This is a genomic window from Curtobacterium sp. SGAir0471 (assembly GCF_005490985.1).
Lineage (GTDB): Bacteria > Actinomycetota > Actinomycetes > Actinomycetales > Microbacteriaceae > Curtobacterium.
Window position 1 is genome coordinate 2,170,940 of record NZ_CP027869.1, and the last position, 115,343, is coordinate 2,286,282.

Here is a 115,343-nt window from a genome sequence, read left to right on the forward strand (position 1 = left end):
CGGCGAGCCGGTCGGCGGTGCGGTCGACCGCCCCGCCGACGACGCTCCGGTACCGTCCGGCGGTGTCGGACGTCAGGATCTCGAGCAGTGGTGTTTCGCTGTTCACGTTAGGTGAGGCTAACCTAACCGCCGGTTGAAGCGGTGCCGCGAACGGGGGAAGACCGATCGTTCCACCCCGACCGCGTCCCCCGCGCCGGTACGCTCGCCGGGTGGACGTCGACACCGCGGGGCGGGGCGCGACCGTCGCCGTCGTCGGCGCCGGTCAGGCCGGCCTGTCCGCCGCCCACCACCTGCGCCGTCGGGGCTTCCGGGTCCTGCAGGGCACCGAGCCCGAGGGTGCGGTCGGCGGACGCTCCGTGGTCGTCCTCGACGCGAACGCACGGCCGGGAGGCGCGTGGCAGCACCGGTGGGCATCGCTGCGGATGGCGACGGTGAACGGCATCCACGACCTGCCGGGCATGCCGCTCCCACCCGTCGACCCCGCCGAAGCGGCCCGCTCCGCGGTCCCCCGCTACTTCGCCGCGTACGAGGCACACGAGGACCTCCCGGTGCTGCGCCCGGTCCGGGTCGGGTCGGTCGCCCCCGTCGACGACCGAGCCGACGGACCGCTCACGGTGACGACCGACCACGGCTCGTGGCGTGTGCGTGCGATCGTCAACGCGACCGGGACGTGGAACACGCCGGTCGTGCCCGACGTGCCCGGTGCCGCGACCTTCCTCGGCGAGCAACTCCACAGCCGCGAGTACGTCGACGCCGAGCACTTCCGCGGGCGACGCGTGGCCGTCGTCGGCGGCGGCATCTCCGCCGTGCAGCTCCTCGACGAGATCAGCCTCGTCACCTCGACCGTCTGGTACACCCGCCGCGAGCCGGTCTTCCTGCCGGGTGACTTCGTCCACGAGGTCGACGGGGTCGACGTCGAGCGCCGGGTCGCCGACGACGTCCGGGCCGGACGGCCGCCCGCGAGCATCGTGTCCTACACGGGCCTGATCTGGACCGACGCCCTCCGTGCCGCCGCCCGACGCGGTGTGCTCGCGCGACGGCCGATGTTCACGCGGATCCGTCCGCACGGCGTCGTCGAGGCCGACGGCTCCGACACCTCGGTCGACGTCCTGCTCTGGGCCACCGGCTACCGCGCGGACCTCGACCACCTGCAGTCGATGCACCTGCGCGGTCCGCTCGGCGGCGTCCCGATGGCCGGCACCCGGGTGGCCGACGAGCCGCGCGTGCACCTCATCGGGTACGGCCCGTCGCAGTCGACCGTCGGAGCGAACCGGGCGGGACGGGCCGCAGCCCGCGAGCTGGACCGGTGGCTCGACGAGCACCCCGGCTGACCACGCACTCCCGACCACTTACCACTGACCACTGACCACTGACCACCGCGCCGCCCCGATCGGCAGCCTCAGGCAGCCGGAACGGGCGGCAGCTCGCGATCGGTCTCCGCGACACGGGTGGCCTTCGCCGCGAGGCCCTGCAGCGGCCCCTCGAGCAGCACCTTGTCGGCGACGTGGCGGAGCGCGAGGCCGAGCCGCGTACGGGGGTAGGCGAACCGGACGATCCCGCGCGGGATGCCCTGCACGTCGTCGACGAGCGGTCGCATCCAGTCGTCGAACGCCGCGAGCGCCCGGTCGAGCGCGTCGCGGCCCGAGGACCGACCGGCCACCGACGCCGCGAGGACGTACCCGCTCGTCAACGCGAGCGACGCGCCGCCCCCGCCCATCGGCGTGACGCACCACGCCGCGTCCCCGACGACCGCGACCCGGCCCCGGCGCCAGACGGGCATCCGGACCTGGGTGAGCCGGTCGACGTAGACGTCGTCCGACGTCGCGAAGCCGTCGAGCACGCGACGGGACTCCCACCCGGCGTCCGCGAAGCGTTCCTCGAGCCGCTCCTGCACCCGCTCGCGATCGGCGCCGGTCGCCCCGTCGTCGTCACCGGCCCAGGCCAGGATCGCGCGGGTGGTGTCGTACGGGTCCGGGCGGAGGTGCACCTGTCGTCCACCGACCGCGTTGTACCAGCGCCACCGGCGGTCGTCGGAGTTCGTCCGCGGGATCGTGCCGAACGCCATCGTGACCCCCAGGTCCCGTTCGTCGACGTCGCCAGGGTGGTCGAACACGAGCGCCCGGGTGGTCGAGCGGACCCCCTCGGCGACCACGAGCAGGTCAGCCCGGAGGACCCGGCCGCGGTCGGTCGTGACGGTGACACGGTCGGGGACGGTGTCGTCGACGTCGGTGATCCGCTCCCCGAACACGAGGGTCACGCCGTCGGGCAGCGTGTCGAGGACCGTCCGCGCCAGGTCGCCGCGGAGCACCTCGAGCTCGGCGGTCGCACCGTCCGGGCCCTCCGGCAGCGTCGCGGTGACGCGTCCGTCGGTGTCGACCAGGACCGTGCCGGTCTCGGTGGTGTTCGCGGCACGGACGGCCTCCGTCAGTCCCATGCGCTCGAGCACCTGCTTTGCGACACCGCGGACGTCGACGTTCTGGCCGCCGTCGCGGAAGGCCGGCGCGCGTTCGACGACGGTGACCTGCCAACCGGTGTGCCGCAGCCACCAGGCGGCGGACAGACCTGCGATGCTCGCTCCCGAGATCACTGCGTGTGGTGCGGACATGTCCTGCTCCTCGTGTGCGACGGCCGGCGACCCGTACGCCTGCTTGTGCTTTACAGTGAAGTGACTTGACTGTGGAGGAACCTGGATGCCGGACGTCGACCCGCTCGAGACCGCGTGGACCGAGGACGAGATCGCCGTGATGCACCGACTCCGCGACTGGGCGGTGGCGTTCGACGAACTGAACCGGCACCTCGGCACGTGGGTGGGCCTGTCCCCCACCGACGCGAACGCCCTCGGGCAGGTGCTGTGGGCGGAACGGGCGGGGACGACGCTGTCCCCCGCGCAGCTCGCGCGGCAGATCGGCATGACGTCCGGGGCGACGTCGGTGCTCGTCGACCGACTGGAGACCGCGGGTCACGTCACGCGGCACCGGGAGAGCACCGACCGCCGCCGTGTGACCCTCCGGACGACCGAGACCGCTCGTGTGGCGAACGAGGCGTTCCTCGGGTTCGCCGGACGCGAGGTCGCCGGTGCCCTGCGTGCGTCCGATGCCGACGAGGTCCGTTCGGCACTGGCGTTCCTCGACCGGATGACGACCGCGGCGACCGCCGCCAACGCCCGGCTCTCGGGACACGAGCGCGATGGGCGGGCCTGACGCGACCGAACGCCGGGCGGCGCGGACACCCCCGGACGACAGCGACCCCGGACCGCGCAGCCCGGAACGACGGAACCCCCTCCGAGCCGGAGCTCGGAGGGGGTTCTGCGGTGTGGTGACCCCAGCGGGATTCGAACCCGCGTTACCGCCGTGAGAGGGCGACGTACTAGGCCGCTATACGATGGGGCCGCACGCCCCGCTCGGGAGCGGGACGCACTCGTTGTCGGACTCGGTGGTAGCCACCTGTGGTGACCCCAGCGGGATTCGAACCCGCGTTACCGCCGTGAGAGGGCGACGTACTAGGCCGCTATACGATGGGGCCGTTCCGACAACCCGATAAGTATGGCACAACGCGCGCACGCTGCCAAAACGAGGCGTGTCGCCCGGGTGTGCCGCGCCTCCGGGCCGACGCTGCGGGGCTCAGATCGTGAGCGACTCACCGGGCCGGAGCACGACGAGTTCCCCGTCCCCGAGCGCCTCGCGCTGGCGGTCCGTGTGCATCGCGAAGCCGATCTCGGACAGCGTCGCCTCGTGCACCGGGAAGGCCCGCTGCGGGCGGACGGCGGCGATCCAGTCCATCATCTCCTCGACCTTGAGCCACGGCGCCCCGACCGGGGCCGCGAGGACCTCGACCGGGACGCCGGGCACCGTGTACGCGTCGCCGGGGTGGAAGAGCCGACCGTCCACCAGGACGCCGGTGTTGTCGACGACGGGCACCGAGGAGTGGATGCGCTGGTGCCGGGCGCCGTGGAAGTCGAGCGTGAAGGGGCCGGGCGCGCGGTGGTCGCCGTCACCGACCACCTCGACCGCGATGCCCGCGTCGGCCAGTGCCGCGCGCACCCCCGACGGCCCGAGGACCACCGCGTCCGGGTTCCGGTCGAGGATCCCGCGCAGCTGCTCCGGGGTCCCGTGGTCCGGGTGCTCGTGCGTGACGACGACGGCCACGACACCGTCGACGTCGACCGACCGGGTGAAGCCGCCGGGGTCGATCACGAGGCGCGCCCCGTCCTTCGTGACGACCTGGCACGCGTGTTCGAGCTTCGTGACCTCCATGCCGGTGACCCTACGCGCGCGGCTGCGGGGTTCCGCACGGCTCCCGCCACCGTTCAGCCCCACCGTTGTCCGGCGCGTGGCGCTGCCCGTAGCGTCCGGGTCATGGCCACCCCCACCGCCGTCGCCCTGCCCGGTCCCCGGCGTGTCGTGCACGTCGACCTGGATGCCGCGCTGCCGGCACTCGTCGCCGACGCGACCGGTGCGGACGCGCTCGTCGTCGGGCACCGTGACGGCGTCCCGGTCTGCACGTCCGCGGTGGCGCTGACGGACGACGCGTCGGACGCCGCGAGGGTGCTGACCGCGCTCGCTGCCGCGTCGTCGGCATCCGCCTCGCCCCCGGCACCCGTCGACGACCACGACCTGCCGTCCGTGTCCGTGGTGGTGTCCACGGTCGTCGACCGGGTGGACGACCTCGGCCGACTGCTCGACGTCCTGGAGCACCTGGACTACCCGGAGCACGAGGTCCTGGTGGTCGACAACCGCGTGCGGGTCCCCGCCGACGACCCGCTGCCGGCCCTGCTCGCGGGGCGGGCGGTCCGGCTCGTCGAGGAACGGCGACCGGGACTGTCCGCCGGCCGGAACGCCGGGATCGCGGCGGCCCGCGGCGAGGTCGTGGCGTTCACCGACGACGACGTCCGGGTCGACCCGCGCTGGCTCCGGGCCCTCGGCGAGCGCTTCGTCCGCGAGCCCGGCCTCGACGCGGTCAGCGGCGTGATCCTGCCGGCCGAGCTCCAGACGCCCGCACAGGTCTGGTACGAGGCGTACTACGGAGGGTTCAGCGGCGAGCGCTCCTTCGAGCCGGTGACGATCGTGCCCGAGGACGTGCCCGGCCCCATGCGGTTCGCCCGTGTCACGGCGGTGCGCCCGGACGGCACCGTCCGTCGGCGGTTCCCGGTGTACGGCATCGGTGCGTACGGGGCCGGCGCGAACATGGCGTTCCGCCGGACGCTGCTCGAGGCGGTCGGCGGCTTCGACCCGACGCTCGGCGCCGGGTCCCCCGCTCGCGGCGGCGAGGACCTGGCGATGTTCGTCGAGACCCTCTGGCGCGGCGGACGCGTCGGCTTCGAACCCCGCGCGGTCGTGCACCACCGGCACCGCCGCACGATCGCCGAGCTGCACGCACAGCTGCACGGCAACGGGGTCGGCTTCACGGCCCTGCTCTGCGCGCTGGTCGCCAGGGACCGACGGCACCTCGCCGTCCTCGCGCGGCTCGTGCCGCTCGCGGCGACGGCGAAGGCCCGGGGTGCGATCGATGCCGTGTTCCGCGGGCGGGGTGCCGATGACCGGGCGGCCACGGTCCCGACGCTGCCGGCGGCGCCGAGCACGCCGGTGCCGCGGTCGCTGGCGCTGCACGAGCTCCGGGGCTTCCCGGCCGGCCCGTCGGCGTGGTTCCGGAGTCGACGACGCTGGCGCGACGTCGAGGCGGGTCGCTCGCTGGCCGGATGACCTCGGGCGTCTGCGCGTGCGCGCCCGTAGGATCGGTCACGTCCCGACGGCAGCGCGTCGGGTGCGAGGAGGACGCATGCTGCTGGGCACCGACACCACGCGCCGTGGCGTCCGTCCGACCGCACACACGGCGGCAGCGCCCTCCGTGACCACCGTGTCGCTGCTGCCCGTCGTCGCGTCGAGCGCGACCGACACCGCCACGTGTGCCTGCGGCCACGGGCAGGAGGCACACGAGCACTACCGTCCCGGCTCGGACTGCGCGCTCTGCGACTGTCCGCGGTTCCGCCGCAGGCGCTGACGGAGCGGGACCGAGGGAGCGGCACCGGGGCGGCAGCACCGTGGGGGCCCGTGCGGGAAACCGCCGCATCCCCGCAGGCGCCCCGAGGGTTCCTTGTCCGGCCTTCCGGGCCGGAGTTAGCGTCGCTGGCATGCCCACCCCCACCGCGGCACTCGCCTGCGTCGTGCTCGCACACGAGGACCCGGCGCAGGTCCGCCGACTCGTCGCGGCGCTCGACCCCTTCCCCGTCTTCCTGCACTGCGACGACCGCACCCCGGACCGCGAGCACGCCGCGATGACCAAGGGGCTGCCGTCCCGCGTCCGACTGCTCGATCGACTCCGCACCGGGTGGGCGCGGTGGGAGAACGTCGAAGCGGAGCTCGCCGGCTACCGGGCGGCCCTGGCCGAGACGGACGCGAGCCACATCGCGGTCCTGACCGGCAGCGACTACCCGCTCGCGACCACCGACGAGATCGATGCCGTGCTCGCGGCGCACCCCGGACGCTCGTTCCTCGTGACGCACCCGCTGCCGCACGCTGACTGGCGGGGCGGGGGCTGGTCGCGGTTCCGCTACCGGCACTGGGCCTGGCGCAAGCACATGCTCCGGCTGCCGGTGCCGCGACGGCTGCCACGGGACGTCGTCCTGACCGGCGGCTCGCAGGTGAAGGTGATCAGTCGGGAGCACGCTCGCGCCGTCCTCGACGTCGTCGACCGCCGTCCGGACCTCGTACGCTTCTGGCGCCGTGCCTGGATCGCGGACGAGTCCTTCGTCCCGTCCGTCCTCGGCTCCCCCGCGCTGGTGCCGGGCTTCGCCGAGGAGCACCTCGAGCACTCGCTCTGGTGGATCGGGTGGGACGGCACGCGGATGAAGAGCCCGCCGTGGCTCGGCACCCCGGACGCCGGGCGGCTGCTCGAGCACTGGACCGCCCCGGACGCGCGACCGCCGCTCCTGTTCGCCCGGAAGTTCTCCACGAGCCGCAGCGCCGACCTGCTCGACCTCGTCGACGCGGCGGTCGGCCTGCGTGGCCAACGACCGGTCGGGTCCACCACCCCGTGAGCGCCTCGTCCGACGCCCGGAGCGTGACGCGGACGACGGCACGGCGCCCGGGACGGCACGTCGCCGCCGCGCGCGACGCCGACACCGACACGAGCACCGACACCGGCAGCACCGCCGTCCGCAGGGGCGCCTCGACGCTCTTCGGCCGCGGCTTGCTCTACGTCGTCGTCTGGTCGATGCAGCTCGTCGTCAGCTCCCTCGTCTCCCCCGTCCTCGCGCACCTGCTCGCGCCCGCCGAGTTCGGCGTGCTCGCCTCCGCGATCGCGCTCTACCAGGCCCTCAGCGTGCTCGCGGTCGCCGGCCTCGACCAGGCGGCCGTGCTGCAGCGCGCCGAGGACGGCGACGACCGGAGGGCCCGTGGTCTCGTCTCGGTCGGTGCGGTCCTCGCGACCCTGGTCACGCTCGCCGCGCTCGGGTCGATCCCGGCGTGGGGCGACGCTGCCGGCTTCGTCGGAGCGCACCCGCTGCTGCTGGTCGCCGTGCTCTGGACCCTGCCGGCCGCGGTCGTGCAGACGTCACTGGCACTGCTCGTGGCGCAGGACCGGATCCGTGTCTTCGCCGTGACGAGCCTGCTGTCCTCGGTCGGCGGGTCGGTCATCGGCCTCGGCCTGCTCCTCCTCGTGCACGCCGACGCGACGACCTACGCCTGGGGCGGCGTCGTGGCGCAGGGCGTCGCGATGGTCATCGGCGTCGTCGCCGTCCGTCCGAGGATCCGCGGGCTGGTCGACCGTGCGACCACGGCCCGGGCGTTCCGGCTCGGCGTGCCGATCGCGCTGGGCAACCTGTCGTACTTCGTCCTGAACGCCGGGGACCGCATCGTCGTGCAGCGTCTCCTCGGCCCCGACGAGGTGGCCCGCTACCAGATCGCCTACGTCGTCGGCTCGGCCGTCGTCCTGCTGCTGACCTTCACGAACAGCGCCTGGGCACCGCACTTCGCCGCGCTCCGCGACGCCGCAGAGCGCCGTCGCCTCGCGATGCACGCCCGTGACGAGCTCTACCTGCTCCTCGCACCGGTGCTCCTCGCCGTCACGCTCGTGTCGCCGGTCGCCCTCCCCGTGCTCGCACCCGCGTCGTACCGCGTCGACGAGCTCTCCGTCGTGGTGTTCGTCGTCGCCCTGACCGCCTTCCCGGTGGTCGCGAGCGGCGCCACCGGCCGGTTGCTCGTCGTCGAGCGCCGGGGCGTCGCCGTCGGCGTGATCGCGGCCACCGCCGCCGTGGTGAACATCGGCGCGAACCTGCTGCTCGTCCCACCGCTCGGCATCACCGGGGCCGCGGTCTCGACGGTGCTCTCCTACGCGCTGCTCGCGGTGCTCCAGCAGGCCGCACTGCCGGACCGGCGCGACTGGCGGGGTCCTTCCCGCCGGGTCCCCCTCGTCGTGGTGCCCGCCGTGCTCCTGGCCGCGGCGTCCCTGCTCGCGCCGCAGGACACCGTCTGGGACGTCTTCCGCGTCGTCGGGGTGCTCGCCTGCCTGCCGTGGTTCCTCCAGCGGCTCCGGGCGGCACGCGGCGGCTCGCGCTGAGCAGCGACCGCGCACCCGCAACAAGCGACCGCTCACCCACACCACGCGACCGCCCGCCCACACCACGCGACCGCTCACCCCCACCACGGGACCACCCGCCCCGCGGCGCGACCACCCGCCCCGCGGCGCGCGGAACGGCCCCGGCACCCTCTCGGGTACCGGGGCCGATCCGCAGGTCCGGTCGTACAGCGGTCAGACCGCGACACGCTCCCGGGCCGGAGCCGGTGCAGCCGTCCGGACCACGACGGTCCCGAGCGTCCGCCCCACCGCGTACCCGGTGACCGTCGCCGCGACGCTCGTCACGATCGCCAGCGCACGCGTGCCACCACCGCGGCCGAGGGCACCGAGCTCGCGCAGCAGCGCCCCGGGGAGCACCCGGGTCAGGTACGTGCCCTCGCTCGACAGCGAGTCCCGCGCGCCGACCCGCCGGCTCAGCACGGCCTTCGAGATGCCCTCGTAGTAACTGCGACGCCGGACGTAGCGCATCGACACCCGGTCGGGCGACACCCGGTGCGACACGGTCGAGCGCGGTTCGTAGCGGATGCGGGACTCCGGGCGCATCTGCGCGATCCGGATGCAGAGCTCCGTCTCCTCGCAGCCGAGCGGCTGGTTGCCGACCCGGCCGATGCCGGACCGGAAGCCGCCCGCGGCGAGCAGCACGTCCCGTCGGAAGGCCATGCTCGAGCCGATCACGTTCCGGACGTCGCCGGCCTCGGTCGGCAGCCCGGTGTAGCTGCAGCCGACGATCCAGAGCAGCTCGTCGGGGAACGGTCCCGCGCCGGTGGTGTCCGGCCACGACGGGATCGCCCGACCGCCGACGCCGACGACGTCCGGCAGCTCGAGCGCCTCCACGAGGTGCATCAACCAGTCCGGGTCGGCGGCTGCATCGTCGTCCAGGAACGCGACGACGTCGGACTCGGCGAGCGCCACGCCGGTGTTCCGCGCGCCGGACAGCCCGCGGTCCTCGGTGTTCGGGACGACTCGCAGTCCGGGCCACCGCGCTGCGGCGCGGAGCAGCAGCTCCGGCTCGTGGTCGATCACGACGACGACCTCGGTCGCCTCGGGCTGCCGCTTCGCGGACTCGACGGCGGCCTGCAGGTCGCCCCAGCGCTGCTGCGTGTACGCGCAGATGACGACCGCGACCGTGGGGAGCGTCACGCCGCTTCCTCGTCGAGCAGGGCCACCGGGCCGGAGCCGACACGACCGGCGACGGGCGCGAGCCGGGCGCGGTCCGCGACCTCGCGGGCGCGCCGCCGCTCGTGCACGATCGACGTGAGCACGCGGATGCCGTCGCTCACGGCGTTGAGGTTGCTCACGCCGTGCACGCGGAGCTTCTCGTGGCTCGGCACTTCGGTGATCGCGAACCCGGCGGCGGACCAGCGGCACGTCAGGATCGTCTCGATCTCGAACCCGTCACCCCAGCGCATCGAGCCGTCCGCGGGCTGCGGCAGTGTCGAGGGCAGCAGGCCCACCGTCGGGAGCGTGTCCGCCCAGAACGCGTTGTAGCCGTAGCAGAGGTCCGTGTACGCGGCGCCGAGCAGCAGGTTGGAGATCAGGTTGAGTCCCTTGTTGCCGAGGCTCCGGACGACGGTGATGTCGTCACTGCCGCCGCCGGGCGCGTAGCGGGACCCCTTGGCGATGTCGGCGCCGGCGACGAGGGCGTCGACGAACCGCGGGATCTCTGCGGCGTCCGCGGAGCAGTCGGCGTCGAACATCACGACGACGTCGCCGGTGACCGCCTCGAAGCCGCACGCGAGGGCGTTGCCTTTGCCCTTCCGGGTCTGCTGCACGACCCGGATCGACGGCAGCACGCGTCGCGCGGTGGCGACGGTGTCGTCGACGGAGTTCCCGTCGACGAGGATCACCTCGTGCACGGGCGGCAGCATCGGCAGGACGATCTCGAGGTTGCGCGCCTCGTTCCGCGCGGGGATGACGACCGAGACGCGGGGTTCTCGCGGGCGGGCGGTGGTGCTCATGGTGCTCCTGTCGGGTTCAGGCTGCGGTGTGGTCCCGCGGGTCCGGCGCTGGGTGGGCGCCGGCGGGACGATCGGGGTGGGGATGAGGCGCTCCGCGGGCGGGGCCAGGGCTGCCTCGCCGTGGGGACGGGGGGTACGCCGTCCTCGGGCGATCCAACCTTCGTCCTGCGCCGGGGCGCCGGTCAACGGAGCACGGGGTGCGTTGCGGGGCACCCACGCCCCGTACGGGTTCCCGCAAGCGTGCGCGGGCCCGCAGCGGGACCGCGGACGGCCGGGAGGCGCGCGGGACGAGCGCCGTACCGGGCCCTGCGTCCGGTGCGCGGCCGGGCCGCAGCGTCCGGTCAGGACGCACACGACGCCTCCCGTCCGGTGCGCGGCCGGGCCGCAGCGTCCGGTCCGGACGCACACGACGCCTCCCGTCCGGTGCGCGGCCGGGCCGCAGCGTCCGGGTCGGGAGTGGCCCGTGCGTCCCGTCGTGCGCCGCTCGGGTCAGGACGGTCGGCGGCGGGCGGCCGTGCGGGCACGGACGGTCCACCGGGACCGCGCGTACCGGCCGACACCGCGCAGCACGGCGCGGAGTTCGACGCCGCGGACGGCGGCCACCTCGCGGTCGAACGCAGCGTCACCCGCGGCGGGGACGGCGACCGGTCGGGCGGCGCCACCGGCCCCGACCACCGCCGGCGCGGCGGGCCCCACGAGCAGGTGCCGGAGCGCTCCGGGTGCTCGCACGAGCGCCATCCCGAGCGTGCGCGGTCGCAGCGCGGTCTTCGTGAGCCAGGCCCCGAGCCCGGTACCGTAGCCGACCGCCTGGGTGCGGAGGGCCGCGACGTCGGCGCGGTGCCGGTGCCAGACGAGTGCGGAGGGTTCCACCACGAGCGCGGCCCCGGAGAGCACGACACGGGCGAAGAGGTCGATGTCTTCGCCGCCACCGGTCACGGTGCCGACGCCGAGCGCCTCGTCGAAGCCACCGAGTGCCAGCAGTGCGTCACGGCGGACCGCGAAGCTCGCGCCGGTGCCGTAGTCGCCGACCGAGAACGGGAAGAGCGGCCGGTCCGCCGGCGGTGACGCGAGCCGGAACACCCGCGGCGTCAGGTTCCGCGACCAGGTCACCCGTTCGTCGAACCAGCGCTGCGCCGGTGTACGGAGCTCGCCGCTGGCGACGAGTCCGCTGACGCACACGACGTCCTCGCCGCGGGCGAAGCCGGACGCGACGGCGCGGAGCCACCTGGGGTCGACCACGACGTCGTCGTCGGTGAACGCGACCACCTCGCCTCGGGCGGCCCGGACACCGGCGTTGCGGGCGCTCGACAGCCCGGGCGTGGGCTCGAGCACGTAGCGGACGCGGGGGTCGGTGCCCGGCGCGGTGACGAGCCGGCGCGTCGCGTCGTCGGACGGGGCATTGTCGACCACGACGACCTCGAGGTCGGGGTGGTCGAGCGCGAGCACGGACCGCAGTGCGTCGGCGAGCTGGTCCGCGCGGTCGCGGGTGCACAGCACCACGGTCGTGCTCGGCAGCCGGACGGGGACGGGCGGGTGCTCGGCGGGAGGCAGCCCGGCGACGGCGTCCCGCAAGCCACCCGCGTCGACGGCGCCGTCGGTGACGGGCAGGTCGACGAAGCCGCGCGGCGACGTGCCGTCCCGGACGAGGAGACGCGCTGTCCGGTACCCGTCCGCGGCCACGAGCCGGACGGTGCCCTCGTCGGTGGTGGCTCCGTCGGTGGCAGCTCTGTCGGTGGTAGCTCCGTCGGTGGCAGCTCCGTCGGTGGCGGGGACCTCCCGCACGTCGACCGCCCCCACCCACACGGCCCCGTCCCACGTCGGCGGCTCGGGGCTGGTCATCGGCCGCTCGAGCACGAGGCGGGACGACGGCGGTCGCGGCGGCGTGGAGGTCATTCCACCACCGTCACCGGCCACGCGGACGGCCGTCAACGCGGGCGCCGGGAGCGTGCGGTTCCCCTCGCCCGGAGGGGCGTGCCGTGCGCGATGCCGCAATGCCGCAGGGCACCCGCACAACCCCGTCGGACCCCTCGTCGGCCCTCGTCGGTGCTCGTTACCGTGCCTGGACAGCCGGTACCCGACCGAAGGAACACCCGATGCCCCGCACGACCCCGGTGGTCGCTCCGTGACCGCGACGACGACCACCCGTGTGGTGCTCCGGCAGGCCGGGCGGGTGCACCGCTCCCCCGTGCCGACGCTCGCCGCCGCCGTGCTCGCGTTCGCGGCGACGGCCGTCCTGCTCACCGGGACGAGCGGTGCCGTGCAGTCCGCCGTGGTCCTGACGGCGCTCCTCGTCGTCCCCGGGACCGCCGTGGTCCGCCCGCTCGGGCTGACCGAGCCGATCGGCCGGGCGGCGCTCGTCGTCGTGACCAGCGCGGCCGTCGACACCGTCGTGGCCCTCGCGATGGTCTGGACCGGGCACTGGACACCGATCCCGGCTGCCGGGCTCGTCCTCGTCGTGAGCGGCTGGGCGACGCTCGCGCACGGCATCGTCGCCGCCCGGTCGACCGACCGGGTGTCGCTGCGGCGCACCGTGGGGGCCGCCTTGGCAGCCCGCCGCGAGGGCACGGTGGTCCGACTCGCCGTCGGCGGTGGCGTCCTCGTCACGGGGGTCGCGCTCTGGGCCGTCGGCACCGCGCAGACCACCACGGGCGTGCTCGGCGAGTGGGGGCTGCTCACCGTCGTCACGCCGACGTGGTGGATCGGTGCCGGTGCGGTGCTCGCGGTGACCGTCGTCGCCCTGGTCGACCGCCGCTTCCCCGCCGCACTCCGCGTCGCCGCTGCCGCGGTGCTCGTCGTGGTCGTCTACGGCACGGCGAACCTGACCGCCGCCGAGCCCCGTCCGCCGTGGGTCTTCAAGCACGTCGCGGTGACGGCGTACATCCAGCAGCACGGCGCCGTCGACCCGGCGATCGACATCTACAACCGCTGGCCGGGCTTCTTCGCCGTGAGCGCCTTCCTCGGCTCGGCGACGTCCACCGCCGACGCCCTGGCACCGGTGCGCTTCGTCGAGGTCGCGTTCGCCCTGGTCGACGCCGCGCTGGTCCTCGGCATCGCCAGGGCCCTGGGGCTCCGGGGACGCTGGGCTGTCACCGCCGCCGTGGTCTTCAGCGCCGCGAACTGGGTGGGGCAGGACTACTACTCCCCGCAGGCGTTCGCGTTCGCGCTGTTCCTCGCCGTCGTCCTCGTCGTCCTGACCGTGCTGCGACGCTCCCCGAACGCACTCGGGCGCGGGATGGTCGGTGTGGCGTCCCGGCTGCTCCGGGCACGGCGCGACCCGATCGCGCCGACCGCGACGGTCGGAGGCGCGGCCGCGACCCACTGGGGCCGTGCCGCCACCGTCACCGCCGTCGTCCTGGTCGTGCTGCTGCAGGCCGTCATCTCGGCCTCCCACCAGCTGACGCCCTACGTGCTCGTCGCCGCGTTCGTCCCGCTCGTCGTCGTCGGGGTGGTCCGGCCTTGGTGGACCGCGGTCCCCGTCGTCGCCGCGCCGCTGCTCTACCTCCTGCCGAACCTCGACTACGTGCAGGAGAAGTTCGGACTCGTCACCGGCTTCGACCCGCTCAGCAACGCGACGGCGGCGACGACCTCGATCGCGATCCCGTCGCTCGCGACCACTCTGCAGAGCCGCGGTGTGCTCGCCCTCACCGCCCTGGTCGCGGTCGTCGCGCTGGTCGGCACCGTGCGGATGGTCCGTGCCGGACACGGCGAGCGGGCGCTGCTCGTACTGTGGCTCGCCGCGAGCCCCGCGGTGCTCGTGCTCGGACAGAGCTACGGCGGCGAGGGACGGCTCCGCATCGTGCTGTTCTCGGCGCCCTTCCTGGCGATCGCCGCCGTCCACGCCGTGCACGGGCGACGCGTCCGGCTCGTCTCCACGGCCGCCCTGGTCGTGGTCACGACGCTGCTGTTCGTGACGACCACGTTCCAGGCGGAGCAGTCGAACCGCACGCCTGCCGGCGAGGTCGCGGCGGCCCGCTGGCTCGACGCACGCTTCACGGGCGACGACACCCTGACCACGGTCGGAAGCTTCCCCGCGATCGTCGGTGCCGACTACCCGGCCTACCTGCAGCGCTGGGGCCAGGTGCAGTCGCTCGAGGACCTGACCGAGTGGTACCCGCGCGGCATCTCTCCGGCCGACCTCGACGAGTCGCTCGCGGACCGTGCCCACGGCGGCGACGCGTGGCTCGTGTTCTCGGACACCGAGCGCGCCGAGGTCGTCGAGCGCGGCACCGCGACGGGTCCGGAGGTCGACGCGCTCGAGCGCGCAGCCGCCCAGCGGGGGACGCTGCGCTACGACCGCGACGGTGTCCGGGTCTACGAGGTCGCGCGTGGGGCCTGAGCCCGGACCGCTCTCGTCGGGCCCCTCGCGGCGCGCCGTCCTGCGTCGAGGAGCCGTCGTCGCCGGACTCGTCGGCGCCGCCGTGCTCACCGGTACCGTCGCCGTCGTCCTGCCGACGTCGATCCGCAGGGCCGACCGGGCCGCAGCCGCGGAGATGCCCTCGGGGGACGTCGAGTCCGACGGCGTCCGCTGGGTGCCGTACCTGGCACAGGACTTCGACCGCGACGCCGCACGCGGCGAACTGCTCGACGTGTACCCGGAGATGGCCGAGTACCGCGGCTTCCGCGACACCTCCGGCAAGGGCGTCTACCAGCCGGACGAGGTCGTCTCGGTGCACGACTCCGTCCTCGATCTCCACCTGCGTTCCGAGGGCGGCCAGCCCCTCGTGGCGGCCGTCCTCCCCGCGGGGTACCGGTCGTACACGCACCAGCGCGTCTCGATCCGGTACCGGGCGGACGACGCTCCCGGGTACAAGTTCGTGATGATCCTGTGGCCGCTGTCGGGCCGGTGGGACGACGGCGAGATCGACTGGCCGGAGGGCGACCTCGGCGGCGACGTCCGTCCGGTGTCGGCCGTGCCGGGCAGCTACGACGCGTCGACCCGGACGATGCGGTTCCTGCCGGACGACGCCCCGACCGTGCCCGGCGGGCAGGAGGACTGGCACGTCGCCACGGTCGAATGGACCGCCGGGGCGGTGCGCTTCTGGTGGGACGGAGCGCTCGTGGCCACGACGACGGGCGCGGTGCCGACGGTCCCGATGCGCGTGACGCTGCAGGCCGAGACAGCGCTCGACGACGCACACGTCCCGCCGGACTCGGACGGGCACGTGCTCGTCGACTGGGTCGTGGCGTACCACCCGGCAGGCTGACCACGTATCTCGGGTTCCGGCGCAGGTCGGGCGTGTCCCGCCTCGTTGCCGGTCCCAGGACCACTGGGAGGCCGTCGTCCGGCCGTGGAACGGGAAAAGCCCCCGGGATCTCCCGGGGGCTTTTCCTTCGAGCTGGGGTACCTGGACTCGAACCAAGAACGACGGTACCAGAAACCGCTGTGTTGCCAATTACACCATACCCCAAAAGGCCTGCTGGCCTTCCGTTCCCCGTTGTCCGGGGCACGATCAACTACTGTACAGCATCCCGGAGGTCCTCGAGACCACCCACCAGGTCGCGGTGCACGGCGGCGGCCGTCGAGGCCCCGTGTCCGGCTGCCACGACGAGCTGCTCCGGGCCCGGGGGGGTGACGTCGCCGACGGCGTACAGCCCCGGCACACCGGTCCGACCGAGACGGTCCACGCGCACGAGCCCCTCGTCATCACGCTCCACCGGCGCCTCGAGCCAGTCGAGGTCGGCGTGCCAGAGCGGCCGCACGAACGCACCCCTGTGCGCCCGCACGTCGCCGTCCGCCAGTCGGACACCGGTCAGGCCGTCCCGCCCGCCCTCGAGGTCTGCCACCGGCCGCTCGTCCACTGCGACACCCGCCGCCGCCAGGCGCGCCCGGCCGCGGTCGTCGAGCACCGCCGCACCGTTCGTGTAGACCACGAGGTCGTCGGTCCAGGAGCCGACGAGCAGGGCACGGTCGACCACGTCGGGCGTCTCGCACACGAACGCCAGGGACTGCCCGGCGTGCTCGTACCCGTCGCACTCGACGCAGCTGTGCACGGACGTGCCGTAGAACGCCCGCAGGGACGGCAGCGCGGGGAACTCCTCCCGGAGTCCGGTCGCGACCACCACGGCGCGCGCACGGGCCCGCAGTTCGGCCCCACGGAGGGCGCCGTGCACGCTCCACCCGTCCGCTTCGCGCGCCACACGGTCGACGACCGACTGCACCACGGTGGCCTCCGGGTAGGACTCGACCTCGAGTCGGCCGAGCTTCCGGAGCTCGAGCGGCGAGATCCCGTCGCGCGTCACGAAGCCGTGCGACCGCAGCGTGGCGGCGTTGCGCGGCCGGTTCGCGTCGACGAGCAGCACCGTGCGCCGGGCGCGCACCAGGTTGAGCGCGGCGCTCAACCCGGCCGGCCCGGCACCGATCACCGCAACGTCGACGGAGGTGACCTCGGCGTCCTCGTGCTGCCCCGGGGGCGTCACCACGGCCGCGTCAGCCGTCCGCGAGACGACGGAGACGGGTCACCGTGGAGTCCTTGCCGAGGATCTCCATCGACTCGAACAGCGGCGGGCTGATCCGACGCCCGGACACCGCGACCCGCAGCGGACCGAAGGCCAGTCGCGGCTTCAGCCCCATGCCGTCGATGAGGGCCTCGCGCAGCGCCGCTTCGATCGCCTCGGTCGTCCAGTCCTCGACGCCCTCGAGCGCCGCCACACCCGCGCGGAGCACGTCGCCGGCGTCGTCCTTCAGCGTGGCGCGTGCGTCGTCCTCGACGACGAGGTCGTCGTCCTCGGTGAAGAGGAAGCCGAGCATCGCGGGGGCCTCGCCGAGCAGCTGCATGCGCTCCTGCACCAACGGCGCAGCCGCGGTGAGCACCCGCTCCTGCTCGGCGGTCGGTGGCGTCGAGACGAACGCAGCCAGGTAGGGCAGCAGGCGCCCACGGAAGTCGTCCGCGTCCAGCAGGCGGATGTGGTCGCCGTTGATCGCCTCGGCCTTCCTGTGGTCGAAGCGCGCCGGGTTCGGGTTGACGTCGACCACGTCGAACGCAGCGACCATCTCGTCGGACGAGAACACGTCGCGGTCCGGACCGATCGACCACCCGAGCAACGCCAGGTAGTTGAGGAGTCCCTCGGGCACCATCCCGGCGGCCCGGTGGTGGAACAGGTTCGACTCGGGGTCGCGCTTCGACAGCTTCTTGTTGCCCTCGCCCATCACGTACGGCAGGTGCCCGAACAGCGGGACGAACGAGGTGATGCCGACCTCGACGAGCGCCTCGTACAGGGCGATCTGCCGCGGGGTCGACGACAGCAGGTCCTCACCGCGGAGCACGTGCGTGATGCCCATCAGGGCGTCGTCCACCGGGTTGGTGAACGTGTAGAGCGGCTTGCCGTTGGGACGGACCACCACGAAGTCCGGGAACGTGCCCTGCTTGAAGGTGATCTCGCCGCGCACGAGGTCGTCGAAGCTCAGGTCGCGGTCGGGCACGCGGAGGCGCAGCGCCGGCTGACGACCCTCGTCGCGGAACGCCTGACGCTCGGCCTCCGTGAGGTCCCGCTCGTGGTTGTCGTAGCCCTGCTTCGGGTCGCGGCCGGCGGCCCGGTTGCGGGCCTCCATCTCCTCCGGGGTCACGTACGACTCGTACACGTGGCCGGATGCGCGCAGCTTCTCGATGACGTCCTCGTACACGTCCGAACGCTCGGACTGGCGGTACGGCCCGTGGGGCCCGCCCACCTCAACGCCCTCGTCCCAGTCCAGGCGGAGCCACCGGAGCGCGTCGAGGATCTGCTCGTACGACTCCTCGCTGTCACGCGCGGCGTCGGTGTCCTCGATGCGGAAGACGAGCTTCCCACCGGTGTGGCGCGCGTACGCCCAGTTGAACAGGGCCGTCCGGATGAGCCCCACGTGCGGGGTCCCGGTCGGGCTCGGGCAGAAACGGACTCGGACGTCGGAGCCGGTGGCGGTGGTGAACGGTGCAGTCATGACGCCACGATCCTACCGGCGCCGCAGTCGCCTCGACCCGGGCGCGGACCGCGTCCGTCACGCGCCCCAGAACGCAGGAAACCCCTGACCGGTCGCGGTCAGGGGTTTCCTGGTGTTGCTGAAGTTGAGTCCGGCGGCGTCCTACTCTCCCACAAGGTCCCCCTTGCAGTACCATCGGCGCTGAGAGGCTTAGCTTCCGGGTTCGGAATGTGACCGGGCGTTTCCCTCTCGCTATGACCACCGGAACACTGTCGACCCAGATCCTGGATCAAACCATTGTTCCTTCAGAGCATTGCTGAAGTATTCAGTTTGATTCCCGATCGTCTGTCGGGAACCACAAAGTGGACGCGAGCCCCACACCCGAAAAGGGGTGACGGTAATAGTTGTGTTGTCAAGTCTTCGGCTTATTAGTACCGGTCAGCTCCACGGGTCGTCAGTCCCCGCTTCCACATCCGGCCTATCAACCCAGTAGTCTGCTGGGAGCCTCTCACACTCAAGGTGCATGGAAATCTCATCTCGAAGACGGCTTCCCGCTTAGATGCTTTCAGCGGTTATCCGGTCCGAACGTAGCTAATCAGCGGTGCCCTTGGCAGAACAACTGACACACCAGAGGTTCGTCCATCCCGGTCCTCTCGTACTAGGGATAGATCTTCTCAAATTTCCAACGCGCGCAGCGGATAGGGACCGAACTGTCTCACGACGTTCTAAACCCAGCTCGCGTACCGCTTTAATGGGCGAACAGCCCAACCCTTGGGACCTACTCCAGCCCCAGGATGCGACGAGCCGACATCGAGGTGCCAAACCATGCCGTCGATATGGACTCTTGGGCAAGATCAGCCTGTTATCCCCGAGGTACCTTTTATCCGTTGAGCGACAGCGCTTCCACAAGCCACTGCCGGATCACTAGTCCCGACTTTCGTCCCTGCTCGACCTGTCAGTCTCACAGTCAAGCTCCCTTGTGCACTTACACTCGCCACCTGATTGCCAACCAGGTTGAGGGAACCTTTGGGCGCCTCCGTTACTCTTTGGGAGGCAACCGCCCCAGTTAAACTACCCATCAGGCACTGTCCATGAACCCGATCAGGGTCCTACGTTAGACATCCAAAGTGACCAGAGTGGTATTTCAACAATGACTCCACGAACACTAGCGTGCCCGCTTCACAGTCTCCCACCTATCCTACACAAGCCACTCCGAACACCAATACCAAACTGTAGTAAAGGTCACGGGGTCTTTCCGTCCTGCTGCGCGTAACGAGCATCTTTACTCGTAGTGCAATTTCGCCGAGTTCGCGGTTGAGACAGCTGGGAAGTCGTTACGCCATTCGTGCAGGTCGGAACTTACCCGACAAGGAATTTCGCTACCTTAGGATGGTTATAGTTACCACCGCCGTTTACTGGGGCTTAAATTCAGAGCTTCGCCCAAGGGCTAACCCTTCCTCTTAACCTTCCAGCACCGGGCAGGCGTCAGTCCGTATACATCGTCTTGCGACTTCGCACGGACCTGTGTTTTTAGTAAACAGTCGCTTCCCACTGGTCTCTGCGGCCTTCAACGCTCAACAACGAGCAGTCGTATCACGTGTCCGGCCCCCCTTCTCCCGAAGTTACGGGGGCATTTTGCCGAGTTCCTTAACCACGATTCTCTCGATCTCCTTGGTATTCTCTACCTGACCACCTGAGTCGGTTTCGGGTACGGGCGGCTGCAACCTCGCGTCGATGCTTTTCTCGGCAGCATAGGATCACTGATTTCCCCTTGACGGGTACGCGTCGGATCTCAGGCACGCAGACGACGGATTTGCCTATCGTCAGCCCTACATCCTTACACCAGGTTCACCTCACGGATACCATCGCCTGGCTCAGCTACCTTCCTGCGTCACACCTGTTCATACGCTAGCCGCACCAGCATGGGGTCGAGCGTTAGACCGGACACCATCACCCCGAAGGGATCCGGATGCACCGGGTTAGGACTCTTAGCACCACTGGATTAGCTTGGGCGGTTGTTCGCCGGTACGGGAATATCAACCCGTTGTCCATCGACTACGCCTGTCGGCCTCGCCTTAGGTCCCGACTTACCCAGGGCGGATTAACCTGGCCCTGGAACCCTTGGTCTTTCGGAGGACGGGTTTCTCACCCGTCTTTCGCTACTCATGCCTGCATTCTCACTCGTGTGGCGTCCACGGCTGGATTCCTCCGCCGCTTCACTCGCCACACGACGCTCTCCTACCACTCCGCACGACTGAACCACGAAGGCTTGTCGGTGTGCGAAATCTACAACTTCGGCGGTGTGCTTGAGCCCCGTTACATTGTCGGCGCGGAATCACTTGACCAGTGAGCTATTACGCACTCTTTCAAGGGTGGCTGCTTCTAAGCCAACCTCCTGGTTGTCTGTGCAACTCCACATCCTTTCCCACTTAGCACACGCTTAGGGCCTTAGTTGGTAGTCTGGGTTGTTTCCCTCTCGACGATGAAGCTTATCCCCCACCGTCTCACTGCTGCGCTCTCACTCACCGGCATTCGGAGTTTGGCTGACGTCAGTAACCTGTTGAGGCCCATCGGCCATCCAGTAGCTCTACCTCCGGCGAGAAACACGCAACGCTGCACCTAAATGCATTTCGGAGAGAACCAGCTATCACGAAGTTTGATTGGCCTTTCACCCCTATCCACAGCTCATCCCCTCCATTTTCAACTGAAGTGGGTTCGGTCCTCCACGACGTCTTACCGTCGCTTCAACCTGGCCATGGATAGATCACTTCGCTTCGGGTCTAGGACATGCGACTGTATCGCCCTATTCAGACTCGCTTTCGCTACGGCTGCCCCACACGGGTTAACCTCGCCACATATCACTAACTCGCAGGCTCATTCTTCAAAAGGCACGCCGTCACCCCTACAAGGAGGCTCCGACGGTTTGTAAGCAAACGGTTTCAGGTACTATTTCACTCCCCTCCCGGGGTACTTTTCACCTTTCCCTCACGGTACTTGTCCGCTATCGGTCATCTGGGAGTATTTAGGCTTATCAGGTGGTCCTGACAGATTCACACGGGATTTCTCGGGCCCCGTGCTACTTGGGATACACATCCGGCCATGACACCATTTCGTCTACGGGGCTGGCACCCACTACGGCCCGGCTTTCAAACCGGTTCGACTATGATGCGCTGTAACCGCCCCAGTCCGGCAGAACTGAGCGACGTGTCCCACAACCCCGACCATGCAACGCCCGCCGGCTATCACACATGATCGGTTTAGCCTCATCCGCTTTCGCTCGCCACTACTCACGGAATCACATGTTGTTTTCTCTTCCTGTGGGTACTGAGATGTTTCACTTCCCCACGTTCCCTCTACCCGCCCTATATATTCAGGCGGGAGTCACCAGGTCGACAAGTCGCCTGGCGGGGTTTCCCCATTCGGAAATCCTCGGCTCACAGCTCGATTATCAGCTCCCCGAGGCTTATCGCAGATTTCTACGTCCTTCTTCGGCTCCAGATGCCAAGGCATCCACCGTTTGCTCTTAGAAACTTGACCACAAAGATTAAAATTGCGATCGACTCGACACCCGACCACCCCCGAAAAGAGATGATCACCGTCTCGAGCGATCTAAGATGCTCGCGTCCACTGTGTAGTTCTCAACATACGATCGGCACCACACTCCCCGAACCAACCGGTTCGCTTCATGCAGCCCACTCGAAGAACCAAGCAGACTCACGTCCGCCGGCTCAACCCCCGATCATCACGACCGGGAAGCCTGGTCCCTCAGGACCCAACAACGTGCACCAGCCGACCCGCTCACCCCGACCCCTTCCAACCAGCAAGCTGGCGTACTCAGGCCGGAAGCTACGCTCCCGACTGCACTGTCAATGTTCCACCCATGAGCTACCGGCAACCACACTCGGGTTGCATCGGCGCCTGAACCGATCACCTGCAAGCAGGGCCGGTCAGATGCTCCTTAGAAAGGAGGTGATCCAGCCGCACCTTCCGGTACGGCTACCTTGTTACGACTTAGTCCTAATCACCGATCCCACCTTCGACGGCTCCTTCCACAAGGGTTAGGCCACCGGCTTCGGGTGTTACCGACTTTCATGACTTGACGGGCGGTGTGTACAAGGCCCGGGAACGTATTCACCGCAGCGTTGCTGATCTGCGATTACTAGCGACTCCGACTTCATGAGGTCGAGTTGCAGACCTCAATCCGAACTGAGACCGGCTTTTTGGGATTCGCTCCACCTTACGGTATCGCAGCCCTTTGTACCGGCCATTGTAGCATGCGTGAAGCCCAAGACATAAGGGGCATGATGATTTGACGTCATCCCCACCTTCCTCCGAGTTGACCCCGGCAGTCTCCTATGAGTCCCCGCCATAACGCGCTGGCAACATAGAACGAGGGTTGCGCTCGTTGCGGGACTTAACCCAACATCTCACGACACGAGCTGACGACAACCATGCACCACCTGTACACCGACCACAAGGGGGCAACCATCTCTGGCCGTTTCCGGTGTATGTCAAGCCTTGGTAAGGTTCTTCGCGTTGCATCGAATTAATCCGCATGCTCCGCCGCTTGTGCGGGCCCCCGTCAATTCCTTTGAGTTTTAGCCTTGCGGCCGTACTCCCCAGGCGGGGCGCTTAATGCGTTAGCTACGACACAGAAACCGTGGAAAGGTCCCTACATCTAGCGCCCAACGTTTACGGCGTGGACTACCAGGGTATCTAATCCTGTTCGCTCCCCACGCTTTCGCTCCTCAGCGTCAGTTACGGCCCAGAGATCTGCCTTCGCCATCGGTGTTCCTCCTGATATCTGCGCATTCCACCGCTACACCAGGAATTCCAATCTCCCCTACCGCACTCTAGTCTGCCCGTACCCACTGCAAGCCCGAGGTTGAGCCTCGGGATTTCACAGCAGACGCGACAAACCGCCTACGAGCTCTTTACGCCCAATAATTCCGGACAACGCTTGCACCCTACGTATTACCGCGGCTGCTGGCACGTAGTTAGCCGGTGCTTTTTCTGCAGGTACCGTCACTTTCGCTTCTTCCCTACTAAAAGAGGTTTACAACCCGAAGGCCGTCATCCCTCACGCGGCGTTGCTGCATCAGGCTTTCGCCCATTGTGCAATATTCCCCACTGCTGCCTCCCGTAGGAGTCTGGGCCGTGTCTCAGTCCCAGTGTGGCCGGTCACCCTCTCAGGCCGGCTACCCGTCGTCGCCTTGGTGAGCCATTACCTCACCAACAAGCTGATAGGCCGCGAGTCCATCCCCAACCAAAAAATCTTTCCACCACCAGACCATGCGGCCGGCAGTCGTATCCAGTATTAGACGTCGTTTCCAACGCTTATCCCAGAGTCAGGGGCAGGTTACTCACGTGTTACTCACCCGTTCGCCACTAATCCACCCAGCAAGCTGGGCATCATCGTTCGACTTGCATGTGTTAAGCACGCCGCCAGCGTTCGTCCTGAGCCAGGATCAAACTCTCCGTAAAAAAATTACCAACCCACCACCAAAGCAGCAGGCCGAGTTGATCTTGACTGTAAAGACTGTCCACTGGACAATCAATTCAATCCAAAAGGAATTGTCTCCGACCCGGTCAGCAAACCGACCAGGCACGGGGTCAAAATAATTGGCATTGACAATGTGCACGCTGTTGAGTTCTCAAGGACCAGACGCACCCCCCACTCGACACACCACAGTGCGTCTCATCAGAGGGGCTGGAAGTTCGCTGCCCGGGCGAGACTCGGAAGCGAACCACTCGGCCGTTCCGTTCTCCGCCTCAGCGGCAACGAGTGATTACTCTACACACGCCCCACCACCGCGGCCAACCAGCCCACCGCCCGGGCGTGTCGCGTCCTCCGCAGCCGATCGGCTCTGGAATGACGAACGGCCCGCTCCCCTGCGGGAACGGGCCGTTCGGCTGACGGGCCGACTCAGTGTCGAGCGATGACCGGGTTCTTGAGCGAGCCGATCCCCTCGATGAGCACCTCGACGACCTCGCCGTCACGGATGGCGCCGACGCCGGCCGGGGTCCCGGTGAGGATGACGTCGCCGGGCAGGAGGGTCCAGATCGAGGAGACGAACTCGATGAGGGACGGGATGTCGTGCACCATCTCGCTGGTCGACGCCGCCTGGCGCAGCTCACCGTCGACGCGGGTCTCGAGACGGATGTCCGACGGGTCGATCTCGGTCTCGATGACCGGGCCGAGCGGGCAGAAGGTGTCGAAGCCCTTCGCACGCGTCCACTGACCGTCGCGGGCCTGCAGGTCGCGCGCGGTCACGTCGTTGGCGATCGTGTAGCCGAGCACGACGCTGGCGAAGTCCTCGCGCCGGACGTTCTTCGCGAGCGACCCGATCACGATGGCGAGTTCGCCCTCGTGGTCGATCCGCCCGACCTCGGCCGGCAGACGGATGGGGTCGTCCGGACCGATGACCGCGGTGTTCGGCTTGAGGAAGACCACGGGGTCGTCACCCGACCGCTCGTCCATCTCCGACGCGTGCTCGGCGTAGTTCAGCCCGACGCCGATGACCTTCGACCGCGGGATCACCGGCGCGAGGAGCTTGGCGTCGGCGAGCGGCACCCGCTCCCCGGTCGTCTCGAACCCCTGGTACATCGGGTCCCCCGCGAGGACGACCAGGTCGCGCTCGTCGAGGATGCCGTACCGCGGGTCTTCACCCGTGCTGCTGAACCGTGCGATCTTCACCGTTCGACCCTACCGATCCGCGGCTCAGGCCGGGTCCGTCAGGCGCGTCATCCACCCGTGCGGGTCGGGACGACGGCCGTACTGGATGTCGGTCAGCTCCTGGCGCAGGGACATCGTCAGCTCGCCGGCCCCGACGGTCGGCGATCCGATCGTGAAGCCCTCGCCGCGGAGTTCGGCGATCGGCGTGACGACGGCAGCCGTCCCGCAGGCGAACGCCTCGGTGATCGACCCGTCGGCGACGCCGTCGCGCCACTCGTCGAGGGTGACCCGACGTCGCTCCACCCGGAGCCCGCGGTCCTCGGCGAGCTGCAGGATCGAGTCCCGCGTGATGCCTTCGAGGATGGACTCCGAGTCAGGGGTGACGAGGGTGCCGTCGGACTTGACGAGCACGACGTTCATGCCGCCGAGCTCCTCGAGGTACCGGCCCTCCTCGGAGTCGAGGAACATCACCTGCTGGCAGCCCTGCTCGTACGCCTCCTGCTGCGGGAGCAGGGACGCCGCGTAGTTGCCACCGGTCTTCGCCGCACCCGTCCCGCCGCGGGCGGCACGCGCGTACTTCGTCGACAGCCAGATGCTCACCGGCTTCGGCCCGGACGTGAAGTACGCCCCGGCGGGGCTGGCGATGCAGTGGTACGCGACCTCCTGCGCGGCTCGGACCCCGAGGAACGACTCCGTCGCGATCATGAAGGGGCGCAGGTACAGGCTGGTCTCCGGCGCCGAGGGCACCCAGTCGACGTCGGCGCGGACGAGCTGCCGGACCGACTCGACGAAGACCTCGACCGGCAGCTCCGGGAGCGCGAGCCGACGGGCCGACCGCTGGAAGCGACGGGCATTGGCGTCCGGGCGGAACGACCAGACCGACCCGTCCGCGTGGCGGTAGGCCTTCATGCCCTCGAAGATCTCCTGCGCGTAGTGGAACACGCTGGCGCTGGGGTCGAGGGTCAGCGGCCCGTACGGGTGGATCGAGGCGCTGTGCCAACCGCCGTCGAGCGACCACTCGACGGTGGCCATGTGGTCGGTGAAGTGCTTGCCGAAGCCCGGGTCGGCGAGGATCTCCTCGCGCTCGGCTGCGGCCCGGCGCTCGGGCGACGGCGTGCTCGCGAACTCGAGGGCGAAGTCGCCCTCGGTGGTGGCGCCGTCGGTGGTGGTGGCGCCGTCGGTGGTGGTGGCGCCGTCGGTGCTCGCGCTGTCGGTGCTCGCGCTGTCGTGGCTCATCGGGGGTGACTCCTGTCAGGCGGTGGTGGTGCGTGCTGCGACCGCGGCGGCGATGGCGTCGCCGACCTCGACCGTGCTGCGCGGCGTGGTGCCCCGGCTCGCGAGGTCGGCCTCGACCGCCCGCGTCACGGCCGACGCCAGGTCCGCCCGACCGAGGTGGTCGAGCAGCAGGGCGACGGACAGGACGGCGGCGGTCGGATCGGCGACCTGCTGACCTGCGATGTCCGGCGCGGAACCGTGGACCGGCTCGAACATGCTGGGGAAGGTGCCGTCCGGGTTGATGTTCCCCGAGGCCGCCAGACCGATGCCGCCGCTGATCGCGCCGGCCAGGTCGGTGATGATGTCCCCGAACAGGTTGTCGGTGACGATGACGTCGAACCGGCCGGGCTCGCGGACCATGTGGATCGTCACCGCGTCGACGTGCTGGTAGTCGACCGTCACGTCCGGGTGTTCCGCGGCGACCGCGGCGACCGTCCGCTGCCAGAGCGCCCCCGCGTGCACGAGCACGTTGCTCTTGTGCACGAGCGTCAGGTGCTTCCGCGGCCGGCGCGACGCGAGGTCGAAGGCGTAGCGGACGACGCGCTCGACCCCGTGGGCCGTGTTGAGGGACACCTCGGTGGCGATCTCGTGGGGCGTCCCGACGCGGATCGCGCCGCCGTTGCCGACGTACGGCCCCTCGGTCCCCTCGCGCACGACCACGAAGTCCACCACGCCCGGGTCCGCGAGCGGACTCGCGACCGAGGAGTACACGGTCGTGGGTCGCAGGTTGACGTAGTGGTCGAAGGCGAAGCGCAGCTTCAGCAGGAGGCCGCGCTCGATGATCCCCCCGGCGAGACGCGGGTCGCGCGGGTCGCCACCGACGGCACCGAGCAGGATCGCGTCGTGCTCGGCCAGGGCCGCCGTGTCGGCGTCGCTCAGGATGTCGCCCGTCTCCAGGTACCGCGTGGCACCGAGCGAGAAGGCGGTCTCCTGCACGACGAGGTCGTCGGGCAGCACGGCGTGCAGGACCTTCAGGGCCTCGTCGACGACCTCGGGCCCGATGCCGTCACCGCGGACGACCGCGAGCTTGACCGTCTGTGCCATGTCCGGTGTCCTTACAGCGTGATGTCGATCTCGCGGAGCGAGGTCGCGTCGATGGTGGAGCGCACGTGCTCGAGGATCTCCGCGGGCACCGGCGAGTCGACCGTCAGCACGCTGAGCGCCTGGCCACCGGCCTCCTGCCGCGAGATCTGCATCGCCGCGATGTTGATGCCCGCGTCGCCGAACTCCTTGCCGTAGACCGCGACGATGCCGGGACGGTCGGTGTAGACCATGACGACGTGGTGGGCGTCGAGGGCGACCTCGACGTCGTGGCCGTTGATCTCGACGAGCTTCTCGACCTGCTTCGCACCGGTGAGCGTGCCGGACACGCTGATCGCCGGACCGTCGGACTGCGCGCCGCGGATCGTGAGCACGTTGCGGTACTCGGGGCTGTCGGCGTCGGTGATGAGCCGGACGCTCACGCCGCGCTGCTCGGCGATGAGCGGGGCGTTGACGTAGGAGACCTGGTCGCTGACGACGTCGGTGAAGACGCCCTTGAGCGCGGCGAGCTTCAGCACGCTGACGTCGTACTGCGCGAGTTCGCCGTGCACCTCGACGTCGATGCTCGTCACGGGCGAGGTCGCCAGGCCGGTGAAGACCTGACCGAGCTTCTCCATGAGCGGGATCCCGGGGCGGACGTACGGGTCGATGACGCCACCGGCGACGTTCACCGCGTCCGGCACGAGCTCCCCGCCGAGCGCGAGGCGCACCGACTTGGCGACCGAGACGCCGGCCTTCTCCTGGGCCTCGTCCGTCGATGCCCCGAGGTGCGGCGTGACGACGACGTTCGGCAGTGCGAGGAGCGGCGACTCCTTCGGCGGCTCGGACACGAACACGTCGAGACCGGCGCCGGCGATCGTCCCGAACGTCAGCGCACGGTGCAGGGCGTCCTCGTCGATCAGGCCGCCGCGGGCGACGTTCACGACGAACGCGCTCGGCTTCATGAGCGCGAACTGCTCGTCGGAGATCATGCCCACCGTCTCCGGGGTCTTCGGCATGTGGATCGTCGTGAAGTCCGCGCGGCGGAGGAGGTCCTCGAGCGAGACGAGCTCGACGCCCAGCTGCTGCGCCCTGGCCGTCGTGACGTACGGGTCGTACGCGATGACCGAGACGCCGAACGCCTGCAGACGCTGCGTGATGAGCGCACCGATGCGACCGAGGCCGATGATGCCGACGGTCTTCTCGTACAGCTCGACACCGGTGTAGGAGGAGCGCTTCCAGGCACCAGCCGCCAGCGACGCGTGCGCCGCCGGGATGTGTCGCGCGAGCGACAGGATGTGACCGACGGTGAGCTCGGCGGCCGAGATGATGTTCGACGTCGGTGCGTTGACGACCATGACGCCGGCGGTGGTCGCCGCCTTGATGTCGACGTTGTCGAGGCCGACGCCGGCGCGGGCGACGACCTTGAGCTGCGGCGCGGCGGCGATGGCCTCGGCGTCGATCTTCGTGGCGGACCGCACCAGCACGGCGTGCGCGTCGGCGAGGGAGGACAGGAGCGCGGCGCGGTCGGTACCGTCCACGTTCCGGATCTCGAAGTCGGGCCCGAGGGCGTCGACGGTGGCGGGCGAGAGTTCTTCGGCGATCAGGACGACCGGCTTCGGCACAGCTGCAGTTCCTCACACGAGACGGGCGGTATCCCACCATCGTATCGACGCGCGGACCCGGTTACGACCGCACCGTCGGTCCCCCGCGGGACCACACGACGGTCTGGCGCGGTCCGCTCGGCGGCGATGCGCAGCATCGCGCGGACCGCGCCGACCGAGCCTGCGAGGGAGGTCGGTGCACGCCCGCACCGCGCCGCCAGGCCGTCGACGGGTCGCCGGACGACCGCGTCCCCCGTCAGAAGTCGAGCAGACGCGGCACGAAGAGCTGCAGGTCCAGCCAGAGCGCGCCCGCCGCGGCGAAGGCGACCAGGAAGACACCGATGGTCACCGCCAGCCGCGCGCGGCGCGTCACCCAGAGGGCCACGACGAAGGCGACGGGCGCGATCACGATGTCGAGGACGAGCCATCCCCAGGGGGTGCTGCGCTGCAACGACGAACCGCCCGAGGTCGTCTCGAGGAACGTGTTGAAGGCACGCACCGACTGCGAGACGGTGACGAGGTTCCCGACGCTCTGCACGGTCATGTACGCGAAGAGCGCGCCGAACACCACCCAGACGACGATGCGGGCGACGAGCGGGGACGGCGTCCGGCGGACCGCCGGGGTCGTGGCGGTCACCCGAAGCTCCTCGTCATGAGGAAGGGCCAGGGGAAGAGCACGGCGGCACCGAGCAGCATCCAGAGCAGGCGGGTGCGGGTCCGACGACCGCGGCCGGCCCAGAGCACCACGGTGAACCAGAGCGCGGGCGCGACGATCGACAGGAAGCGCAGCACCTCGACGAAGACGGTCAGGACGGTGTCGACGTTCGCCACGTAGGACGTCGACGCAGTGAGCAGCCAGGCCACCGTGTAGAGCAGGTAGAGGCCACCGAAGACACCGAACCCGATGAGCGCGCCCGAGGTCTCCGGGCGCTCCGGGTCGCGTCCGCCGCGGTCCTTCACGGTGACCGGGTTGTGCGCGGCGTCGACGTGGGTCGCGTCGTCCGCGTCGCCCCAGCTGAGGGCGTCGTCGTCGTGGTCGACCGAGCCGTCGGGCGGGGATGCTGCCGTGGTCATGACGACGATTCTACGAGGGACCGACGACCGACGGCACCAGACGGCGTCGCTCAGACGTCGGCCGGCTGGGTCTCGAGCACCTCGGCGACGACGCCGCGGACGGCGGGGAACAGCGGGTGGCTCTCGACGAGCCCGGTCAGGATCTCGGTGAGCGCGTGCGCCGTCGCACCGGAACGGAGCAGCGCGTGCAGCTCGATCGACTCCGGGTCGTTCTCGTCGTCGAACGCCAGGGCGACGCGGACGGCGCCGAGCAGGTGCTCGACGGGCAGGCCGCGCTCGGCGAGCTGCGCCGCGGGGCCGATGAAGCGCTCGCGCCGACCGAGCTTCCGCAGCGGGTTGCGCCCGACGCGTGCCGTGGTGTCGGGCAGCAGCGGGTTGGCGATGCGGGTGAGGTTCGCGGCGACGTAGCGTGCGTGCTCGGCCGGGTCGAAGCCGTGCTTCGCGACGAGCAGCGCGGTCGTCTCGGCGAGGACGCCGTCGACCTCGGCGCGGACCTCGCGGTCCTCGAGGGCCTCGCGGATGAGCCGGATCCCGCGCACGAAGCCGTGGTAGGCGGCTGTCGCATGCGCGGTGTTCACCGTGTAGAGCTTCCGCTCGACGAACGGCTGCAGGTCGTCGACCCACGTCACGCCGTCGATCTGCGGCGGTTCGGCCTGCGAGTCGGCGAAGGGCGTGCGCTCGATGACCCACTCGTAGAAGGGCTCGAGGACGACGTCGAGCCCGCCGGACTGACCGAGCACCCCGGACTGGTCCGGGACGATGCGGTCGATGGCGCAGTTGGCGAAGACCGCGGCGACGTGGCGGTCCTCGAGGATCGGGGCGCGTCGGATGCTGGCGTGCAGCGAGTCGGTCGCGTTGAAGGCGTTCTCGCAGGCCACGACCGTGACGTCGCCGCGCTCGGGGGCCCGGGCCGCGAGCCCCTCGGCGATGACCGGGGCGACGAGCGGCAGGGTGCGCGCGCCGACCGCGGTCGTGACGACGTCGGCCTCGGCGATCGCCTGCACGACGCGCTCGCGGTCGGTCTTGCTGCTGAGGGCGCGGAACCCGTACACCAGGTGCTCGACGGGCTGCTCGCCGACCTCGTGCACCACGAAGCGGCCGGCGTCGTTGAGCGCCGAGACCACGCGGTCGTCGACGTCGACGAAGGTGAGCTCGTAGCCGCTCGCGACCAGGAACTGGCCCACGAACCCGCGCCCGATCTTGCCGGCGCCGATGTGGACCGCTCGCTTCGTCACCGCCATCCGACGATCCTCCCACGTCCGAGGACCCGGTCGTGACCACTCCTCGCGACGTCGCCGGACGGTGCCGCGGGACGGGGCGCGGGAGCGGAGCGTCCGGGTTCGGGGACGCCACGGAGGCGCCCGGTGCTGGCGCTGCGGTCGGAGGAGCCGCTGGAGCTGGAGGAGTGCAGGTGCATGTGGTCCGGGTCACGTCGCGAGGCGGCGGTGCACACGCACCGCCGCCTCGTCATCGAGTGGTCGTTGCGCAGACTACCGCGCGGCCGAGCCGTCGACGTAGTCGGAGTCGTTCGACTTCCACGCGAACAGCGCGCGGAGCTCACGGCCGGTGGCCTCGATCGGGTGGCCCTCCCCCTTCGCGCGGAGCTCCTTGAACTCCGGCGCGCCGGCGTCCTGGTCCTCGATGAAGCGCTTGGCGAAGGTGCCGTCCTGGATGTCGGAGAGCACGGCCTTCATGTTCTCCTTGACCTCGGGCGAGATCACGCGCGGACCGGAGACGTAGTCACCGAACTCGGCGGTGTCGGAGATCGACCAGCGCTGCTTGGTGAGGCCGCCCTCCCAGATCAGGTCCACGATCAGCTTGAGCTCGTGCAGGACCTCGAAGTAGGCGATCTGCGGCTGGTAGCCCGCCTCGACCAGGGTCTCGAAGCCGTACTGGATGAGCTGCGAGGTGCCACCGCAGAGCACGGCCTGCTCGCCGAACAGGTCGGTCTCGGTCTCCTCGGTGAAGGTGGTCTTGATGCCGCCCGAGCGCAGGCCGCCGATGGCCTTGGCGTACGACCACGCGAGGTCCCACGCGCTGCCCGAGGCGTCGACCTCGACGGCGACGATCACGGGGACGCCGCGACCGGCCTCGTACTCGCGGCGGACGGTGTGACCCGGGCCCTTCGGGGCGACGAGCGCCACGTCGACGCCCTCGGGCGCCTCGATGTAGCCGTAGCGGATGTTGAAACCGTGGCCGAACACGAGCGTCGCGTCGTCCTTCAGGTTCGGCTTGATGTCCTCGGCGTAGACGATGCGCTGCACCTGGTCCGGGGCGAGGATCACGACGACGTCAGCGTCCTTCGTGGCCTCGGCCGGGGTGAGGACCTGGAAGCCGGCCTCGGTCGCCTTGTCGCGGCTCTTCGAGCCCTCCTTGAGGCCGATGACGACCTCGACGCCGGAGTCGCGGAGGTTGAGCGCGTGGGCGTGGCCCTGCGAGCCGTAGCCGATGACGGCGACCTTCTTGCCCTGGATGAGCGTCAGGTCGGCGTCGGCGTCGTACACGATGTCAGTCACGAGGGTCTGTCTCCTTGGTTCTGGTGGCTTGTGGTGTGCGGACGGGAGGCGCGTGGCGGGCCGCCACGGGCCTCCGGTCCGGAAGTGGGGTGCGCTCAGCGCACGCGGTCGGTGATGCTCTTCGGCCCACGGCCCATGCCGAGCAGGCCGGCACGGGCGAGCTCCTTGACGCCGTAGGGCTCGAGCACCCGCAGGATCGCCTGGATCTTGCCGGGGTCGCCCGTCACCTCGACGATCAGCGAGTCGGTCGCCACGTCGACGACCTGTGCGCGGAACAGGCTCACGGCCTCGAGCACGGCGGACCGGGTCTGGTTGTCGACCCGCACCTTGACGAGCATGTGCTCGCGCTGCACCGACTGCGAGAAGTCGAGCTCGACGATCTTGATCACGTTGACGAGCTTGTTGAGCTGCTTCGTGACCTGCTCCAGCGGCAGGTCCTCGACGTCGACGACGACCGTGATGCGGGACAGGCCCTCGACCTCGGTGGCGCCCACGGCGAGCGACTCGATGTTGAAGCCGCGGCGGGCGAACAGGCCGGCGACGCGCGTCAGCAGACCCGGCTTGTCCTCGACGAGCAGGGAGAGGACGTGGCTCATGCGGGGTCTCCGGTCATGTCGGCGTCCTCGACGTCCCAGCTGGGCGCGTGGTCGCGGGCGTACTCGATCGAGGAGTTGCCGACACCCTGCGGGACCATCGGCCACACCATGCTGTCGCGGCTGACCACGAAGTCGATCACCACCGGGCGGTCGTTCGTCTCGAGGGCGAGCTTGATGGCGTCGTCCACCTGGTCGGCGCGCTCGACACGGATGCCGAGGGCACCGTAGGCGTCGGCGAGCTTGACGAAGTCCGGCACACGACGGCTCTGGTGCCCTGTCTCAAGGTCGGTGAACGAGTGCCGACCGTCGTAGAACAGGGTCTGCCACTGCCGCACCATGCCGAGCGACGAGTTGTTGATGACGGCGACCTTGATCGGGATGTCGTTGATGACGCAGGTCGCGAGCTCCTGGTTCGTCATCTGGAAGCAGCCGTCGCCGTCGATCGCCCACACCACGCGGTCCGGTTGCGCGACCTTCGCGCCCATCGCGGCCGGCACCGAGTAGCCCATCGTGCCGGCGCCGCCGGAGTTCAGCCAGGCGTTCGGCCGCTCGTACTTGATGAACTGCGCGGACCACATCTGGTGCTGGCCGACGCCCGAGGCGTAGACGCCCTCGGGACCGGTCAGTTCACCGATGCGGCGGATGATCGCCTGCGGCGCGAGCAGCCCGTCGGTCGGCTCGGCGTACCCGAGCGGGAAGTCGGCGCGCAGCTGGTCGAGCTTCGCCCACCACGCGCCGGTGTCGGCGCGGTCTGCGGCGACGTCGCCCCATGCGTCGAGCAGGTCGACGAGGACCTCGCGGGCGTCGCCCACGATCGGGACGTCGGCGTAGCGGATCTTCGAGATCTCGGCTGGGTCGATGTCGACGTGCACGACCTTGGCGTGCGGCGCGAACTCGTCGGCCTTGCCGGTGACACGGTCGTCGAAGCGCGCGCCGAGGGCGATGATCAGATCGCTGTCCTGCAGGCCGAGCACCGCCGGCACCGTGCCGTGCATACCGGGCATGCCGAGGTGCTGCGGGTGCGAGTCCGGGAACGCCCCGCGGGCCATCAGCGTGGTGACGACCGGCGCACCGGTGGCCTCGGCGAAGCGCAGGAGCTCGGCTGATGCACCGGAGCGGACGACGCCGCCGCCGACGTACAGCACGGGACGCTCGGCCTCGGCGAGCAGCTGCGCGGCCGCGGTGATCTGCTTGCCGTGCGCCTTGGTGACCGGACGGTAGCCGGGCAGGTCGACCTTCGGCGGCCAGACGTAGGGCGCCGACTTCTGCTGGGCGTCCTTGGTGATGTCGACGAGCACCGGGCCCGGGCGACCCGTGGTGGCGATCTGGTGCGCCGCGGCCAGCGTGGCCGGGATGTCGGCCGGGTCGGTCACCAGGAACGAGTGCTTCGTGATCGGCATCGTGATGCCCACGATGTCGGCTTCCTGGAAGGCGTCCGTCCCCATCAGGGTCGAGAACACCTGGCCGGTGATCGCGATGAACGGCACCGAGTCCATGTAGGCGTCGGCGATGGCCGTGACGAGGTTCGTCGCACCGGGACCGGAGGTCGCGATGGCGACGCCGACCTTGCCGGACGAGGACGCGTAGCCCTCGGCCGCGTGACCGGCGCCCTGCTCGTGCCGGACGAGGATGTGCCGGATGGTCGTGGACGCCATGAGCTCGTCGTAGAACGGGATGATGGCGCCGCCGGGCAGGCCGAAGACGTCGGTGATCCCGAGGTGCTCGAGCGTCCGGAGGACGGCTCCCGAGCCGGTCAGGATCTCCGGCGACCGGCGTGCACCGGCTGCAGCGGACAGCGGAGTGGCTTCCGTGGGCATGAGGTGGTCCTTGCCTGGAGGGATGGCGGTTCGAACGTGTCGTCGCTAGCCCGTGACCGCGCCCTTGGCGGCGGACTGGACGAGCTTCGCGAACTTCGCGAGGACTCCGCGGGTGTAGCGCGGGGGCAGCGGGGCCCAGCCTTCTCGGCGGGCCTCCAGCTCGGCGTCGTCGACCAGTAGGTCGAGCGAGCGAGCCGCGATGTCGACACGGATGCGGTCGCCATCGCGCACGAATGCCACTGGACCTGCGTCCACGGCTTCCGGTGCGATGTGGCCGATGCACAGGCCGGTTGTGCCGCCTGAGAATCGCCCGTCCGTCAACAGTAGTACATCCTTACCGAGGCCCGCGCCCTTGATGGCCGCGGTGATGGCGAGCATCTCGCGCATGCCCGGTCCACCCTTCGGGCCCTCGTAGCGGATGACCACCACGTCGCCCTTCTGGATCCGGCCCTCGGTCAGGGCGTCCATCGCGGCGCGCTCGCGGTCGAACACGCGGGCGGGGCCCTCGAACACGGCGGCGTCGAAGCCCGCGGTCTTCACGACTGCACCCTCGGGTGCGAACGAGCCCTTGAGGATCGTCAGGCCACCGGTGGTGTGGATCGGGTTGTCGAGCTTCCGGAAGACCTCGCCGTCGAGCTCCGGCGGGTCGATCTCGGCCAGGTTCTCGGCCAGGGTCTTGCCGGTGACGGTCATCACGTCGCCGTGCAGCAGACCGGCCTCGAGCAGCGCCTTCATGATCACCGGGATGCCGCCGTTGCGGTCCACGTCGACCATGACGTACTTCCCGAACGGCTTCATGTCGGCCAGGTGCGGGACCTTCGAGCCGATGCGGTTGAAGTCGTCGAGGCTCAGCTCGACCTCGGCCTCGTGCGCGATGGCGAGGAGGTGCAGCACGACGTTGGTGGAGCCTCCGAGTGCCATCGCGACGGCGATGGCGTTCTCGAACGCCTCCTTCGTCAGGATCTGGCGAGCCGTCAGCCCGAGGCGCAGCATGTTCACCACGGCCTCGCCGGAGCGGCGCGCGTAGTAGTCACGTCGGCGGTCGGCGCTCGGCGGGGCGGCGGAACCCGGCAGCGACATGCCGAGGGCCTCGGCCACGCTGGCCATCGTGTTCGCGGTGTACATCCCGCCGCAGGCGCCCTCACCCGGGACGATCGCGCACTCGATCTCCTTGAGCTCGGCCTCGCTCATGGTGCCGGCCTTGCACGCACCGACGCCCTCGAAGGAGTCGATGATCGTGACCTCCTTGAAGGAGCCGTCGGCCTGCTTGACGTAGCCCGGCATGACAGAGCCCGCGTAGAGGAAGACGCTCGCGAGGTCGAGGCGCGCGGCGGCCATGAGCATGCCGGGGAGCGACTTGTCGCAGCCGGCCAGCAGCACGGTGCCGTCGAGGCGCTCGGCGTTCACCACGGTCTCGACGCTGTCGGCGATGACCTCGCGCGAGACGAGCGAGAAGTGCATGCCCTCGTGGCCCATCGAGATGCCGTCCGAGACGGAGATGGTGCCGAACTGCAGCGGGTACCCGCCGCCGGAGTGCACGCCCTCCTTCGCGCCCTGCGCGAGTCGGTCGAGCGAGAGGTTGCACGGGGTGATCTCGTTCCAGGACGAGGCGATCCCGATCTGCGGCTTGTCCCAGTCTGCGTCGCCCATGCCGACGGCCCGGAGCATGCCACGCGAGGTGGTCGCTTCGATCCCGTCGGTGACGACCCGGCTGCGCGGCTTCACGTCGATGTCAGGCATGCAGGCAGTCTAGGACCAGTTGGGATACCAACCGGACACGACCTGCACCGGACGGGAGGCGCGGGGCCGGGTCGTCAGCGCGTGGCCCGCAGGCGCGCCAGCTGCTTCAGGACGTCGGTGAGCGCTGCGGGATCAGCGACGCGGTGCGCCGCGAGCGTGTCGCCCTCCCCCACCTTCACGCCGACGTCGCCGTCCCGGAGCACCCGGAAGGCGTCCTCGTCGGTGACGTCGTCACCGGCGAAGAACACGGCGTCGGCCCCGCGCAGCTCGCGGAGCCGGTCGATCGCGTCGCCCTTCGTGACGTGGCGCACCGCGAACTCGACGATGTCCTTGCCCCCGCGCTCGAGCACGTCGGGGTCGGCGTCGTGCGCGGCCCGGCTCGCGGCGGCGTTCGCCTCGGCCGCGACCTCGGCGCTCACCCGGCGCGTGTGCAGTCCGTGCCCGGCCGGCTTGTGCTCGACGACGACGCCGGGGAACCTGGCACCGACCTCGTCGAGGGCGGCGCCGACACGGTCGACCCGTGCGCGCTCGTCCTCGCTGAGCGCGGCCTCGTCGTGGCCGTCGACGCGCCACTCGACGCCGTGCGACCCGACGAGCGCCATGCCGTCTGGCGCGTGCGACACCCGGGCGAGCCCCTCGAGCGGACGCCCGGAGACGAGGACCACCTCGGTGTCGCGAGCACGCTGCAGGGTCAGGACCGCGGCCCAGGAGCCGGGCAGGGCCCCGACCTGTGCCGGGTCGTCGGCGAAGGGTGCGAGGGTGCCGTCGAAGTCGAGCGCGACGAGCAGTCGCGGCGTAGCCGCGAGCGTCTCGAGGGCCGACGACAGGGCGGACGGGTCGGTCACGGTCTCAGGCACCACGGGCCTCCCGGGTGTCCTCGGCGGCACGTGCCGTCTGCGCGTCCTGGTCGAAGATCGACGTCGCGTCCTGCAGCTCCTCGACGTGCTGGTCGCCCGGGTCCGACGCCGACGGGTCGAGCTTGGCGCGGTTCGGGGCGTGCCGGTCGAGCGCCTCGAGGAACGACCGCGACCAGCGGGCCACGTCGTTGTCGCGGACGCGCTTGCGGAGCGCGCGCATGCGCGTCGAGCGCTCGCGTCGGGGCATCTCGATGGCGCGCTGGATCGAGTCCTTGAGCGCGCCGATGTCGTGCGGGTTGACGATGACGGCCTGCTTCAGCTCGTCGGCGGCCCCGGCGAACTCGGACAGGATCAGCACGCCGTCGTTGTCGAACCGGGCCGCGACGTACTCCTTCGCCACCAGGTTCATGCCGTCGCGCAGGGCGGTGACGAGCATGATGTCGGCGGCGAGGTAGAGCGCGACCATCTCCTCGCGCGGGTACCCGTGGTGCAGGTAGGCGATCGGCTGGTGCCCGATCACACCGAGGTCGCCGTTGATCCGGCCGACCGTCAGCTCGATCTCGTCGCGGAGCGCCGCGTAGGTGTCCACACGTTCGCGGCTCGGGCTGGCGACCTGCACGAGCGTGGCGTCCTCGACCTTGATGCGGCCGTCCTCGATGAGCTCGCCGAACGCCTTGATGCGGTGCCGGATGCCCTTCGTGTAGTCGAGCCGGTCGACGCCGAGCAGCACCGTCGTCGGGTTGCCCAGGCTCTCGCGGATCTCCCGCGCGCGCTCCTGCACCTCGGGTCGGTGGGCGATCTCCTCGAAGCTCTCGGCGTCGATCGAGATCGGGAAGTGGCGGGCCTCGACGTGGCGCACGGTGATGCCCTTGCGGCTCCGCGGCGCGGCCGGGTCGTCGACGGGGACGTCGATCGTCGAGCCCTTGGTCGTGTAGCCCTTGATGTGCCGGACGGCACGGAGGAAGTCGCTCGCGTCGTCCTGGCGCTGGAAGCCGATGACGTCGGCGCCGAGCAGCCCGTCGAGGATCTGCGCGCGCCACGGCAGCTGCGCGTAGATGCCGACCGGCGGGAACGGGATGTGGTTGAAGAACCCGATGGTCAGGTCGGGTCGACGCTCGCGGAGCATCGCCGGCAGGAGCTGCAGCTGGTAGTCCTGCACCCAGACGATGCCGTCCTGCTCGACGATCTCGGCGATCTGGTCGGCGAAGCGGGCGTTGACACGGCGGTAGGCGTTCCACCAGTCGCGGTGGTAGCTCGGGTGCTCGATGACGTCGTGGTACAGCGGCCACAGCGTGTCGTTGCTGAAGCCCTCGTAGTACTCCTCCACGTCGTCGGCGCTCAGCGGCACCGGGACGATGTGGATGCCCTCGTTGTCGAACGGGGCGACCTCGACGTCTGGCTGGCCGACCCACCCGACCCAGGCACCGTCGTTGGCGCGCATGACCGGCTCGAGCGCCGTCACCAGCCCGCCGGGCGAGTGCCGCCAGCCCTCGTTGCCGTCCTCGTCGACGACGCGGTCCACCGGGAGGCGGTTCGAGGCGACGACGAAGGCGTAGCGGTCCGGGTCGGTGTCTGCTGCCATGGGGTGGTGGTGTCTCCGTTCCCCCCGGCCGAGGCGCCGGGATCGAGGCCGACGGTACCAGCGGAGCGACACCGGGCTCTCGGCCCGTCGTCACTAGGCTCGTCGGCATGGTCATGACACGGGCGTGGCGGGACGGCACCGCGGTGGAGCGGGACTTCCCCGTCGAGCGGGTGTCGGACCTGCTCGACCGGCACGACGGGACCTTCGTCTGGGTCGACCACGTGGACCCGTCACCCGACGAGCTGGCCCAGGTCGAGGACGAGCTCGGCGTGCACGCACTCGCGGTCGAGGACGCCCTCGAGCAGGGGCAGCGTCCGAAGCTCGACCGCTACCGCGACAGCCTCTTCCTGGTGGTCTACGACGTCGACGGTCTCGACGCCGACGGCGACCTCGTGACCCACGAGGTGAAGGCCTTCGTCACGCAGCACGCCCTCGTCACGATCCACGGGTCCGACGTCGACCTGCGCTCCGTTGAGCGACGCCTCGACGCCAACGCCGACATGTCCGACCGCGGGGTGCCGTGGCTGGTCTGGGGGCTCCTCGACGCGGTGGTCGACCACGCCACGTCGGCGGTCGAGGACATCGAGGCGCGCATCGACGACCTCGAGGACGACCTCTTCGAGCACGGCAACCCGCGCGAACAGCAGATCCAGCGCCGGTCGTTCCGGCTGCGGAAGGCCCTCGGGGTGCTCCGCCGCCAGGTCGTGCCGACCAGGGACAGCGTCGGGGCCCTGCTGCACGGTGACGCCGGGACCATCGCCGACGGCATCCGGCCGTACTTCCGCGACGTCGAGGACCACCTGGTGACGATCGCCGACTCGGTCGAGCAGTTGCGTGACTCGGTGTCGAGCGTCCTCGACACGAACCTGAACCTGGCGTCGAACCGGCAGAACACCGTGATGAAGAAGGTGACGAGCTGGGCCGCGATCATCGCGATCCCGACCGCCATCACGGGGTTCTTCGGGCAGAACGTGACGTTCCCGGGCGAGGGGCACTGGAGCGGCCTGCTCGCGTCGGTGTCCCTGATCGTCGCGACGTCGCTCGTGCTCTACCGGGTCTTCAAGAGCAAGGACTGGCTGTAGTCACCCGCGCGCTGCGTGCGGGTACGCTCGCCCGTCGGCGCCGCGTCCGCCTCAGAGCTGCAGTGCCAGCACGCCCGCGACGACCGTGAGCGGCGCCACGATGCACCCGAGTGCCATGTAGCGACCCCACGACAGGTGCACGCCCTCGGCCGACAGCCGCGCGTGCCAGAGCAGCGTGGCGAGTGAGGCCCACGGGGTGATGAGGCAGCCCGCGTTCACGCCGACCAGCAGCGCGGCGTAGCGCAGGGCCTCGTGCCCGGCGGCCGGTTCGAGCACCAGGTAGGCGGGCAGGTTGTCGATCGCGTTCGCCGCGACCCCTCCGGCGCCGCCGAGCAGCAGGAGCGACCCGGTGTCGGTCCCGCCGGACAGCGCCTGCACGATCGGGTCGGTCAGGCCCGTGGTGTGCAGGGTCTCGACGACGACGAAGAGCCCGGCCGCGAAGACCAGCGTCGACCACGGCACGCGGGACGGCCGGAGCTCGGACGGGGCCCGGAATGCGGCGACCACGACGAGCAGCGCCGCTGCGACGAGTGCCGCGATCCACACCGTCACGCCGGCGGTCAGCGCGACCACGAGCAGGACGAGCACGGCCGACGCCGCCCAGAAGAACAGGGGGTCGCTCGGCCGTCGGACGTCGACCGGCGTGTAGCGGCCGAAGAGCTTGCCGCGGAACACCACGAGGAGCACCGCGCACGGCACGACGACCCCGGCGAGCGCCGCCCACACCATGAGTCCGGCGAACGGGATCGGACCGTCGAGCCCGATCTTGTCGACGGCGAGCAGGTTCGTCAGGTTCGACACGGGCAGCAGCAGCGACGCCGTGTTCGCGAGCCAGACGGTCGTCAGCGCGAAGGGCATCGGCGGCAGCCCGACCCGGCGCGCGAGCGTGATGACGATCGGGGTGAGGAGCACCGCGGTGGTGTCGATGCTCAGGAAGACGGTGCAGACCACGGCGAGCACGACGACCGCGGCCCAGAGCCCGATGGTGCGTCCGCCGCCGATCCGTGCCGCGAGGTCCGCGAGCCGGTCGAAGACGCCCGCGTCGGCCGCGAGCTCGGACACGATCGTCAGCCCGAGCACGAACGCGAGCACCGGGACGACCCGGTCCGCGAGCACGCCGAGGTCGGACAGGGGGAGCAGCCCGAGCGCGACGCACACGGCGCCGACGACCAGCAGCACTCCCCCGATGACGGCCTGACGCACGGTTTCTCCTCGCTCTGTGGACCGGCAGGGCGACCGGCGGCGCTCCAATGTAGCGGCCGGTAGCGTGGCGGGGACGACCAGGAGGAGGAACCCGTGCGGAAGTTCATGTTCAGCGGTGCGGTGTGGAGTTCGATCATCAGCGGCTACAGCGTCGTGCAGACCACCCGGCAGGGACCGCGTGACTGGCGGCTGGCCCTCACGTGGATCGCGTGGCTCGCGACGACGATCGTCGCGCTCGGCACGGTCGTCGAGGACGACCGAGCCGTGAAGGCGCGTCAGCGCTAGGACGCACGTCGCGGTCACGGCGCGCTCGCGACGGGACGCACGTCGCGGTCACGGTGGTGACACGGAGAAGGACGGGAGGCGCGGTACCGACTGGTACCGCGCCTCCCGTCCGTCGTGGGGTCGCCTCGCGATGGTTCAGCGCTCGGGCGGGACCTCCTCCGGCCGGATCCCGGACGTCTGGATCGGACCGGTGAAGAGCGCGGTGCGCTCGTCGCCCTCGCGGAAGAGCGCGGCGTCCTGCTCGTCGGTGCGCGGACGGCGCTTGCCGACCCGCTCGGTGCCCTGCGTGACCTGCACGCGCTGCCGGGGCAGGGCGTCGGGGTGCTCCCGCTGCACCCACTCGACCATCTCCTCGCGCACGTAGCAGCGCAGGTCGAAGAGCCCGCCGGCGTCCGGGGCGGAGACCAGGATGCGGACCCGCACGAGACCGCTCACCGCGTCCGTGACCTGCAGGACCTTGGTGCGGCCGTCCCAGATGGTCGAGGTCGACAGGATGCGGTCGAGCTCGTCGCGCATCTCGGTCGGGCTGATCCGCCAGTCCAGGTCGAACTCGACGGCGCCGAGCAGTTCGCTGCCGGTCCTCGTCCAGTTCTCGAAGGGGGTCGACGTGAAGTACGTCGACGGGAGCACGAAGCGCCGGTCGTCCCAGAGGTGCACGACGACGTAGGTCAGCGTGATCTCCTCGATGCGACCCCACTGCTGTTCCACCACGACGACGTCGTCGACGCGGATCGACCCCGAGAACGCGAGCTGCATGCCCGCGAAGACGTTGCCGAGGGTCGACTGCGCCGCGAGACCCGCGACGACGGAGATCAGCCCGGCCGATGCCAGGACGCTGGCGCCGGCGGCCTCGACACCGGGGAACGTGAGCAGGATCGCGCCGACGGCGATGATGACGAGCACGGCGACCGTGAGTCGCCGGATGATGAGGACCTGCGTGCGGATCCGTCGCGCGACCCGGTTGTCGGGGACGTCGACCCGGTAGCGGTGCAGGCCGAGGTCCTCGAGGAAGATCGCGATCTGGCACGCCAACCAGCAGCCCACGGCGATCGTCGCGATGAGGAAGGCGTGCGAGACCTCGTCCCGCCACGGGTAGCCTTCCGTGTCGTGCGGGACGCTCGACGCGAACGCGGCCCAGAGCAGGGCCACGAGGAGCATCGTCCGGGCCGGGTGCTTCGTCCGGCGGGACAGCACCGCTGCCCAGCGTTCACGGCGCGCGATCGTCCGGAGCACCAGGTGCAGGACGAGCGCTGCGGCTGCGGTCACGAGCAGGGCGATCCCGATCGCGACGAGGAGTCGGAGGAGGGTGTCCATCCGTCCATGCTGTCGGACCGGCCCGTCCGGACGTTCAGCGTCGACACACCTGTGGTCTCGCTCAGGGTGGGGTTCCGTTCCACCCCGGAGCGTCAGCGCATGTAGGTTGGCGCGCATGACAGCGCAGAACGACACGGGTGTTGCGAAGCCCGCGAACGACTTCTCGCACGAGCAGGAGGGCTACCAGCACGGTCTGAAGCCCCGGCAACTGCAGATGATCGCGATCGGCGGGGCCATCGGCACCGGGCTCTTCCTCGGCGCGGGCGGACGCCTCCACACCGCCGGGCCGGCGCTCGCGGTCACGTACCTGGTCGCCGGCGTCTTCGCGTTCTTCATCCTGCGCGCGCTCGGCGAGCTCGTGCTGCACCGCCCCTCCTCCGGGTCGTTCATCTCCTACGCCCGCGAGTTCTACGGCGAGAAGTTCGCCTACGCCGCCGGCTGGATGTACTTCCTGAACTGGGCGATGACCTCGATCGTCGACACCACCGCCGTCGCGCTCTACCTGCAGTACTGGAAGGCGTTCACCGCGGCACCGCAGTGGCTCCTCGCGCTCATCGCGCTCGTCGTCGTGCTCGCCGCCAACATGGTCGCCGTCAAGGTGTTCGGCGAGCTCGAGTTCTGGTTCGCCCTCATCAAGGTGGCCGCGCTCGTCGCGTTCCTCGTGATCGCGCTCGTCTGGCTCGTCTTCGCCTTCCCGGTGGAGACCGGCGGCGAAGCGGTCCGCACGGGCTTCTCGATCTGGGCGGACAACGGCGGGCTCATCCCGAACGGCGTGCTGCCCGCGGTCCTCGTGATCCAGGGCGTCGTGTTCGCGTACGCCGCGATCGAGCTCGTCGGCACGGCGTCGGGCGAGACCCAAGACACCGAGAAGGTCATCCCCCGCGCCATCAACTCCGTCGTCTTCCGCATCGCGGTCTTCTACGTGGGCTCGGTCGTCCTGCTCTCCCTGCTCCTGCCGTACACCTCGTACAAGGAGGGCGAGAGCCCGTTCGTGACGTTCTTCTCGTCGCTCGGCAACCCGCAGGTCGGCGTGGTCGCCGGCTCGATCATGAACTTCGTCGTGCTCACCGCGGCGCTCTCGTCGCTCAACGCGGGCCTGTACTCGACCGGCCGCGCGCTGCACTCGATGGGCATGAACGGCTCCGCGCCGAAGTGGACCACGAAGATGTCGAAGGGCGGTGTGCCCTACGCCGGCATCCTGCTCACCGCGGCCTTCACCGTCGCGGGCGTCGCGCTGAACTACTTCGTCCCGGCGCAGGCGTTCGAGATCGCACTGAACGTCGCGAGCCTCGGGATCATCACCGCGTGGGGCACGATCATCCTCTGCCAGATGAAGCTGCGGCAGTGGGCGAAGCAGGGGCTCGCGAAGGAGCCGTCGTTCAAGCTCCCCGGTGCCCCGGTGACCTCGTGGCTGACCCTGGCGTTCCTGGCGTCGGTGGTCGTGCTGATGGCGATCGACTACCCGGTCGGCACGTGGACGATCGCCTCGCTCGTGGTGATCATCCCGCTGCTGATCGTGGGCTGGTTCCTGCAGCGCGACCGCATCCTGCGCATCGCAGCACTCCGCGAGGGCGTCACCGGGCCGTTCCCGATCGGCGTCCGCGACCCCGGGAACCAGGTCCGCCGCGACGGCCACGACGGGTCGGGCACCGGCAACACCCGCAGCTGATCGCGCCTTCCGGACAGGGTCCGGTGCGCGCCGGTACGATCGGCGCGTGCCGGACCCTTCTGTCTCCCCCACGCTCGACCTGCGTCTGACCTGGCGCGGGACCGTCGGCCGCATCCGGGTCTACGACGACACCGTCCGTGCGGAGACGAGCTTCGAGCGCGACGGGCTGACGTCGGTGCCGATGGACCGGATCAGGGGCTGGCGCATCGAGCCGTGCGACTTCGACGCCGTGTGCGTGGAGTTCGTGTGCGCGGACGAGACCTTCCGGGTGCTGCTCGACACCGGTGACGAGCAGGTGGCGCGGCTCGGGCTCGAGCGGGCACTCGGGGCGCCGCTCCCGCCGGCTTCCTGAGCCCGGACGCTCGGGTCTCGGGCGCGGCAGGCGCGGCAGGCGCGGACGTCGGACGTCGCGGCGTCGAGGCGTTCGTCCCGGCGATCGAGACGCCGGCGTTCCGGTGTCGACCGGACCGTGCGAGACGCCGGCGTCGGTGCGAGACGCCTTCTCCGGGCCGAGACGCCGCCGGATCCGGGGGCGTCTCGCCAGCACGAAGGCGTCTCGTCGGTACGCCGGCGTCTCGTCGGGACCGCGGCGTCTCGTCGGTACGCCGGCGTCTCGCCGGTGCGCGGCGCGCGTCAGAGCAGCAGCAGGATCCCCGCCACCACGGCCGCGAGGGCGATCACCAGCGCGATGAGCAGCAGCACCAGGTGCACGGTGTAGAACGTCGTCGGCTTGCCCGCGGCGTCGCGCGCTCGGCTGTCCTTCGCGACCCGCTGGAAGAAGCGCGGCCAGGTGACGACGTTGAAGACGGCGGCGACGAACAGGACGATGGCGGCGAAGGCGGTCACACGAAGATTCTAGACAGCGGCGCCGAGCCACTCCGCTGCAGCTCGGTGCCGGCGATCCGAGGACCCGGGGGTGCTCGGCCGCCCCCAACGCGGCCGAGACCTCCCCGGCGTGCCGAGCACGAGGGCGTCCCTCGTGTAGCACGTGCTACAGACCCTACACGGACCAACGACGAAACGTCGAGCGCTGCTCGGGAACGTGATCGGACCGATGCAGTCGAGCAGAGCTCAGGCCCGGTCGGCGGAGGTGTCGAGCACCTCGTCCAGCGCCGTCTCCGCCTCGGCGAGCACCGCGCGCTCGTCGTCGTCGAGTGGCCGGCGTGATCGCCGCGCACCGTCGTTGATCTCGACGATCGCGCGACTGAGCCGTGTCGCCGTGTCCTCGGTGGCCGGGTACGCGTTGTCGGTGCCGATCCGGTCGTGCAGGTGCTCCAGCGACGCGAGCGCGGCGTCGAGTCGACGTGCACGGCGCCGGCGTGCGAGCTGGTGGCCGATGACGAGCAGAAGCATCCCCGATGCCATGCAGAGCACCGCACCCGGCGTCGTGACGTCGTAGGGCGGCGTGAGCGCACGGGTGACGTCGAGGCGGCCGACGACGTGCGCGACGTCCATGACGGCGACGACGACCATCCGCACGACCCCGAGGACGCCGCCGAGCACGATCACCCACAGGCCGACCAGGTCGGCGGCCGTGCGGGCCTCCCGCAGGCGCATGGTGCAGATCACGCCCGTGGCGCCGACCGCGGTGCCCAGGTAGGTGGTCTGTGCGATCGAGTACACGGCCGCTGCCGGCTGGTCCCCCGCGACGAGCATGAACGTCGTGGTGGTCGGCGGCCGGTCGAGCGCGAGGAAGGCCGCCACGACCACCACCACGACGACCACGAACGCGACCACGATCGCCGTCCGCAGCCACCGCCACGCCGCACCCACGGCCTTCGCGACCCCCCACAAGAGCGTGCTCGTCCCGGCGACCATCAGGCAGTCACTGACCACCGTGACGACGTTGCGTCCGCCGACGAGCGGGTCGAGCCAGCGGTAGAGCGGATCGACGTTCGTGACGATCGTCGCGGTGAAGAGCAGGAACGTCACCGCGAGCGTGCGGTCCTGGCCGCGCTGCAGACGGAACAACACCACCGTCCCGACGACGAGCACCACCGCCATCGCGACGGAGACGATCACCCGAAGACTCCGCGGAAGGCGCTCGGACGGCCGCGGTTCGAACGGATCAGCGCGGCGAGGCGGTCGGCGAAGAGCTCGGCCTCGTGCTCGTAGGCGTTCGAGAACAACCCGCGGGCGAGGGCACGCTCGACCTTGTACTCGGGCACGTCCGGGATCACGTCGCGCACGTACGCCGACTGTGCCGCGTGCTCCGAGTGCCGGTGCAGCACGTGCCCGAGCTCGTGGCCGATGACGAACGAGCGGAACGTCGCGGAGTTCGTCGGCGAGATCATCACCAGGTGCTGGTGCTCGAGCGTGGCCACGAAGCCGCAGACCGGCTCGGCGCTGAGGAACGACTCCTCGCGCACGACGACCGGCTTGCCGACGTGGTCGGCGGCAGCGGCGACGGCCTGGTCGATGTCCGACCAGCCCTCGGCCGCCCCGCGGGCCCAGAAGGCCTCCACCGAGGCGTCCGTCACGCGACACCCCCTCGTGCCGACTCCTCTTCGAGCACACGGGCGATGCGCCGCAGGGCCTCCGGCGAGAGCTCCCCCGGGAACGTGCGGGCGGCGAACCCGCTCACGCGGGCCGACCGGAGCGCGCGCACGAGCTCGATCTGCGCGCCGATGCGCTCGGGTACGGCGCTGTCCTCGAGCAGGAACCGCTCGTCGACCTCGAAGAACCCGGCGAGCAGGCGCAGCAGGTCCGTATCGCGGTTGCGTCGGCCGTCGCCGGAGAGCATGTAGGTCCACTTCGCGCGGGAGAGCGAACCGCCCTGTGCCGCGACGTACTCCTCGATCGCCGCGAAGGGCACCGGAGCGCCGCGCTGCGACTCCTCGAAGTCGAGCAGCAGGTTGAGCCGGCGGGCGAGCTCGGCTGCGTCGAGCGCGCCGCCCCTGGGATCCACGGTCGTCATGTCGATCGGACTCCTCCCCAGTCGTCGGCTGTGCACGCCATGGTAGCGCGGGCCGCCGATGACACGCGGCTACCCTCGACGACGTGCCCCGCCACTTCCCGTCGACCGTCGCCGACACCGTCGAGCACGAGCTGGTCGTCACGCGGTCGCGGTTCATCACGACCGTCGCTCCCGTGACCGGGGTCGCGGACGCGGAGCGCGTCGTCGCCGACGTGCGGCGGCGGTACTGGGACGCCCGGCACCACTGCTCCGCGATGGTCACGGGGGTCCTCGGAGACCAGGCGCGGTCCTCCGACGACGGGGAGCCGTCCGGCACCGCCGGGGTGCCGATGCTCGAGGTCCTGCGCCGACGCGACCTGACCGACGTGGTCGCCGTCGTGACCCGGTACTTCGGCGGTGTGAAGCTCGGCGCGGGCGGGCTCGTCCGCGCGTACTCGACCGCGGTGTCCGAGACGCTCGACCATGCCACCCTCGTGCGCCGTGCGGAACTGACCCGAGTGGACGTCACCGCGCCGCACGCGGACGCCGGCCGGATCGACAACGTGCTGCGGCAGTGGGTGCAGCAGCACGCGGCGACCTTCGACGACCCGGAGTACGGCAGCGCGGTCGCGTTCACGCTCTGGGTCCCCGAGGACGCCGTCGACCTCCTGCGTGCCGAGCTGGCAGCGACGTCGGGCGGGTCCCTGGCACCGGTCGTCGGCGGCACGCGCGTGGTCGACCTGCCCTCCGCCTGACGGCTCCTCGTGCGCCGCGGTCGGTGAACGAGATCCGTCCGACGGATCCTGGGCCCACTCGCACCTCGCGCGTGTCGCCGCTCTGGGGTTGCGATCGACCCGTCTGGGCCCCCGTCCGGGAGAACGACGAAGGCCCGGTCGGAGTGATCCGACCGGGCCTTGCTAGTGCGCCCCCTCGGACTTGAACCGAGAACCCACTGATTAAGAGTCAGTTGCTCTGCCAATTGAGCTAGAGGCGCATGGTGTTCAGTTGTCTGTCGCTCTCGCACTTCCGTGCTGCAACGGGAAACAACATTAGCATGACTTTCGGGTGCTCACGACCACTCGGGCACCGCGATCGAACAGGAGCACCATGACCGACCGTCTCGCAGCCGGCGACACCGCCCCCGACTTCACCCTCCCGGACCAGGACGGCGCGCAGCACAGCCTCGCCGACCTGCGCGGTCGCAAGGTGATCGTGTACTTCTACCCGGCCGCGTCGACCCCGGGCTGCACGACGGAGGCATGCGACTTCCGCGACAACATGTCGTCGCTGCAGGCGGCCGGCTACGAGGTGCTCGGCATCTCGAAGGACGAGCCCGCGAAGCTCAAGACGTTCCAGCACGAGCAGGCCCTCACGTTCCCGCTGCTCAGCGACCCCGACCTCGCGGTGCACCGGGCCTACGCGGCGTGGGGCGAGAAGAACAACTACGGGAAGATCGTCACCGGCACGATCCGGTCGACGATCGTCGTCGACGAGGAGGGCGTCGTGCAGCTGCCGCTCTACAACGTCAAGGCGACCGGGCACGTCGCGAGCCTGCGGAAGAAGCTCGGCCTGGTCTGAGACCCGGCCGCACGACGACCGCACCACATGACGGACGGGAGGCGCGGAGCCAGCTGGCACCGCGCCTCCCGTCCGTCGTGGGGTCGCGTCTAGTCGCCGCGTGCGTCGCGCGGGACGAGCCAGCCGGTCACCGCGCGGGACAGCACCAGGGTGAGCCCCAGCAGCGCGGGGATCAGGAGCACCCAGCCGACCCAGGCGACGCGGAAGACGCCCTGGAACGCGCCGATGGCGAGGGCGCCCTGCATCACCTGCCAGACGAGGATGCCGGCGCGCACCCAGGCACGGCGGTTGCGGAGGCCGACGACGAGCGAGACCAGCCAGAGCGCGGCGACCGCGCAGAGCAGCGTGAGTGCGATCGCCGACGCGATGCTCGACGACGGGGCGACGATCGACTCCACGAGCAGGACGACGGTGGTGACCACGAGTGCGAGTGCCTCGAGCCCCACCACGACGAGCAGGGTGGTGACGGCCGGCGGACGGTTCGGGGCACGGTCCGGAGCGGGCGGGGTGGTGTCGGGCACAGCAAGCCTCCAGATCGGGACCCTTGATTTGGTCATCCCAGTATGGAACGATATTCGAGGTCGTTTGGACGGCACGATGTGGTGTGCGTCTCCCGCGGTTCGACGCTTCTCCCCCGAGCGTCCAGCGGGCGTCAGACTCGCTCCCAGCGGAAGCCTCCCCCACAGGTTCCCCTCGTGCCCTGTGCATGCCAGCGTTCCGATCCCCGAGCCGCGGCCCCGGCCTGCCGTTCGAGCATCGACATCAAGGAGCACCACACATGGACTGGCGTGACCAGGCAGCCTGCCTCACCGCGGACCCCGAGCTCTTCTTCCCCGTTGGGAACACCGGACCGGCCGTCGACCAGATCGAGAAGGCGAAGTCGGTGTGCGCGCGCTGCACCGTGACCGAGATGTGCCTGCAGTACGCGCTCGAGAACAACCAGGACTCCGGTGTCTGGGGCGGCCTCAGCGAGGACGAGCGTCGTGCGCTGAAGCGTCGCGCCGCGCGCGCCCGCCGCGCCTCCTGACGCGTTCCTGATCCCACGACGCCCGTCGCTCCCCCGGGAGCGACGGGCGTCGTCGTGCGTGCGCGCTGCCGGCGTCGCGCTGCCTGCCGGGTGTCGAACCAGCGATCCGACGTCGAACCAGCACGTCGGGTTGGTTCGATGTCGGATGCGTGGTTCGGTACGGCGCTCGCGCTGGCGACGGCGACCGGTCGCGTCAGGCGGCGCCCGCGGCGGTCAGCCAGCGGAACGGGATCGTGATCGTGACCTCGGTCCCGCTGCCGGTGAGCGTGTGCCAGTCGATCGTGCCGCCGAGCTCGCCCTGGATGAGGGTGCGGACGATCTGCGTACCGAGACCCGAGCCGACCTTGCCCTCCGGCAGACCGACGCCGTTGTCGCGGACCTCGATGTCGAGGTGGTCGTCGCCGCGGTTCGCGACGATCTCGACCTCGCCGTCGCGGCCGTCGAGCCCGTGCTCCACCGCGTTCGTGACGAGCTCGGTCAGCCCGAGCGCGAGGGGCGTCGCCGCTTCGGAGGGCAGCACGCCGAACTCACCGGTCTTCTTCGGCCGGACGGTCGTGTTGTGTGACGCGGCGACCTCGGTGACGAGCTTGAGGACGGAGTCGAACACCTCGTCGAAGTCGACGTTCTGGCTGAGGCCGGTCGACAGGGTGTCGTGCACGACGGCGATCGCGGCGACACGGCGCATGGCGTTCTGCAGCGAGGTCCGGGCCTCGTCCGAGTGTGTCCGCCGCGCCTGGATCCGGAGCAGTGACGCGACCGTCTGCAGGTTGTTCTTCACACGGTGGTGGATCTCGCGGATCGTCGCGTCCTTGGTGATGAGCTCGCGCTCCTGGTGGCGCAGCTCGGTCACGTCGCGACAGAGCACGATCGCGCCGATGCGCTCACCGTGGTCGCGCAGCGGGATCGACCGGAGCGACACGGTCACACCCTTCGCCTCGACGTCGGCACGCCACGGCGCACGACCGGTCACGACGAGCGGGAGAGACTCGTCGACGTCGAGCTTCGAGCCGATCAGCTCCGTCGTGACCTCGGCGAGGGACTTCCGCTCGAGCTCGCCCTCGAAGCCCATCCGGTTGAAGGCGCTGAGGCCGTTCGGGCTGGCGAAGGTCACTGTGCCGTTCGTATCGAGCCGCAGTAGACCGTCGCTCGCGCGGGGCGCCCCACGCCGCGGGCCCGCGGGTGCCCCGAGGTCCGGGAAGTCCCCCGTGGCGATCATGCCGAACAGGTCGTTCGCGCTCGCCGTGAAGTTCAGCTCCTGGCGGCTCGGGGTCCGCATCTCGTCCTGGTTCGAGTGCCGTGTGACGACGGCGATCGGCCGGTCGGTCGTCTCCGTGCTGTTCGTGTTCAGCCGGCGGAGCACCGGGATCGCGCGCACGCGGGTGGGGGTGTCCTCGTACCAGTCGGGCTCGGCCGAGTCGACGACCGTGGCGCTCGCGAAGCACCGGGTGACCTGGTCGCGCCACTCCTCGCGCATCTCCTGGCCGACGATGTCGCGGTAGAACAGCGTCGCCGCCGAGCTCGGGCGGGCGTGGGCGACGGCCACGAAGGAGCCGTCCTCGGCCGTCGGGACCCAGAGGACCATGTCCGCGAAGGAGAGGTCGGCGAGGAGCTGCCAGTCCCCCACGAGCAGGTGGAGCCACTCCACGTCCGCTTCCGAGGATCGGCCTTGCGCGAGGACGAGGTCACTGAGGGTCGACACCCGGCCAGTCTAGGTGCGCCGATCTGTGGAGAACGACGCTCCTCCACAACCGAGAGTCGTGAACATTTCAGATGTTCCATTCGTCCGTACGCTCGGGGGTCGGAGGGGACATGGCGGCAGGAGAAGCACGTCCGACGGCGGACGACGACCAGGACGATCCGGTCCGGAGGGCCCTCGTCCCCGTGACGAGCACCCGACCGACCGTCGAGCACGCGCCCGGATCGGCGGGAGCGGCCGTCGACGATCCGACCGGCGCATCGACGCCGGACGTCGCCGACACCGCGCGGGCGCTCGGGCTGTGCGTGGTCGAGGTGCTGACCGGCGGGCGCGAGGTCGACAGCATCGCGCGCTGGATCACCGACGACGTGCAGCGACACCTGCTGCAGCGCGCCGCGGTGGCGGCACGCGCACGGTCCGCCGGGAGACGCTCCAGAGCCCGACCGCTCCTGCAGGTCGGCAGCGTCCGAGTCTGCGAACCGGCGCCCGGCGTCGCCGAGGCGGCGGTGGTGGTGCACACCCGCAGCCACGCGCGCGCCGTCGCGCTGCGGCTGGAACTGCGGCAGGGGCGCTGGCGCGCGACCGCGGTCGGCGTGCTCTGACACGCACCGGGACCGGGCAGACGACGGGAGGCGCGGTGCCAGCAGGCACCGCGCCTCCCGTTCCGACGTCCGTCCGTCGTGACGCTGGGTCAGCCCTTCTTGGCGGCCTGCCGACGCTCGGCGCGGTTGCCCGCTGCCGCGGCCTGGCCGGACGCCGTCGCCGCGTTACCGAACGCGGAACCCTGCTCCGGGCCGGAGGCCTCTGCCTCGGCCTCGGCCTGGGCCCGCTGCGCCCGTGCGGTCGCGGCCTGCTCGAGGCGGCCGCGCTCGTCGCGCACCTCGACCTCGCCGTCGATCGACGGAGCCGAGTACTCGAGACCCGTCGCCTCGGACTCGCCGAGACCCTTCGCCTCGATCACGGCGTTGTCGCCGTCCGACTGCACCTGGACCTCGAGGTTGAAGAGGTACCCGACCGACTCTTCACGGATCTGGCCCATCATGCTCTGGAAGAGCGCGTAGCCCTCGCGCTGGTACTCGACCAGCGGGTCGCGCTGCGCCATCGCCCGGAGGCCGATGCCGTCCTTCAGGTAGTCCATCTCGTACAGGTGGTCGCGCCAGCGGCGGTCGATCACCGACAGGACCACACGGCGCTCGAGCTCGCGCATGGCCTCGTCACCGAGCATCTCCTCGCGCTTCTGGTACGCGAGCTTCGCGTCGGAGAGGATCTCCCGCCCGAGGAACTCCCGCGTCGCCTTGCCCTTCGACCCGGCCTCGGTGATGACCTCGTCGATGGAGATGGAGATCGGGTACAGCGTGCCGAGCTCAGTCCACATGGCGTCGAGGTCCCAGTCGTCCGGGGAGCCCTCGCCGGTGTGCGTGTCGATGACGTCGTCGATGACGGCCTTGAGGAACGACTGCGCGCGGTCGTTGATGTCGTCGCCCTCGAGGATGTGGCGACGGTCGCTGTAGATCGCCTCGCGCTGGCGGTTCAGGACGTCGTCGTACTTCAGGACGTTCTTGCGGATCTCAGCGTTGCGGCCCTCGACCTGCGCCTGTGCCGAGCGGATCGCGCGGCTGACCAGCTTGTTCTCGATCGCCATGTCGTCCGGCACGTTCGAGCGGCCCATGAGGCTCTCGGCGGCGCCGGAGTTGAACAGGCGCATGAGGTCGTCGGTCAGCGACAGGTAGAAGCGGCTCTCGCCGGGATCGCCCTGACGGCCGGAACGACCGCGGAGCTGGTTGTCGATGCGGCGGGACTCGTGGCGCTCCGTGCCGAGGACGTAGAGGCCACCGGCCTCGCGGACCTTGTCGCCCTCTTCCTCGACGGTCTTCTTCACCGCGGCGAACACGTCGTCCCACGCCGCCTCGTACTCCTCCGGCGTCTCCGTCGGGGACAGGCCCTTGTCGTGCATCTCCTGCACGGCGAGGAACTCGGAGTTGCCGCCGAGCATGATGTCGGTGCCGCGGCCGGCCATGTTCGTGGCGACGGTCACCGCGCCGAGCCGACCGGCCTGGGCGACGATCGCGGCCTCACGCGCGTGGTTCTTCGCGTTGAGGACCTCGTGCTTGACGCCCTTCTTCGCGAGGAGCTTCGACAGGTACTCGGACTTCTCGACGCTCGTGGTGCCGACGAGGACGGGCTGGCCCTTCTCGTGGCGCTCGGCGATGTCGACCGCGACCTGCTCGAACTTCGCCTTCTCGTTCTTGTAGACGAGGTCGGTCTGGTCGATGCGCTGCATCGGCTTGTTCGTCGGGATCGGGACGACGCCGAGCTTGTAGGTCGACATGAACTCGGCCGCCTCGGTCTCGGCGGTACCGGTCATGCCGGAGAGCTTCTGGTAGAGGCGGAAGTAGTTCTGCAGCGTGACGGTCGCGAGGGTCTGGTTCTCGGCCTTGACCTCGACGCCCTCCTTCGCCTCGATCGCCTGGTGGATGCCCTCGTTGTAGCGACGACCCATCAGGATGCGGCCGGTGTGCTCGTCGACGATGAGCACCTCGCCGTTCATCACGACGTAGTCCTTGTCCTTCTTGAACAGGGCCACGGCCTTGATCGAGTTGTTCAGGAAGGAGATGAGCGGGGTGTTGGCCGACTCGTACAGGTTGTCGATGCCGAGGTAGTCCTCGACCTTCTCGATGCCGGGCTCGAGGACACCCACGGTGCGCTTCTTCTCGTCGACCTCGTAGTCCTCGCCCGGGATCAGGCGGGTGGCGATCGACGCGAACTCGGTGAACCAGCGGTTCGCCTCGCCCGATGACGGCCCGGAGATGATCAGCGGCGTGCGCGCCTCGTCGATGAGGATGGAGTCGACCTCGTCGACGATCGCGAAGTAGTGGCCGCGCTGCACCATGTCCGACGCCTGCCACGCCATGTTGTCGCGCAGGTAGTCGAAGCCGAACTCGTTGTTCGTGCCGTACGTGATGTCCGCCGCGTACTGCTCGCGGCGCTCGGCCGGCGACTGGTTCGCGATGATGCAGCCGGTGGTCATGCCGAGCGCACGGAAGACGCGGCCCATGATCTCGGACTGGTACGACGCGAGGAAGTCGTTGACGGTGATGACGTGCACGCCGCGCGACGGGATCGCGTTGAGGTACGCGGCGGTCGTCGCGACGAGGGTCTTGCCCTCACCGGTCTTCATCTCGGCGATGTTGCCGAGGTGCAGGGCTGCGCCACCCATCAGCTGCACGTCGAAGTGCCGCATGCCGAGGGTGCGCTTCGCTGCTTCGCGGACCGCGGCGAACGCCTCCGGCAGGAGGTCGTCGAGGGACTCCCCGTTGGCGTAGCGCTCGCGGAGTTCCTTCGTCTCGTCCTGGAGCTCCTCGTCGGTGAGGCTCGCGAAGTCGTCCTCGAGGTCGTTGATGGCCGAGGCGTACGCCTTCAGCCGTCGGAGGGTGCGTCCTTCGCCGATGCGGAGGACCTTCTCCAGCACGTTTGCCACGTGAGCTCCTTACGGGGTCGTCGCGCGCGACCTGCGCGATCCGAACAGCCAGTCATGCTAGCAACCCGGCGGAGCCGCGCGCTGGGAGGCCGACGGGCGTGCGCGGCCCACCGGACCACGCACACCCGCGTCAGGCCGACGGACCGGTCACGCGATGGCGGCCGAGCGACTGCGCTCGTCGTCGGCGTTCGCGACGTCGGCGCCGGCGGCGGTGCCGGTCGCTCCGTCCTCGTCGATGCCGATCACGCCGTAGTCCCAGCCCTTGCGGCGGTACACGACGCTCGGACGCTTCGTCTCGGCGTCGACGAACAGGTAGAAGTCGTGCCCGACGAGTTCCATGCGGTAGAGCGCGTCGTCGACGGTCATCGGCGCTTCGGCGAAGACCTTGTGGCGGATGACCACCGGCGAGTAGACCTCGGTGTCGTCGTCGTGCGCCTCCTCCACCACGGGGACCGCCCCGGTCGCGACGGTCTCGATGAGCCGTCCGTCGGCCGGCGTCACGCCCATGTGCTCGAACCCGGTCCCCGCGGCCTCGGCCACCGACGTCGGGCGGTGGCGTCCGCGGTGCACCTTACGGCGGTCGCGGGCCCGGCGCAGCCGCTCGGTGATGCGGGCGAAGGCGAGGTCGAACGCCGCGTACTTGTCCGACGCCGCGGACTCGGCCCGCACGAGGGGCCCGGGGCCGATCAGGGTGAGTTCGACTCGGTCCTCGCCCTGGGCACCGCCGGACTTCTCGTTGTGGCGGCTGAGACGCACCTCGAAGGCGAGGGCGCGGTCGGCGAGCACGTCGATCTTCTCGGACTTCTGTTCGACGTAGGTGCGGAATCGATCGGTGACCCCGACGTTCCGGCCCGTGATCGTCACGTCCATGTGGCGGCTCCCATCCGTACTTCGGCGCGTCGCCTCCATCCGGCGATCCCGAACGCCTTGCCGCGAGGTTAGACCCCCGACCGTGGCGGCGTCACGACCGACCGGCGGGTCGCAACGGACACCCACCGGACGCTCAGGCGTCACCGCCAGTCCACCCGCCGGACGCACGGCGACCGGCCGCGTCACTCCTCGACCTCGGCGAGCGCGACGCACCGCACCACGCGACCCCCGGCAGCCCGGACCGCGCGCACGGCCTCGGCCATGGTGACGCCGGTGGTCACGACGTCGTCGACGACCACGACGTCGCGACCGGTGACGTGCGCGGCGCGGAGCGTGCCCACCGTGGCCTCGACCCGTTCGAGTGCGGTCCGTTCCTTCTGCCCGCGGGCACGGTGACCAGCGGCCGGCCCCGGGAGTCCGGTCCGTACGGGTGCGCGCACCCGACGGAGCGCACCGCGGGGCGCACGGCAGGATCGCCGTCGTGCCGCGTGTGCACGGCGGAGCAGCAGGACGACCGGGTCGAACCCGCGATGCCGGGCACCGGTCCGCGACGGGGGCACCCGGACGAGCAGCGCGCCCGGCACGTCGGCGAGGGCGCGGTCGACGAGCGCGCCGAACCGGGGCGCGAGCACGGGCACGAGGTCGGTCCGGCCCCGGAGCTTCAGCTCGAGGACGAGTGCACGGACCGTGTCGCGGTAGGCGAAGGCGGCGTCCAGCCGGACCCCGGCGACCAGCCGTCGTCGCTGTGGTTCCGCGGCGAGGGCGTCACGACAGCGCTGGCACACCGCACGGTCCGGTGTGCCGCACCCGACGCAGACGACCGGGAGCACGAGCCCGAGCAGGGCGAGGACCGCGTCCGCCCACGGGCGCGGTGCGGCACCGTCGCGGCGGTGCCGGGGGTTCGTCGAGGACATGCCTCCATGCTCGGTGCCGGCCGACGTCCGGGGCGGGCCGACGTGGCGGGCGGTGGAGGAGCCTCCAGGCCGGGCCGCCTGTGCAGGGACGTGCGGTCAGCGCTGCGTGCCGAGCACGTCGGCGGTGACCCCCGTGGTGTCCCAGCGGCCGCCGGTGGACTGCAGGACCGTGCCGTCGGACATCCGCAGCAGCACCGAGCCGCCGCTGCCGCCGGTGACGGACGCGGCCGTCCCGTCCGGCTTCGGCAGCGTCGTCGACTGGCCGCCGACCGTGGACCGGACGACCTCGGGGCCGGTCTCGGTCTGCCCGACCGACACCACGTCGCTGTCGTTCACCCAGGCGGCACCGACGGCGTCGCCGGTGGCCGCCTGCACCCGCACCGGCGACCCGAGCCCGGTGGGCGTGCGGTCGGCGCTGCGGACGATCGCCATCACGTACAGGGCCGGACCGTCGGACGTCTCGATGAGCGCCAGTGCCCGGGTGGAGTCGCGAGACACCTGGAACGAGACCATCCGACCGCGCGGCAGCGTCGTGGCGACCTGGTGCGGGTCCCCGCCGAGCCCGTAGGCGGTGACCCGGCCCGTGTCGTCGGCCCGGCCGACCCAGACGAACCCGAGGTCGTCCAGGGTCGGGGGGACGAGCCCCTCGGTCGCGTCGATGCGCAGGGCGTCCCGACCGCGCACGACGACCACGCCGCTGGTGTTGCCGACCGCGGCGACCGTGCCCGAGGCGGAGAGCGAGAACGACTGCGGGTCGAGTGCGGCGATCGTCGCGCTGGCGTCACCACCGAGCTCGGCGACCCGCCCGTTCGTCGTCGCGTAGCCGACCTCGTCGTCGCGGTCGACGAGCGGCCGCGGGTCGACGTCGGGGTTGAGCCGCGCCTGCGTGCCCTGCTGTTCCGGCAGGGAGAACGTGGCGCCCTCGATCGTGATCGAGACGGACGACACCGAGGCGACCGACGCGAGGGACCGGCTCAGCTGCTCGCGCATGCGCACCCGGTCGTCGTTGCTCGCGCGCAGGGCGTCGCTCGACAGGTCGACGAGTGCCGAGCCGTTCTCGATCGTGACCGCGTTGAGCGAGAGCTGCGTGCCCTCGGGGAAAGCCGATACGACGGCGCCCTTGAGCCAGTCGGACGGTCCCGCGAGCAGTGCGCTCGCGATCCGGGTGCTCGTGGACGAGCGGGCGAGGAACCAGCGCTCGTCGGGCACGAGGTACCGGTACGTCGGGTCGAAGAAGTAGAGCGCGTGCTGCTGGAACTGCGACTCGAAGCTCACGGGCGTGAGGATGATGCCGTCGGGGGCGTAGGCGATGCGCCACTCGCCGTCCTCGCGGACGAACTGGAAGGTGAGGGTCGACGTCGTCGGCCGGACCGCCTGGGTGTACTCGCCGTCGGCGTCGACGGTCGCACTGGCGGTCAACGTGTAGGTGAGCTCGCGGTCGGCGACGCGGTCGATCGCGCCGCTCCCCTGCAGGACGGTGACGCCGCGCCGCGGGTTCCACTTCTGCGCGAAGCCCTTCGCCAGGAACTCCCGGGCGGTGCCGTAGTCGTCCTGTGCTCCCGTGCCGGCGGCGACGAAGCCGCGCAGGATCGCGGTCTGGTCGGCGCCGGCGACCGGACGGTCCGGGCGGAGCTCGAAGCCGGAGATCGCCTCGTCCTTGACCGACTGCCCGGTGCGCACACCACCGCCGGTGGGGATCGCCGCGCAGGCCGTCAGGGCGACGACGGTGAGAGCCGCCAGCGCCGTGGCGACCAGGGTCCGCAGTCGTGCACGCATCAGTGGTCCTCCCGCACGGCCCGCGGTCCGTCGTAGGTCTCGTCGAGCTCGGGCAGCGGGATCGCCGACGTCGCGGTGCCGAGCGACTCCCCGCGCGGCAGCGTCAGCACGAAGGTCGAGCCCTCGCCCGGTCGAGACCAGACGTCGATCCGCCCGCCGTGCAGGTTGGCGTCGCCGAGGGAGATCGCGAGCCCCAGCCCGGTGCCGCCGATGGTGCGCTTGCGGCTGGGGTCGGCACGCCAGAAGCGGTCGAAGACCCGTGCGGCGTCCTCCGGTGGCATGCCGACGCCCTGGTCGCGCACGGCGATCGCGACGGAGCGGGAGTCGCTGTCGACGACGACCTGGACGGGCTTCGCGTCGCCGTGCTCGATCGCGTTGCCGACCAGGTTGCGGAGGATCCGACGGATGCGCTTGGCGTCGAGCTGCATCGTGGTGTGGCCGCCGGGGGTGACGAGCTGCAGGCCGACGCCGGCGCGCTCGGCGAGCGGGCGGAACTCCTCGACGATGTCGGCGGCGAGCGCGGCGGGCACGACCGGCTCGGTGTCGAGCTGCACGGCCTGGGCGTCGTAGCGGGAGATCTCGAGCAGGTCGGCGAGCAGCAGCTCGAAGCGTTCGACCTGGGCGTGCAGGAGCTCGGCGGACCGGCCGACCGACGGCTCGAAGGCGTGCCGTGAGTCGTAGAGCATGTCGCCGGCGAGTCGGATCGTGGTGAGCGGGGTGCGGAGCTCGTGGGACACGTCGGAGACGAAGCGCTGCTGCACGCGGGAGAGCTCGGCGAGCTGGGTGATCTGCCGGCTGACGGCGTCGGCCATGTCGTTGAAGCTGCGCGCCAGGATCGCGATGTCGTCGTGGCCGCGGACCGGGATGCGTTCGTCGAGCCGTCCGGCGGCGATCTTGCGACTGGTCTCGGCGGCACCGCGGATGGGCACGACGACGAGCCGCACCACGAGCGAGGTGACGAGCGCGATGAGGACGATGAGGGCGACGCCGCCGACCGAGAGCGTCTGCGACACGAAGTCGAGGGTCTGCTGCGCGTCGGACAGGTCGTAGACGATGTACAGCTCGTACTGCCCCGCGCTCGGGACCTGCAGCACCGACCCCACCGCCAGGCCGGGCTCGCGTCGGCCCCCGTCGTCGAGCTGCACCGGCTGCAGGCTGAGCCGGCCGGTGTCCTTCGCGACCTCGCGCCGGAGGTCGTCGGTGATCACGGCGTCCGGGAAGCCCTGGCTCGCCAGGTTCTGCAGCGTCTGCGGCGTCGACTGCCCCGGGGTCCGCTCGATGGCGATGCTCGTGCCGCCCGGGCTCGTCGTGTTCGACAGGATCGCCTGCTGCGCCTCGCTCTGCAGGGTCTCGAGCTCGGTCTGGTTGTTGTCCTCGGCTGCGGTCGCGGCGTCGAAGATGCCCTGCGCGACGATGGTCGCGCGGGCCGACTCGGACTCGATCTGGTCGCGACGCTGCGCGTACACGTTGTTCGAGATGCTGATCATGACCGCTGTCCCGATGACCGCGACCGCCAGGCCGGTCGTCGCGACCGTGATCGCGACGCTCCGGACCATGAGCGAGCGACGCCACAGCCACGCGACGGCGTACCAAGCGCGGCGGACCCAGCGGCGGAGCCGACGCCGGAGCCGGGCGGCGCGACCGTACGAGTGGCGCTGACCGGACGAACCCCGACCGGACGAACCCTGACCGGCCGGACGCTGCGCGGACGACGCCGACGCGGACGACGCCGACGCCGGCGCGGACGGGCCACCGGCGCGCGGTCGGCTGCCGGTGGCGTTCGTGTCCGACGACGCCGACGGCACGGTGCTCAGGCTCCTCCGGCCCGGTAGCCGACACCGCGCACGGTCGTGACGATCTTCGGGTTGTCCGGGTCGTGCTCGATCTTGGCGCGGAGCCGCTGCACGTGCACGTTCACGAGCCGGGTGTCCGCCTTGTAGTGGTAGCCCCAGACCTGGTCGAGCAGCATCTCCCGCGTGAACACCTGGTTCGGCTTCTCGGCGAGCGCGCGGAGCAGGTCGAACTCGAGCGGCGTGAGCGCGATCACGGTGTCGCCGCGACGGACCTCGTGCGCGGCGACGTCGACGGTCAGGTCGCCGGCGTGCAGCACCGAGGCGTCGCCGGCCGTCGGACGGAGCCGCGTCTTGATGCGCGCGACGAGCTCCTTCGGGTTGAACGGCTTCACGACGTAGTCGTCGGCGCCGTTCTCGAGGCCCGCGACGACGTCGGCGGTGTCGCCCTTCGCCGTCAGCATGATGATCGGGGTGCCGCTGTCCGCGCGGATCCGCTTGCAGACCTCGATGCCGTCGATCCCGGGGAGCATCACGTCGAGCAGCACGAGGTCGGGCTTCGTGCTGTGGAACGTCTCGACGGCGTCGTTGCCGTCGGCGCTGAACTCCGGCTCGTAGCCCTCGGAACGGAGGACGATGCCGATCATCTCGGCGAGGGCCTGGTCGTCGTCGACGACGAGGATGCGCGGTGTCATGTGCGTGGACTCCGTGTGGCGGGCGGGAGGTGCCGGACCGGCACCCACCCGTCACGATAGCCGAGCGCCCGTCGGACAGGGTCCGTGCGCCATGATGGGAGCGGTCGCGCGTTCCGCTGCGCGGCCCGAGCACGATCGAGGGGGCGGCGATGGCCGACTGGCAGGTTCCGGGTTCCGGCGGGGGCGACGACCGGACGGGAGGCCCGTCCCACCCCACGGGGCAGCCGTCACCGGGTGGGTGGCCGGGGCAGCAGCCGTGGCCGGGTCCGCAGGCAGGTCCGGGTCCGCAGGCGTGGCCGGGCCCCCAGGCCGGTCCGGGGCAGCAGCCGTGGCCGGGCCCGCAGGGGGCTCCGGGACCGCAGGGCGGTCCGGGTCGGCAGCGTCCGATCGTGCCGCTCCGGCCGCTCGGCCTCGGGGACGTGCTCGCCGGGGCCTTCACGGTGTTCCGCCGCAACCCGCGCGTCCTGCTCCTCTGGAGCCTGCTCCTCAGCGGGGTGCTCGGCCTCCTCGCGACGCTGGCGAGCACCTTCGGCCAGCGGTCGCTGCAGGGTCGGCTGTCGTCGGCGGTCGAGGCGGGCGGGAGCGGCGCCGAGGACGTCGTCGCCGGGTCCGTCACGCTCTTCCTGGTGCTCTCGTTCGGGCTGCCCTTCCTCGCGTACCTGGGCCGGGCGTTCCTCGTCGCCCCGGTCGCGGTCGACACCGGGCAGCGCATCCTCGGACGGCGTGCGAGCTTCCGCGGCCTCTGGGCGCTCCTCGCCGGTCGTCGGTGGGCCGTCCTGGCGTGGATCCTGCTGCAGCTCGCCGCGGGTCTGGTCCTCGGGGTGGTCTTCGTCTCGATCGCCGTCGGCATGGTCGTCGCCCTGGCCGCGGGTCGCGCCGGCGTCGGCGGGTACGTCGTCGCGTTCCTCCTGTTCGCGCTCGGCGCCCTCGTCCTGATCGTCTGGCTGGGGACGCGGTTCGCGTTCACCGTCCCCACGATCGCACTCGAGGGGCGGGGCGTGTTCTCCGCCGCCGCGCAGTCGTGGCGGCTCACCCGCGGGGCCTTCTGGCGCACCTTCGGCATCGTGCTGCTCGTGCAGGTCGCCTTCGGCATCGCGGGCTCGATCGCGTCGATCCCGCTCACGTTCGGCACGGCACTGGCCGTCGGCGCGTTCGACCCGCTCGGGCAGACCGGCGCCGCCGCCGGCGTGGGCGTCGGCGCCGTCGTGGCCATCGTGCTCGGTGCGCTGCTGTCGATCGCCGTGCAGTGCGTCACCGACGTGCTGAGCGCCTCGGTCCTGACCTTCCTGGCGGTCGATCGTCGCATCCGCACCGAGGCACTCGACCAGCGCATCGCGTCCCACCTGGACACCGGGGAGCCGACGGACCCGTTCGCACCGGCAGCCGCGGTCCCCCGCGCTCCGTGGCCGGGACGACCGGGCCCCGGTCAGCCGTGGCCCGGTCAGCAGCAGCAGCAGTGGCCCGGGCAGCAGCAGTGGCCGGGCGGCTCGTGACGCTCGGCCCGGACGAGGCGCGTCGACTGCTCGAACGCGAGCTCGAACACCCCGACTACGACGGTGCACGGGCGACCTGGTGGGACCGGGCGTCCCGTCAGCTGCTCGAGTGGCTCGGGTCCTTCCGCCCGGGCGGCGGCGGCCTGGACTCCCCCGCGTTCGGACAGTCCGTGCTCTGGATCGCGGTCGTGGTGCTCGTCGCGGTCGTGGTCGTCGTGGTCGTCGCCCGGGGACTGCCCCGTCGGCGCGCCCGCACCGCCCGGGCGGACGACGGCAGCGTCTTCGACGACGACGACCTGCGGTCCGCCCGCGAACTCGGCGACGCCGCCCGGTCCGCCCTGCGCGCCGGCGCCTGGGCCGACGCGGTCCTCGACGGCTACCGTTCGATCGCTCGCGGACTCGCCGAACGCGACCTCGTCCGTGAGGTCCCCGGTGCCACCGCACGCGCCGTCGCCGGACGCGCGGGCCCGTGGTTCCCGGAGCACGCGGACCGCATCGATCGGGCCGCGCGCTCCTTCGACGCTGTCCGGTACCTCGGTGCCGAGGCCGACGAGACCACCGCACGCTCGGTCCTCGACACCGAGGCGTCCATCCGCACCACCCGTCCCGCGACCGAGCCCGCGGTGCCGACGTGAGCGCCGCCACGACCCCGACCGCCGTCCTCCGCTCGCCAGGGCGCACCGGTCGCGTCGTCTTCTGGATCGTCATCGTCGTCGTCGGCCTGCTGCTCGCCGGGCTCACGGCCGCGGTGCAGTCCTCCACCGGACCGACGCGCGAACCGCTCGACCCCGGGTCGACGACGGCGAGCGGCGCGCGGGCGCTCGTGCGCGTGCTCGAACAGCGGGGCACCCGGGTCGACGTGGTCGACCGCGTCGACGACCTCGACCGATCCGAGCTGGACGGTGCGACGGTCCTGGTCGACGACTCGGCCGGCGCCCTCGACGCCGCGGTCGCACGTCGCCTCGGGCGTTCGACCGAGCACGTCGTGCTGCTGTCCACGGACCAGGCCGCGCTCGACGCGCTGGGCCTCGACGTCGTCGCCGCCGGACCCGTCCTCGGGGACGACACCGTGCCGACGAGCGGGTGCGCGGTCCCTGCCGTGGCCGCCGCGGGGCGCCTCACCGTGACCGGCGAGGGCTACCGTCCGTCCGACCGGCCGACGCCGACGGGGTCGGACCTCTGCGTGACGACCGGCAGCGGGGACGACCGCGTCGCCGGCATCGTCCGGACCGCCACCCCCGGCGGGGACGTCACCCTGGTCGGCACGACGGGCGCGCTCCGCAACGACACGATCACGACCGCGGGCAACGCGGCCTTCGCACTCGACCTGCTCGGGTCCGGCGACCGGCTCGTCTGGTACACGCCGACGCGCACCTCGGCCGACGCCGCCCCCACCATCGGTTCGCTCGCCCCACCGTGGGTGCCCGGCGCCCTGCTGCTGCTCGGCCTCGTCGCGGTCGCAGCCGGCGTCTGGCGAGGACGTCGGCTCGGGCCGCTCGTCGTCGAGCGGATGCCCGTCGTCGTCCGGGCCTCTGAAACGACCGAGGGGCGCGCACGCCTCTACGCCAGGACGCGTGACCGCACCCATGCGCTCGACACCCTGCGGCTCGCCGCACTCCGTCGGATCGGACGCCGACTCGGCCTCCCCCGCGGGACGCACGTCGACGAGGTCGTCCGCGCCGCGGCCCGTGCGACCGGCCGTCCCCCCGCCGCCGTCGGAGCCGTCCTGGTGGGCGGTCCCACGACCGACGACCGGTCGCTCCGCGACGGTGCGACGGCCCTCGACGAGCTGGAGCGGGCCGTCCGCGCGGCGACCGGATCCCCCGACCCACGCCCCACCACCACCCGCACGCCCCACCGCAACCGACGAGGAGCACGACCGTGACCGATCCGTCACCCGCCCAGGAACCGACCGGCACGACCCCGGAACGCACGGCCTCGGACACCGCGGCGCCGAGCACGGACCACCGAGGTACCGCTGCGCCGACCCGCGCAGCGCGTCCTACCGACGGCACGGATGCGCTCCGGGACGCCTTCGGCCGGCTCCGCGCCGAGGTCGGCAAGGCCGTCGTCGGGCAGGAGGGCGCCGTCTCCGGCATGATCGTCGGGATCCTCGCACAGGGCCACGTGCTGCTCGAGGGCGTCCCCGGTGTCGCGAAGACGCTGCTCGTGCGCAGCCTCGCGGCGGCGATGTCGCTCGACACGAAGCGCATCCAGTTCACCCCCGACCTGATGCCCGGTGACGTCACCGGTTCGCTGGTGTTCGACGCGTCCACCGGCACGTTCCCGTTCCGCGAGGGCCCGGTCTTCACGAACGTGCTGCTCGCCGACGAGGTCAACCGCACCCCGCCGAAGACGCAGTCAGCCCTGCTCGAGGCCATGGAGGAACGCCAGGTCAGCGTGGACGGCGCCGCGCGGCCGCTGCCCGACCCGTTCTTCGTCGCCGCCACGATGAACCCGATCGAGTTCGAGGGCACGTACACGCTGCCGGAGGCGCAGCTCGACCGCTTCCTGATGAAGCTGACGCTCGACGTGCCGCCGCGGGACGTCGAGTGGCAGGTGCTCCGTCGGCACGCGGACGGCTTCGTCCCGCGGGACGTCCGCTCCGCCGGCGTCCGACCGGTGCTCGGCGTCGACGAGGTCCTCGCGGCGCAGCGGGCCGTCCGGGCGGTCGGCGCACGCGACGACGTCCTGGCCTACGTGGTCGACCTCGCCCGCGCCACCCGGCAGGCCCCGTCCGTCCGCGTCGGGGTGAGCCCCCGCGGTGCGACGGCGCTCCTCGCCGCCGCGAAGGCCTGGGCGTGGCTCACCGGCTACGACGCGATCACGCCCGACCACGTGCAGGCGATGCTCCTGCCGGTCTGGCGGCACCGGCTGCGCGTGGCCGTGGACGCCGAGCTCGAGGGCGTCGGGGCGGACGGCGTGCTGCAGCAGGTCGTCGAGCAGGTCCGGGTGCCGTTCTAGTGGCGGTCTCCGGGCGGTTCGTCGCGCTCATGGCCGTCGCGATCGTCCCCACGGTGCTGCTCGGCAGCGCCAGGGCCGGCGTGGCCTGGGTGGTCGTCGTGGTGCTCGCCGCCGGCCTCGACGTCCTGCTCGCCGCCGACCCGCGCACGGTCCGCGTCGAACGACGGATGCCGAACCTCGCGCGTCGGGGCAGCACGACCGACGGCAGCCTCGTCCTGGCGAACGACGGGCGGCGTCCGCTCCGCGCCCTCGTCCGGGACATGTGGGAGCCCTCCGCCGGTCACCAGCCGGACCGGATCCGGCTCACCGTCCCCGCCGGGGAGCGTCGGACCGCCCGGGTCCGGTTCACGCCCTTCCGCCGCGGGCGTCGCGCCAGCGTCGGGGTCGCCGTTCGCTCCACCGGTCCGCTCGGCCTCGCCGCCCGGCAGGCCGTCCTGGTCGTGCCCGGCGAGCTGGTCGTCACGCCGCCCTTCCGGTCCCGGCGCCACCTGCCCTCGCGCCTCGCCCGGCTCCGTGAGCTCGACGGCGAGACCACCCTGCAGCTCCGCGGACACGGCACCGAGTTCGACTCGCTGCGCGACTACGTGCGCGGCGACGACGTGCGGTCGATCGACTGGCGGGCGACCGCACGACGACAGGACCTGGTCGTCCGGACCTGGCGACCCGAGCGCGACCGCCGCGTCGTCATCGTCGTCGACGCCGGACGTGCCGGTGCCGGACGGGTCGAGGACGAACCGCGGCTGGACACCTTCATCGAGTCCGCCCTGCTGCTCGGCGCCCTCGCCACCGCCGCCGGTGACCGGGTCGACCTCGTGGTGCTCGACGACACCGTCCGCGACCGGGTGCACGGCGCGACGCGGACGGACGTCGTGCGGCGCTTCGGCGAGCGGCTCGCGCTCGCGGAACCCGGGCTCGCCGCGACGGACTGGTCTGCGGTGCCGGCGGTCGTCGACCGGGTGACGACCTCGCGCGCGTTCGTCGTGCTCCTGTCGAGCCTGGACTCGATCGGTGCCTCGGCCGACCTGCTCGCGGTGCTCCCCCGGCTGACCCGGCGGCACGCCGTCGTCGTGACGAGCATCGCCGACCCGGCGGTCGAGCGGATGGCGAGCGGGGTCCCGGAGCCGGACCGCGACGGACCGGAGCAGCGCGGCGGGCGGGTGTCGCGCCTCCCGGTCGGATCCGGTGCCGAACGCGACGTGTACCGCCGGGCGGCCGCGGAACGCACCCTGCTCGACGCCGACGGCGTCGGGGACGTCGCTCGCCGGGTCGGTGCCGAGGTCGTCCGCGGTGGTCCCGCGGCGGTGCCCCCGGCCGTCGCGGACGCGTACATCCGCGCGAAGGCCGGCGGACGACTCTGAGTCGCGGGCGACAGCTCAGCCGGCGGTGAGCGCGGTCGCGCCGCGCTCGAACTCCTCGACGTCGCCCCGCTCACCCGCGCGGTACGCGCGGCCGCCGAGCACCCACTGGTACCAGAGCACCGCGGCGAGTGCGACCGTGCCGATGCCGATCTTGACCGGCCACGGCCAGTCCTGGCGGGTCACGACGCCCTCGACCAGGCCGGAGAGCAGCAGGGTGAGCGCGAGGCCGACCGCGACCGTGAGGAGCGCCCGACCGTCCTCGGCCAGGGCCTGCGCCCGGGTGCGCGCACCGGGGGCGATCCACGACCAGCAGATCATCAGGCCCGCGGCGCCGGCGAGGAACACCGAGTACAGCTCGAGCTGGCCGTGCGGGGCGATCCAGAGGAAGAAGTCCCCGAGCCGGCCCTGCGAGTGCATGATCGCGCCGGAGACACCCAGGCTCACGGCGTTCTGGATGATCGACACCGGGACGTAGAGGCCGGTGATGCCGAAGGCCACCATGCGGGCGGCGATGAACGCGTTGTTCGACCACACCTGCGCGGTGAAGGCCCCCAGGCCGTGGTCCGAGTAGTACGCCTGGAAGTCCTCGGTCGCGTACTGCCGCAGGGCCTCGGGTGTGCCGAAGGTGGCGACCGCGCCCGGGGTCGAGGCGATCCAGATGCCGACGATCACGCTCATCACCGCGGTCGCCGCCGCCACCCAGATCGTCACCCAGCGGATGCGGTACAGCGCTGCCGGCAGGTGCCGCGTGAAGAACGTCGTGACGGCGGTCAGCGGGTCGACCGGTGTGCCGGTGAAACGGAGGCGTGCGCGGAACAGCGTGCGGGACAGCCGGTCGCCCGTCGAGGAGCCCGGGGCGACGCCGCGGATCCGCGCGAGGTCGGTCGCCACCTCCTGGTAGCCGCTGACGAGCCGGTCCGCGTCCGCCCCCGACCCGTGACGGGTCCGGGCGAGGCGGTCGACCTCGTCCCAGCGGTCACCGTGCACCGCGCTGTAGGCCTCCAGGTCCACGTGCCTCCCCCGATCGTGCACACCGCGCCCCGTCGGGACCCGGTCACGACAGAATGATCCCATGGGGAAGACGCGCGTGCCACGCGACCTGTCCGACGCCCGCTTCGGCGGGGCGCTCGACGAGACCACCGACGAGCTCGTCGTCGGCGAGGCCGTCGCGCTCGACGTCCAGCCGGCCGGCATCGCGCTGCGGCTCGCGGCGGCGCTGCTCGACGGCGCGTGCCTGGCGGTGCTGCTCGCGATGCTGCTCTTCGGGCTCCTGCGGGCGTTGCCGGCCGACGCCGACGCGGTGTGGATCCTGCCCGTGGGGATCGTCTCCGGCGTCACGGTGCTCGTGCTCGTCCCGGCGTGCGTCGAGGCGGTCACGCGGGGCAAGAGCGTCGGACGGTACGCCGCCGGCACCCGGGTCGTGCGGGTGGACGGCGGGGCGATCGGCTTCCGGCACGCCTTCACCCGCGCGCTGGTCGGGCTGCTCGAGCTCTGGTCCACCCTGGGCTCCGTGGCGCTCGTCGTCGCGCTGTTCGGGTCACGGCCCCGGCGTCTCGGCGACCTGCTCGCCGGGACCTTCGTGCAGCACGAACGCGGAGCGCGGCGGCGGGACGTGCAGGTGCTCCTGCCGGTCGAGCTCGTGCCGTGGGCGGCGGTGGCGGACGTGTCAGCACTGCCGCAGCGGCTGGAGGACCGGCTCGGCGCGTTCTTCCGGTCGGTCGCCGACCTGCCGCCCGAGGCACGCGAGGCCGCAGCGCGCACGCTCGCCGCGGCGGTGGCGGAGTACGCGTCGCCGGTGCCCGACGTCCACCCCGAGGTGTTCCTCGCCGGCGTGGTCGCGGTACGGCGGGAGCGCGACGTGCGGGCACTGCGGGCCCGGGCGGCGCTGCTCGACGGCGCGGCGGCGGTCGCGGGGGCGCGGCCGCCGGGCTTCCCGCGCTGAGGCGCGGCCGCGGCGCGCTGCGCGGCGGCCGCATCGAACCATTGATCCGACGTCGAACCGGCACTCGGCCCTGGTTGGATGTCGGGATCGTGGTTCGACGCTCCCGACCGCGGCGTCAGTACCGGTAGTGGTCCGGCTTGTACGGGCCCTCGACGGGGACGCCGATGTACGCCGCCTGCTCCGGCCGGAGCTCGGTCAGCCGCACCCCGAGGGCGTCGAGGTGCAGGCGCGCGACCTTCTCGTCCAGGTGCTTCGGCAGCACGTACACGCCCGTCGGGTACTCCTCGCGCTTCGTGTGCAGCTCGATCTGCGCGAGCACCTGGTTCGTGAACGAGTTGCTCATCACGAACGACGGGTGCCCGGTCGCGTTGCCGAGGTTCATCAGCCGCCCCTCGCTCAGCACCAGGATCGAGCGGCCGTTCGGCAGTCGCCACTCGTGCACCTGCGGCTTGATCTCGACCTTCTCGACCCCCGGCAGCGCCTCGAGCCCGGCCATGTCGATCTCGTTGTCGAAGTGCCCGACGTTGGCCACCACCGCGAGGTGCTTCAGCGCGAGCATCTCGTCCACCCCGACGACACCGAGGTTGCCCGTGCAGGTCACGACCACGTCGACCTCGCCGGCGACGTCCGCGAGGCGCGCGACCTGGTACCCGTCCATCGCCGCCTGCAGCGCGCAGATCGGGTCGACCTCGGACACGATCACCCGGGCGCCCTGACCGCGCAGCGCCTCCGCCGCGCCCTTGCCGACGTCGCCGTACCCCACCACGAACGCGACCTTGCCGCCGATGAGCACGTCCGTCGCGCGGTTCAGGCCGTCGGGCAGCGAGTGGCGGATGCCGTACTTGTTGTCGAACTTCGACTTCGTCACCGAGTCGTTGACGTTGATCGCCGGGAAGCGCAGCTCGCCCTTCCGCGCGAGCTCGTACAGGCGGTGCACGCCGGTCGTGGTCTCCTCGGTGACGCCCTGCACCTCCGCCGCGATCCGGGTCCACCGGTCGGAGGACCGCTCGAGCGACGCCGCGACGGTCCCGAGCACGATCCGCCACTCGGCACTCGCGTCGGCGCCGGGCTCCGGGGCACGGCCCGCCGCCTCGGCGTCGGCGCCGGTGTGCAGCAGCATCGTCGCGTCCCCGCCGTCGTCGAGGATCAGGTTCGGACCCGTCCACGACTCCCCCGCGGCAGCGGCCTCGGCACTCCAGTCGAAGATGCGGTCGGTGCACCACCAGTACTCGTCGAGCGTCTCGCCCTTCCACGCGAAGACCGGCACGCCCGCGGGCGATGCCGGCGTCCCCGTCGGGCCCACCGCGACGGCGGCGGCGGCCTCGTCCTGCGTGGAGAAGATGTTGCAGCTCGCCCAGCGGACCTGCGCCCCGAGGGCGACGAGGGTCTCGATGAGGACGGCGGTCTGCACCGTCATGTGCAGGGAACCCGCGATGCGCGCCCCGGCGAGGGGCTGCGACGCGCCGAACTCCTCGCGCAGGGCAATCAGCCCCGGCATCTCGTTCTCGGCCAGGCGGATCTGGTGGCGACCCGCCTCGGCGAGGGCGAGGTCGGCGACGCGGAACGGGGCGGCGGTGCTGGTCTCGGTCGACATGGCGCCAGTCTGGCACGCCGGGAGGCGCGGGTCGTCAGCCGACGTCACGGACGTCGGGTGGGCCTCCAGACCGCGCCGTGGTCGCCTCGACGGGACCGGCCGCGTCCGTGCCGCGTCAGTCGGACGGTGCCGCGTCCCGCCGGATCGGCTCGCGCCGGACGACGTCCCAACCGCGCGGCACGCGCAGGCGGGCCGCGTGCCGGGCGCAGAGGTCGTAGCCGTGCGGCTCCACCCGCGTGGACAGGGGTCCGACGACCACCATCGAGTCGCCGTAGTCGTACGTCAGGGTCGCCGACGCGCTCGCGCCACAGGCGACCTTGCTGCAGATCCGTACGTCCATACCGGCACCGACCCTACCGGTCGGACGGGCGCGGCCGCCGGACGGTCCGGTGCCGCGCTCCGTCGCGCGCCCGCCGCGTACGATGGCGGGATGCGTCGGAAGCACCCCACCGTGACCCCCGTCGACCGTGCCCGCGGTCGTTCCCGGCACGGACGCGGGGGCCGCTCGAGCGTGACCGGACCGGACCTGGCGCCGGTGATCACCCGCGCCGAGACCTTCGACCGGATCGTCGGGGACACCGCGCACTACCTGGTCGGACTGTGGCCGGACGAGCTCGCGGGTGTCGTCTTCCAGGTGGCCGACATGCCCACCGACCAGACGCTGCCGGACCGGCTGCCGCGGTGGCGGGTGGACCGCGACGGTCGGCGGGTCACCCTGTTCCGCATCCCCGTCGAGCGGGTCACGCGGAGCCCGGAGAAGGACGACACCGACCGCCGGGTGATCATCGAGACGGCGGTGTTCCGCGCGGTCGGCGAGCTGATCGACAAGGACCCGTGGGACCTGGCGCCGGACCGGTACCGCCACTGGTGACCGAAGGACACCGCCACCGGTGACGGTGTCCCCGCTGCTGGTGATCCAGCGTCAGGGGTAAACGCGCAGCGGCGTCGACACCTCGGTCGCCGGCCGGACGGGGAACCCGCCGATGCCGTCGTCCGCGTCGTAGCTGACGCCCGCCACGAGCCCCTCGGCACCCGTCAGCACGAGCTGCGTCGACACCGGCACCTGCACGGTCGCCGTGCTGCCGGACGCCACGTCGACCTCCTGCTCACGGTCCCCGGACGTGATCGTGACGGTCGCGTCCGAGCGGGTCGGGTTGACCAGGTTCATCCGCGCACCGCCTCCCGGCGCGACCGCCGTGACGACACGGTCGCCGAGCGGCTCCGCCGACGCGAACCAGCCGAGGTCCGTGCGGCCGTCGTCGGTCGGCTTCGTGGTGCGGGCGCCGGCGACGAGCGGCTCGGTCGACGTCACCGTGAACGAGTACCGCCCGTCCGGGAAGTCGTCGAGGGCGACGTCGGTGACGACCCCCGGCTCGGCGGTCGCGTTGACGGTCGACCCGCCACCGTCCGCCGTCGTGATCCCGACGGTCACCCGCGCGGCCCGGTCACCGGGGACGAACAGACGGAGCACCGGGGCGGCGTCCTCGGTGTCGTCACCGCGCTGCGCCTCCTCGGCACCGCGCAGCACGACCGCGGGGATCACCTGCGTGCGCGAGGGTGCCGCACCGCCGGACACGACGTCGTAGCCGCCCGGGGTCAGCGTCCGCACGATGCTCTCCTGCATGTGCGCGACGATCTGCCCGCCGGACGAGGTCACGTGCACCACCGTCGAGCCCTGGTCGGAGACGAAGCCGGACAGCGGCACGACCTTCTGCGTGTTCGGTGCGACCACGATGCCGGTCGTCCCGGGGGCCTGGACGGTCCCGGAGGCGTCGTACACGTCGAGGTCCACCGTGGCGTTGACGTCGGTCGGGTTCGACAGCGTGACCAGGCTGGTCCGCCCGGTCTCGGTCGACCCGCCGACCAGCCAGGTCGACTGGCCGGGGTCGTCGCACGACGCCGCGCCGAAGCCGACCAGGTCACCCGAGGACACGCTCTGCGACGTGCTGCCGGCGACCTGCGGCGTGCGGTCGCCCGCAGGTGCGGTGAGGAGCTGCGGGTCGCTGCCCCCGGTGGTGGACGGTTCGAGCGTCGAGCGGTCGACCGTGCTGCCGGTGGTGCCCGTGGCGACCTGCGACGACCCGACGGTGCTCGCCGTCGTCGCGTCGTTGCCCGAGTCGTCGGACAACCGCAGCGCGCTGCCGGCGCACACGCGCTCGGCGTCGGCGGGGACGGGCGTCACGAGCCGACCGGCCGGGCGCACGGGGGCGCTCTCGGTGCCGATGGCGTGTGCGGCGGTCACGGCGCCGGCGGCCACGACCACGGCGACCGCGGTGGCGGTGCCGCGGACGACCCACCGTCGGACGGACCGGTGCTCGGTGCTCATTCGTCGCGCTCCTCGTCGAAGGTGGTGGCGGGTTCCTCGGCCTCGATGACGTTCGAGGTCGCACGGCGTCGGCGCGGTGCGGTGGGAACCGCGAGCAGGGCCGCTGCGCCGAACACCACGCCGAGCACGACGAGGTACAGCACGTGCGTCGCCTGCGTCGCGGCGGAGCCGGTGGACACCCGGTCGACGTCGCCCTCGTAGTGGAACAACCGGCCGGAGGTGGTCTCGCCGATGCTCGTGAACCGGGCGTCCTGGCCGATCGCCCCGGCGGCCCGGTCGTGGACCTGCTGGGCGGCGTCGTCGCTCGGGCCGTCGTCGAGCAGCACGAACGAGATGCCGAGCTCGCGCAGCGCCGGCTCGGGGTCGTAGCCGCTGCGGCTGGCGAGGTTGCCGGCCAGGGTGGCCAGCTGCGCGCCGGACCTGCTGAGGCGGAGCGCGGTGGAGTCGAGGGTCGTCTGGTCGTCGAGTGTCGAGCCCTGCCCGCGTTCGAGCGACACCGCGAGCGAGCCGTCGGTCTGCGGTTCGACGACGAGGGTACCGACGTCCGGGTTGGCCTGCGCCTCCGCGTTCACGTACGCGCTCAGGACCCGGCCCGTGGTGGGCTGGAGGAGGGTGTCGCCGAGGGTGGACGCGGCGAAGGCCGGCGTGACCGCGACCCCGGCGAACACCGCGGCGACGAGTCCGGCGACGGGCGCGGTCCGCGGGAGGACGTCGATGCCGATCGACGCTGCGAGCACGATGCCGAGCGCCATCACGGAGAGCGCGCTGCCGGGCCAGACGATCGTCGTCGTGGACCCGACCCCGGTGACGGTGACGTGCGTGGCGCCGAAGGCCGTCGCGTAGCCGAGGAGCGCCAGCAGGAGCGCTGCGCCGGCGACGGCCCAGCGGTGTCCGAGGAGTGCCCCCACCGCCAGCAGGACGACCGGCAGCGCGAGGACGGCCATGGCGATCGGCAGCACCGTCGCGGCGAGCCCGAGGGGCGAGGTCGCCGGGAGCCACCCGCTCCAGTCGGGCAGCGGCTGCCCGATCGCGAGCTGCAGTGCCGAGGGGGCGCGTGTCGCCGACGGGACGCCCGGGTCGGCGAACACGGCGAGGGGGTTGCCCCGGGCGACCTGCGCCAGGACGAGCGGGAGGAAGAGCACGGCGGCCGGCACCGGGATGAAGACCCGACGGTGCGCACGCCGCCAGCCGACGACGAGGGACACGACCCACCCGACCAGGAGCACCGGCAGCAGCGACGGGGCCGAGGCCGCGACGACCGCGAAGAGCAGCGACGCGCCCGACGCCCAGGCCCACGAGCGGTGCGCCTCGAGCACGGCGAGCACGAGCCACGGGAGCAGCACGTGGGCGATGACGGCCCCGAGGTGCCCGGTCGTGACGGCGCCGACGAGGGTCGGGGCGATCGTGTACAGCGCGGCGCCGACGACGGGCACCCAGGTGCGGGTGGTGACCTTGCGCACCACGAACCACGCGCCGAGCGCCGAGAGCGGGAACGCGAGCAGGAGCACGACGACGACCGAGGTCGACGGCGACCAGGCGGTGATCGACCCGAGCACGGCGAGCACGGCCGCGAACGGGTCGCTCGGACCGGTGGAGCCGGTGCCGATGGAGTGCCACCCGTACCCGACGTTCTGCCACAGCCGTCCGACCGAGGTGCTCAGCGGCAGGAGACCACCGCCGGTGACCGCCGGGCTGCCGAGCAGCGGGTACAGCGTGACGACGCTGAGCACCGCCGCGGCGAGCACGACCCACACGCCGCCGTCGCCCAGGAACGACGCGCGGGCGATCGGGGCGTCCTCGACCCGGGCGAGCTCGACGTCCCGTGACGTGGTCCGGTGCTCGTGCACCCGACGCCAGCTGACGCGCAGCGGCTCGATCGCGGCCCAGCCGACGCGTCGCGTCCGCGCGGCGTTCGCCCGGGCGCGGCGGACACCGCCGCCGAAGGCCACGGCGAGGGCGGCGGCGAGCTCACCGGTCACCGCGGCGGGGTGCTTCGCGACGAGGTGCCCGAGGGCGCGCACGACGGCCGTCGGTACGAGCAGGAGCCAGTGCAGCCACAGGAGTCCGGCGGGCGCGTAGGTGAGCCGGCGGTGCAGCTCGGCCTGGCGGTGCAGGCGCACACGGCGTGCCTCGGAGACCCGCTTGCGGCCGAACTCCTCGATCGGGCCGGCGCTCGTCACGCGGGCCTCGGGCACCACGGCGACGCGGTGTCCGGCCAGGCGCGCACGGATGCAGAGGTCGAGCGCGGCGTCGACGTCCGGCAGTGCCGGGTCGAAGCCGCGCAGCTCGCGCCACACCGAGCGACGCACGAGCATGCCTGCGGCCGACACACCCATCACGTCGGTGTGCCGGTCGTGCTGGCCCTGGTCGAGCTCGTCCTGCACCAGGGCGAGCGAGCGGCCGCCGCGCGTCGTGCTCTCCCCGAACGCGCGGATGCGGGACGGGTCGTCGGTGGCCACGAGCTTCGGCCCGGCGACCACGACGGACGGCGCGATCTCCACCGCGGAGAGCATCTCGGCGAGTGCGGTCGGCGCCGGGGCGTTGTCGTGTCCGAGCAGCCAGAGCCACTCGTCGGGTGCCGCTCCGGTCCCGTCGCCGACCTCGGCGGTCGGCGCCTCGCGCTCCCCCGCCGCGACGGCCTCGCCGAAGGGGCGGCCGGCGGGCAGGCGCACGAGTCCGGCGGACCCGCCGAGGGCGAGCTCCGCGGTCGATCCGTCCGTGGACCCGACGTCGACGACGACCAGGTTGTCGGGGTGCCGGGTCTGGGCGACGAGGGCGTCCAGGGTCCGGTCGAGGTGCTCGCCGCCGTTCGCGGTCACGAGGACCGCGGTGACGCGGGGCTGGGCGGACCGGGGCTGCGCGGGACTGGGCTGCATGACGCGCGTCACTCTACGGTCTGGAGGCGCGCCTCCCGTCTCCGGGAGCGGCGCGCCGTGAACCTGTGCGCGCCATCAGTGCACGGTGCACGCCGGACGCGCTGCGAGCCTCCCGGCGGGATCGCCGGCGGCGCGGCGGGCCGCTAGGCGCGGCGGCGGAGCTTGCGGCGCTCGCGCTCGGAGAGCCCGCCCCAGATGCCGAAGCGCTCGTCGTTCTCGAGCGCGTACTCGAGGCACTGCGACCGGACCTCGCACGAGCCGCAGATCTTCTTGGCCTCGCGGGTGGAGCCGCCCTTCTCGGGGAAGAACGCCTCGGGGTCGGTCTGCGCGCAGAGCGAGTCGACCTGCCACGAGAGCGGGTTCTCCTCGTCGCCCTCGGGCCGACGGACGCCGGGGACACCGAGCGACACCGGATCGACGTGCCAGTCCTCCGGCACGCCGGCGTGGAAGTCGGAACCGTTCACCCTGATCACCCCTGACATGTCGACGACGGCCTGCAACGACCGAAGCCGCTGCCTGTAATTACAGCGGTGTGATTCCGTTCCGTCAAGTCGCGGATCATAGAAGGTGCTGACCGAAGCGGCGTGTCATGTCCCCCGTACGGGCGTGTCGCAGGCCGTCTGTCCGGCGATCGGGGGACACGCGCGTCCCGCCGACCGCCGGGGACGCACCTCACCCGACGCGGCGGCGGGCCTCCCACGCGCTGGTGACCATCTCGTCGAGCGAGTGCCGCATGGCCCACTCGAGGTCACGTGCCGCGGCCTCTCCGGTCGCGACGATGCGTGCTGGGTCGCCCGGACGGCGTGGGGCGACCTCGGGCTCGAACGCGATGCCGGTGCCCGACGCCATGGCGTCCATGATCTGTCGGACGCTGACGCCGTCGCCGCTGCCGAGGTTGTAGGCGCGCTCGAGCTGCTCCCCCGCCTCGAGCTTCCGCGCCGCGACCGCGTGCGAGTGCGCGAGGTCGGCGACGTGGATGTAGTCGCGGACGCAGGTGCCGTCCGGGGTGTCGTAGTCGTCGCCGTTGATCCGCGGCACGCGACCGGCGAGCAGCGCGTCGAACACGAGCGGGAACAGGTTGTGCGGGCTCGCGTCGTACAGGTCCGGCTCCCCCGACCCGACGACGTTGAAGTACCGCAGCGAGGTGGTGGCGAAGCCCGCGGCGACCTCCATGTCGCGGAGCAGCCACTCGCCGATGAGCTTCGACTCGCCGTAGGGCGACTCCGGTGCCTTCGGGGTGTCCTCGACCACGACGTCGACGTCCGGCGTGCCGTACACCGCCGCGCTCGACGAGAACACGGCCTTCGTGACGCCGTTCTCCGCCATCGCCCGCAGCAGGGTCGCGGTGCCGGTGACGTTCTGCTCGTAGGTGTGCAGCGGCCGCTCGACCGAGACCCCGGCGTACTTGAAGCCGGCGACGTGCACGACACCGGTCACCGCGTGCTCGCGCAGGGTCGCCGCGAGCAGCTCACCGTCCAGGATCGTGCCCTCGACGAACGGCACGTCGTCCGGTACGAACCCGCGGAACCCGCTCGACAGGTCGTCGAACGCGACGGTGTCGATCCCTGCGGCGCGCAGCGCACGGACGACGTGGGACCCGATGTACCCGGCACCGCCGGTGACCAGCCAACTCATGCTCGTCACGCTAGCGGACCGCACCCTCCCGCCGGGGCGCGGCCTGCTGCGTGTTCACGCTCCGGTCGCGATGAAGACCGTGGACGTCACCCCCGCGGCGACGTCGGCCTCGACCGTCACGTCGCCCTCGTCCGGGGTGACGTAGCAGGACTCGCCCTGGCGGAGCAGGGTCGCGGAGTGCGCTCCGACCAGGGTCACCGCGCCCGTCGTGCAGACCGCGATGCTCGGACCGCGCAGCGGAGCCACGCCGCCGGTGCCCAGGCCGACCGGACGGCCGTCCCCGGTCACGCGGACGAGGGCGAACCCGACGCCCTCCGGTGCGAAGCGGTCGACGCCCTGGTCGAGGTGCTCCGGCGTGAGGACCGGGGCCGGGTACGCGGTGAAGTCGAGCACGCGCAGCAGCTCGGGGACGTCGACGTGCTTCGCGGTCAGGCCGCCCCGCAGCACGTTGTCCGAGGGCGCCATGAGCTCGATGCCGAGCCCGTCGAGGTAGGCGTGCACGTTGCCCGCGGGCAGGTACATCGCCTCGCCGGTCCGGAGCGTGATGCGGTGCATGAGCAGCGACACGACCACGCCCGGGTCGCCCGGGTAGGCCTCGGCCAGGTCGACGACGGTCTGCCCGTTCGGGGTCCGGTCGTCCTCCGGCACCGCGGCCGCGAGGTCGGACGCCGCCTGCACCACGGCGAGCGCCGACGCGTCGGCGGTCTCCAGCCAGCGAACGGTGTCCTCGAGCCCCTGCGCCAGGTGCGCCAGGAGCGGACCGAGCCGTCCGCTCCCGGCGTCGAGCGCCTCGACCTCGGCCACGGTGTCGGCGACCGGGCGGAAGCCGCTGAGCGCCTCGAAGCGGTCGCTGAGTGCGACGACGAGCTCGGGCTTCGGGAACGGGTCCTTGTAGTTCCGCGCGGGATCGTCGAGCGGGACGCCCGCTGCCTCTTCGCGCGCGAAGCCCTCGCGCGCCTGCTCGGGGGTCGGGTGCGCCTGCAGCGACAGGGGTGCCGCCGCTGCGAGGAGCTTGAGCAGGAACGGCAGCCCGGTGCGGTCAGGCCCGAGGGCGGCCTCGGGCTCGGCCTCGATCCAGTCGCGCAGGGTGTCGGCACCGCCCACCATCGCCGGGTTGACGACGACGCTCGGGCTGCCCGCGTGCGCGCCGAGCCAGAGCTCCGCCTGGGGAGCGCCGGTGACGGTGCGGCCGAGCAGTTCGGGGATCGCGGTGACCGAGCCCCAGGCGTAGTCGCGCGGGGTGTTCGTGATGCCGAGGAACATGGGCCGAGCGTACCGGCCCGCACCGACCACCCCTCCGACCGACCCGCCCGGCCCGCTCGGGCACGGACCGGCGGTAGCCTGGTCGCCGTGACGAACACCTGGCCGCTGGCCCGCGGGACCGTGCCCGAGCGCGAGGCGTTCGCCTTCGCCACCGCGGTCGTCGGTGTGCTGTTCGCCGGCGATGCCGTGCCGAACACGATCACCTGGTACGGCGCCGCCGCGGTGTGGGCGGCTCTGGCCGGCTGGGGCATCGCGGTCGTGGTTCGTGCACGTCCGCCGCTCACCCGCACGCCGCGCGCGCTCTGGCTGTTCCTGGCGTGGTGCCTGCTCAGCGTCGCGTGGTCGCACTGGCGCGCGGCGACCCTGGCCAGCATGGTCGCGCAGCTGCTCTGCGTGCTCGTCGCGTTCGCGATCGCGTCGACGCTGAGCTGGCGGCGCCTGCTCGACGCCGTGTCGGCCGGGCTGCGGTGGGTGCTCGGGCTCTCGCTGGTGTTCGAGGCGGTCGTGGCCGTGGTCGTGCGGCACCCGATCGCGCCGATCTGGACGGACTACGGCGACCGGAAGATCCCGGACGCCTTCTACTTCTCGCGCGCCGAGCTGTTCACCGGTGGCCGGATCCAGGGGCTCCCCGGCAACGCGAACCTGCTCGCGATGGTCGCCCTGCTCGTCTGCATCGCGGTCGCCGTGCAGCTCGCCGAGGGTCGGCTGCACCGGGGTCGTGCGGCAGCCTGGCTCGTGGTCGGTGTCCTCGTGCTGGCGCTCACCCGTTCGTCGACCGTCCTCGTCGCCGCCGTCGTCGTCGTCCTCGCCGCCGCGGTCGCGGTCCTGGTCCGGCGCGTGCCGAGCGGACAGCGGGCTCCCCGCTACCTGGCGGTCGCGGTCGTCGCCGTCGTCGTCGCGGTCGTCGGCGTCCTGGCTCGCAGCACGCTGACGGCACTCCTCGGCAAGTCGTCCGACCTCACCGGACGCGGCGACATCTGGACGGCGGTGCTCGGGCTCGTCGACCAGCACCCGGTGCTCGGCTGGGGCTGGATCGGGTACTGGTGGCCGGACATCCCGACGCTCGCAGGCATCGCCCACCGCAACGGCGTGACGTACCTGCAGGCGCACGACGCCGCCCTCGACGTCCTCATGCAGACCGGCGTCGTCGGGCTGGTCCTCTTCGCCCTGTACGTGGTGTCGACGCTCGTGCGCTCCTGGTGGTGCGCGACGCGGACCCCGTACGGTGCCGATCTCCGGCCCCGCGGCTTCGACCCGGTGTCGCTCTTCCCGCTCCTCGTCGTCGTGGCGCTCCTCGTGCAGGCGGTCGCCGAGTCCCGGCTGCTCTACCAGGGCAACTGGGTCCTCTTCGCGGTGGTCGCGATCAAGACGCGCACGGTGCTGGTCGGTGAGGAGCCCGCATCGACGGGTGACGGGCCGCGCATCCCCGTCGCCGCCCGGGCATTCCGGGGCGCGACCGCCGACTGACCCCGGACCGAGCGCCGACTGCCTCCGGACCGAGCGCCGACGCCGCAGTGGACCGGTCGCCGGGGCGTCGTTGCCGAGACCCCCGTCCCGTGCTCCGGCGTCAGCGGTCCCGCAGCACCAGGGCGCAGGGCACCTGGGCCGACCACGGTGCCGTCCGCACCTCGAGCACCCGCGTCGGGTCGGCGCGGCACGCCGGCTCCGCGTCCCGCACCTGCGGCGCCCACGCCGGACCATCGCTCCGTGTCGACGCGCCCGGGGCGGCGTTCGTGACGCTCGTCGTGACCACCAGCGCGACCACGCACCTGCCGAGGGCCGACCGGGAGACGTGTACCGCGCCTCCCGGCCGCGTCTCGCCCGACCGAGCGGTCCCACGCTCGACCAGCAGGGCGCCGGCCACCACCAGCGCGGACAGCAGGAGCATGCCGGCTGCCGCGGCGTAGCGGCTCGGCCCCACGGCAGCGAGCCCGGCGGCGTCGAGCGTGCCCCACCGGCCGTTCGCCGACAGGTTGGCGAGCAGGGCGCCCGTCCAGACCGCGACCGAGCCGCCGGCGAACGCGACGAGCAGGGCCCGGGCACGCCACGGTGCGACGAGGAAGGCGAGCACGAGGACCACGAGGACGGCGAGCGCCGGCACCACCAGGACCCACCCGCCGTGGTCGGCGACCGCCCTGCCCACCGGCGCGACTCGTCGGTCCCACAGACCGGCCAACGGCTGGAGCAAGTACCCGGCGACGACGTCGGCCGGGGACGGGTGCCCGCGCTCGGACGGGCGCTCGGTCGTCAGCGCCGTCACCACCTGTGCCGTGCACCCGACGACCGCCGCGACCGTGACCGGGAGGGCGCGCAACCGCGCCGCCGCGCCGATCGACCGGACGCGACGGACGTGCCGCCCCGGTCCCGTCGAGGCGAGCGGCTGCCAGGCGAGCACGAGGAGCGGCAGGAAGACGACGGACTGGAGCTCCGTGAGCGTCGCCGCCAGGGCGAGCACCGCGACGACCGCGGCGGCCGACCACGACCGGACCCGGTACGCGAACAGCCAGGGGACGAGCACGAGCGCGTACCAGTGCAGGTTCGCCGCGTTGCCCGCGATCTCCACCGGGGCCATCGGGAGGACGACCGGCACCGCGGCGAGCAGCAGCCGCAGGGACCGGCGCGGTACGACGTCGCCGGACAGCAGGAACACGGCCGAGGCGACGACGGCCACGACCACGCAGCACGCTGCGGTCACCGTCAGCGCGTACTGCGCGACGGGACGGTGCACCGCGACGTCGACGACCAGGCGCGGGACGAGGTGCAGGTAGCCGGCGTAGGGCCGCAGGAGCGTCCCGTCGACGCCGGAGGCGAGGCGCTCGCGCAGGAACACACCACCGTCCTCCGCCCAGACGGTCCCACGCGACACCGGACCGAGCCGCCACCACGTCGTCGCGACGGCACCGACCAGCACGACCAGGGCGAGGACCGGCTCGGACCAGCGCGGCCCGGTTGCACGACGGACCGACCGTCCGGACGACCTGCGCCCCGACGGTGGCGTCGGTGGCCGGCCGGCTCGGCGCTCCATCGACGGCCGAAGCTAGCCGGATCATCGCATTCCGCGATATCGACGCTCCGTGATACGTCGAAGTCTCCCGGCACGGTGCGAGAGGATGGGTGCGTGACGGACCACGGGGTGAGCAGGCGGGCGCTCGCTCGGCGCTACCTGTCGGCCTGGATCGGCTTCTCGGCGGGAGGTCGGTTCAGCCAGGCCCTCGCGACGGCGATCCTGCTCTTCGCCTTCGGCGAGCCCGCCGTCCACGCGATGGTCGGTGCGGCCGGCACCTGGGCCGCACTCGTCACCCTCGTGGTCCTCGCCGGCCTGAGCCTGCTCGGGCAGCGCTACCGGATCGAGTGGCACGGGGTCCTGCCCCTCTCGCTGCTCGCCTTCGTCGGCTTCTGCGCGCTCAGCGTGGTGTGGAGCGAGTACTCCTGGTACGCGCTCCGCGGCGTGGTCGAGACGCTCTGCTTCGTGGGACTCGGGCTCTACCTGGCGCTCGGCCGCGACCTCGTGCAGGTCATCCGCGCGGCCGGGGACGCCTTCCGCATCCTGCTCGTCGTGGCGCTCGGGCTCGAGGTGCTCTCCGGGCTGGTGCTCGACGTGCCGATCCCGGCGTTCGGCATCCAGGGGAACATCGCCTACGGCGGACCCATCCAGGGGATCGGCGGCAACCGCAACTTCATGGGCTTCGTGGCCGCGACCGCCCTCGTCACGTTCGTGGTCGAGTTCCTCACCCGCTCGGTGACGACCTGGCGCGCCGTCGCCTCCACCGCGCTCGCGGTGATCGCGCTCATGCTCGTGCAGTCCCCCATCACCGGGATCGCGATGATCGCGCTGGCCGTGACCGCGCTGGCGATCTGGGCGCTCCGGCACGCGGCACCCACGACGCGGCCCGTCGTCAACACCGTGCTCGGCGGCGCCGTCCTGGGCATGCTCGTGCTCGCCGTGCTGTTCCGGCACCGGGTGCTCGCCGAGATCGGCGCCGCCGGCGGGACCGCGACGCGACTGGGGCTCTGGGCGCAGATCCGGCTGCTCGGCGAACAGGACCCGATGCAGGGCCGCGGCTGGGTCGGCACCTGGCCGACCGAGGACGTCTTCCCCTTCACCACCCTCGTCGACCCGTCCGGGGTGCGGTTCACCTCCGGCCTCTCCGCCTTCGTCGACGCGTACCTGCAGGTCGGGCTCGCGGGCGCGCTCCTCGTCGCGGTCGCGGGCGGGCTGGCGTTCGCCCGCGCCTGGGTGACCGCGACGACCTTCCCCGGTGTCGCCTACGTCTGGCCGGCCGCGGTGCTCGTGCTCCTCGCGGTCACGAGCACCGCGGAGAGCTACCTGCTGCACGGTGCGGGCCTGATGCTCTTCGCGACCGTGATCGTCGTCGCGGCCCGACGGCGGTCGTGGCGACGGCACCTGCCGCGCGACCAGGCCTGACCCGCAGCACGGCCGGACCCACGGCAGGACCCGACCCACGGCAGGACCAGACCCGCAGCGGGGCCTGAGGGCTCGACCAGGTCCGACCGCGACGACGGCCCGGGGGCTCGCGGTGGTGACGCCCCGGCCACTAGCATCGCCTCGGGTCGCAGGGGGCGGCCCGTCACCGACAGGAGCTCGCATGCCCTTCGTCTCCCGCGTCGTCACCGCACTGCTCGCGGTCTCGGCCCTGACCACCGCCGCCGTGGGCCTCGTGCCGGCCGACACCGCGAGCGCCGCGCCGACCGCGACCGCGTCCGGCTCCCGGTACACACCGCTCGACACCGCCCGGGTGTTCGCCGGCACCGTCGGCACGACCCCGGTCGTCGTCCCGATCGCCGGCCGCGCCGGGGTCCCGGCTGACGCCACCGCGGTCGTGGTCAACGTCGAGACCGAGGCGCCGACGGCCGCCGGCTACGTGCGGATCACCCCCGCCGGCACCGACGCCCGCGTGGCCCTGCAGGAGTTCCCCGCTGGTCGGACGATCTCGAACCTCGCGACCGTGAAGCTCGCCTCCGGTGGCGTGCAGGTGAAGGTGTCCGCGGGTTCGGCGCGGGTCTACCTCGACGTCTCCGGGTACTACGCAGCCGACGGCGGGTCGACCTTCACCCCGCTGCCGACCGTTCGCGTCGCGTCGCCGACGGTCGGGACGACACCGGTGCCCGTGCCGCTCGCCGGCAGGGGCGGAGTGCCGGACGACGCGACCGCCGTGGTCGTCAACGTGGAGACGAACGCACCGACCGCCGACGGGTACACCCGCCTGACCCCGCTCGGTCGCGACGCCTCGGTGGCGACCCAGGAGTTCACGGCCGGGCGCACGGTGTCGAACCTCGCGATCGTGCGCCTCGTCGACGGTGCCGCGCAGGTCCGCCTGTCGCGTGGGACGGCGACGGTGTTCATGGACGTCGCCGGGTACTACTCCGCGTCGTCGACCGGCTCCGTGTTCGTCCCGATCGACACCACGCGGATCGAGACGGGCACCCTGGGCAACACCCCGCGCACGGTGCGTGCGACGGGCACCGGCGGCGTCCCCGGGACGGCCACCGCGGTCGTCGCGAACGTCGAGGTGCAGGCCACGTCGTCCGACGGCTACCTCCGGGTCACGCCGGCGGGACAGGACGCGTCCGTCGCTGCCCAGGTGTTCCGGGCGGGCGAGGAGGTCTCGGCCGCCGTCATCACGAAGGTGACCGGGTCCACCGCCGCGCGCGCGTTCCAGGCCAAGGTCTCGCGCGGGACCGCCGTCGACTACGTCGACGTGTCCGGGTACTTCCTCGACGGCACCTCGGCATCGGGCACCGGCGTCGACGTGTCGTGGCCGCAGTGCGGGTCCGCGTTGCCCGGCGACGCCGCCTTCGCGGTCGTCGGTGTCAACGGCGGACTGGCCAACAACACGAACCCGTGCCTGTCGTCGCAGCTGGCGTGGGCCGCGCAGTCGTCCGGCGGGACCTCCCAGCCGACCGTCCAGCTCTACGTGAACACCGCGAACCCGGGGAGCCGGGCCTCGGTCTGGCCGACGAGCAACACACTGCCGAACGGTGGCGGGACCGTGCCGAACCCGTACGGCACCTGCACCGGTGGGTACGACGCCGCCTGCTCCTACGTGTACGGCTGGACGCGGGCGGTCGAGGACGCCACGGTCCGTGGCGTCTCCGACCCGAGCGCGTACCGCTGGTGGCTCGACGTCGAGACCGAGGGGACGTGGCAGGCTGACCGCACGCAGAACCGCGCGGACCTCGAGGGCATGGCCACGTACCTGACCTCGCGTGGCGCACAGGTCGGCCTGTACTCGACCGGCTACCAGTGGAACACCATCGTCGGGTCCGTCCCGACGTCGAGCCCGCTGTACCCGCTGCCGAGCTGGATCGCGACCGGTGCACCGACGTTGGCCGCCGCGCAGCAGGCCTGCTCCGGCACGCCCCTCACCGGCGGGAGCCGCATCGAGGTGACGCAGTACGTCGTCGGCGGGTTCGACCGCAACGCGTCCTGCGTCTGACCCGAGCGGAGCACACGGCAGGCGTCACTCGACACGGCGACCGGACGCGACGCCCCTCGCCCCGAGACGACGCACCCCGGAACGACGACGGCGCGGGACCCATCGGGTCCCGCGCCGTCCTCGTGTGGCTGTTCAGCCCCGGTGGGTCAGCGGCCGGTGACGTCGCCGCCCTGCTCGTGACGGAGCGCCTGCGGTGCCTCCCCGTGCTGGTCCGTCGCCTGGCTCGGGTGGTCGACCGGCAGACGACGGGTCGACGTGCCCGGTGCCGAGTAGGTCAGGTAGTTCAGCCGGCTCGTCTCGCGACGCAGCCGCGTGACGCCCTCGAGGATGAACCCGAGGATCCACGTCAGGAACGCGATGACCATGAGCGACGCGGCGAGGAACGCGGTCGGGAACCGTGGGACCAGCCCGGTGCGCCCGTACTCGATGAACAGCGGGATCGCGAGGACGATCGCGACCACGGCGAAGATCGCGCCCATGATCCCGTGGAACAGCACGGGACGCTCGAACCGGATGAGGTGGGCGATGAGCGACAGGATCTTGAAGCCGTCGCTGTAGGTGTTGAGCTTCGACTCGGTGCCCTCGGCGCGGTCCTTGAAGCCGACCGGCACCTCGGTGTGCGGAACCCGCAGGTTCATCACGTGCACCGTGAGCTCGGTCTCGGTCTCGAACTCGCGGGACAGCGCGGGGAAGGACTTCACGAAGCGTCGGGACATGACGCGGTACCCGCTGAGCATGTCGGACACCGGCGTGCCGAAGAGCTTGCCCACGACCCGGTTGAACATCCGGTTGCCGGCCTCGTGCCCGGGCCGGTACGCGGTCGCCTCGGGGTCGTCCTGCCGGACGCCGAGGACGTGGTCGTAGGGCCCCTCGAGCAGGGTGCGGATCATCTCCGGCGCCGCCGCGGTGTCGTACGTGTCGTCGCCGTCGATCATCAGGTAGACGTCGGCGTCGATGTCGCCGAACGCACGGCGGATGACGTTGCCCTTGCCCTTGGTGTGCTCGTACCGGACCTCGGCGCCCGCCCGGCGCGCCACCTCGTCGGTGCCGTCCGTGCTGTTGTTGTCGTAGACGTAGACCTGGATGCCGGGCACGGCTGCCTTGAGGTCGGTGACGACCTTGTGGATGGCCGGTGCCTCGTTGTGGCAGGGCACGATGGCGGCGATGACGAGGTCGTCGTGAGTCACGGGGTAGGGTCCTTCAGTGGTCTTGGATCCGTCGAGCGGCGGGGACGTGAGCACGAATCCCCTGCGAGAGGCTAACAGGTGCGCCGACTCGGCCGAGGCCGTCCGCGACCGGGAAGAGGACACGTGACGAACGCCACCGGCTGGTTCCTGGGACACCTCCGACGCGGAGGGTCGTTCCTCGTCGTCGGCGGCATCGGGTTCCTCGTCGACGCCGCCGTGTACAACGCGCTGGTGTTCTGGGGCGGGTCGGGTCCCCTCTTCGCGGTCCCCCTGCTCGGCAAGGTCATCGCGATCGCGGTGGCGAGCGTCGTCACCTACTTCGGCAGCCGGCTGTGGACGTTCCGCGACCGCGCGGGCTCGCAGACGCTGCGGAGCTTCCTGGTGTTCGCCGCCATCAACGTCGTCGCGATCCTGCTGCAGCTCGGCTGCCTGGCCTTCTCGCGGTACGTCCTGCACCTCGACTCCCCGCTCGCCGACAACGTCTCCGGCACGCTGGTCGGGCAGGCGGTCGCCACGGTCTTCCGCTACTTCGCGTACGGGAAGTTCGTGTTCAAGGACGACCGCCAGGGCGGCGCGGAGGCGATCGCCGAGATCAGCTGAGCGCCCGGAGCCTCAAACCCGCACGGACCGGCAGCCGAGCACGGCGTTCTGCCCCGGCCCGACGGTGATCGCGTACGCGCAGAGCTGGTGCGTGCCCGCCGTGAGAGCGACGCTGCGCGACCACCCGCTCGTCAGCGGTGCCCCGGGGACCGCGCGCTGGACGTCGGAGCGCGGCAGCGACGTCGACGCGGCGCCGAGGTAGGTCGCGCCCTCGTACACGCGGACGGTCACCGGCGCACCGTCCGGGTCGTACGCCCAGCCGCTGAGCGTCGCCGACCCCCCTGCGGCGCCGGCCGAGTCGAGGCTCCCCCGCGCGTCGTGGCCGACGTCCTTCGCGACGGTGGCGGTCTTGCAGCCGAGCACGGTGTTCGCGCCCGCGCCGACGTTGATGGCGTAGGCGCACACCGTGTGCTGCCCAGCTGCCAGGGACAGCGTCGTCCGGAAGCCGCTGTTCGACGGAGCGGCCGGGTTCCCGCGCTGCACGTCCCTCCTGGGCAGCGTCGTCGTCGCCTGGCCGAGGTACGTCGAGCCCTCGTAGAACCGCACGACCGTCGACGCGGCGTCCGGGTCGTACGACCAGCCGCCGACGGTCACGCTCCCGACGCCCCCGCCGAGCGTCTCGTAGGAGCCCCTCGGGTCGTGCGAGGGGTCGCGCGTCATGTCGACCACCGCGGGCGACGTGGCGGCCTGCGACCCGACGCCCGGGTGCTGCATCGTGACCCGCACCCGGTACTCGCCGGCCGGCATCGACCCGAGCGAGAACGGCACGCTGTTCGTCCCCTGCTCCACGGACACACCCGTCGCGATGCCGGTCCAGGCCGACGACCCCGTCTGCTGGACGGCGACGTCCGCGGTCGTCCCGGGCACCCAGGCGGCGTCGTGGAAGCGCACCGTCGTGGCGCCGACCGCCGCGGGGTCGGCCCGCAGGTGCACCGACTTCAGGTGCCAGGTCACGGTGCTCGGGTCCTCGTTCGGGTCGAACCGGAACTGCGTGATGGTCCGTCCCGACCATCCCAGGCGCGGGGCGAGGGCGTCCTCGTCGAGGGGGTCCCGAGCCGTGAGGTCGATGTCGATCGGTCGCGCGTTCTGACCGGAGTAGGTGAGGAGGTCGTTCCCGATCTGCGGGATGCTCGAGCCCGACGCCGCCCAGATCACGCGCGCGACCTTCCCCCCACCCGGGACCGACGCAAGCGAGTAGCCGCCGTCGTACGTGTAGTCGATGGACAAGTTGTGGTACTCCGACCCGCTGAACGACGAGACGGGCATCTGCAGCTGGGGGTCGCCGAGGTCCGGCGGGGCGTTCCGAGCGACCATGCCGCTGCTGTCGTACCGGAGGACCGTCGCGCTCGCGATCCCGAACCCGGTGGCAGCGGCCGGGTTGTTCGCGAACTCCCACGGACGCCTGCGCTGAGCCGTCGCGAGGTCCTCGCCCTCGGACGGGTTCGGCGAGTCGACCACGGGCTGGGGACGGGCGGCGACGGAGAACGAGCCGTGGTCTCCCGGCGGGTAGGCGGCGTGGGCGCCGCCGGTGCCGTGCAGCCTCGTCCAGTCGATCGTCGCCGTACCGGACCTGCCGGCGGGGACGATCACGGGGTCGAGCCGGAGCGCGACGACCTTCGAGGACGTCCAGGGCACCTTCCCCTGCAGGGTCGACCCCCGGTCGAGCGCCAGGTCGTACACCGTCGACCCGCTCGTCACCGGGAAGGTGATCCCGCCGCCGCACGCGGCGGTCTGCTCACGGCAGGTCCACCAGAACACCGCGCCGATCTGGTTCGAGAACGGCTGGTCCATGCTGAACGACAGGCTGCGGTAACGCGAGGTGTCCACCGGGTGCAGCGTGCCGTCGCGGCCCGCCGGCAGGCTCCCCGCGACGCTCTGGACGAGGGTCACCTGGTCGCCGGGTACCAGCGAGACCCGAAGCTGGCCCCCGCTGATCGAGGTCGCGCTCCCCGTCTCGTCGGTGTTCTGGTCCGCCGCGTTCGAGTAGTCCCACGCATCGCCGTAGGTGTCGGACGCGAAGTCCGGCGCCTCCGGTTCCGCGGTCGCAGCCCGCGCGGGCTCCGCGGGGGCGGCGACGACCGCCGTCGCCACCCCGCCGAGCGCGAGCGCCGCTGCCACCACCACCCCGGTGACGCGCCTGGTGATCCTCGTCGTCGGTTCCATGATGCCCCTGCCTGTCGCGACCGCGCCCCTGCGGTCGGTCACGGACCCCGGTCCGTCCCTCCCGTGCCGCCCAGGTGACGGCACGTCCGGTCGGCGGCCCCCGCTGCTACGGGACCGTGACCGCCTTGCAGCCCAGGACCGCGTTGTCGCCGCCTGCGCTGTCGATCGCGTACGCGCACACGGAGTGCTTCCCGCTCGAGGCCGGCACCGTCGAGTCGAACCCGTGCGCCGCACCGTAGGCCGGGTAGGCCCTGGCGATGTCGCTCCGGTTGGTGTTCGCGCGGATCGGGTACCCGGCGCCGTCGACGTAGACCGCGACCACGATCGGGGCCGTGGTGTCCTTGTCGATCGCCCACCCGGTGACCCGGACGCCGCCGGAGACGCCCATCGCCGAGTCGAAGCTGCCGATCGGCAACGGGTTCGAGACCGTGACCGACCTGCACCCGAGGGTCTTGTTGCCGTTCGGGCTGATGGCGTAGACGCACACGTCGTACGTGCCGTTGGCGACCGAGACCGACCCGGAGAAGCCGTGAGCAGCACCGTACGCCGGGTAGGCGCGGGCGATGTCCGACCGGGCCAGGTCCGCCACGATGCGTCGGCCGGACCCGTTGATGTAGACGTGCACGTCGGTCGACGCCGTCGTGCTGCCGTCGATCGCCCAGCCGGACACCGAGATCGTCCTCCCCGACGTCGACACCTGGTCGAGCGACCCGATCGCGGCATTGCCCGCGGACTGGACCGTGCGGCAGTCGAACTTCGTGTCCACGCCCGTCTGCACGTTCTTGGCAGTCACGCAGACCTGGTGCCCGCCGGCGGCGGCCGGCACGGTCGCGTCGAACCCGTGCGCCGCTCCGGAGGCCGGGAAGCCCGCTGCCACGTCGGGACGCTGCCGGTCGGCGGTCAGGGTCGTCACCTTCCCGTCGACGGCGACCTGGACAGCGATCGGCGCGGTCGTCTGCGGGTCGATCGCCCACCCCGCGACGCGGTAACCGTTCGGGGACGCCTGGACGGCGTCGAGCGATCCGAACGGCGACGCGGACTGGACGGTCACCGACTTGCAGACCAGCTCGGTCGAGGGGTTCACGTTGTCGACGGCGTACACGCACACGCGGTGGGCACCGTCGGACGCGTTGATCTTCGCGGAGAAGCCGTGGGCGGCCCCGCGGCCGGGGTACGCCTTGGCGACGTCCGGTCGGTCGCGGTTCGCCTGCACCGCGGTGCCGACGCCGTCGATGTAGACGTGCACCTGGATCGAAGCGGTGGTCGTCTTGCTGAAGGCCCAGCCGCCGACGTCCACGGTCCCGACGCCGCCGCTGACCGACTCGGCGTTGCCGACCGGCGAGTTGTTCACGGCAGCGACCCCGAACCAGTCGTTGTAGAGACGCCAGAAGTTCCGGTTGCCGTAGGCAGAGCAGCCGTCACCGGTGCCGTAGAGGTTGGCCAGGGCCGCCTGGTTCGGCGTGTACGGCGTGTAGTAGTACAGCGCAGCGGTCGCCTTGTTCTGGATGTAGACGCTCTTGGTGCCGCACGCCGCGTTCGGGTTGTACTGCACGTTGCGGTTGCCGCCGGGCGCGAACCACGTGAAGTAGTTGCTCGTCCCCGCCGGGTTGCCGTAGCGCTTCCACTGCCACGAGGCCCAGAACACCTGGTTGCCCACGCCCGCGTACGCCGGGTCGCACCCGCCGTTGGCGCTGTCCGGGCAGGCGTAGCCCATCGCACGCTCGAGCACGGCTGCGGAGGGGTTCCGCGCCGTCGCCCCGTTGATGAGCGCCTGCTCCTTCTGCAGGGTGACGATGATCACCTTGGGGTTGATCCCGCACGCGGCCCCGACCCGCGTGATGATCTGTGCCGCCGTCAGCGAGGAGCCGCCGGTCAGCGAGCCGCACATCGCGTCCGCGCCGTGGCTGTTCAGCGAGTACCGCCCGACGTTGAGGCACGAGCTCGACCGGCAGGTGCCGATCTGTGCATCCAGGAACGTCTGGACCTGCGCCTCGTTCATCCCGCCGCCGTTGTAGAACTCGGCGTCCGGGATGATGTTGCCCGGCTCGAACTGCGACCCGCTGAGCGCGGATGCACGGTCCGCGTCCGGCGCCCCCACGCCGGACAGCTGGACGCCGACGAGCACACTCGCGACCGCGAGCACGCTCGCGAACGCGGCGATGACCTTCTTCACGACGGGGGCCTCCCTGTGGCGGCGACTCGGTTTCTGCCGCACGGCCGTCCCGGCCGCGCGTGGCCGGGCCCTGATCCGGCGAGTCACGTCTGTCACATCAGGCTACAGGCAGCACAGCGATCACACAGCCCCCGGCACGCACCCCGTCCGGGAGGCACGACGCACGCCCGCCGCGACGGTCGCGAGGGCGCGTGGTCACCTGTGCCGCCGCTCAGCCTGCCGCGTCGAGCAGGCGTTCGACGCGCCGACGCGCCGCGTCGTCGAACGCGTCCGCGCGACGGAGCCGACGGGCCCGGCGGAGGGTGGCGGGTGCATCCCGCACGAGCCGCCACCACGAGGCGGGTCGGAGCTGTGCGGCGGAGGGGCGCAGCAGGTCGCGCACCAGGCGCAGCACCGTGCGGAGCACGACCCGGGCGAGGAAGCCGCTCGACCCGTTGCGGGCCACGACGAGCAGCCGGTTGCGCATGCTCTGGGTGCGCACGAGCGGGCCGTCGCTGCCGGAGCTCGCGGCGTGCCGGTGCACGACCACGGCCTCGGGGGCGTGCCGCACGTCGAAGCCAGCGAGCCGCATCCGCCAGGCGACGTCGAGGTCCTCGTAGTACATGAACAGGGACTCGTCGAACCCGCCGACCGCGTCGAGGGCCGTCCGCCGCAGGAACGCGGCACCACCCGAGAACCCGAAGAGCGGGGCGTGCTCCGGGGCGTCGTCGACCGGCCGCAACCAGTCGCGGTCGCGGCCGTTGCCGGACCGGTCGAGCACGACGCCCGTGCCGTTGACGAGGGTCTCCCCCGTCTCCGCCCGACGCCAGCGACGCCCGTCCCCCGCGACCAGGTCGTCGTGCGAGGCCGGTGCCCCGTCGGCGACCGGCCGGAACCGCCCCTCGAGCACGACGGTCGCGGACACCGCCCCGACCGTCGGGCCGCCCGCCGCGAGGGCGACCAGCCCGCGGTCGAGGAACCCGTGGTCGGCGACCGCGTCGTTGTTGACGAGGACGACGACGTCACCGGTCGCGGCCGCGATCCCCCGCGACACCCCGCCGGCGAACCCGGCGTTCGTCGGCTCCGGCACGACCACCACGCCCGGGTGGTCCGCGCGGTACGCGGCCACGGTGGCGTCGTCGGCCTCGTTGACCACGAGCACGACCTCGACCGCGGCATCGACGCGCTGCGAGAGCACGGACCGGAGTGCGCGCCGGGTGAGTTCGGGCTGGTGCCAGTCGACGATGACCACGGAGACGTCCACGCCCCCAGTGTCCCAGGTCGCGGAGGGGACCCGGAGCACGTCCGGTACAGTGGTCCCGCTCTCCGGGGCACCACCGCCAGCCGACGTATGGAGTCCGTCCGTGTCCACCTTCGCGCCTCGCGTGTCCGTCGTCGTCATCAACTTCCGGGGGACCGACGACACCCTCGAGTGCATCGCACGCCTGACCGAGGTCGACTGGCCCGCCGACCGCCTCGAGATCGTCGTGGTCGAGAACGGGTCGGGCGACGACAGCGAGCAGCGCCTGCGTGCCGAACTCGGCGACCGGAAGAACGTCAAGATCGTCGTCTCCGCCGAGAACCTCGGGTTCACCGGCGGCAGCAACCTCGGTGCGCGCGAGGCGTCCGGCGAGGTCGTCGCGTTCCTCAACAACGACGCGAAGCCCGACGTCAACTGGATCAAGGAGGGCATCGCCGGCTTCGCCCCGAGCCCCCGGGTCGCCGCCGTTGCGAGCAAGGTCCTCGACTGGGACGGCAAGGCCATCGACTTCGTCGAGTCCGGCCTGAGCTGGTTCGGCATGGGCTACAAGGCCCACGTCACCGAGATCGACGACGGTCGCTTCGACACCCCCCAGGACCTGCTGTTCGGCACGGGCTCCGCGCTGTTCGTCCGCCGCGAGGTGTTCCTCGAGGTCGGCGGCTTCGACGAGGGCCTGTTCATGTTCTACGACGACGTGGACCTCGGCTGGCGCCTCAACCTGCTCGGGTACCGCGTGCGGTTCGCTCCGCGGTCGGTCGTCTTCCACAAGCACCACGGCTCGATGAAGTCGTTCGGCGACCACCGCGAGATGTACCTGCTCGAGCGGAACGCCCTGCACCTGCTCTACAAGAACCTGTCGGACGAGAACCTCGGCACCTTCCTGCCCGCCGCCCTGGCGCTGCTGGCCCGTCGCGCCGTCGCGAAGAGCGGGCGCGACTCGGAGGAGTTCGACATCCGTCGCTTCACAGGCGCCCCGGACGAGTTCGACCCGACGACACCGATGTCGAAGGAGGCCGTCGCCGGGCTCTACGCCCTCGACCAGTTCGTCGCCGACCTCCCCCGCCTGGGCGAGGAGCGCCGTCGGATCCAGTCGCAGCGCGTGCGCTCCGACAAGGAGGTCTTCCGCCTGTTCGGCGACGCCTTCAAGCCGCTGTTCGAGGACGGCTACTTCCTCGAGGGCTACCAGGCGATCATCGAGGCGTTCGACGTCGAGCAGCCCATGCACCGCACGAAGGTCCTCATCATCACGGGCGACGCGCTCGGCGAGAAGATGGCCGGCCCGGGCATGCGTGCGTGGAAGATCGCCGAGGCGCTCGCACCGCACAACGACGTCCGCCTGGTGACCTGGAACGTGGCGAACCGCAAGTCCGACGCCTTCGAGGTGTCCCGCGTGCCGCTCCAGCACGAGCGCACGATGCGTGAGCACGAGGAGTGGGCTGACGTCATCTTCTTCCAGGGTTACGCGCTGCACCACTTCCAGACCCTGCAGAACTCGAACAAGATCATGGTCGTCGACCTCTACGACCCGATGCACCTCGAGCAGCTCGAGCAGGCCCGCGACAACGGCGACGTCGGCTGGCGCAACCAGGTGACCTCGACCACCGAGGTCATCAACCGTCAGCTGGAGCGCGGCGACTTCTTCCTGTGCGCCTCGGAGCGCCAGCGACTGTTCTGGCTCGGCCAGCTCGCCGGGGTCGGCCGCGTCAACCCCGACAACTACCTCGCCGACGACAACCTCGAGAAGCTCATCGCGATCGCGCCGTTCGGCATGGACTCGACGCCGCCGAAGCACGAGCGCAAGGCCATCCGCAGCGTCACGCCGGGGATCGGCGAGGACGACAAGGTCGTCATCTGGGGCGGCGGCATCTACAACTGGTTCGACACCCCGTCGCTCGTCCGCGCGGTCGCGAAGGTCGCCGAGACGCACGACGACATCCGCCTGTTCTTCCTCGGTGTCGCGCACCCGAACCCGGACGTGCCCGAGATGGCTATCGTGTCCGAGACCCGGCGCATCAGCGACCACCTCGGCCTGACGAACAAGCACGTCTTCTTCAACGAGCAGTGGGTCGCGCTCGACGACCGGCAGAACTACCTGCTCGAGGCGGACGCCGGCGTCTCGACGCACTTCGCGCACATCGAGACGACGTTCTCGTTCCGCACGCGCATCCTCGACTACATGTGGGCGAGCCTGCCGATCGTCACGACCGACGGCGACAGCTTCGGAGACCTCGTCGCCGCAGAGGGCATGGGCGTCGCGGTGAAGGAACGGGACGTCGACGGACTCGCCGCAGCGCTCGAGTCGATGCTGTACGACTCCGCTGCCGCCGCCGACGCCCGCGCCGCGGTCAGCCGCGTCCGCGAGGACTTCACGTGGGAGCGCGCGCTCGCGCCGCTCGTGGAGTTCTGCAAGGACCCGCACGTGGCCGCCGACCGCGCCCACGACGCCGCCGTGCCCGCCGGGTCCCTGGCTGCAGCGGGGCGTCCCCGGGTACAGCTCAGCCCCGCCCGGGCCCGCGAGCTGCAGTTCCACCAGATCGCGAACAGCCGCCACGGCCTCGTCCGCGACGCCCGGCTCGCCGCCTGGTACCTCCGCGCGAACGGCGTCTCCGGGCTGCGCGACAAGGTGCAGAACCGCGTCCGCCTGATGCGCGAGAGCAAGAACGGACGCTGAGCCCCGGCGACCGCCGTCGGTCGCCGATGTACAGTTGTCCGTCGCCCGCTCCGAATGTGAGGACCCCCTTTGAGCAACATCGTCACCGAGCGGTTCGAGCGCCTCCGGCAGGAACAGATGGTCCCGGCCGGGCGCCCGGCCAGCGCCGTCATCGGCTCGCTCCGCGAGATCTTCGCCCACCGGCAGCTGCTCGACCTGCTGATCCGTCGTGACCTCAAGTCGCGGTACAAGGACAGCGCGCTCGGCTTCGCCTGGACGCTGATCCGCCCGCTCGTGCAGCTGGCGATCTACTACTTCGTGCTCGGCGAGATCCTGCAGGCCTCGCGGAACATCCCCGAGTTCGCGATCTACGTGTTCTCAGGCTTGACCCTCTACGGGCTCTTCAGCGAGATCGTCGCGGCGGGCACGGCGTCCATCGTCGGCAACGGCGGCCTGATCAAGAAGATCTACCTGCCGCGTGAGATCTACCCCCTCGCCAGCGTGGGCGCAGCGCTGTTCAACTTCGGCGTGCAGCTCGTCGTGCTGCTCGCCGCGGCGATCCTGCAGAGCGGGTTCGCGTGGATCCGCCTCGACCTGCTGTACTTCTTCCCCGCGACGCTCGTCATCCTGATCTGGGGGACGGCGTTCGCGCTGCTGCTCGCCGCCGCGAACGTGTACCTGCGCGACATGCAGTACCTCGTCGAGGTCCTCGTGCTGCTGCTCATGTGGGGTTCCCCCATCGTCTACAGCTGGCAGATGGTCGCGACACGCGCGCCCGAGTGGCTGCTGACGCTCTACACGTCCAACCCCATCACGCTGGCGGTCCTCGGCATCCACCGCGCCTTCTGGACCGCGGGTCCCGACGCCGAGTACCCGGCGCACCTGCTGATGCGCCTCGGGATCGCCGCGCTCGTCGGACTGGTCGCCCTGTTCGCGTGCCAGCGCGTGTTTGCCAAGCTGCAGGGCAACTTCGCCCAGGAGATCTGATCCACCCGATGAGCACCGACAACGAGATCGACCAGCAGACCCGCTCCCCCTTCGACGGCGCCCCCGACGTCGTCACGGTACGGAACGTCTCGAAGCGCTTCACCATCCGCAAGGACAACTCGCTCAAGGAGCGCATCGTCACCCTCGGCCGCGCCGGACGCCGGCACAGCGAGGACTTCTGGGCGCTCAAGGACATCAACCTCGACATCCCCGCCGGGACGACCATCGGTCTGCTCGGCCCGAACGGCTCCGGCAAGTCGACGCTGCTGAAGACCATCGGCGGCATCCTCGAACCGACCAGCGGCTCCGTCGAGCGTCGCGGCCGACTCGCCGCACTCATCGAGCTCGGTGCCGGGTTCCACCCCGACCTGACCGGCCGCGAGAACGTCTACCTCAACGCGGCGATCCTCGGCCAGACGCAGGAGGAGACCGAGGCCCGGTTCGAGGACATCCTGCAGTTCTCCGGCATCGGCGACTTCATCGACACCCAGGTGAAGTTCTACTCGTCCGGCATGTACGTCCGGCTCGCGTTCGCGGTCGCGATCAACACCGACCCCGACGTCCTGCTGGTCGACGAGGTGCTCGCCGTCGGCGACGAGCAGTTCCAGAAGAAGTGCCTCGACAAGATCCGCGAGTTCCAGGAGCAGGGCCGCACGATCATCCTCGTGTCGCACTCCCTCGGGCAGGTCCAGGAGCTCTGCGACTCCGCGGTCGTCCTGCACCACGGCGAGGTCAAGTTCCAGGGCTCCGCCCGCCTCGCGGTCAAGAACTTCCGCGAGATCCTCGAGGGTCGCCGCATCGCCGAGGCCGAGGCAGCGCACCCGGAGGAGGACGCCAACCCCGGCAAGGTCGAGCACGTCGAGCTGGAGATCCCCGGCCGCGCTCCCGGCGCGGAGCACCACCACGGTGACGACCTCGTCGTCCGGGCGACGTTCTCCCACAAGGGCGTCCTGCCCGAGTGGCGCGCCGGCATCAAGATCGAGACGCACCTCGGCCACCCCGCGTTCGGCGTCGACAGCCGCCAGACGCAGGTGCGGCACGACCCGCTCCGCGGCACGGCGACCGTCGAGTGGCACCTCACCGACCTGCGCCTCGGCGGCGGGCAGTACTTCGTGCACGTGTTCCTCGCGAAGCCGAACGGCGAGCACATCGTGATCGAGCGCGAGGCCGCACGGTTCGTCGTCGTCGACGAGGACACGCAGTCCGGCATCGCGTGGACCAGGACCACCGAGCGCCAGGTCAAGGGCTGACGTGCGGGGACTCCCGGTACTGGTCGACGCCACGTCGGTCCCGCCGAACCGCGGCGGGGTGGCACGGTACATCTCCGGACTCCTGACCGGGCTCGCGGACCTCGACGTCCGGGTCGACGTGGTCGCGAAGCCCGGAGACCTCGATTGGCTCCGGGAGCTCTCGCCCTCGCACCGGTACCACGCGGCCCCGCGCTGGACAGCGTCGCGGCCCCTCCGCTTCGTCTGGGAGCAGCTCGGTCTCCCCCGGGCGGTGCGCCGCGTCGGCGCGACCGTCCTGCACAGCCCGCACTACACGTTCCCGGTGACCCGTGCCTCCAGGACGGTCGTCACCCTGCACGACGCGACCTTCTTCAGCGACCCTGCTGCCCACTCGCGGCTCAAGGTGGCGTTCTTCCGGACGTGGACGCGGCTCGCCCGCCGGTTCGCCCGCGCGACGGTCGCGCCGAGCGCGGCCACGGTCGCGGAACTCGACCGCCTCGCCGGGCCCGCCCGCACCGGCACCGTCGTGGCGCACCTCGGCGTCGACGCGGCGCTCTTCCACGAGCCCGCACCGGCCGAGGTCGCCCAGTTCCGCGAGACGCACGGGATCGCCGCGGACACGGAGTGGATCGCCTTCCTCGGGACCGTCGAACCCCGCAAGCGGGTCCCCGCGCTGATCGCCGCGCACCGGTCGCTCGCCGGACGGAGCGCGACGCCGGTGCCCGCACTGCTCGTCGCGGGCGGACTCGGGTGGGACGAGGAGGCGCGCCGCGAGCTCGTCGCCGCCGGTGACCGTCCGGACGCGCCCCTCCGGTACCTCGGGTACCTGCCGATCGACGAGCTCCGCGCGTTCCTCGGCGGGTCCCGCGCGGTGGTCTACCCGAGCACCGCCGAGGGGTTCGGGCTCCCCGTGCTCGAGGCGATGGCCTGCCGCGCCGACGTGCTGACCACCGACCGGCTCGCGATCCCCGAGGTCGGCGGTGACACCGTGACCTACACCGAGCCGGAGGCCGCCCCGATCTCGGACGCGCTCGCACGGCTGCTGACCGAGGCGCCCGGTGCGCGCGCCGAACGGATCCGGCGCGCCGGCGCCCGCGCAGACGGCTTCACGTGGGCCGCATGCGCCCGGGTGCACCTCGAGGTGTTCCGGTGAGCGGGCGCGCGGCGATCGTCACCGTCTCCTACGAGTCCGTCGACGTCCTCCCGCCCTTCCTCGCATCCACCGCGACCGCCAGTGCGCAGGCCGTCGAGGTCGTCGTCGCCGACAACGCCTCGACCGAGGCCGAGCGGCTCCGCACGATCACCGAGGCGGCCGGGGCCCGGTTCCTCGAGATCGGCGAGAACCGCGGGTACGGCGCCGCGGCGAACCGCGCCGTCGCGACGCTCGACGCCGACGTCGACTGGGTGCTGGTGTCCAACCCGGACGTCGTCCTCGAACCAAGCGCCCTCGACCGGATGATCGCGACCGCGGAGACCGACCCCACGATCGGCGCCGTCGGCCCGCGGTTGCTCGAGCCCACCGGTGAGGTCTACCCCTCCGCGCGGCTCGTGCCCTCGCTGCGGACCGGTCTCGGTCACGCCGTCTTCGCGAACGTCTGGCCGGGCAACCCGTGGACGCGGCGCTACCGCCAGGAGGGCGACCACTCCGGTCGGCGTGACGCCGGGTGGCTGTCCGGTGCCTGCGTGCTGGTCCGTCGTGACGTGTACGAACGTCTCGGGGGGTTCGACGAGGGCTACTTCATGTACTTCGAGGACGTCGACCTCGGGTGGCGCATCGGCAGGGCGGGCCTGCGGAACGTCTACGAGCCCGAGGCCACCGCGACGCACATCGGCGGGACCGCGACGCAGGGCGCCTCGGACCGGATGCGCCGTGCGCACCACGAGAGCGCCTACCGGTTCCTGGCCCGGAAGTACTCGTCGTGGTGGCTCTGGCCGCTCCGCGCGGCGCTCCGGGTGGCGCTGACCGTCCGGGCCAGGGCGACCCACACCCGCTGACCACGACCCGCCCACGCCCACGCGGTACCGTCGACCTGCAGCACGACGCCCCCGCTCCACCCGAACCGAAGGTCCCCCGAATGATCCTCGCCGTCACCCTGATGGTCCGCGACGAAGCCGACATCCTGCCCGCGTGGCTCGACCACCACGTCGCCCAGGGCTTCGACGTCTTCGTCATCACGGACAACGGCTCCGTCGACGGCACGACCGAGCTCCTGACGGCGTTCGCCGAACGGGACGACGTGACCGTGGACCTCCGTCACGACCCGGTCCACCGCAAGCAGCAGGGCACGGTCGTGACCGGGATGGCACGCGACGCGGCGTCGGTCCACCACGCCGACTGGGTCGTCAACGCCGACGCCGACGAGTTCATCCTGCCGGTCGACCGGTCCCGCACCGTCCGCGAGGTCTTCGAGCGCCTGGACACAGCGATCGGCGCCTTCACCGTGCCCGTCGTGAACCTCACGGGGCGCATGGCGGCGTCCGGCGGCGGCGTGGAGCGGCTGCACTGGCGCGACGAGCGGTCCGTCGACGAACTCCGCGCCGTCGGTCTCGTCGCGCCGCCGACGAGCAACGCGATCCACGTGGGCACACCCGACGTCACCGTCGTGCAGGGCAACCACCAGGTGAGCGTCGCGAACGGCGCTCCCGTGCCGGACGGGCTCCGCCTCGAGGTCCTGCACCTGCCGTGGCGGTCGTGGAAGCAGTACGAGCACCGCGTCGACGTGAGCGGCCGTGCGTACGAGGCGAACCCGGACCTCACCCCGAGCCCGCGCCACCACGGCATGCGCGACCACCGTCGGCTGCAGGAGGGCGTGCTCGAGTCGACCTTCGCGCTGCGCTTCGTGACCGACGAGCAGGCCGTCGCCGGACCGTTCACACGCGACGACGGTGTGGCCGAGTCGCTGCGCCGGGCCGGGTCGTCGGCCGTCGACGCGGGGGCGGACCCGCTCGTCCCCGAGGCCGAGGTCGAACGGCTGCAGACCACCGGACGCGCCGTCGTCCGACGCGACCAGCGCATCGAGGACCTCGAGGACCAGCTGCGCGCGGCCGAGGAGACCGCGAACACGCTCCGTTCGGCCGTCCAGTTCGAACGTGACCGTGCCGAGGCCGCGAAGCGGGAGACCGCTGCCCGCGACGCGGAACTCACCGCGATGCGCGCCCGCCGCGTCGTCCGGCTGGTGGACAAGGGGGGCGACGTCGCCCGGCGCCTCCTCCGACACTGATGAGTGACCCAGCGTTGCGGCGCCGTGCCGTACACCCGGCGAAGTTCAACGGTCCTTCGACAGCACTGCTGCACTCCGCAACGCCCCAGGGAGCGAGCCGACCAATGCGAAACACGTCAAGAGCGCACCAGCCGCGAAAGCATACGAAAGGCTTTCCAGGGGCCCGAGCAGCCGTGTCCAGAGGACCGCAGTGGCCATGCTCGCCCCTGCTGTCAATGTCAAGCCGAGCATGATCTCCTCCACAAGCAAGATCACCAGCAAGGACGTTCGTGACGTCCCGGACAGACGGTAGGTCGCGAACTCCCGAGAACGGGCAGCGTTGACGAGTGCGGCCGCAACACCGCCGATCAGCCCCAAGGTCAACGGGACGAACTGCAAGGCACTGGCGCGGTACTGCTCCACGAGGTCGAACTGTTGCATCAGGATTGCTCGACCTAACAGTGGCGAATTCGTCACCCGTAGCTGCGCCAAGAGCTCTGGGATCCGATCCTGAGCAACCTCGAACTGCCCCAACTGGATGATGCATGAAGGGACGACTTCAACATCAGGGCTGAGTGAGAGTATAAGGCTGCGATTGGTCGGGATGCCCTCCGGTTGCACGTCGGCCCTCTTTGTCGTGAGCATCTGCCCGCTCAAGAGCGACAGGACGGTCGGCCTCAATTGTCGTCCTAGGTCAGAACCAATCAACGCGTCTGACGAGCGGAGGGCGGGGAACAACGTCGAGCTGGCGCTGAACGACGGGATGTCCGTCCCTAACTGGACGACACTGACGGCCGGGCTCTGCACGAGCGCTCCAGCCCGGATGACGCCCGCGTCAGAGGATAGAGCCTCACAAGCGGCGCGGGAGATCCGAGCGTCCGTTGTTCGCGAAGCCCCCTCGATCACAACTACGTTCCTTCCCTGTTGCCCAAGCCGACTGAGGTCGGCGGTCAACTGGGAGCCCTGCGTCATTGCAACGACCGGACCAGCGGCTCCAAGGAGAATCGCCAGCACGACGAGGACCAGCAGCCGCGGCGTCGCGAGATTTCGGACAGCTTCGCGGATGAGGTGCGATCGCCGCCATCCGCCGCCTTTCACTCGTGTTCCCTCAGGGCAACGACGCCTTCAGCAGTCTGGATGAGGATCGGGTCATGTGTAGCGACGACGATTGTCGCTCTACTGCGCAGCGACAAGAGCAGCGCAGCAATCTTGCGCGTGTTGTCTGCGTCAAGGCTCGCGGTCGGTTCGTCCGCGAGGATGAGGCGCTTCTCCGTCGCCAGTCCACGCGCAAGGGCTACACGCTGCACTTCTCCTCCCGACAGACGATTCAGACGCTCACGCTCGCGCTTACCAAGACCCACTTCGTCGAGAGCGGCGCGCGCCCTTCGGACCGCGTCTCGCATGACCAAGCCCTCTGCAAGCGGGCCCACGAGTACGTTGTCGAGCACAGAGCGAGACCCGAGCGAACTGGCACTCTGCGAAACCCATGTAACTGATGATGGATCTGGTGCCGTTGGCGGGCACGTCCCGTCCGAGTAGCTTACGGATCCTTCGTCCAAGGTTGAGAAGCCCGCGATGGCGGCGAGCAGGCTGGACTTTCCACTGCCCGATGGGCCGACCAGGGCAGTAAGCCGACCGCTGGGGAAGACTGCATCAAGACCATGGAACAGCACCTTCGAACCGAATTGAATGGAAGCACCTGCCACGGTCACCTGCACGATGCCTGCGCTTCCTTCGGCACACTCCGCCAGTCTCGCGCTACAGCCGTACCGACGAGACGATGGTCTATGAGAACGACCCCGATCATGTTCGCCGCTGGGGAAGCCTTCACTCGCACAAACCTGAAGGATCCTCCATTCGCAGGACGAAAGACACAGCTCACTCCATTCGCAGCCGTGTACAACGCAGTGTTCGGAACGACACCAAGAGCTGCTGGACGAGCGATCTCCAAGGTTGCGCCCTCGAACACCGCGCTGTCGGTCGATGCCCCGTCCCCATCTTTGGTTATCGCGCCTTCTCGACTCTGAGCAAGGTACGCCTCATACGCCGTGCCCAGTTCTGACGCACTCAACGATCCAGAAGACAAGGTCATCTCGGTGCCGCCTATGGTGAGCAGCAGCGGGCCCCCCTCCGGCACCTGGAGCTGTTTACCGTCCGACGCCGATGCGAAATGCACTGCCGTTGGCGCTGCCACCAGCGATGCGAAAGGTTCCTCTGCTGAGATCCTCCCGCCTAGTTGAGCCGTCAACGCGCTGACGGTGGTTGAGGACGCCGGGACGAACGAGACCCATGTCGGGTCGAAGACCCCAGTCGGCTGTCCACCCATGTCACGTACGACGAATGAGGCGATAGCTCGACCGAGTGCCTGGCCGTACACCTCCGGCTGCTGCTGTGAGTGCAGGTCGCCGGTCGCCGCTAGAAACTCCGAGAGGGCAGCAACATCTGCTCCCTTCGCCCCGGGCCCGATAGGACGATAGAGGGGCGCATCGCCAACCAACGCACGGATCGGCACGTCGTCGATCCTTGCAAGAACGTCCCCCTGCTCGACCACAGTCCCCGGATGAATGGCAACATCAGTCACTGTTCCCGGACGTTGTATGTGAATCACCGGGGTCGCTCCCAACGCGAACGTCGCCGTAACGCCTTGACGATCTGAGTCGCTGAATTCACCCACCTTCACACTCGCGGCCGGTGCTGAGGCAACCGAGCGAGTGCGCTCGAACGATCCTAGACAAGCAAATGCAGCGACGGCCGTAACTGCTCCGACGACGAGCACAACGAACAAGGCGCCGTGTCGACGCTTGTTTTCCTTCTCAACGAGCGACATCACTTCCGGACGAGCTTTCGCAGGGTCGATCGATCAACAGGTGCCCGGATCGATATTACTTTTTTGCAAGAGGGCAACGTTTTCTGAATAGTGCCGAAGTGGCTTGATACCATTTTTCTGCAGACAAGCAGCAACTATCTTAGCCGTATCGGAAGTCTCGATGTGCTGCTGTTGCCATCGAGCATCCACCTGCTGCCAATTGAATGAATAGCACTTGTCGCTCAAGCCTGAATCCATGGCCGCGCCCGGTATGCGGTAATCCCACTCATCTCCCGTAAGCTTGGGATCGACGAGTTCGTAACCGGCCTTCGCCATGCAGCGTTGAAATGCCTCGAAACCTGCTTGGTACTGGTCCTGGCTGATCGACGACGAGCTCAGCGCGTCACGCTGTTGTTTCGACATCGGCACACTGCTGGGCGCGGCTGACGCGCCGACTTCCCGTTCGGAAGTCGACGCGCAACCTGCTGTTACTGCCGTCACAAGCAGCGCCAGCGAGATGGCAATGAGTCTCACGTGCTTCGGACCACAGCGTAGGCCGGGGCCGCGTTGCTCATCTTGTGATGCCCCGTGAATACCGGATAGCCCGGATTTCCCACGGTGATGAGGCCCGACGCGCTCTTGTAGGGCGTGTAGAGCGCAGTTCCACCCGACACGTTGTACCCGACGCTGATCTGCGCCTTGCCACAGTCTGTCGTACCAGCTGTGTAGTTACTGCCTGAGGTCGTACTCTTCCCGTTGAACGTGCTGTAGATAGTACAGTTCCACGATCCACTCCCCACCGCGTTCGCCGGAGCGGCTGCCATGACAGATCCCCCTACGACCCCTGCAACGAGCAGTAGCGTAGCCCCGATTCTTACTTTCTTCATGCTCCCCTTCAATCACAGCGTTGTGAACGAACAGTGCGCCGACGAGACTTCCGGAGAAACAAAGCAGGCATACGCAGCGCGCATTAGCCGTCGCCAAATCCGAAAGCCCTCCACATGAGACTACGTTCTGAAGAACATCCCCCCGACTCACTGAACCCGACGTTATCGAGACGTGCACGTGCGTGTCAAGCCCCTGCACCGCGCGAAGCTGCACCAGTTCGAGCAGAATCGCGACACCGACCCGCATATCCTGAAAATCAGAGCCCGAGCGGTTCAACGAGCTTCCGATCGTGTCAGTTCATCGTTCCGGTGTGACTAACCACTGCACGTCCATGTCGCAAGGGTTGATAGCCGCTTGAGCCCGACGACTGATTTTCAATGTCGGAGTTCCGCGCGCACCGCATGGAGTAGCGTCTCCGCACGACGCACGAATGAGTGCTCCGCCCCGATTCGCGCCCCACGGGCCGCCCGCGCGGCCTCGGACGCGGACTCGCCCACGTGCAGGAGCCGACCGAGCGTCCCTACTGAGGAGTACGTCCGCACCGCACCGTGGAACAGCTCGTCGACGCCGGGCACCGGGTCGGTCACGACGAGTGCCCCCGATGCTGCGGCGTCGAACAGCCGGTTCGACAGGAACCCGTCCCGCGCCATGTCGTCCCAGTGGTCGTTGAGCACCACACGGGCGCTCCGGTAGAGGGCCGGCAGTTCGTCGTTGGGCACGAAGACCCCGCGGTGGACGCCGTCCGGCAGCAGTCCCTCCCATCCCTCGCCCCACACCGCGAGGTCGGCGCCGGCGGCGACGGCGTCGCGCACGACGGGCCGGAACACCCGCCGCGTCTTCCCCACGAACGCGGTGTCGAGCCCGTCGTACGCCGGGTCGGCAGCGCCGGGGTGGAACCGCGCCGGGTCGGTTGCCTGCAGCAGCGGAGCGACGGGCAACCCGGTCGCGTCCGACGTCCGCGACGCCCACACCGGCCCGGCCGCGAAGCGGAGGTCGTAGCGTGCGAGTTCGGCGGGCGTGACGAGGTCGGGGTGCGAGATCACCCAGAGCACGTTCGTCGCGGACGGGTGCACCGGGGTGTCGTCGAGCCCGCGGAGCGTCAGCGCGACGTCGTCGAGGTGCTCGGAGAACGGGCGGACGTGCGACTCGCGGTGGTCCACCACGACCTCTTGTCCCAGGGAGCGCAGGGCCGCCGCGAGGTCCCCGGCGAAGAACGTGTCGCCCCAGTCGTCCCCTCGGGGGCCGGGGTGGGCCGCGGTGCGGATCGACCACCGCAGCCGTTCGCCCCGGTCGCGGAGCTCCAGTCGTGTCGGACCTCGGCGCGCCCGGACGACGGGTTCGCGCAGCGCGACGGGAGCGCCCGCCGCGTCGGCCTCCGGCTCGCCGGGCACCAGGTCGAGCCGTGCCAGGGCGGCGGAGGCCGTGTCGTCCACCCGGTCGCGCCACACCACCAGCGCGTCGGCCGCGTCGGTGTCGTACCGGCGTTCCCGGAACGCTCCGTCCCGGTACGCACGACCGAGCGGCACGACCACGCAGTGCCCGTCCGCCGCGTCGGCGGTGTCCCGCGTGAGCCGGGCGACGGCGGTGCGCGTGTCGACGGTCCGCACCGGGACCGCGAGGGCTGCGGTGCGCGTGGCGAAGCAGGGCTCGTCCGCGGCGAAGACGACGGCTCCGTCGAGGGCGTCGGCGTCCATAGCCGGATGGCCACGGAGGAGCGACGCGACGGGAGCCGTTCCGCGCGGCAGCACGGCCCCGGCGCTCGCGACCACGTCGTCGCCGGTGCGCACGACGGCCACGGCGACCGACGCCTCCCGGCCGGGGCCGGCGACACCGTCGAGTGCGCCGACCAGGCGCGCATAGCCGTCGACCGGCACGGTGATCGAGGCGTCCTGCACGACGACCGACGCGCTCACGAGCAGCGGACGGGCAGCGGCGACCGCCCCGCCCCAGGTCGCGGCGACGGAGGCGCGGGCGACCTCGTGGTCGGCTCCGGCGACGACCGGCGGGTAGACGCTCGCCGGTCCGGCGTGCAGGTCGTACGCGCTGACGATGACACGGACCGCGCCCGCGACGCGGGCGGACGCCACCGCGGCGAGGTGGCCGCCGTCGCGGAACACGGACTCGCGGACGGTGACGACGACGTCGAAGCCGTCGTCACCGGGCTGCGGCGCGGCCGTCACGAGCGACGTGTCGACCGGGAGGCTCGGCTCGACCCCGCCGGCAGGCTCGGGAGCAGGGGCGGTCGGTCCGGCAGGCCCCGGTCGCCCGAGGAACCGGCCGAGCCTGGACGGCCGGGCCACGCTCAGCCGCGCAGGAGGTTCTGCAGGTAGACCCCGTAGCCGCCCTTCACGAGCGGTGCGGCGAGGTCGGCGAGACGGGCGTCGTCGATCCAGCCGTTGCGCCAGGCGATCTCCTCGATGCAGCCGATCTTGAAGCCCTGGCGGTCCTCGATCACCTTCACGTACTCGGAGGCCTGCATCATCGACTCGAACGTGCCGGTGTCGAGCCAGGCGGTCCCGCGGTCGAGGACCTGCACGCCGAGCTCGCCGGCGTCGAGGTAGCGCTCGTTGACGGTCGAGATCTCGAGTTCGCCGCGGGCACTCGGCTCGATCGTCTTCGCGATCTCGATGACCTTGTTGTCGTAGAAGTACAGCCCCGGGACGGCGTAGTTCGACTTCGGCTCAGTCGGCTTCTCCTCGATGGAGACCGCGGTGAAGTCGTCGTCGAACTCGACCACGCCGTACGCCGTGGGGTCGGCCACGTGGTAGGCGAAGATCGTCGCGCCCTGGACCTCCGTGTTGTTCTTCAGGCTCGTGCCGAGACCGGTGCCGTGGAAGATGTTGTCGCCGAGGACCAGCGCGACGCTGTCGTCGCCGATGAAGTCCTCGCCGATCACGAACGCCTGCGCCAGGCCGTCCGGGGACGGCTGCACCGCGTACTGGATGTCCATGCCGAGCGACGATCCGTCGCCGAGCAGTGCCTTGAACTGGTCGTTGTACTCCGGCGTCGTGATCACGAGGACCTCGCAGATGCCGGCCATCATCAGCGTCGACAGCGGGTAGTACACCATCGGCTTGTCGTAGATCGGCATGAGCTGCTTGCTGATGCCCTTGGTGATGGGCCACAGACGCGTGCCGGAACCCCCGGCGAGGATGATGCCCTTCATCGGGTCTCCCTTACTTCTTCGTCCGGAGGGACTCGGTGTACGTGACCGCTTCCTCGTAGGTCGGCAGGAGCTCCTGCTCGGCCGCCTGCTCGAGCGTCGGCGCGGTCGTGTCCTTCTCGGAGAGCACCGGCTCGCCGAGGCCCTCGGGCAGGGTCAGGCCGACGGTCGGGTCGAGGATCGTGATCCCCTTCTCGCGCTGCGGGTCGTAGTGGGCGCTGACGAGGTAGTTCACCGTCGAGCGGTCCTCGAGCGCGACGATCGCGTGGCCGAGACCCTCGGACAGGTACACGGCCTTGCGGTCGACGTCGTCGATGCGGACCGAGTCCCACTGCCCGAAGGTCGGCGACCCGACGCGGATGTCGACGATGTAGTCGATGAACGCTCCGCGCACGGCGGTCACGTACTTCGCCTGGCTCGGTGCGACGAGGGCGTAGTGGATGCCCCGTGCGACGCCGGCCGACGAGATCGACATGTTCACCTGACGGAGGTCGAGCGGGTGGCCCACCGTCTCCTCGAGGACGTCGGCCCGGTACGCCTCGAGGAATGCTCCTCGTGCGTCGCCGTGCTGGACGGGCGTGAACTCCCACGCGCCGGGGATCTTCAGTTCGCGGATCTGCACCGCAGCAGCCTAGCGTGCCGCCACGTCGGCGTGCCCCGGGCGCCCGGCGTCCGGGAGGTCGGTGTGACCGGCGCCGTCGACCTGGCCCTGGGGAGCGGTCGGGCCCGCGTCACGGACCGGTGCCGCTGCTGCCGGGGCACCGACCGCGGGAGCGGCGACGGTCGGGGCGTCCGCGGCCGGTGCGGCCGCGGACGGAGCGCCCCCTGCCGGGGCCCACTGTGCGAGACCGTCGGACTCGGCCTGGCGGGCGACGGAGCGACTGACGAGGATCGAGAGGACGCACATGCCGACGGTGCCGAGCGTGAAGACCGCGGTCGTCCCGACGAGCCCGCCCGGCGGGCTCCACTGCGTCGGGTGGAGCAGGTCGCGCCACGACCCGGGCAGCCCGACCGCGTACCGCTTGTAGGTGGTGAACCACGCCGCGAACTGGGCCAGGACCGCCGCGCTGGTCAGGACGACCACGATCCTCGTCGGATCGATCGACCGCAGCGTGTACCGCTCCGCGACGAGACCGGCCACCAGGATCATCGCGACGAAGACGGGGAGCGTGTAGCGCCCCTGCCAGATGTACCCGAAGGTCTGGACCGAGGGCGCCTGCACGACGGCGGGCACGAAGACCAGCGCGACCATGAGCAGCAGCGCCCCGAGCGTCGCGCGGCGGAGCCCGACGATGACGACCGCGACGACCAGGAAACCGATGACCGCGGTCCACCCGACGTACACGATGCCTGGCAGCGGCGTGTCGAGCCACCCGAGACGACCGATCATCATCCGGCCGTACTCGCTCGTCGTCCGCAGGGTCTGGACGAAGGCGCGGACGAAGCCGTCACGCGGGGTGTCCGTCGGGATGAACCCGGCCGGACCACTGATGAGGAGCGTCCAGAGTCCTGCGGCCACGAGCCCCAGCGCCCCGATGCCGAGCCCGACGTATACGGCGGGTCTGCGGAGCAGGTCGGCCGACCTCCGGAGCGGGAAGGTGATCAGGACGGCGACGAGGATGAGTGCCACGTACAGGGGCGACAGCGCCCTCGCGTTGCCGCAGATGATCCCGACGAACGCGATCAGCGCCATCCGGGACCCGAGGTGCGCGCGGGTCGTGTCCCAGACCACGAGCCACGACAGCGCGGCGAGTGCCGCGGCGCCGGTGATCTCCGCGGAGTTCGGGTTCACCATGCCCGTCAGGTAGAGCGTCATCGGCGTCAGGGCGACGGCGACCCACCCGAGGAACGCCGGCGACCGCTTCAGCTGCGCCGCGACGAAGAAGAGGATGCCGATGAAGAACCCGTTGAGCAGTGCGCTCATCAGCCGCATACCGAACCACGCGGCGTTCCCGTCGACCACGAGCGACGGCCACCCGACGACCGCGTAGTAGAGCGGGTTGTAGTCCCCCACGCCTGTGGTGCGCTCGACCTCGGTGTCGTTGTTCGCCGTCGACTGCGCCGGGACGCACGCCGCCGTGACGTCCCAGTGGAAGACGTAGCAGGTGAAGTCGCCACCGGGATCGGCCAAGTCGGTGGGCACCTCGACGTAGGTCCGGCCGGCGAACTTGCTCGGCTCCCCCGTGAACTGGCCGCGGACCGTCGCCTCGGCCTTGAGGATGTGGCTCGGCTCGTCCGGCGATGAGGACATCGGGCTCGCCACGGCCCACCCAGCCCCGATCAGGAAGGCGCAGAGCCACCCGAGGAAGAGCGCCCGCAGCGGTGTGGACCACACCTTCGAGCCGCGGCGGTCGGGATCGTGGACACGGTCAGCGAAGGTCGTCGGCACCCGGCGAGGATAGCGCACCGCCCGAGATCCCCAGCGCGGCGCACCACGCCGGCTCGGCTCCGGCAGACCGGGCACGGAGCACGTGGTCGCGCGCACCGTCGACCCGCTCCACACGCTCCCGGAAGGCGGTCAGGAGCGCTGCTCGCCACGGGGCCGCGCCGTCCGCCGCGAGCAGTCCCCCGTGTGCGTCGACACCGGCGTACGACGGCCGGTCGGAGCCGACGAAGGGCAGCCCGAGCATCGTGTACTCGAGGAACTTGAGGTCGCTCTTGGCGTCGTTGAAGCGGTCGTCCGTCAGCGGCGCGACCCCTGCGGACCACCGGTGCGCGTTCTGCCGGAGGAACGCGACGAAGTCCGGGTAGTGCGTCGCCCCCTCCGGCAGCGCCAGGCGGTCGTACCAGTCGTCGTCACCCGCGGTGACCCCGACGACCTCGAGCCGGACCGGCCGCCCCTCGTCGTCGGTGAACCCGTCGAACACGGGACGGAGCAGCTCGAGGTCGCCGCCGTGCGTCGCGGTCCCCATGTAGAGGACGCGTCGCGGCCCGGCGGCGTCCGGCTCGGTCGGCTGCGTCGACCAGAGACCGGGCTGGACCGCGTTGCGGACGACGACGGACTCGATGCCTTCCGACCGCAGCACGCTCCGGAGCCGCTCGGTGGAGACGACGACCGCGTCTGCCGCCCGCACCAGTCGGTCGACCGCGGCGAGCCGGTCCGGGTCGTACTCGGCCTGCGCGAGCCGGGCACGGGCCTCCTGGCTGAAGAAGTCGTCGTCGACCTCGGCCACGATCCTGGTGCCCTCCGCCGCCGCCCGTGCGAAGGCGGCGTCGAGTGCGGCGAGCGGGAAGGCGTCGCGCTGGACCAGGATCACGTCGAGGTGGGCCGTGTCGGTCCCGTCCGCCCACCGGACCGGATCCACCTGCGCGACCCGGGCGGCGCCGGAGGCGGCGAGTGCGGACATGCGACCGGTGACCCGGACGTGCGCGGAGGCGGGGTGCACGCCACCGGCACCGTGCACGACGAAACCGACGAGCGGCGGCTCCTCGTGGCGCACGTCGGCGAGGGCGGGAGACGGGCCGCCCCGCCGGAGGAGCCGGGCGACACGGGAACGGAGGGACGACACGGCGTCATCCTGTCACGGCGTCGCGGAGCCCGTGGTCCGCGCGTCCGCACTAGGGTGTTCGTGGTCGTCCGACCGATCAGGGACATCGGAGCGACCGGCCCTCGACCGACCGAGAGAACGAGACACCCGACACCCGTGAAGCTGTTCATCCAGATCCCGTGCCTGAACGAGGAGCAGACGCTCCCCGCCGTGCTCGAGTCCATCCCGACCGAGATCGACGGCATCGACGAGATCGAGGTCCTGGTCATCGACGACGGGTCCACCGACCGCACGGTGGAGGTGGCCCGGGAGCACGGTGTGCGACACGTCGTCCAGCACACCCGGAACATGGGACTCGCCCGGTCGTTCCGCGATGGGGTCGACTACGCACTGCTCCACGGCGCCGACATCGTGGTGAACACGGACGGGGACAACCAGTACCCGCAGGCGCAGATCCCCGACTTGATCGCGCCGCTCGTGCGCCGCGAGGCCGAGATCGTCATCGGTGACCGTCAGACGCGCACCATCGAGCACTTCTCCGGGTTCAAGAAGCTCATGCAGCGGTTCGGTTCGTGGGTCGCGAGCCGCGCGGCCGGTCTCGACCTCCCGGACGCGGCGAGCGGGTTCCGTGCGTACTCGAAGTACTCGCTCATCCGGCTCAACATCGTGACGCGGTTCAGCTACTGCATGGAGACGATCGTGCAGGCGGGCTACAAGCGGATCGCGATCGCGAGCGTGCCGATCACGACCAACCCGAAGACGCGCGAGTCCCGCCTGTTCAAGAACATCTGGCAGCACATGTTCCAGTCTGGGTCCGCGATCGCCCGCGTCTACCTGATGTACCGCCCGATGGCGCTGTTCGCCAGCGTGAGCGCGGTGTTCGGCGTCGCCGGACTGATCCCGTTCGTCCGGTACCTCGTGCTGCTGTGGACCGACGGCGGCGGGAACCACCTGCAGTCTCTCATCCTCGGGGTGACGCTCGTCATCAGTGCCCTCCTGTCCATCACGATCGGGGTCGTGGCCGACCTCACCCGGCTGAACCGGACCCTGGCCGAGGAGCAGCTCGACCTGCAGAAGCTCCAGCGGTACAGCGACTGACCACGATTCCCCACTCGGATGCGCCGGTAGACTCTCGGCCGACCGTCGTCGGCCTGCGCTGGCGCCCATCGGCCACGAAAAGGAACAACGCGTGAAGATCCTCGTCACCGGCGGAGCCGGCTTCATCGGCTCGAACTTCGTCCGCAGAACCCTCGAGGACGCCTACCCCGGCCTCGAAGGGGCCGAGGTCGTCGTCTACGACGCCCTGACCTACTCGGGCAACCTCGAGAACCTCGCCCCGGTGGCGGAGTCGCCGCGCTACTCCTTCGTGCAGGGCGACATCCGCGACGCCGCGAAGCTGGACGAGGTGATCCCGGGCGTCGACGCGATCGTGCACTTCGCGGCCGAGTCGCACGTCGACCGGTCGGTCCGCGACTCCGGCATCTTCGTCGAGACGAACGTCGTCGGCACCCAGCGCCTGCTCGACGCCGCGCTGCGCCACGGTACCGAGCGCTTCGTGCACGTCTCGACCGACGAGGTCTACGGCTCCATCAGCGAGGGCTCGTGGGACGAGGATCGCCCGCTCGAGCCGAACTCGCCGTACTCGGCGTCGAAGGCGGGCAGCGACCTCCTGGCGCGCAGCTACCACCGCACGCACGGCCTGAACCTGTCGATCACGCGCTGCTCGAACAACTACGGTCCGTACCACTTCCCCGAGAAGGTCATCCCGCTCTTCGTCACCAACCTCATCGACGACCGGCACGTGCCGCTCTACGGCGAGGGCAACAACGTCCGCGACTGGCTGCACGTCGACGACCACACCCGCGGCATCGCGATGGTGCTCGTCAAGGGCCGTGCGGGCGAGATCTACAACATCGGCGGCGGCACCGAGCTGACCAACAAGGAGCTCACGCAGCTGCTCCTCGACGCCACGGGCAAGGACTGGTCGTACGTCGACCGCGTCCAGGACCGCCTCGGCCACGACCTGCGCTACTCGGTCGACATCTCCAAGATCCAGGCCGAGCTCGGCTACGAGCCGCAGGTCCCCTTCGAGCAGGGCCTCGCCGACGTCGTGCAGTGGTACCGCGACAACCGCTCGTGGTGGGAGCCACTGAAGGAGCGTGCCGCACTCGCATGACCCGCTACCTCATCACCGGCGCGGCCCCCGACTCGTCCTGGATCGTTCGCGCAGCGTGGCTGTACGGCGCGCACGGGCCGAACTTCGCGAAGACGATGGTCCGGCTCGCCGGCTCGCACGACACCGTCCAGGTGGGGCAGCCGACGTGAGCGGCACCCGGACCGAGCGTCTCTCCGTCTGGACCACCCGCCACCCGTGGGCCGGTCCCACCGTGTGGTTCGCGGCGTTGTTCTCCGTCGCTGCGTCCGTGGCGTACGCGTTCGTCAGTCCTCTGCTCGTGTACGACGAGCCCGCGCACTTCGACTACGTGCTCACTGTCTGGCACGGACACCTCCCGGTGTTCGAGGACGGTCTGACCTACCGCGCGCCGTTCGGGTGGTCGACCGCGACCCAGTGGACCGCCCAGCACCCCCCGCTGTACTACGTGCTGCTCTCGCCGGTGGTCGGCCCGCTCTTCGACTCGGGACATCCGCTCGCGGCGGTCATGGCCGGTCGCCTGATCGGTGCGGTGCTGGCCGGCGCCACGGTCGTGGCCGCGGCTTGGGCTGCGACACGCTGCTTCCCCGGAGCGCACCGGCTCCCGGGCGCCGCGGCGATCGTCGTCGCAACCTGCGGGCTGGTCCTTCAGCAAGGCGGGCTCATCTACAACGACATCCTGTGCATCCCACTCCTCGTACTCGCGTGCGGGATCGCGGGTGCAGCGATCCGCTCCGGCATGGGACCGGGACTCCTGCTCGCGGCGGTCCTCGTCGGAGCCGCCGGCATGACGACCCGGCTGTCGTTCGCTCTCTGGCTGGTGGCCGTGGTCGTCGCGACCCTCCTTGCGAAGCGAGTGCAGCTCTGGCGCTTCGGGGGCTTCTGGGCGCGCGTGGTCGCCGCAGTGGCACCGCTGGTCGCCGCGGCTGCCGCGTCCGGCTGGTTCTACCTGCGCAACAAGGAGCTGTCCGGGAACTACAGCGGCCGACACGAGGAGTGGGGGATCGAGTTCATGGGACGGACGGTCCGGCCGTTCTGGACCGTCGCCACCGACGACGCGTTCTGGACGAGCCTGTTCTCGCTGTACCGTTCGTCCCTCGGCGGGAACGATCCGCTCCAGTGGATCCTCCTGCTCGGCCCGATGGCCCTCGCGGTCGTCGTGGGCATCGTCCAGCTCGTGCAACGAGGGGTGGGTCGACACGTGGCCCCCACGCCGGCGGTCGACGGCACCGGACGGGAGCCAGGGCGCGACCGCGTTGCCGTGTTCCTGATCGTCGCGATGTTCGTCATCGTCTCCGTCCTGCTCATCATCGTGGAGATCGACTACGTCCACGGTGGCGGCGCACCGATCACCCGGTATGCGCTGACCCTCCTCCCGGTCATCGCGATCGTGATGGCGGCCGGACTCACCGGGTTCCGCCGCCTCTCCGGTCCGCTCGTCGCGGTGTGGACGGTGCTCGCCGCTCTCGCCTACTGGACCCTCGTCGATTTCACCGGGCGCAACGACATCGCCGTGCCGCACCTGGGACTCGTCACGCGGGTATCGCTCGTAGTCTGTGCCCTGGCACTCCTCGGGTGCATCGTCAGCGCGTTCGTCGAAGCCCGCTACCCACGACTGGTGCCGGATGCACCGGTAGACTCTCGGCCGACCGTCGTCGGCCTGCGCTGGCGCCCATCGGCCACGAAAAGGAAACCAGCGTGAAGATCCTCGTCACCGGAGGGGCCGGCTTCATCGGCTCGAACTTCGTCCGCAGAACCCTCGAGGACGCCTACCCCGGCCTCGAAGGGGCCGAGGTCGTCGTCTACGACGCCCTGACCTACTCGGGCAACCTCGAGAACCTCGCCCCGGTGGCGGAGTCGCCGCGCTACTCCTTCGTGCAGGGCGACATCCGTGACGCCGCGAAGCTCGACGAGGTGATCCCGGGCGTCGACGCCATCGTGCACTTCGCGGCCGAGTCGCACGTCGACCGGTCGGTCCGCGACTCCGGCATCTTCGTCGAGACGAACGTCGTCGGCACCCAGCGCCTGCTCGACGCCGCGCTGCGTCACGGCACC

At 71.1% G+C, this 115,343-nt stretch carries 94 protein-coding genes, 4 tRNA genes and 3 rRNA genes (2 of these 101 running past the window's edge); 37 read left to right on the forward strand and 64 right to left on the reverse strand.

What is annotated here, in order from left to right:
• On the reverse strand, nt 1-106 hold the start of the coding sequence (locus C1N91_RS10035) for a pyridoxal phosphate-dependent decarboxylase family protein (RefSeq protein ID WP_254678219.1). It extends 1,388 nt beyond the left edge of the window; the window shows 106 of its 1,494 coding nt (coding positions 1-106); the start codon lies at nt 104-106; its stop codon lies beyond the left edge, outside the window.
• A 103-nt stretch (nt 107-209) separates the two neighbouring features.
• Between C1N91_RS10035 and C1N91_RS10040 the strand changes: the two genes are divergently transcribed.
• Nucleotides 210-1,331, forward strand: a complete 1,122-nt coding sequence (locus tag C1N91_RS10040) for an NAD(P)-binding domain-containing protein (protein WP_137767596.1) — start codon at nt 210-212, stop codon at nt 1,329-1,331.
• A gap of 68 nt (nt 1,332-1,399) precedes the next feature.
• Here the strand turns inward: C1N91_RS10040 and C1N91_RS10045 are convergent, their stop codons facing one another.
• Nucleotides 1,400-2,605: an FAD-dependent monooxygenase gene (locus C1N91_RS10045; protein WP_137767597.1), complete on the reverse strand. Its 1,206-nt coding sequence runs from the start codon at nt 2,603-2,605 to the stop codon at nt 1,400-1,402.
• An 85-nt stretch (nt 2,606-2,690) separates the two neighbouring features.
• Here C1N91_RS10045 and C1N91_RS10050 point away from each other — a divergent pair, with 85 nt between their 5' ends.
• Complete coding sequence (locus tag C1N91_RS10050) at nt 2,691-3,200, forward strand: MarR family winged helix-turn-helix transcriptional regulator (RefSeq protein WP_137767598.1); 510 nt, start codon at nt 2,691-2,693, stop codon at nt 3,198-3,200.
• Nucleotides 3,201-3,313: 113 nt separating this feature from the next.
• On the opposite strand, the gene C1N91_RS10055 is transcribed toward C1N91_RS10050, so the two are convergent.
• The 3 genes from C1N91_RS10055 to C1N91_RS10065 form a co-directional block, all read right to left on the reverse strand.
• Nucleotides 3,314-3,389: transfer RNA gene (locus C1N91_RS10055), tRNA-Glu, on the reverse strand.
• A 57-nt stretch (nt 3,390-3,446) separates the two neighbouring features.
• A tRNA-Glu gene (locus C1N91_RS10060) sits at nt 3,447-3,522 on the reverse strand.
• Between the two features lie 98 nt (nt 3,523-3,620).
• On the reverse strand, nt 3,621-4,253 hold the full coding sequence (locus tag C1N91_RS10065; protein WP_137767599.1) for an MBL fold metallo-hydrolase: 633 nt from the start codon (nt 4,251-4,253) through the stop codon (nt 3,621-3,623).
• 102 nt (nt 4,254-4,355) lie between these two features.
• On the opposite strand from C1N91_RS10065, the gene C1N91_RS10070 reads away from it, so the two are divergent.
• The 3 genes from C1N91_RS10070 to C1N91_RS10085 all read left to right on the forward strand — a co-directional run bounded on the left by C1N91_RS10070 (nt 4,356) and on the right by C1N91_RS10085 (nt 8,553).
• Nucleotides 4,356-5,699 carry a glycosyltransferase gene (locus C1N91_RS10070; RefSeq protein WP_137767600.1) on the forward strand — a complete coding sequence of 448 codons (1,344 nt, stop codon included), beginning with the start codon at nt 4,356-4,358 and terminating at the stop codon, nt 5,697-5,699.
• A 428-nt stretch (nt 5,700-6,127) separates the two neighbouring features.
• A complete protein-coding gene (locus C1N91_RS10080; protein ID WP_137767602.1) occupies nt 6,128-7,033 on the forward strand; it encodes a beta-1,6-N-acetylglucosaminyltransferase in 906 nt (301 codons plus the stop codon).
• Entirely contained in the window at nt 7,030-8,553 is a 1,524-nt protein-coding gene (locus C1N91_RS10085; protein ID WP_137767603.1) for a lipopolysaccharide biosynthesis protein, read from the forward strand. Before C1N91_RS10080 ends, C1N91_RS10085 begins: the two co-directional genes overlap by 4 nt.
• A 192-nt stretch (nt 8,554-8,745) precedes the next feature.
• On the opposite strand, the gene C1N91_RS10090 is transcribed toward C1N91_RS10085, so the two are convergent.
• From C1N91_RS10090 to C1N91_RS10100, 3 genes are all read right to left on the reverse strand, one after another.
• Complete coding sequence (locus tag C1N91_RS10090) at nt 8,746-9,711, reverse strand: glycosyltransferase family 2 protein (RefSeq protein ID WP_137767604.1); 966 nt, start codon at nt 9,709-9,711, stop codon at nt 8,746-8,748.
• Nucleotides 9,708-10,529: a glycosyltransferase family 2 protein gene (locus C1N91_RS10095; RefSeq protein ID WP_137767605.1), complete on the reverse strand. Its 822-nt coding sequence runs from the start codon at nt 10,527-10,529 to the stop codon at nt 9,708-9,710. Before C1N91_RS10095 ends, C1N91_RS10090 begins: the two co-directional genes overlap by 4 nt.
• A gap of 489 nt (nt 10,530-11,018) precedes the next feature.
• Nucleotides 11,019-12,422: a glycosyltransferase gene (locus tag C1N91_RS10100; RefSeq protein WP_217496423.1), complete on the reverse strand. Its 1,404-nt coding sequence runs from the start codon at nt 12,420-12,422 to the stop codon at nt 11,019-11,021.
• Nucleotides 12,423-12,651: 229 nt separating this feature from the next.
• On the opposite strand from C1N91_RS10100, the gene C1N91_RS10105 reads away from it, so the two are divergent.
• Both C1N91_RS10105 and C1N91_RS10110 read left to right on the forward strand, forming a co-directional pair.
• Entirely contained in the window at nt 12,652-14,865 is a 2,214-nt protein-coding gene (locus tag C1N91_RS10105; protein ID WP_137767606.1) for a hypothetical protein, read from the forward strand.
• Nucleotides 14,855-15,733: a glycoside hydrolase family 16 protein gene (locus C1N91_RS10110; protein ID WP_137767607.1), complete on the forward strand. Its 879-nt coding sequence runs from the start codon at nt 14,855-14,857 to the stop codon at nt 15,731-15,733. Before C1N91_RS10105 ends, C1N91_RS10110 begins: the two co-directional genes overlap by 11 nt.
• Before the next feature lie 132 nt (nt 15,734-15,865).
• On the opposite strand, the gene C1N91_RS10115 is transcribed toward C1N91_RS10110, so the two are convergent.
• From C1N91_RS10115 to otsA, 19 genes are all read right to left on the reverse strand, one after another.
• A tRNA-Gln gene (locus C1N91_RS10115) sits at nt 15,866-15,937 on the reverse strand.
• A gap of 46 nt (nt 15,938-15,983) precedes the next feature.
• Nucleotides 15,984-16,946: an NAD(P)/FAD-dependent oxidoreductase gene (locus C1N91_RS10120; protein WP_137767608.1), complete on the reverse strand. Its 963-nt coding sequence runs from the start codon at nt 16,944-16,946 to the stop codon at nt 15,984-15,986.
• A 10-nt stretch (nt 16,947-16,956) separates the two neighbouring features.
• Nucleotides 16,957-18,444 (reverse strand): glutamate--tRNA ligase, encoded by a 1,488-nt coding sequence (gene gltX, locus C1N91_RS10125; RefSeq protein ID WP_137767609.1) that lies wholly within the window; start codon nt 18,442-18,444, stop codon nt 16,957-16,959.
• Nucleotides 18,445-18,572: 128 nt separating this feature from the next.
• Nucleotides 18,573-18,689: ribosomal RNA gene (gene rrf / locus C1N91_RS10130) — 5S ribosomal RNA — on the reverse strand.
• A 142-nt stretch (nt 18,690-18,831) separates the two neighbouring features.
• Nucleotides 18,832-21,960 (reverse strand): 23S ribosomal RNA (locus tag C1N91_RS10135).
• A gap of 425 nt (nt 21,961-22,385) precedes the next feature.
• A 16S ribosomal RNA gene (locus C1N91_RS10140) occupies nt 22,386-23,907 on the reverse strand.
• Together the 16S, 23S and 5S rRNA genes form the textbook arrangement of a ribosomal RNA operon.
• Nucleotides 23,908-24,349: 442 nt before the next feature.
• Nucleotides 24,350-25,120 (reverse strand): fumarylacetoacetate hydrolase family protein, encoded by a 771-nt coding sequence (locus C1N91_RS10145; protein ID WP_137767610.1) that lies wholly within the window; start codon nt 25,118-25,120, stop codon nt 24,350-24,352.
• Nucleotides 25,121-25,144: 24 nt separating this feature from the next.
• A complete protein-coding gene (locus C1N91_RS10150) occupies nt 25,145-26,335 on the reverse strand; it encodes a branched-chain amino acid aminotransferase (RefSeq protein WP_137767611.1) in 1,191 nt (396 codons plus the stop codon).
• Between the two features lie 15 nt (nt 26,336-26,350).
• Nucleotides 26,351-27,418: a 3-isopropylmalate dehydrogenase gene (locus C1N91_RS10155; RefSeq protein WP_137767612.1), complete on the reverse strand. Its 1,068-nt coding sequence runs from the start codon at nt 27,416-27,418 to the stop codon at nt 26,351-26,353.
• Between the two features lie 11 nt (nt 27,419-27,429).
• Complete coding sequence (gene serA / locus C1N91_RS10160) at nt 27,430-29,019, reverse strand: phosphoglycerate dehydrogenase (protein ID WP_137767613.1); 1,590 nt, start codon at nt 29,017-29,019, stop codon at nt 27,430-27,432.
• Between the two features lie 235 nt (nt 29,020-29,254).
• Nucleotides 29,255-29,635, reverse strand: coding sequence for a hypothetical protein (locus tag C1N91_RS10165; RefSeq protein ID WP_137767614.1), 381 nt, complete (start codon nt 29,633-29,635; stop codon nt 29,255-29,257).
• Nucleotides 29,632-30,072 (reverse strand): hypothetical protein, encoded by a 441-nt coding sequence (locus C1N91_RS10170; RefSeq protein WP_137767615.1) that lies wholly within the window; start codon nt 30,070-30,072, stop codon nt 29,632-29,634. The genes C1N91_RS10165 and C1N91_RS10170 overlap by 4 nt, the downstream gene beginning before the upstream one ends.
• Before the next feature lie 50 nt (nt 30,073-30,122).
• Nucleotides 30,123-31,313, reverse strand: coding sequence for a mannitol-1-phosphate 5-dehydrogenase (locus C1N91_RS10175; protein ID WP_137767616.1), 1,191 nt, complete (start codon nt 31,311-31,313; stop codon nt 30,123-30,125).
• Between the two features lie 249 nt (nt 31,314-31,562).
• Nucleotides 31,563-32,588, reverse strand: coding sequence for a ketol-acid reductoisomerase (gene ilvC, locus C1N91_RS10180; protein ID WP_137767617.1), 1,026 nt, complete (start codon nt 32,586-32,588; stop codon nt 31,563-31,565).
• A gap of 95 nt (nt 32,589-32,683) precedes the next feature.
• Nucleotides 32,684-33,184, reverse strand: coding sequence for an acetolactate synthase small subunit (gene ilvN, locus C1N91_RS10185; RefSeq protein ID WP_137767618.1), 501 nt, complete (start codon nt 33,182-33,184; stop codon nt 32,684-32,686).
• A complete protein-coding gene (locus C1N91_RS10190) occupies nt 33,181-35,001 on the reverse strand; it encodes an acetolactate synthase large subunit (RefSeq protein ID WP_137767619.1) in 1,821 nt (606 codons plus the stop codon). The genes ilvN and C1N91_RS10190 overlap by 4 nt, the downstream gene beginning before the upstream one ends.
• Before the next feature lie 45 nt (nt 35,002-35,046).
• Nucleotides 35,047-36,741, reverse strand: a complete 1,695-nt coding sequence (gene ilvD / locus C1N91_RS10195) for a dihydroxy-acid dehydratase (protein WP_137767620.1) — start codon at nt 36,739-36,741, stop codon at nt 35,047-35,049.
• Between the two features lie 74 nt (nt 36,742-36,815).
• On the reverse strand, nt 36,816-37,586 hold the full coding sequence (gene otsB, locus C1N91_RS10200; protein WP_254678220.1) for a trehalose-phosphatase: 771 nt from the start codon (nt 37,584-37,586) through the stop codon (nt 36,816-36,818).
• A 4-nt stretch (nt 37,587-37,590) separates the two neighbouring features.
• Nucleotides 37,591-39,180 carry an alpha,alpha-trehalose-phosphate synthase (UDP-forming) gene (gene otsA, locus C1N91_RS10205; protein WP_137767622.1) on the reverse strand — a complete coding sequence of 530 codons (1,590 nt, stop codon included), beginning with the start codon at nt 39,178-39,180 and terminating at the stop codon, nt 37,591-37,593.
• 107 nt (nt 39,181-39,287) lie between these two features.
• Here otsA and C1N91_RS10210 point away from each other — a divergent pair, with 107 nt between their 5' ends.
• Nucleotides 39,288-40,262 (forward strand): magnesium transporter CorA family protein, encoded by a 975-nt coding sequence (locus C1N91_RS10210; protein ID WP_137767623.1) that lies wholly within the window; start codon nt 39,288-39,290, stop codon nt 40,260-40,262.
• Nucleotides 40,263-40,313: 51 nt separating this feature from the next.
• On the opposite strand, the gene C1N91_RS10215 is transcribed toward C1N91_RS10210, so the two are convergent.
• A complete protein-coding gene (locus tag C1N91_RS10215) occupies nt 40,314-41,465 on the reverse strand; it encodes an SLC13 family permease (protein WP_137767624.1) in 1,152 nt (383 codons plus the stop codon).
• A 93-nt stretch (nt 41,466-41,558) separates the two neighbouring features.
• Between C1N91_RS10215 and C1N91_RS10220 the strand changes: the two genes are divergently transcribed.
• Complete coding sequence (locus tag C1N91_RS10220) at nt 41,559-41,750, forward strand: hypothetical protein (protein ID WP_058728987.1); 192 nt, start codon at nt 41,559-41,561, stop codon at nt 41,748-41,750.
• A gap of 135 nt (nt 41,751-41,885) precedes the next feature.
• On the opposite strand, the gene C1N91_RS10225 is transcribed toward C1N91_RS10220, so the two are convergent.
• A complete protein-coding gene (locus C1N91_RS10225; protein ID WP_137767625.1) occupies nt 41,886-43,064 on the reverse strand; it encodes a mechanosensitive ion channel family protein in 1,179 nt (392 codons plus the stop codon).
• 115 nt (nt 43,065-43,179) lie between these two features.
• Here C1N91_RS10225 and C1N91_RS10230 point away from each other — a divergent pair, with 115 nt between their 5' ends.
• On the forward strand, nt 43,180-44,733 hold the full coding sequence (locus C1N91_RS10230; RefSeq protein ID WP_137767626.1) for an amino acid permease: 1,554 nt from the start codon (nt 43,180-43,182) through the stop codon (nt 44,731-44,733).
• A 46-nt stretch (nt 44,734-44,779) separates the two neighbouring features.
• Nucleotides 44,780-45,085, forward strand: a complete 306-nt coding sequence (locus C1N91_RS10235) for a hypothetical protein (protein WP_137767627.1) — start codon at nt 44,780-44,782, stop codon at nt 45,083-45,085.
• 281 nt (nt 45,086-45,366) lie between these two features.
• Here C1N91_RS10235 and C1N91_RS10240 read toward each other — a convergent pair whose 3' ends face one another.
• The 4 genes from C1N91_RS10240 to C1N91_RS10255 form a co-directional block, all read right to left on the reverse strand.
• Nucleotides 45,367-45,579, reverse strand: a complete 213-nt coding sequence (locus C1N91_RS10240) for an SCO4848 family membrane protein (RefSeq protein ID WP_137767628.1) — start codon at nt 45,577-45,579, stop codon at nt 45,367-45,369.
• A 225-nt stretch (nt 45,580-45,804) separates the two neighbouring features.
• Entirely contained in the window at nt 45,805-46,755 is a 951-nt protein-coding gene (locus C1N91_RS10245; RefSeq protein ID WP_137767629.1) for a hypothetical protein, read from the reverse strand.
• The gene (locus tag C1N91_RS10250; RefSeq protein ID WP_137767630.1) at nt 46,752-47,213 is read right to left on the reverse strand and encodes an ImmA/IrrE family metallo-endopeptidase; all 462 of its coding nucleotides are present in this window, start codon (nt 47,211-47,213) and stop codon (nt 46,752-46,754) included. The genes C1N91_RS10245 and C1N91_RS10250 overlap by 4 nt, the downstream gene beginning before the upstream one ends.
• Entirely contained in the window at nt 47,210-47,650 is a 441-nt protein-coding gene (locus C1N91_RS10255) for a hypothetical protein (RefSeq protein WP_137767631.1), read from the reverse strand. Before C1N91_RS10255 ends, C1N91_RS10250 begins: the two co-directional genes overlap by 4 nt.
• Nucleotides 47,651-47,733: 83 nt before the next feature.
• On the opposite strand from C1N91_RS10255, the gene C1N91_RS10260 reads away from it, so the two are divergent.
• Entirely contained in the window at nt 47,734-48,384 is a 651-nt protein-coding gene (locus tag C1N91_RS10260) for an IMPACT family protein (RefSeq protein WP_137767632.1), read from the forward strand.
• A 166-nt stretch (nt 48,385-48,550) separates the two neighbouring features.
• Here the strand turns inward: C1N91_RS10260 and C1N91_RS10265 are convergent.
• Nucleotides 48,551-48,623: transfer RNA gene (locus C1N91_RS10265), tRNA-Lys, on the reverse strand.
• 113 nt (nt 48,624-48,736) lie between these two features.
• Between C1N91_RS10265 and bcp the strand changes: the two genes are divergently transcribed.
• Nucleotides 48,737-49,207 (forward strand): thioredoxin-dependent thiol peroxidase, encoded by a 471-nt coding sequence (bcp, locus tag C1N91_RS10270; protein ID WP_137767633.1) that lies wholly within the window; start codon nt 48,737-48,739, stop codon nt 49,205-49,207.
• 89 nt (nt 49,208-49,296) lie between these two features.
• On the opposite strand, the gene C1N91_RS10275 is transcribed toward bcp, so the two are convergent.
• Nucleotides 49,297-49,728, reverse strand: a complete 432-nt coding sequence (locus tag C1N91_RS10275; RefSeq protein ID WP_137767634.1) for a hypothetical protein — start codon at nt 49,726-49,728, stop codon at nt 49,297-49,299.
• 257 nt (nt 49,729-49,985) lie between these two features.
• On the opposite strand from C1N91_RS10275, the gene C1N91_RS10280 reads away from it, so the two are divergent.
• On the forward strand, nt 49,986-50,234 hold the full coding sequence (locus tag C1N91_RS10280; protein WP_022904217.1) for a WhiB family transcriptional regulator: 249 nt from the start codon (nt 49,986-49,988) through the stop codon (nt 50,232-50,234).
• Nucleotides 50,235-50,427: 193 nt separating this feature from the next.
• Here the strand turns inward: C1N91_RS10280 and C1N91_RS10285 are convergent, their stop codons facing one another.
• Nucleotides 50,428-51,933 (reverse strand): sensor histidine kinase, encoded by a 1,506-nt coding sequence (locus C1N91_RS10285; RefSeq protein WP_137767635.1) that lies wholly within the window; start codon nt 51,931-51,933, stop codon nt 50,428-50,430.
• 110 nt (nt 51,934-52,043) lie between these two features.
• On the opposite strand from C1N91_RS10285, the gene C1N91_RS10290 reads away from it, so the two are divergent.
• On the forward strand, nt 52,044-52,532 hold the full coding sequence (locus tag C1N91_RS10290; RefSeq protein WP_137767636.1) for an Rv3235 family protein: 489 nt from the start codon (nt 52,044-52,046) through the stop codon (nt 52,530-52,532).
• A gap of 89 nt (nt 52,533-52,621) precedes the next feature.
• Here C1N91_RS10290 and secA read toward each other — a convergent pair whose 3' ends face one another.
• From secA to mtrA, 6 genes are all read right to left on the reverse strand, one after another.
• Nucleotides 52,622-55,408: a preprotein translocase subunit SecA gene (gene secA, locus C1N91_RS10295; RefSeq protein WP_137767637.1), complete on the reverse strand. Its 2,787-nt coding sequence runs from the start codon at nt 55,406-55,408 to the stop codon at nt 52,622-52,624.
• A 147-nt stretch (nt 55,409-55,555) separates the two neighbouring features.
• Complete coding sequence (gene hpf, locus C1N91_RS10300) at nt 55,556-56,278, reverse strand: ribosome hibernation-promoting factor, HPF/YfiA family (protein ID WP_137767638.1); 723 nt, start codon at nt 56,276-56,278, stop codon at nt 55,556-55,558.
• A 182-nt stretch (nt 56,279-56,460) separates the two neighbouring features.
• Nucleotides 56,461-57,192, reverse strand: a complete 732-nt coding sequence (locus C1N91_RS10305; protein WP_137767639.1) for a phosphoribosyltransferase family protein — start codon at nt 57,190-57,192, stop codon at nt 56,461-56,463.
• Between the two features lie 96 nt (nt 57,193-57,288).
• Nucleotides 57,289-58,968 (reverse strand): LpqB family beta-propeller domain-containing protein, encoded by a 1,680-nt coding sequence (locus tag C1N91_RS10310; protein WP_137767640.1) that lies wholly within the window; start codon nt 58,966-58,968, stop codon nt 57,289-57,291.
• Nucleotides 58,968-60,773: an MtrAB system histidine kinase MtrB gene (gene mtrB / locus C1N91_RS10315; protein ID WP_137767641.1), complete on the reverse strand. Its 1,806-nt coding sequence runs from the start codon at nt 60,771-60,773 to the stop codon at nt 58,968-58,970. Before mtrB ends, C1N91_RS10310 begins: the two co-directional genes overlap by 1 nt.
• Nucleotides 60,774-60,778: 5 nt before the next feature.
• The gene (gene mtrA / locus C1N91_RS10320; protein WP_058730147.1) at nt 60,779-61,453 is read right to left on the reverse strand and encodes an MtrAB system response regulator MtrA; all 675 of its coding nucleotides are present in this window, start codon (nt 61,451-61,453) and stop codon (nt 60,779-60,781) included.
• A 389-nt stretch (nt 61,454-61,842) separates the two neighbouring features.
• On the opposite strand from mtrA, the gene C1N91_RS10325 reads away from it, so the two are divergent.
• The 5 genes from C1N91_RS10325 to C1N91_RS10345 are packed head-to-tail and all read left to right on the forward strand — an operon-like array spanning nt 61,843 to nt 67,268.
• Nucleotides 61,843-62,946, forward strand: coding sequence for a glycerophosphoryl diester phosphodiesterase membrane domain-containing protein (locus tag C1N91_RS10325; RefSeq protein WP_137767642.1), 1,104 nt, complete (start codon nt 61,843-61,845; stop codon nt 62,944-62,946).
• Nucleotides 62,910-63,581, forward strand: a complete 672-nt coding sequence (locus C1N91_RS10330; RefSeq protein WP_137767643.1) for a DUF4129 domain-containing protein — start codon at nt 62,910-62,912, stop codon at nt 63,579-63,581. Before C1N91_RS10325 ends, C1N91_RS10330 begins: the two co-directional genes overlap by 37 nt.
• Nucleotides 63,578-64,831, forward strand: coding sequence for a DUF4350 domain-containing protein (locus C1N91_RS10335; protein WP_137767644.1), 1,254 nt, complete (start codon nt 63,578-63,580; stop codon nt 64,829-64,831). Before C1N91_RS10330 ends, C1N91_RS10335 begins: the two co-directional genes overlap by 4 nt.
• On the forward strand, nt 64,828-65,910 hold the full coding sequence (locus C1N91_RS10340; protein WP_137767645.1) for an AAA family ATPase: 1,083 nt from the start codon (nt 64,828-64,830) through the stop codon (nt 65,908-65,910). The genes C1N91_RS10335 and C1N91_RS10340 overlap by 4 nt, the downstream gene beginning before the upstream one ends.
• Nucleotides 65,910-67,268: a DUF58 domain-containing protein gene (locus C1N91_RS10345; RefSeq protein ID WP_137767646.1), complete on the forward strand. Its 1,359-nt coding sequence runs from the start codon at nt 65,910-65,912 to the stop codon at nt 67,266-67,268. Before C1N91_RS10340 ends, C1N91_RS10345 begins: the two co-directional genes overlap by 1 nt.
• Before the next feature lie 15 nt (nt 67,269-67,283).
• Here the strand turns inward: C1N91_RS10345 and C1N91_RS10350 are convergent, their stop codons facing one another.
• The gene (locus C1N91_RS10350; protein WP_137767647.1) at nt 67,284-68,279 is read right to left on the reverse strand and encodes a stage II sporulation protein M; all 996 of its coding nucleotides are present in this window, start codon (nt 68,277-68,279) and stop codon (nt 67,284-67,286) included.
• Between the two features lie 61 nt (nt 68,280-68,340).
• Between C1N91_RS10350 and C1N91_RS10355 the strand changes: the two genes are divergently transcribed.
• Complete coding sequence (locus C1N91_RS10355) at nt 68,341-69,210, forward strand: RDD family protein (protein ID WP_137767648.1); 870 nt, start codon at nt 68,341-68,343, stop codon at nt 69,208-69,210.
• Nucleotides 69,211-69,325: 115 nt separating this feature from the next.
• Here the strand turns inward: C1N91_RS10355 and ahcY are convergent, their stop codons facing one another.
• Together ahcY and C1N91_RS10365 are read right to left on the reverse strand one after the other, a co-directional pair.
• Complete coding sequence (gene ahcY, locus C1N91_RS10360) at nt 69,326-70,804, reverse strand: adenosylhomocysteinase (protein WP_137767649.1); 1,479 nt, start codon at nt 70,802-70,804, stop codon at nt 69,326-69,328.
• Between the two features lie 115 nt (nt 70,805-70,919).
• Nucleotides 70,920-71,144: a DUF3499 family protein gene (locus tag C1N91_RS10365; protein ID WP_058729601.1), complete on the reverse strand. Its 225-nt coding sequence runs from the start codon at nt 71,142-71,144 to the stop codon at nt 70,920-70,922.
• Between the two features lie 90 nt (nt 71,145-71,234).
• Here C1N91_RS10365 and C1N91_RS10370 point away from each other — a divergent pair, with 90 nt between their 5' ends.
• Complete coding sequence (locus tag C1N91_RS10370; protein WP_137767650.1) at nt 71,235-71,675, forward strand: metallopeptidase family protein; 441 nt, start codon at nt 71,235-71,237, stop codon at nt 71,673-71,675.
• Nucleotides 71,676-71,726: 51 nt separating this feature from the next.
• On the opposite strand, the gene C1N91_RS10375 is transcribed toward C1N91_RS10370, so the two are convergent.
• From C1N91_RS10375 to manA, 5 genes are all read right to left on the reverse strand, one after another.
• The gene (locus C1N91_RS10375) at nt 71,727-73,130 is read right to left on the reverse strand and encodes a DUF5719 family protein (protein WP_137767651.1); all 1,404 of its coding nucleotides are present in this window, start codon (nt 73,128-73,130) and stop codon (nt 71,727-71,729) included.
• Complete coding sequence (locus C1N91_RS10380; RefSeq protein ID WP_137767652.1) at nt 73,127-76,006, reverse strand: glycosyltransferase family 2 protein; 2,880 nt, start codon at nt 76,004-76,006, stop codon at nt 73,127-73,129. Before C1N91_RS10380 ends, C1N91_RS10375 begins: the two co-directional genes overlap by 4 nt.
• 143 nt (nt 76,007-76,149) lie before the next feature.
• Nucleotides 76,150-76,488 (reverse strand): WhiB family transcriptional regulator, encoded by a 339-nt coding sequence (locus C1N91_RS10385; protein WP_394586528.1) that lies wholly within the window; start codon nt 76,486-76,488, stop codon nt 76,150-76,152.
• Between the two features lie 190 nt (nt 76,489-76,678).
• Nucleotides 76,679-77,641, reverse strand: coding sequence for a UDP-glucose 4-epimerase GalE (gene galE / locus C1N91_RS10390; RefSeq protein WP_137767653.1), 963 nt, complete (start codon nt 77,639-77,641; stop codon nt 76,679-76,681).
• Between the two features lie 54 nt (nt 77,642-77,695).
• Nucleotides 77,696-78,904, reverse strand: coding sequence for a mannose-6-phosphate isomerase, class I (gene manA, locus C1N91_RS10395; protein WP_137767654.1), 1,209 nt, complete (start codon nt 78,902-78,904; stop codon nt 77,696-77,698).
• Between the two features lie 87 nt (nt 78,905-78,991).
• Here manA and C1N91_RS10400 point away from each other — a divergent pair, with 87 nt between their 5' ends.
• Nucleotides 78,992-80,371, forward strand: a complete 1,380-nt coding sequence (locus C1N91_RS10400; RefSeq protein ID WP_137767655.1) for an O-antigen ligase family protein — start codon at nt 78,992-78,994, stop codon at nt 80,369-80,371.
• 100 nt (nt 80,372-80,471) lie between these two features.
• Here the strand turns inward: C1N91_RS10400 and C1N91_RS10405 are convergent, their stop codons facing one another.
• Nucleotides 80,472-81,770, reverse strand: coding sequence for a hypothetical protein (locus tag C1N91_RS10405; protein WP_137767656.1), 1,299 nt, complete (start codon nt 81,768-81,770; stop codon nt 80,472-80,474).
• 252 nt (nt 81,771-82,022) lie between these two features.
• Here C1N91_RS10405 and C1N91_RS10410 point away from each other — a divergent pair, with 252 nt between their 5' ends.
• Nucleotides 82,023-83,330, forward strand: coding sequence for an exopolysaccharide production protein (locus C1N91_RS10410; protein WP_137767657.1), 1,308 nt, complete (start codon nt 82,023-82,025; stop codon nt 83,328-83,330).
• Nucleotides 83,331-83,511: 181 nt separating this feature from the next.
• Nucleotides 83,512-85,362, forward strand: a complete 1,851-nt coding sequence (locus C1N91_RS10415) for a hypothetical protein (RefSeq protein ID WP_137767658.1) — start codon at nt 83,512-83,514, stop codon at nt 85,360-85,362.
• 146 nt (nt 85,363-85,508) lie between these two features.
• Here C1N91_RS10415 and C1N91_RS10420 read toward each other — a convergent pair whose 3' ends face one another.
• The gene (locus C1N91_RS10420) at nt 85,509-86,549 is read right to left on the reverse strand and encodes a glycosyltransferase (protein WP_137767659.1); all 1,041 of its coding nucleotides are present in this window, start codon (nt 86,547-86,549) and stop codon (nt 85,509-85,511) included.
• 123 nt (nt 86,550-86,672) lie between these two features.
• Here C1N91_RS10420 and C1N91_RS10425 point away from each other — a divergent pair, with 123 nt between their 5' ends.
• Nucleotides 86,673-87,149, forward strand: coding sequence for a GtrA family protein (locus tag C1N91_RS10425; protein WP_254678221.1), 477 nt, complete (start codon nt 86,673-86,675; stop codon nt 87,147-87,149).
• A 12-nt stretch (nt 87,150-87,161) separates the two neighbouring features.
• Here C1N91_RS10425 and C1N91_RS10430 read toward each other — a convergent pair whose 3' ends face one another.
• The 3 genes from C1N91_RS10430 to C1N91_RS16880 all read right to left on the reverse strand — a co-directional run bounded on the left by C1N91_RS10430 (nt 87,162) and on the right by C1N91_RS16880 (nt 92,728).
• Entirely contained in the window at nt 87,162-89,312 is a 2,151-nt protein-coding gene (locus tag C1N91_RS10430; protein WP_137767661.1) for a hypothetical protein, read from the reverse strand.
• Nucleotides 89,313-89,418: 106 nt separating this feature from the next.
• Nucleotides 89,419-91,485 carry a hypothetical protein gene (locus C1N91_RS10435; RefSeq protein ID WP_137767662.1) on the reverse strand — a complete coding sequence of 689 codons (2,067 nt, stop codon included), beginning with the start codon at nt 91,483-91,485 and terminating at the stop codon, nt 89,419-89,421.
• A gap of 211 nt (nt 91,486-91,696) precedes the next feature.
• Nucleotides 91,697-92,728 (reverse strand): glycosyltransferase family 2 protein, encoded by a 1,032-nt coding sequence (locus C1N91_RS16880; RefSeq protein ID WP_217496424.1) that lies wholly within the window; start codon nt 92,726-92,728, stop codon nt 91,697-91,699.
• Nucleotides 92,729-92,828: 100 nt separating this feature from the next.
• On the opposite strand from C1N91_RS16880, the gene C1N91_RS10445 reads away from it, so the two are divergent.
• The 6 genes from C1N91_RS10445 to C1N91_RS10470 all read left to right on the forward strand — a co-directional run bounded on the left by C1N91_RS10445 (nt 92,829) and on the right by C1N91_RS10470 (nt 100,812).
• Entirely contained in the window at nt 92,829-95,396 is a 2,568-nt protein-coding gene (locus C1N91_RS10445; protein WP_217496425.1) for a glycosyltransferase, read from the forward strand.
• 69 nt (nt 95,397-95,465) lie between these two features.
• Nucleotides 95,466-96,362, forward strand: a complete 897-nt coding sequence (locus C1N91_RS10450) for an ABC transporter permease (protein ID WP_254678222.1) — start codon at nt 95,466-95,468, stop codon at nt 96,360-96,362.
• An 8-nt stretch (nt 96,363-96,370) separates the two neighbouring features.
• Nucleotides 96,371-97,612: an ABC transporter ATP-binding protein gene (locus tag C1N91_RS10455; RefSeq protein ID WP_137767664.1), complete on the forward strand. Its 1,242-nt coding sequence runs from the start codon at nt 96,371-96,373 to the stop codon at nt 97,610-97,612.
• A gap of 58 nt (nt 97,613-97,670) precedes the next feature.
• A complete protein-coding gene (locus C1N91_RS10460) occupies nt 97,671-98,744 on the forward strand; it encodes a glycosyltransferase family 4 protein (protein ID WP_254678223.1) in 1,074 nt (357 codons plus the stop codon).
• Complete coding sequence (locus tag C1N91_RS10465) at nt 98,741-99,586, forward strand: glycosyltransferase family 2 protein (protein WP_254678224.1); 846 nt, start codon at nt 98,741-98,743, stop codon at nt 99,584-99,586. The genes C1N91_RS10460 and C1N91_RS10465 overlap by 4 nt, the downstream gene beginning before the upstream one ends.
• Nucleotides 99,587-99,666: 80 nt before the next feature.
• Nucleotides 99,667-100,812, forward strand: coding sequence for a glycosyltransferase family 2 protein (locus tag C1N91_RS10470; protein WP_137767666.1), 1,146 nt, complete (start codon nt 99,667-99,669; stop codon nt 100,810-100,812).
• 45 nt (nt 100,813-100,857) lie between these two features.
• Here C1N91_RS10470 and C1N91_RS10475 read toward each other — a convergent pair whose 3' ends face one another.
• The 9 genes from C1N91_RS10475 to C1N91_RS10515 form a co-directional block, all read right to left on the reverse strand.
• A complete protein-coding gene (locus tag C1N91_RS10475; protein WP_137767667.1) occupies nt 100,858-101,598 on the reverse strand; it encodes a hypothetical protein in 741 nt (246 codons plus the stop codon).
• Nucleotides 101,599-101,885: 287 nt separating this feature from the next.
• A complete protein-coding gene (locus tag C1N91_RS10480; protein ID WP_175415989.1) occupies nt 101,886-102,509 on the reverse strand; it encodes an ATP-binding cassette domain-containing protein in 624 nt (207 codons plus the stop codon).
• Nucleotides 102,500-103,618 carry a biotin/lipoyl-binding protein gene (locus C1N91_RS10485; RefSeq protein ID WP_137767669.1) on the reverse strand — a complete coding sequence of 373 codons (1,119 nt, stop codon included), beginning with the start codon at nt 103,616-103,618 and terminating at the stop codon, nt 102,500-102,502. Before C1N91_RS10485 ends, C1N91_RS10480 begins: the two co-directional genes overlap by 10 nt.
• A 33-nt stretch (nt 103,619-103,651) precedes the next feature.
• On the reverse strand, nt 103,652-104,131 hold the full coding sequence (locus tag C1N91_RS10490; RefSeq protein WP_137767670.1) for a hypothetical protein: 480 nt from the start codon (nt 104,129-104,131) through the stop codon (nt 103,652-103,654).
• Between the two features lie 728 nt (nt 104,132-104,859).
• A complete protein-coding gene (locus C1N91_RS10495; RefSeq protein WP_254678225.1) occupies nt 104,860-106,665 on the reverse strand; it encodes a glycosyltransferase family protein in 1,806 nt (601 codons plus the stop codon).
• A 122-nt stretch (nt 106,666-106,787) separates the two neighbouring features.
• Nucleotides 106,788-107,651 carry a glucose-1-phosphate thymidylyltransferase RfbA gene (gene rfbA, locus C1N91_RS10500; protein WP_137767671.1) on the reverse strand — a complete coding sequence of 288 codons (864 nt, stop codon included), beginning with the start codon at nt 107,649-107,651 and terminating at the stop codon, nt 106,788-106,790.
• A gap of 10 nt (nt 107,652-107,661) precedes the next feature.
• A complete protein-coding gene (locus C1N91_RS10505) occupies nt 107,662-108,270 on the reverse strand; it encodes a dTDP-4-dehydrorhamnose 3,5-epimerase family protein (RefSeq protein ID WP_137767672.1) in 609 nt (202 codons plus the stop codon).
• A gap of 9 nt (nt 108,271-108,279) precedes the next feature.
• Complete coding sequence (locus C1N91_RS10510) at nt 108,280-110,037, reverse strand: DUF2142 domain-containing protein (RefSeq protein ID WP_137767673.1); 1,758 nt, start codon at nt 110,035-110,037, stop codon at nt 108,280-108,282.
• Nucleotides 110,018-111,157: a glycosyltransferase family 4 protein gene (locus C1N91_RS10515; RefSeq protein ID WP_137767674.1), complete on the reverse strand. Its 1,140-nt coding sequence runs from the start codon at nt 111,155-111,157 to the stop codon at nt 110,018-110,020. The genes C1N91_RS10510 and C1N91_RS10515 overlap by 20 nt, the downstream gene beginning before the upstream one ends.
• Nucleotides 111,158-111,292: 135 nt before the next feature.
• Here C1N91_RS10515 and C1N91_RS10520 point away from each other — a divergent pair, with 135 nt between their 5' ends.
• From C1N91_RS10520 to rfbB (C1N91_RS10540), 5 genes are all read left to right on the forward strand, one after another.
• Complete coding sequence (locus tag C1N91_RS10520; protein WP_137767675.1) at nt 111,293-112,234, forward strand: glycosyltransferase family 2 protein; 942 nt, start codon at nt 111,293-111,295, stop codon at nt 112,232-112,234.
• 91 nt (nt 112,235-112,325) lie between these two features.
• Nucleotides 112,326-113,312 (forward strand): dTDP-glucose 4,6-dehydratase, encoded by a 987-nt coding sequence (gene rfbB / locus C1N91_RS10525; RefSeq protein WP_137767676.1) that lies wholly within the window; start codon nt 112,326-112,328, stop codon nt 113,310-113,312.
• Nucleotides 113,309-113,461, forward strand: coding sequence for a sugar nucleotide-binding protein (locus tag C1N91_RS10530; protein WP_368074192.1), 153 nt, complete (start codon nt 113,309-113,311; stop codon nt 113,459-113,461). The genes rfbB (C1N91_RS10525) and C1N91_RS10530 overlap by 4 nt, the downstream gene beginning before the upstream one ends.
• Nucleotides 113,458-114,990, forward strand: coding sequence for a hypothetical protein (locus C1N91_RS10535; protein ID WP_137767677.1), 1,533 nt, complete (start codon nt 113,458-113,460; stop codon nt 114,988-114,990). Before C1N91_RS10530 ends, C1N91_RS10535 begins: the two co-directional genes overlap by 4 nt.
• On the forward strand, nt 114,987-115,343 hold the start of the coding sequence (gene rfbB / locus C1N91_RS10540; RefSeq protein WP_058729014.1) for a dTDP-glucose 4,6-dehydratase. The gene runs 630 nt beyond the window's last position; only the first 357 of its 987 coding nucleotides appear in the window; the start codon lies at nt 114,987-114,989; the stop codon falls past the right edge of the window. The genes C1N91_RS10535 and rfbB (C1N91_RS10540) overlap by 4 nt, the downstream gene beginning before the upstream one ends.

What these genes read in the sequence shown, in the direction of transcription:
- C1N91_RS10045 (WP_137767597.1), bottom strand. Translation starts at nt 2,605, where the DNA reads ATGTCCGCACCACACGCAGTGATCTCGGGAGCGAGCATCGCAGGTCTG.
- C1N91_RS10050 (WP_137767598.1), top strand. Translation starts at nt 2,691, where the DNA reads ATGCCGGACGTCGACCCGCTCGAGACCGCGTGGACCGAGGACGAGATC.
- C1N91_RS10065 (WP_137767599.1), bottom strand. Translation starts at nt 4,253, where the DNA reads ATGGAGGTCACGAAGCTCGAACACGCGTGCCAGGTCGTCACGAAGGAC.
- C1N91_RS10070 (WP_137767600.1), top strand. Translation starts at nt 4,356, where the DNA reads ATGGCCACCCCCACCGCCGTCGCCCTGCCCGGTCCCCGGCGTGTCGTG.
- C1N91_RS10080 (WP_137767602.1), top strand. Translation starts at nt 6,128, where the DNA reads ATGCCCACCCCCACCGCGGCACTCGCCTGCGTCGTGCTCGCACACGAG.
- C1N91_RS10095 (WP_137767605.1), bottom strand. Translation starts at nt 10,529, where the DNA reads ATGAGCACCACCGCCCGCCCGCGAGAACCCCGCGTCTCGGTCGTCATC.
- C1N91_RS10100 (WP_217496423.1), bottom strand. Translation starts at nt 12,422, where the DNA reads ATGACCTCCACGCCGCCGCGACCGCCGTCGTCCCGCCTCGTGCTCGAG.
- gltX (WP_137767609.1), bottom strand. Translation starts at nt 18,444, where the DNA reads ATGACTGCACCGTTCACCACCGCCACCGGCTCCGACGTCCGAGTCCGT.
- C1N91_RS10150 (WP_137767611.1), bottom strand. Translation starts at nt 26,335, where the DNA reads ATGAGCCACGACAGCGCGAGCACCGACAGCGCGAGCACCGACGGCGCC.
- C1N91_RS10155 (WP_137767612.1), bottom strand. Translation starts at nt 27,418, where the DNA reads ATGGCACAGACGGTCAAGCTCGCGGTCGTCCGCGGTGACGGCATCGGG.
- C1N91_RS10170 (WP_137767615.1), bottom strand. Translation starts at nt 30,072, where the DNA reads ATGACCACGGCAGCATCCCCGCCCGACGGCTCGGTCGACCACGACGAC.
- C1N91_RS10175 (WP_137767616.1), bottom strand. Translation starts at nt 31,313, where the DNA reads ATGGCGGTGACGAAGCGAGCGGTCCACATCGGCGCCGGCAAGATCGGG.
- ilvN (WP_137767618.1), bottom strand. Translation starts at nt 33,184, where the DNA reads ATGAGCCACGTCCTCTCCCTGCTCGTCGAGGACAAGCCGGGTCTGCTG.
- C1N91_RS10190 (WP_137767619.1), bottom strand. Translation starts at nt 35,001, where the DNA reads ATGCCCACGGAAGCCACTCCGCTGTCCGCTGCAGCCGGTGCACGCCGG.
- ilvD (WP_137767620.1), bottom strand. Translation starts at nt 36,741, where the DNA reads ATGCCTGACATCGACGTGAAGCCGCGCAGCCGGGTCGTCACCGACGGG.
- otsA (WP_137767622.1), bottom strand. Translation starts at nt 39,180, where the DNA reads ATGGCAGCAGACACCGACCCGGACCGCTACGCCTTCGTCGTCGCCTCG.
- C1N91_RS10210 (WP_137767623.1), top strand. Translation starts at nt 39,288, where the DNA reads ATGGTCATGACACGGGCGTGGCGGGACGGCACCGCGGTGGAGCGGGAC.
- C1N91_RS10225 (WP_137767625.1), bottom strand. Translation starts at nt 43,064, where the DNA reads ATGGACACCCTCCTCCGACTCCTCGTCGCGATCGGGATCGCCCTGCTC.
- C1N91_RS10230 (WP_137767626.1), top strand. Translation starts at nt 43,180, where the DNA reads ATGACAGCGCAGAACGACACGGGTGTTGCGAAGCCCGCGAACGACTTC.
- C1N91_RS10255 (WP_137767631.1), bottom strand. Translation starts at nt 47,650, where the DNA reads ATGACGACCGTGGATCCCAGGGGCGGCGCGCTCGACGCAGCCGAGCTC.
- bcp (WP_137767633.1), top strand. Translation starts at nt 48,737, where the DNA reads ATGACCGACCGTCTCGCAGCCGGCGACACCGCCCCCGACTTCACCCTC.
- C1N91_RS10280 (WP_022904217.1), top strand. Translation starts at nt 49,986, where the DNA reads ATGGACTGGCGTGACCAGGCAGCCTGCCTCACCGCGGACCCCGAGCTC.
- C1N91_RS10290 (WP_137767636.1), top strand. Translation starts at nt 52,044, where the DNA reads ATGGCGGCAGGAGAAGCACGTCCGACGGCGGACGACGACCAGGACGAT.
- hpf (WP_137767638.1), bottom strand. Translation starts at nt 56,278, where the DNA reads ATGGACGTGACGATCACGGGCCGGAACGTCGGGGTCACCGATCGATTC.
- C1N91_RS10305 (WP_137767639.1), bottom strand. Translation starts at nt 57,192, where the DNA reads ATGTCCTCGACGAACCCCCGGCACCGCCGCGACGGTGCCGCACCGCGC.
- C1N91_RS10310 (WP_137767640.1), bottom strand. Translation starts at nt 58,968, where the DNA reads ATGCGTGCACGACTGCGGACCCTGGTCGCCACGGCGCTGGCGGCTCTC.
- mtrA (WP_058730147.1), bottom strand. Translation starts at nt 61,453, where the DNA reads ATGACACCGCGCATCCTCGTCGTCGACGACGACCAGGCCCTCGCCGAG.
- C1N91_RS10355 (WP_137767648.1), top strand. Translation starts at nt 68,341, where the DNA reads ATGGGGAAGACGCGCGTGCCACGCGACCTGTCCGACGCCCGCTTCGGC.
- ahcY (WP_137767649.1), bottom strand. Translation starts at nt 70,804, where the DNA reads ATGTCGACCGAGACCAGCACCGCCGCCCCGTTCCGCGTCGCCGACCTC.
- C1N91_RS10365 (WP_058729601.1), bottom strand. Translation starts at nt 71,144, where the DNA reads ATGGACGTACGGATCTGCAGCAAGGTCGCCTGTGGCGCGAGCGCGTCG.
- C1N91_RS10370 (WP_137767650.1), top strand. Translation starts at nt 71,235, where the DNA reads ATGCGTCGGAAGCACCCCACCGTGACCCCCGTCGACCGTGCCCGCGGT.
- C1N91_RS10375 (WP_137767651.1), bottom strand. Translation starts at nt 73,130, where the DNA reads ATGAGCACCGAGCACCGGTCCGTCCGACGGTGGGTCGTCCGCGGCACC.
- C1N91_RS10380 (WP_137767652.1), bottom strand. Translation starts at nt 76,006, where the DNA reads ATGCAGCCCAGTCCCGCGCAGCCCCGGTCCGCCCAGCCCCGCGTCACC.
- C1N91_RS10385 (WP_394586528.1), bottom strand. Translation starts at nt 76,488, where the DNA reads ATGTCAGGGGTGATCAGGGTGAACGGTTCCGACTTCCACGCCGGCGTG.
- galE (WP_137767653.1), bottom strand. Translation starts at nt 77,641, where the DNA reads ATGAGTTGGCTGGTCACCGGCGGTGCCGGGTACATCGGGTCCCACGTC.
- manA (WP_137767654.1), bottom strand. Translation starts at nt 78,904, where the DNA reads ATGTTCCTCGGCATCACGAACACCCCGCGCGACTACGCCTGGGGCTCG.
- C1N91_RS10415 (WP_137767658.1), top strand. Translation starts at nt 83,512, where the DNA reads ATGCCCTTCGTCTCCCGCGTCGTCACCGCACTGCTCGCGGTCTCGGCC.
- C1N91_RS10430 (WP_137767661.1), bottom strand. Translation starts at nt 89,312, where the DNA reads ATGGAACCGACGACGAGGATCACCAGGCGCGTCACCGGGGTGGTGGTG.
- C1N91_RS10455 (WP_137767664.1), top strand. Translation starts at nt 96,371, where the DNA reads ATGAGCACCGACAACGAGATCGACCAGCAGACCCGCTCCCCCTTCGAC.
- C1N91_RS10470 (WP_137767666.1), top strand. Translation starts at nt 99,667, where the DNA reads ATGATCCTCGCCGTCACCCTGATGGTCCGCGACGAAGCCGACATCCTG.
- C1N91_RS10485 (WP_137767669.1), bottom strand. Translation starts at nt 103,618, where the DNA reads ATGTCGCTCGTTGAGAAGGAAAACAAGCGTCGACACGGCGCCTTGTTC.
- rfbA (WP_137767671.1), bottom strand. Translation starts at nt 107,651, where the DNA reads ATGAAGGGCATCATCCTCGCCGGGGGTTCCGGCACGCGTCTGTGGCCC.
- C1N91_RS10530 (WP_368074192.1), top strand. Translation starts at nt 113,309, where the DNA reads ATGACCCGCTACCTCATCACCGGCGCGGCCCCCGACTCGTCCTGGATC.